We start from the raw sequence: 115343 nt of genomic DNA on the forward strand, positions 1-115343 counted from the left end.
TTGGATTTTTGGATTTTTGGATTTTAGTTCAAGCAATAGCAATCAATGCAAGTAATGCAAGTAATGCAAGTAATGAAAATTAACGAGGAGCACTAGAATACATTCACAGTCGCACTCTCAATTGATAACCCCCTTCGTTACTTATTTACTTTCCACTTATTAATTATTTCTATTTTGATAAAGAAAGCTATAAAAACAATTACCAGCCCGATTAAAACAAAGTCGGCATTTGAAAGTGGGTTTACTCTTACAAAATAGAAGATCTGAAACAGGACAAAAAGAGCGATAAAAATCAATTTCCAAATCATTGTCACATCCTCTATGACCTAAAATAAAACCCACATAAACTAACGTTTAAAAGCGTATTAGTAGTTGCTTAAGATGCTTCGGTATTTCGATAACCGCCGGCATCAAAGGAATTTCGTTGGTGATTGCACCACCACAAATCCCACTTAACTCATATTCGATTAATTCGCGCATATAACTCTCCTTGTTTTTAATTTACTAGTCTTGTGCTATCCAATTCACCTAATCCTTATCAAAGACAAACTGGAAAAAGCAATATGATAAAACCGATACTAAGCATTAAAACTTTGCAATTCAGACGGTATCATTTAACTAAATAAGCCCAAATAGCGTCTTGCTCTAGCAATATAAAAGTTATATCAGTGCTGGCACATCGTCAAGGTCGGCTTTCACCCATTTACAATAAAACCCATAATTTCAAAACGTTAAGCGACAAAAACTGTACCTTGTCATTGCGCTAGTTCTAATTAGTGGGTTTTAAGTTCTATTTGAAACTTAAGTTTAAAACACATTACCTTTACCCAATCCCCTATCTACTTTTTTGGTTTGCGGTATTGATTAACTGCATCCTCACCTCAAATCCAAAGCAAAAAAAATCCTCTGCAAGCAGAGGATTTTTCAAATCTAAAGCAGTTTCAAATTAGAAGCTGTAACGGCCTTGGATGTAATAACTACCGCCATTGAAGTCAAACGGACTCGTCTCGTAGAAAACACCACCAGCGTAATCCTGGCTGCCTGCATACGGCATACGATGAGCTTCTTGGTCAAATATATTATTCGCACCAACTGAAACAGTAAACTCTTCAGTTACTGAATAGCTCAATTCCGCATCAATTGTAATAGCAGAATCACCAGTTTCACTTACCCCTGGATCATCGGCATGTACTGCTAAGTATTCACCATAGTAGTTAGCGCGGATAAACGTACTTACGTCTTCCCATTTCTGACTAATTGTAAATGTAGCGCGATGCTTAGGAATACCATCTTCTAAACGGCTGATTTTGAAATCTGATGTTGCAACTAGTGCAGCGCCTGTATTTGGATCAAGGCGAGTAGCAACAGAATCTACAGTCGTTTCGTTCCAGTTATAAGCCAATGCAAAATCAGTGTCTCCACCAAATAATTCAGCTGAATAGTTGGCAACGATATCTAAACCTGTTGTCGTTGTATCAAAATCATTTGCGAAGAAAGTGATAGTACCTAACAATTCAGGGTTTTTAACACCAGCTGCAGTAAGTGGAGCCAAATCAGACGCGACAATGTCCAGTTTGTCCGTTTGTGCTATCCGGTCTGTAACTTCAATAGTATAGAAATCCGCTGTTACGAAGAACGTACCGTCATTATAAACCGCACCAAATGCAAAACTTGTTGATTGCTCTGGATCAAGTATTGTAGCGCCTTTTTGAATTGACACTGGGTGAGCTGGTGGGTAAGTCGCCGATTGAATCAACTCACCATTAACCATTGACGTTTGTGTATTAACAACATTGTCTTGGCCAACTGTTGGTGCACGGAAACCAGTTGAATGTGACGCACGAAGTGAAATATCGTCTGATAACTCATATTGTGCAGTTAATTTATAGTTAGTTGTATCACCAAACGAAGAAAAATCTTCATAACGTAACGCGCCGCCTAATAATAATTGGTCAGTCACTTGAGATTCTAAATCTAAGTAAGCTCCAAAGCTATCTCGGGTACTCGTCCCTGCAGCATCTTCGTGGAAGCCAGCAAAACCATGAGAACCGATACTAAACCCTTGGCTCGCTAACGGCCCCGCTTGCCAAGACGCATCTTCACCAGCAATGATTTCGAAGCTCTCTTGACGAATTTCAATACCCGATGCAACATTTACCAGTTGACCACCATCTAATTGGACTTCTTTAACTAAATCGACATTAAACGATTTTTCCAATTGAACGTAGCTACCTGTATCAAAGCTTAAACCTGAAGGTTGTACAGGACCAAATGATGGGTTGACCGTATTTACTAGAGTGTACGACGACTTATTGCGACCTACTGAGCCACTAACATCATACATAACTTCATCTAAGAAACCGTGTTTAAATTCACCTTTAACACCAGCCACAAACGATGAATCTTCAATATCACCGGTAAATTGCGGAGTGTAACCACCTGGTAAAATTTCGTTAAACGCGAAACAGTTTTGACCTACTGCCGTATTTGGATCTGCAATTAATTGATAATCAGAATTATCAAGAATATTTTCGGTCGTAGGCGTTAACGGTAAAACAGGACATTCAACGCCAACTCCAACGCCGTCTAAATCACCAACTAAATGGTTAGCGTCACCGGTAAATACGCCACCACGGTTTTGTGGGTTACGATAGTAATAGCCCCCAGTTGCAGTACGTGAAGAAACATTACCAAACGCATATAAACTAGCTTGGTCATTTAGCTCCAAACCTAAGTTAATAAATACCGATAGATCGTCCTTAATTTCAGGATTACCCCAAACCATAGCTGGATCATTAACTGATGTATTACCAGCATCGATTAAGTTTTGTGCATCATTACGTTGAACTGTTCTGCTCGTCGCATCGGCGTTTTTATATTGGAAACTTAAATTGGCAAAGCCATTTTCTGTTAGTTCCAAGCCAATATTACCGTCAACAACAGTAGCTGCACCGTCACCTTCGAAATATTCACCTTGACGAACTGAAATAGAACCACCTTCAGACGCATCATTTAGAACAAAGTTTAAAACCCCAGCAATGGCGTCAGAACCATATTGTGCCGCCGCACCATCACGCAAGATTTCAACTTGCTTTAATGCAGAACTTGGGATTACTGAAATGTCTGGGCCTTGAGCACCATCATTAATACCACCACCTTGGAATGCTAATACAGATGCACGGTGACGACGCTTGCCGTTAACCAAAATCAACGTACTGTCCGAAGACAAACCACGTAAGTTCACCGGGCGAATAAACGATGCAGCGTCACTAATTGGCTGTTGTTTTACGGTAAAAGACGGAACTGCAGCTTGCAACATGTCTAGCATGTCAGTTGATGCATTTTTACCTAATTCATCTCCACCAATAATATCAATTGGAACTGGTGAGTCATCAACTGAACGAGGTGCGGCACGTGAGCCTACTACGGCAATTCGTTCAACTTCTTCTGCTGACTCCGCAGCGATTGTTTGGGTAGAGACGGTAGACAGGGCTAAACTTGAAAATAATGCTAGTTTAACCACTTTTGAAAGTGGTGATAATTTATACACTGTTTATTTCCTTCATATGCTATTCATGTTTTGTTGTTGTTGTGCGGTACTCAATTCTGTGTGAGCACTTGTGATAACCTACTACCTATAACAGCCTTGAGTCAACAAAGGAATGTTACAATTTATTTACTAAAGGCAACAATTTAATGCCATCTATAAGATTGATATATAAAGAAATAAATATAAATGCAGTAGAAGTGAAAAATTATTAGAAAGTAAATTGGACAAATATGAAATTATGACCCATCCTAAATTACGATGGGTCATTTTTATTAAAAATCCCTAATTATTCAGACTCAGTATTTGACACTAAATCATTTTTATCGATTGCGAGTTTGTTGTAGTCATTTTTAGCTATTTCAATCAACCACTTCGAATTATCAATTGCTATAAAGTACAAATTTTCATCGTCACTTGAATAAAAATCAACTCTCAATCTACCGGTATTTCCAAGTTTAGATTGATATTCAACAAAAACGCTCTGAGTTAATTTTAACAAATCAAGTTTTGTGCGTTGTTCAACACCTCGTAATTCTAAAGAAACTAAATTTCGAACAAATCCATCAATAATCGATGGTGACTTTAATTCGATATCGACTTTTTCATCGCCAACTAATTCAAAATGATCTGCCAGTACCGACTTTTCGCTGTCCGATTTTTCGTCTAATTTTGATAGGCTCAACGTTTGTTCTACTGCCTTTTTAGCCAAATTAGTGATATTTTCCTCATTCGAGGCTTTGTCTTCAACCGCTAAGTTCTTCAAAGGTCGCAGTGCGCTAAATTCAACTTGTCCAGCTTTATCTAAGGTCACTTTACGAATGTCTGAATAGTCCACAGCAAATACCTTGGGCTCTAGCCAGTCATTAACAGAGTCAGATAATTGCAAGTAACTATCAACTAGATAAGTTTGAGGCGAATCTTCAAATCGCACATAACGACCTTTGCCATGGCCCATTTCTTTACCAATTAACAAAGCCATCTCATTTCCTGGCCAATGAAGAACCAATCTTGATGCGTTAGAATTTGGAGAATCTAATGCAGCTAAATTTAGTTTGGAATGGTGTTCAACTTTGGCCGTTTTTAATTCGACGACGCGAGTCGACTGTAACTCTCGTAAAAACTCGGTTAGTGCATTGACGTTAGCGGGGTAATCAAAACCTTCTTTAACGCGCCATTCATTGCCAACGAGATCAATTGTGACACTTTGGTCGTCAGTCGCCGTTTCTATGACAACTTTATTGATTTTATTTAGGTCAACTTTAGCCGATGCATATGACAACAGGTCTTTTTTATTGAGATGAGATGAGCCTGCGTCACTTGACGATATTTTTAAACCAACCGTAATGGCTACGAGTGATATTATTAATAATACAAGTAAAGAATTTTGTTTCATTTCTTCTACCTCACTAACCGAGTTGTTGCATTTGTTTCATCATTTGGCGGCGCACATACTGGGCAATAGCACCTAATAAAAGTGTTAACAATAAAGGGAATACGGCAATATTTAAAAATTTCAGCCAGCTGCCCAGTGACTCTATGTCTTTATCTAACTGATGCCTGACAACACGGAGTTCTTTCCTTATCGCTAACTTTTTAGCAACAAACTGCTCCACTGCGGCAGTTTGTTCTGCCGTTAAAACGAGCGCCCCCGACTCAGATTGTTGGCTTTGTAAATCGGCTAACTGACTTTCCGTTTGCTGTAATTCGTTTTGCAAACGTTGCTCTTGCTCTCTAAATTTAGCTTCTGCAGCAACGGTTAACGCTTCAACAACATCAAACGGACGTTGATATTTACCTTTTCCTCTGATTGACAATAAATTCGAACTACCCGATAAGTTATCGACTGCATTGATAAGGAAATCACCGTTATTCGCAAAAGGTTGCAAAATGGTTTGACCAAAGAAGTTAGAGGTTTGCACCCAGAATCGATCCGTTAACATGTCGGTGTCCGCAACAACAACAACTTGAATATTGTCTGCAGATTTTAACCAATCTTCATCTACTCGGCCTTCTGGTAAAGTTTCAAACGCTGTGTTTGCAGCCCCACTAACGCGAGCGGCTAAAACTCGCGAAACCTGCCCCGGTGTAAAGTTATTTGTTAGCCTTTCTGGATTTTGGCCGGCCATTGAATACACCATGGAATTGGTGATAGCACTAAACTCTGAACTTGAGAACAAAGGCGTAAACGTTGTGCTCGCGTTTTCAATCTTTGATAAGCTACCAAAACTGGCGCCATTAATTGACGCTAGAGACGTTGTGACGACGTCCTGCCCATCGATGTTTTCTCTATCTAGCCCCAAATAGCCAATATGACGCCCAGGCTTGCCATCTGGCATTCTAATTTCAAGCCCTTTGGCTGCATCCAATACAATTTCACTGCTGTTGTAATCCACTCCCCAGGCAGTAAATAAACGAGCTAAATCTGAGCTAGAAGCCGCTGACATTCCCATCATATTTGCCTCCGCGTCACTTTCAGCATTTGGGTCAACAAACACCAGCAGTTTTCCGCCCCCTAATACATATTGGTCAATGGCAAACAGTTGGTTTTCCGACAGGTTTTTAGGATGAACAAGTATTAGCAAGTTAATGTCGTCAGGCAGTGTTTCAGAATCTTGCTCTAGAACATTAATGTCATATAACTGCGCTAATTGGCTGTAGGTACTCCAAGCAGGTGTTGTAGCAGGTTGCCCCATTTGCATCGCCATAGGATTGGGATTTAAACCTCCTTGCATAGGCAAACTCGATAACAACGCAATTTTCACTTGAGTCGGATGAGTTAATCGGTAGATTAACTTACTAATTTCATATTCAAGTAAGGTTTCCTGACTAGGGTCAAAAAACGCAATAATCTCTTTATTATCTATCGAATCAGTTGCTGCAAGGCCTAAATATACAGACTCGCCGGTCGTACTTATTGGTGCTGCCGTAAGCCCCATTTCTGCCGCTTTATCTTCCGCTTCAGAAAACGGCTCAGGGTCGATGATATGAAGTTTAATTTTGCCATCTGCATATAGTTCATATTCTTCCAACAAGCTTTGGACTCGCACGGCATAGTTGCGCAACGATGTCAGGCCCTCTGTCGCTTTATTGGAATAGAAAAAATACAAATTTATCGGCTCATCTATTTCTGTAAGAATTTTGTGTGTTCCCTCTGAAATCGAATAAACACCGCCTTCGGTTAAATCCAGTCTCGCTTTATTAAACAAAACATTATTAAGTAAAACCAAAGCAAAAAATGCAATTGCAATCGTGCCTAACGAAACGACAAGGCCACTTTTGTTTTTTAAAAAATTCATTTTAAATTAGCTCCCTTAATCGGCTTTTTTATTTTCAATAATGACTAGGCCGGCCGCTAGCCAGCAAACAATCACAACAACAAAATACCCAACATCTTTAAGTGAAATGACACCTTTAGCTATTGCGTCAAAATGTTGAAGAAAAGATAACGAGGCGATAACGTCAATGACGACTGAAGGCAACCAGCCTTGAAACGCCCCTAAAACCGCATCACTGCCGCTAAGAACAAATAAAAAGCTAACAGTAACTGCCAAAATAAATGCAACAACTTGAGATTTAGACAACGCAGACATACAAATGCCCACTGCCAAAAATGCGCCGGCCATTAGCCAGCTTCCAAAGTACGCAGCAACAATGACACCATTATCGGGAGCGCCTAAGTAATTGACCGTAAGCCATAGTGGGAAAGTAAGAACTAAGGCTAACCCTAGCACTAACCAAGCCGATAGAAATTTAGCTGCCATTGCCTGGACCGTTGTAATAGGCAGTGTCATTAATAATTCTATCGAACCACTACGTCGTTCTTCACTCCAGGTCCGCATCGCAAATGCTGGGACTAAAAATAGGTATAGCCATGGATGGAAATTAAAAAATGGCATTAAGTCTGCTTGACCTCGTTCATATAACCCACCCAAGTTAAAGGTCATAATTCCGCTCATAACTAAAAATATGGCGATAAAAACATAGGCAACTGGTGTAGCGAAAAACGACAAAAATTCTCGTTTGGTTAAAATAGAAATCATTGAAATGTTGTTCATCATTGTCTCCTATTTCACAATTTCTGAGTTTGAGGTGAGTTCACGGAAAATGTCATCGAGTCGCCCTTTTTCGCTATAAATGGCATCGATTTCAATATTTTCATTTTGAATAAATTTGTACACTTGGTTAAATATGTTTTGACCATTTTGAGGCTTTATTGTCACCATATTGCCCGACACTTCGACCGCCGCAATATCGTTTAACGATTTAAATTGGTCTTTATCTATGTTGCTTGAAGATGTTTCAATCGTAACTGCATTGTGGAATGACGACTTGTTTTGCAGTTCATTTGGTGTTCCATCAAATATTTTTTGACCATTTGCAATGATCACCGCTCGATTACACACCGCTGTTACTTCTTCAAGAATATGAGTAGAGACAATTACGATTTTATCTTTAGCCATCTTCTGGATCAGTTCTCTGACCTGATGTTTTTGATTTGGATCTAGACCGTCAGTCGGCTCGTCTAAAATAAGTACTTTTGGATCATGTAAAATCGCTTGAGCTAATCCTACTCGTCGCTTAAAGCCTTTAGATAAATTATCTATTGGTTTATCTAATACCGACTGCAGTTCGACGCTTTTAATGACCCGGGCAAGTCGCGCTTGTTTTTTACGCCCTGTTAAGCCACGAATATCCGCAATAAAATTTAGAAATTGTGCTGGTGTCATATCACCATAAGCGGGCGCACCTTCCGGCAAATAGCCAATGAGCTTTTTCACATCTATCGGTGACTGTTTTATATCAAATCCATTAACCCATATGGCGCCTGAGGTGGCATCTAAAAATCCGGTTAACATTTTCATAGTCGTCGATTTCCCGGCCCCATTTGGCCCCAAAAAACCGACAACTTCGCCTGGCTTAATCGTAAATGAAAGGTCATTTACTGCAGTAAAGTCGCCAAACTGCTTTGTAATATTTTTAATTTCAATCATCGTTTAATGATCCCTCTGAATAACGTGTATCGTCACTTTTTGTTAGAAACAACATAATCAAAATTATTTGGGCGAGGCCAAATCAGCATTGATATAGGGACGGCTAAATTGATTTCAAGCATGCGAATTAAAATACTAATATTGCAAAATATTCAGACCAGTTACCGCAGAAATACCCTATCAACTTTGATATTATCTGATTTCTTAAATACACCGAATTTTTCGACCCAATAGTTAAGAAGAGCCTTTTGAATACACTAACGCCTTTTACAGTCAATCCCATCGGATTTGTTGCATCACCTTTTAAAGAAAAGTTCGGCATTCCTAGGCAACCGAAACTATGTCAGGTGTCGAGTTTATTGTGGCTTCACGGTGATGCCAACAATATCGATTGCATTAGAGATATCGAACTTAACTCGCATATTTGGGTTCTGTTTCAGTTTCATCAAAACAGTCAACAAGGCTGGCACCCATTAGTCAGACCGCCGCGTTTAGATGGCAATAAAAAAACCGGCGTATTTGCAACTCGGTCAACCTTCAGACCGAATCAAATTGGTATGTCAGCGGTAAAATTACTCGATGTTGGTGTGACAGATAAAAAGGTATGGCTTGAAGTTGAAGGATTAGATTTGCTCGACGGTACGCCAATCGTCGATATTAAACCCTATATTCCTTATGCTGATGCAATACCGGAAGCAACGTCGGAATTTGCGCCATCGGCACAAGAAACACAACTCAACATTCGTTTTTCAAATGCCGCGCATATAGTCATAGAGGAACTTAAGACCTTAATACCTAATTTAAAGATCGTAATAGAGCAAGTTTTGAAGCAAGATCCCCGTCCAGCCTACAAAAAAGGCAAACCTGATGATAAAATTTATGGTATTCGTCTTTATGATCTAAATATTCGCTGGTCTATCGACGCGGATGAATGCCATGTTTTAACTATAGAGCACGTTTTATGAAGTTAATTAACGCTATTTTTTCTGTTTTATTTTTATTTCCTTTGTTCCAAGTTTTGGCTAACGAGTTCCCACTTTTACCGGAGCCTGTCACCAACAACGCTGTCGCAACCGTAACGATTGACGATGTGCAATATATTGTGAGTTTTATGGGGCTCGCTGCGGGCAAATCATACAAAGATGTTCACAACAAAACATGGAAAATGACAGTTGATAAAGCGGGTCAATATTCGCCATGGCAACAAGTGCGTTCGGTCCCTGGCAGCCTAAAATTAAAAGGTCGACTTGCCAGTATCGCCATTGGTGTTGACGACAAAATATATCTATTTGGTGGCTATACTGTCGCGTCCAATCATACTGAACAGTCAGCGCCGGACGTTTATTCATATGACGTATTAACCGACCATTACAATTTGTTGCCTCCTATGCCCGTTCCTGTAGACGACGCCATCGCCCTGAGTTACCGCAATCGATACATATACTTAGTATCTGGCTGGCACAACGATGGCAACGTAAACCTGGTTCAAATGTATGACATTGTTAAAAATGAATGGCGTCAAGCTAGCCCGTTTTTAGGCGCGCCAGTTTTTGGTCACGCCGGCGGAATTGTCGATAACCAATTAATGGTATGTGACGGTGTAAAAACTGTTGCCCACATGACTCGCCGTCGCAGTTTTGCCCAGCAAACAGCTTGTTACTTAGGTGAAATTGATGTCATGAATCCTGCCCAAATTAATTGGTATGAATGGGTCCATCCAACTGACGAGGGGCGATATAGAATGGCCGCTGCAGGCGACATCGAAAACGATAGAATTATTTTTGTTGGCGGCGCGACAAATCCATATAACTTTGACGGCATCGGCTATGACAAAATCCCGTCGGAACCAACCTCCGAAATTTGGAGTTATTACTTGTCGACACGCACTTGGAAAGTGACGGAGTCCAAAGAAACAACAATGGATCACCGCGGACTAATAAATGTAGGGGATAAATGGATTACGGTCGGAGGCATGGGCAACAAACAAATCGTGTTAGACCAGGTCAAAACTCACATTCAGTAGCTAAGGTAAAATTTAGTCGCATCTAAAACAAACTCAAACTACGTTGGGACTATTGCCAGTCCCAACTAATATTGGATAACAGCAAACAAGAGTCGCATTTAAAATCAAATAACTGATGTAACGATTCCGCTAAAGCCCAGGGTTCTGAACAACCAGGGCACAAACGTTGTTGCTCTAACGCAAGACTCTCACCACCAACTCGATACAGATATCGATACACAGGAACCTTTAGCTCATCACTTATTTGCTGACAGATATCTAGGCCGTTTTGCATTAACTCGCTATCGGGTTGTGATAGTTGCTCTACGACAAATGGCTCAATTTCGGCTAATTCGTTCATTTGTAATTGATCACAGGCCGCTTGAGATTCTTGCCATTTGATCAGGTCGTAACGAATTGACTCCGGTAGCTTATATAATGGGATAGGTAAAAAATGGTCCATACACCTTACAGGTGAACATGACTGAACAAAGGTTGAATACAACACCAGTGCGCTAGGTACTTTACACAAATCGGCAAAATCAGATTGGCTTTCCAGCCCCAGTACCTTAAATTGTGGTAACGCTAATCCACACTTGGCAATGGCTTCAAATGCGCCGGTTACATTATCAGTATTGTATTTAACAGCTACCGAATCTTGTTCGGGACAGACAAATATTACGTCAAAATGATCGTCAACCAAAATGACCGGAAACTCACGACCGATGATCTGACCGTTATACCGATATTCATCTAATAACGCAGAAATAACCGTTTGGGCCTCGGAAATTTCAATATCGACGGCGCAATTGAAGCTTAATTGACATACATACATAAATTAGTTCTTAAAAAGTGACAGTTATTTCAGTTTGGATATTTATCCAAAGCCATTTGATTGCTAGAATCCTCCGCCATTCTAACCTGTTTTTGTCCGAATATTGGAATTAGAATCAGGTCCGGTCAATTAGTGAACAACGAGACAATAATCGCATGCGTACTAGTCAATATATTATTGCTACATTAAAAGAAACGCCATCTGACGCTGAAGTGATCAGCCATCAGCTTATGTTAAGAGCGGGAATGATCCGCAGACTTGCTTCTGGTTTATACACTTGGTTGCCCACTGGCCTAAAAGTTGTTCGTAAAGTAGAACAAATTGTTCGTGAAGAAATGGATAAAGCAGGTGCGCTCGAAATGTTAATGCCTGTTGTTCAACCTGCCGATTTGTGGGAAGAGTCAGGCCGTTGGCAAGAATACGGCCCAGAGTTATTGCGTATCAAAGACCGCCACAATCGCGACTTTGCCTTAGGTCCAACTCACGAAGAAGTTGTGACTGAGTTTGTTCGTAAAGAAATCAACAGCTATAAACAGTTGCCATTAAGTCTTTATCAAATCCAAACAAAGTTCCGCGATGAAGTTCGTCCACGTTTTGGTGTCATGCGTAGCCGCGAATTTGTCATGAAAGATGCGTATTCTTTCCATTTAAGCCAAGAGTCTTTGCAACAGACGTATGACAAAATGTATCAAGCATATTGCAATATCTTTGAACGTTTAGGTTTAGATTTCCGTCCGGTTATCGCTGACACAGGTTCAATTGGTGGTGACGCGTCCCATGAATTTCATGTTTTAGCTGAATCGGGCGAAGACGACATCGCATTTTCGACTGAAAGTTCATTTGCGGCTAATATTGAAAAAGCAGAGGCGCTTGCGCCAAAAGACACTGCTGATGCAGCAACTCAAGAGTTAACGCTTACCGATACGCCTAATGCAAAAACAATAAATGATTTGGTAGAACAGTTTAGCGTAAACATTGAAAAAACAGTGAAAACATTGATTGTTAAAGCCTCTGATGATGTTGACGCTGAATATATAGCGTTAGTCGTACGTGGTGATCATGAACTCAATGAAATTAAAGCTGAAAAACTTGATGAAGTTGCATCGCCATTAGAAATGGCAAGTGAAGAAGCAATTAGAGATGTAATGGGCGCATCAGCAGGCTCACTAGGCCCAATCAATTGCCCTATTCCTGTCATTGTTGACCGAGCTGCCGCCGTTGCATCTGATTTTTCTGCCGGAGCAAACGTCGACGGTAAACACTACTTTGGTATTAACTGGTCACGTGATCTTGAATTGCCAACCGTTGCTGACATCAGAAATGTCGTTGAAGGTGACCCAAGCCCATGTGGTGAAGGAACAATTACCATTAAACGTGGTATTGAAGTTGGTCATATTTTCCAACTTGGTACTAAATACTCAAAAGCAATGAACGCTGGCGTATTAACGGAAACAGGTAAGCACCAAGTATTAGAAATGGGCTGTTATGGTATTGGTATTACGCGAATTGTAGCCGCTGCTATTGAACAGAATCATGACAAATTTGGCATTAAATGGCCAAACGCATTAGCACCGTTCCAAGTTGCTATCGTGCCTATGAACATGCACAAGTCACACCGTATTCCTGATATCGCTAATGCGATATACGACAAGTTAGTGGCAAAAGGCATAGAGGTTTTATTTGACGACCGTAAAGAACGCCCTGGTGTCATGTTTAACGATATGGAACTTATGGGCATTCCGCATCAAATCGTTATCGGTGAACGTAACTTAGACAACAACCAAGTTGAATATAAGAGTCGTACCACCGGTGATAAAGAATTATTAGACGTTGACGATGCTGTTGACTTCGTTTTAAACCAAATTAAGAATGCATAATGAAAGTAACTACAGAAAACCTAAGTAACTTAGCTTGGGATAAAATGGAAGGTTTATTGCCTTGTATTGTTCAAGACGCTGCAAGTGGCAAGATCTTGATGCAAGGTTTTATGAATAAAGACGCGGTTAATGCTTCTTTAGACAGCGGTAAAGTGACGTTTTTTAGTCGCAGTAAAAACCGCCTTTGGACTAAGGGGGAAAGTTCAAGCAACTTTTTAAACCTAGTTGAATTGTCTGTTGATTGCGATCAAGACTCGCTAATCGCACTTGCGCATCCAGACGGACCAACCTGCCACACTGGTACAGAAACGTGCTGGCACGACGGTACAGCTCAACCTGAAATTAGCTTTATTTCAGATTTAGAGCGCGTTATTGCGTCGCGAAAAGGCGCTGATGCGGACTCGTCATACACAGCATCTTTATATGCCAGTGGCATTAAACGTATCGCTCAAAAAGTGGGGGAAGAAGGCGTTGAAACTGCTCTTGCGGCGACGGTTCAAGATCTTGAAGAACTTAAAAATGAAAGTGCTGATTTAATTTATCACTTATTGGTTCTTCTTCAAGCGTCTGACTTAAGCCTTAGCGATGTTATTGGTGTATTAAAGAAACGTCACGCTAAGTAGCGCTTGCGAATAAACTTATCGTTAGTTTATAAAACAGCTCATTTTTGAGCTGTTTTTTTATGGCTATAGTTTGGTTTCGCTAAGGCATAACTTGTGTTATTCGTCAAAACTCGCTATAAAAAACCATAAAAAATAAGGACAGTATAGTTAATGCGTATATTACTTTTAACTCTCGTCTGTTATGTGTTGGTTGCATGTGGCGGAACCGAACCACTTAAAGAAATAGGTGAGCCCTATCAACTAACAGAACTGCCGTTATTACGCGCTCAATTTACGGCACATGGTGAAACAGCGGTAACGCTATCGCAAATTGATGTAACACTGTGGAATATCAAAAATGAACAACCCATATTTAGCCATTTGTTTTCCCCAGAAAATGAAGAACAATTTTTTGTCGCCCTTGCTAAAAATCAGCAGGTCCTTGCTACAGCAGGCAAACAAACCGTTACCCTTTTTGATGTTAAAAAGAACCAATTAAGTTTAGCTTGGAAAGTATATGGAACCGTTGAACACGCTGCTATTTCTACGCTAGCGGTCAATTCTCATGGAGATAAAGTTGTTGTTGGACTCTCCGATGGCAGTATTTCCGTCACCGATGTTAAGAGTAAAACAAGGTTACTTTATCAACCTCACTTAAGTGAAATTCAATTTCTATTTTTTAATCAATTGGAGAACAAACTGATTACCGCAGGTGTTGATGGTCGACTCGTTGTTCTATCCCTTGATACCGGTGTAATAGAACAAGAATATGAGTTCCTATCAAGGATCACTGCTTTACATGTCGAACCGCGAACCGGCAATGTTTTTGCGTCCGATGCACTAGGCAATGAAATCATTACCCATATCGATAACATTCATAAATCAAAAAGTTTATCTTATATTGAACGGAACCAATATTTTCGACAGGCACGATTTATTAACCAATCACTCCTAGTAACAAGCAATTCGAAAAATAAGCTGACGGTTTGGAATTTAGAAAACGGCAAAGAAGTTGCGTCTGGAAATATTAAGGCATTAACCGCAAGCTCCTCGACCAGTGACTTAGTTATTTCAGGAAGTTCTATTTTGAGTTTGTCGACTGATGGGATTGTACAAAATTGGCCAATCCCATCAATTTAGTTTGATGTTACGAAACGCAGGTTATTGATAAACAAAACGCTGATTTAGTCTTAAGTCAGCTAATGAACTGCCAATAAAAACCTCAAATTCACCTGCTTCATATCGCCAAGCATTTGTTGATTCATCCCAAAACGACAAGTCCCTTGGCTTAAGTGTTAATGTCACTTGCTGCGTTTCCCCTGGGTTTAATTCAACCTTAGTAAAGCCTTTGAGCTCTTTTAGCGGTCGTTCTACTGAGGATTCAACATCATGGACGTATAACTGTACAACTTCTTTGCCTTTTACCAAGCCAGTGTTTTTGACATCCAAAGTCAGTTTAACGTTGCCGTCTGACAATGGCGTGATCATAAGGTTTTGATAGTCAAATGTTGTATAAGAAAGACCATGACCAAATGGGAATAACGTATCGATTTGTTGCTGTTCAAACCAACGGTATCCAATAAATACCCCTTCTTTATACAAAGATTCAGTAGCATTGTAATCATCGAGTTTAATTGCAGCTACGTCACTAAGTTGTTTTGGCAAAGTGATCGGCATTTTGCCACTTGGGTTCACTTTACCCAATAAAACATTCGCAAGTGCGTTGCCAGCTTCTTGGCCGCCGTACCAGCCCCAAACAACACTTTTTGCTTGTTCTACCCAGGGCATTTCAACAGCAGAACCCGCGACCATAACAACCGTTGTATTGGCATTTACAGACAATAAATTACTGATAATTTGATCCTGACCATTTGGCAGTTTCATATCCGTACGGTCAATTGCTTCACGGTCGTCAGCGTGGCTCAAGCCACCAAAATAAATAATGGCATCTGCTTTTTTAGCCGCTGCTAAATATTGTTCTTTCTCCAAAAATAGACCTCCAGGTGACTGCCAACCTAGAACAAAGTTATTTTTTCCTTGGTATTCAATTTCAAAATCATAAGCTTTACCAGCCATCAAATTCATACTGACTGGACGACGGGAGTCAGATATCATTCGTCGACCATCAACATATAGAGCAAATTCACCGCCAAACTCAGCCTGTAATATATGCTCGCCGCTTCGTAACGGCTTAATCGTCGCCGACATCTTAATGTACTTTTTAGCACCGTCTGAGTTTTTATATTCAGAGTTTACAATCCAAGATTCGCTTGTTTTGGTTTTATAGCGTCTGCCTTGATAAAAACTGATATTCCAAGCTGGTGTTCCCGTCCAGTGACGTGTCGCAATAAAATCTGCAGGTATAGGGGATATGTCGTCAGGCTGGGCTCGTAAAAAGGTAATTTCAACGTCATTGCCTAATGCATTTTTTAACCCCTGTAACGGTGTAATTTCATACAAAGATTTAATTTCAGATGAACCGCCACCTGCGCCATGTGCTTTGTCTGCATTAGGTCCCATGACTAAAATCGACTTTATTTGGGTTGGATCAAGTGGCAAAACATTGTCATCATTTTTGAGAAGCACCACGCCATTTTCAGCTATGGTTCTCGCCGCAACTTTATGTTCTTGGGTATTTCGTTGACCTGATTTTCGCGACTTATCCATCATGCCGATGTTAAATTGCACGCGTAAAATACGTCTGACTTTGTCGTCCAAAACCGATGATTCGATATCGCCGTTGACTATCATTTTTTTAAAATTATCAGCGAGAACATAATCGTTATAGTTTTTAACGTCGGTGCCCATTTCAATGTCTAAACCGTTAACCGCGGCATCAAAGGTATTGATATTGACGTTCCAATCGGTCATCAACACACCTTCAAAACCCCACTCGCCTTTTAAAATATCCATGACAAGATGTTTACTTTGGTTAGCGTTTGTACCGTAATAATTGTTATATGCCCCCATTAATGCCCATGCTCCACCCTCTTTAACAGCGGCTTCAAATGCAGGCAAGTAGACTTCTCTTAATGTACGCTCAGATGGTCTAGCATCAACGCCTGTACGATTGAGTTCTTGCGTATTTAAGGCGTAATGCTTAACCGTCGCAGCCACGTCGTTTTGTTGAATTGCTTTTACTTCAGGTACAACAAGCTTGGCCGCTAAATAAGGATCTTCACCCATGTATTCAAAATTTCGGCCATATAAAGGCAACCGAGCCATATTAACACCTGGGCCTAAAATAAAGTCTTTTCCACGGTGACGGGCTTCACTGCCTAAAACATTGCCGTGCAATGTGGCCATTTCTACATCCCAACTTGCGGCAACCGTTGTTAATGGTGGCAAGTACGTTGAATGATCACTTTCTAAATTTGCCGGTGCCCAATCATGTCGATTAATTTCATAACGAACCCCATGTGGACCGTCAGATAAAACCATTTCATGGATACCTAAACGCTCAACTGCACCAATACTAAATTTTGAATCAGCGTGAACCAAACCGAGCTTTTCGTCTAATGTCATTTGCGCCAAAAGAGACTCTATTTGCGATTCAAAATCGGGGGTTTTGTCTAGCTGAACTTGTGATTTCTGTTCAGGTTTTTCTAACGACTGTTCCGTTGTCGCATTACAACCATAAACTAACGAAATCGCCAGTAATAGCTGGGTGGATTGACTAAGAGACATCACGACTCGAACTCCATTGTTATCTATTTAGTGAGTAGTTTTAGTAAACTTCACTTGTGAAAGTAAAGAGTCTACCAAGTTCTGTTAAGCGAAATTACATTTAACGAATTTTACTTAGGTGTGTTGATCGCCAATTGGTTCAATTGCAAATAGCTTTCAATATACAATTCATCATTTTTAAATCGGTTATTAAAATCCGCCGACTGATTCATCAAGTTCTCTAATGTCGTCAGCCCTACCGTATCAGCGGTAATAATCAGGCCATACACTTTTGCTGACCGGTCAATCGCGCTGAGCGGACTTTTCCGATAATTTTTACTGTTGTAAAACGACATATCTTTTGCAGCAATGAGTACATTAGACGGATTTTCAGTGGGCTCCAATGAAAGGAACGCTTTTGCGTAAGTTGTTTGGACATCGATTTTGTGATGAAACTGGCCATAAAAAGTCACTGCAAAGTGATGCCGTGGAGAAAATAATTTGTCGATAAATTGGTGTTCTAAATTGTGCGGTGATTTTGGCACTTTAGGCAAGTAACTTAGTGCTTTGGAAACCCGCAAATTCAGTTTTAATGAATCAATATCGTCAAATGTAAAGTTGTATTCTGACAAATCAAACTCAATGCCATTTACATGTTGGTTTGTATTATTGAATAATTTTCTAACTAGCATAACTTCCAAACGAGACTGGGCAAGATTTATTTTGGGATCGTATATACTGGAGCCTCGTTTTTTTGAAGTCGATTGATTTGTACTTATATTGCCTGAGTTGAGCGCTGAGTTAGCATGAGAAGCCATGTCTGCGTATTGCAGTTCCGCGGCAATTTTAGCTTGGTTACTGGCGTGGTTCCAACTTGTCACCTTAGTTAAATCGACCATAAGCTCGCCAGCGTGCACAACGTTAGGCATCGCTAGCACGCCAACGAGCACAAAACCTAAACATTTCCTAAGGCAATTCGTCGTAAGCCGAAATACGGCGCAAATACCTAAGAAATAAAATACGTTTACCTTACTGCTTTGCATAGATAATTCGCTTAGTCACCAATTAACGTCAGTTTGGAAAATACATCAGCCAACCGATAGCCTAAATTTGTATCGCCATTAATCGGTTCTACCTTAGTTGATCCAATAAAATGTTCTCGGGTTTTACTGCCGTCGTTGTCACAATAAGCCAACATAAATCCAAGCACTTTTCCCTGGTGCAATGTGACAGGTTGTTTACCTATATTAGGTTTAAACGAATCGTCATAGACAGAGATCGCCATTTCCCAAATCACTTTACCGTTTTGATGACGCATCCAGCGACTTTTAATATGGTCGTTAAGCGTTAAAAATGGCGTTTTACCTGAACTGTCTTTTTCACCAATATCAACCGCTTGATTATCTAATGCAACATGATAAGCAAAGGCATTGTAATTAAACTGATGTTCACCACCTGAGGCATCTTCATCCAAAAAGACTTCCAATGTATCGTCGTCCCAATAAAACTCTAGAGGGTCTGCGATTTTATCTATAAGTACATCGTCTTCAAATTCGGCGACAAGATACAAAGCGTCTTTATCCCACAATAATTTAAAGCGCCCATTAAAATCTGACTTATCTGGCATGCCGCCTAAAATAGGTTGATCCAAATTGTGCCAAGTCGCTTTATCCCACTGTTTGTCTAATTCACCATCAATGACAATCGCCGTGTCAATGTGATGTGCCACAAAACTCGGTGTTACCGCGTCGTTAGCTGCTGTTAAGTAAGTTGCTGCGAATAGCGAACAAGTCGCAATTACCTTAGCGCTTACTTTTAACTTTGATAAAAATGTCATATTAGATCCTTAATGCTATTGATAACCTTTTCGAGCGGCTGCGTGCCATCAATATGAACCACATCTTGCTCATCGGTTGTAATTTGCTCCATTGACGACAATTGGCTGGCCAATAAATTGGGGTCAAAAAAGTGAGTTTCTCTATTTTGCAATCGTTGTTTGAGTATGGGTTCTGACACTTTAAGATTAAAATAGCGGACGTCTAATCCCAATGTTCTAAATCGCTCACGATGCTTTTGTTTTAAACCGGAATAAGCTAACACAGTGTTTTGTTTTTGACAGCGCAAAGTTGTCAAATAGGTAGACAATTTAGTTATCCATTGGTCGCGATAGTTATCTTCGAGCGGAATTCCCTGTGCCATTTGTTTTTTTGCCCATTCTGAATGAAAGTCATCCGCATCGACAAAGACACTATTGCATTGGCTTGCCAACGATTTTGCGACCGCTGTTTTACCGCTGCCACTGACCCCCATAATAATACAGAGTTTGGCCTGAGATCTTGCCACATAAGGCAATTTGATCTCTATTTTATAGGTGGTATCAGGTTTGATATTCAGTAATCTATTTTGAGCTAAAGCGCGGCCGTTACAACTAGTCTGTTGTTGTTCAATATTAGCATCTCGAATTATTTCAACGGTGAATAACGCACCGCGATATTGCCGACTAAACCCAAAGCCTTGCCAATCCGAAGGCAGTTGTGGCGATATTTCTACGCCATTTGTTAACCCTTTAAAACCACAAAGGTGCTCATTAACACAACGCATTAACCAACTAATAGTGCCTGTATTAAATAAGTTGGATGAACGCCCGGCATAGTCGGGGAATTGAAAATACGCTCCACGGTAATAATTAGGCACAAAGTTCGGCAACTGATCTCGGTTTATACCACTCTCGGGTAACGCTATCATTCGAGTAAGGACATCAAATGCTTGATCGGTAAGGCCTTGCTCAAATAGGGCGTAGGCGTAAAATATGGCTGCGTGGTTATACACAGATCCGTTTTCAGACACGCCTGGGGATTTTTGTGTTATACGGCCGACATCTTCAACCATTTTGGTATAGCTTGGTGCTAACATTGTATAACCATATGGGGTTAATAAATGTTGGTTAATCTGGGTTAACGCTTCTGGCTGTTCAGCTATAGTAGTTACACCACTTAACATGGCCCACGACTGTGCATTAAGAAACATTTTTCCTTCTGCATCTTTTTCTGTACCAAACAAACGACCATCATCGGTAATACCTCGTCCAAACCACTTTCCAGATTGAAAAGCGTTCAGTGCGGCGTTGTTCAAATACTGCATAGACGTTTGGTAATGGCTGTGTTTTTTCGCGTTATAGGTTGGTAAAAACTGATCACAAATTTTAACCCAGCATTTAATTGCATAAGCCGTTGCAAACGTAAGCCATGAGGATACACCTTTGCCTTTATAACCAACCATATTCATAGGGTCACACCAATCTCCCTGAGCGATTAAACTCAAGCCATTACGATCGGTATTATTTATTAGCCAATCCAATGCCTTTTCGACGTGTTCTGTGACAGTGCCAGAGGATTTTTTGTCTGCATAAACAACAACTTCATCCAATACTGAGGTATCACCGGTTTGCTCTAAATAGGCAAGTAAAACGAGAGATAACCAAACATTATGATCCGCATGTGGCACTTGATTAATGTACTTTAATTCAGCTTCGTCTGTGAGGAGGATCCCGTCGGGTAGTTCGCCGTTGGCTTGCTGCTGCGTTAGCGCGAATATCAACCGCTCTCTAGTCACTGATGGCGATAAATAGATCATCCCCATCGCGTCTTGCAAATAGTTACGAGTCTGCGGATCGGTGCTTAATCTATTAACATCGCCGTGGTAAAACGCCTGGCGAGGAAGCCAATAATTAACAACATGATTGAGCCCAACATTTGGGGAATCAAAATGTAGGTTTCCAACACACTGCTGAACATAGTTGAGGTACTCAGCTCTCACGTTGTTGAAGTATGCCAAATGGCATTTGCTTTTTATTTCTGAAATTTCTTCAATATTATTTGCAGGCCCAAATAAAAAGCATAAAGATTCGTTAGCATGTTTTTCCAAGGTCACATCGTGCTGTAATACCGCAATTGGGGTTTCGTAATTGACGGTTTTAGAGGGCAAGACACCATGTTGAATTGCATCGGGTTGGGTTAGACCACCTTCCCCGACAAAATCAGCAAAGCTGCAGCACCAGCTTGTTGCTTTTTTATCTGACATCAAAAATGTTTTATCGTTTAAATTTTTAACTGTTGGGTAGTCTTCAACCTTTTGATATGCCGTAACGCTACTCGCAACAATTGTATTTAGCTCTGGTTCAAACGTTGCCCCTTGATTCATCCAAGACATATAGCCAATAGAAAAACAGGTGTATATTGATAATTTTCGCTCTGAATCATCACTGTTTTTAACGTCCAGCGACCAATACTCAAGATTGGTTTCCAAGTCGAGATTAAAGATAATGTCAAACTGCCAAGACAAGTGTTTAATTTGCCACCGCACTTCTGACATTTCCGCATTAAACACAAACGAATCTAGCGTTTTACGCATAGGTTCGTAAGGTAACGAAAATACATCGCCCGTCGCATGGTCTTTAATGTAAAAAAATCGACCTGGGTGCTCTGTATAAAATGGCTGCTCAGGTTGAATAAAGGTTTTCGCTTCTAAATTAGGTCCATGAGAATACTTCGCAGGCTCTGGTTGCATAAATTGCGAGATCACATAACCTCGGCAATTAACCTGGGCAACCATATTTTTATTCCACAGAAAATGACTTGCTTTTGGCAGTTCTGTTGGGGAGTTTAGAGATATCGTCTTACCCTTGTTACCCCAACTTATAGGGCTCGATTGAATATACATTGATTTAGTTCGCTTTTTTAATTATCAACTGTTGTTGAATGTGATCAACTTTTTCTTTATTTAGCGGATAACGCCAAATGAAAAACACCGATAAAAATGAAAATACTGCCGGCACCAAACTCATCAATAGTACAATTCCTAACTGAGAGTCAGCCGATTGCTGCTGATTTGCAATGTACCCAAGTGAACCCAGCAGCCACCCCATCATCGCTCCTGCCAATGCGCCGCCTAATTTTTGCGAGAATGCCGCTGCGGAAAAAATCATCGCGGTCGCTCGTCGACCATTTTTTAGTTCTGAGTAATCGGCAGTGTCAGCATACATAGAAAAAACCAAAGGCGACTTTGGCCCAAGGCACAAACCAATCAATATTTGAATGATAAAAATAAGCGCTAAATTATCTGCGGGAATAAAAAAGAAACCAACGGACAGCACGGTGACGGCAAGCATTAAAATCAATAACAATTGTTTCTTATCTATGTACTTAACCATTATGGGCGTTAACGCTGCACCGACCATCAGTGACAACATGTAGGCTGTAGAAAAGGCCCCAATTAAGTCTTCACGACCAACAAAATACTTAAAGTAAAATGTGCCACTGCTGCCACGTAATGTAATGGTCAACATTATGATAAGAGCCAGAGCGAATAAAATGATCCAAGGCTTGTTTGTTAGGAGGTCAGCAAGATCTTGCTTAACTGGCGTCGGCGTCGTTTGAATTGGTTGCACTCGTTCTTTAGTAGTAAAAAATGTCGTTGCAAATAACATCGCCGCGACTGCGCCGTAGCAGGCCATTGTCAGCTGCCATCCTAGTACTTCATTGCCTTGGCCAAAATAAGCGACACACTCAGGCGTTAGATAAGCGACTAATGTACCGCCCGAAAATGCGCCTATAAATCGAAAGCTAGTTAATGTTGTACGTTGATTTGAGTCAGATGTAATAACGCCCATAAGTGCGCCGTATGGCACATTAATAAAGGTATACGCCAACATCATAAATATATAGGTACCGTAAGCCCAGGCAAGTTTCCCGCTATCACTGATGTCAGGAACGGTAAAGGTTAAAACTCCTGCTGCGACAATTGGGATTATGCCCCACAAAAGATAAGGACGGAATTTCCCCCATTTGGTTTTAGTGCGATCTGCGAGCGCGCCCATTAATGGATCAGAGAACGCATCGACCATACGGGTTACTAACATCATGGTGCCTACTGCTGCAGCCGACAAACCAAAAACATCGGTATAAAATATAAACAAGAATACGTCAAACACCCGCCAATAAAAATTAGATGCAACATCTCCGCACGCATACCCTATTTTTTCCTTTAAACTCAATTGTTGATTGTTATCTTTTTTATCAATTGAACTTTCAATCATTTCCTCGTCCCCGCTCCATGATTTTAATGCAAATTATTCAAACACTTTATGTAAGCGCTTACAAGATGTAATGATAAAAAGTAACAAAAAATTACTGACGATGAAATTTATTAATAAATTATGCTTGATCATTATGAAATTTTGTTTTAACTTTTTGTAAGCGCTTTCAGGAAATTTTTAAAAAAACACCCAATGTAAGCGCTTCCAACTTTGGATTACATAACAACATCAACAGGAAGCAGCGAGGACAATATGAATAATAATCGCTTTGTGAAAACAAAATTAGCAACAAGTGTGTCACTTATTTTAGGTGCACTTTCAACGCCACTATACGCAGCAGACGAAACAGATGCGGACGCAGATGTCGAAGTCATACAGGTAACTGGTATACGTGGAAGTTTAATTAAATCACAGGATTTGAAACGTTCTAGTAGTGGCGTAGTTGACGCTATTTCTGCAGAAGATATCGGTAAATTCCCAGATACTAACCTTGCAGAATCGATGCAACGTATCGCAGGTGTTTCAATTGACCGTCAAAACGGTGAAGGTAGTAAAGTAACCGTTCGTGGTATTCCACCTGAGATGAACTTAGTTACGTTAAATGGTCGTCAAATGCCAGTAACAACGGGTAACCGTTCATTTGATTTCGCTAATATTGCTTCTGAAAGCATCAGTGGCGTAATCGTAACAAAAACTGGTGATGCAGCGGTACCTACTGGTGGCATCGGTTCAGTTATTGACATTCAAACTCACAAACCTTTAGCACATGGTGGCACTAAAGCTTCATTTGGTGTTAAAGCTGTAGCTGATACTTCTACAGAAGATGGTTCAGTTACTCCTGAGCTTTCTGGTTTATATTCAACTGTCTCTGAAGACGGTAATTTTGGTGTTGCGATTTCAGCAAGTTACCAAGAACGTGAAAGTGGTAACGCTCAAGCGTTAGTTGGTACCGGTTGGCGTTCATTCCCTGGTACTGCTGATACCGATTGGTCTGGCTCAAATGCCGCATGGGGTGGTGTTGCTAAAGATGCAACTCAAACAAACCGTCCTGCAGATTCAGATGTATATTCAGTGCCTCAAACTGGTATTTATAAGTTTGAAGAACAACAACGTACCCGTACAAACGCCCAGTTGGTATTGCAATACCGTCCAATTGAGTCAGTAACGGCGACACTTGACTACACATACATGCAAAACGACATTGATGTTCAACACAATGATATTTCTGCTTGGTATAACTTTGGTACGTCAGAAAATATTTGGACAGATGGTCCAGTAGCTTCGCCATTAATCTATTCAGAAGATTACGGTGATGGTGCCGGTAATGGTCTTGCCGATTTATCAATGGCGCGTGGTTTCTCCTCGAACCGCAACGAAAGTAAGTCTCTTGGTTTGAATGTTGAGTGGCAAGTAAATTCAGATTTAAAACTAACATTTGACGCACATAGTTCTGAGGCTTCTAGAACACCAAATGGTAAGTACGGTTCTGCTGCTAATATGTCTATGGCCGCTTTTGTTCGTAGTCGAGCGGCAACTGACTTTTCAGGCGACCGTCCTATTTTAGCTGTTGATGGCAGTGAAGACGTTCAATGGTCTGATATGCGAGTAACGGGTAGTACGTTTGGTAACTCACAAGACGCGTCAGATTTATCACAACAACAAGTAAATGGTAGCTACATTCTAAACGAAAATAGCAGCATTGACTTTGGTGTATCACTAACAACAGTAAGCAACCATTCGCAAGCAGTTAACGTTCAGCGTAATGACTGGGGCGGCATGGGTGTTGATGAGCCAAGTATCTTTACTGAAGATATGTTCCCTGTAGATAGTATCCAAGATCGCTTTAATACAAGCGGCGGCAACTTCGATGGACTATCTGGTAATATGCAAGCAATCGATAGAATGTTTGTTTGGGATTTTGAAGCCATTCGCGATATCGCAGCTGTAGCATACCCAACATCTGCTGGTACAATCGAAGGTGATTGTGGCAACTTATTCTGTCCATCTACAAACTACGGCGCTGATACAGACCGTGAGACGGAAGAAGATTCTACTGCAATTTACGCCAAGTTTAACTACGAAGGCGAAATGGGCGATATGTATTATAGCTTGCATGTTGGTGCTCGTTATGAAGATACTGAAGTTGTATCAACTTCAATCGTTACAGCGCGTTCTGGCGCAACTTGGATTTCAGCTAACGAAGTAATCTTAGGTGACGGCGGACGTGTTTACCAAACACAAACTGGCGGTTATGATTATTTCTTACCAAGCATTAATTTAAACGTAGACGTAACTGACGATATTATCGTTCGTGCAGCTTATAGCCAAACAATTGGTCGTCCAAATTATAGTGATATCCAAGGTGGAACAGTTGTTGGTTCTTTAGCGAGAACGAGTGGCGGTAATGGTAGTGCCGGTAACCCTAGTCTATTGCCATTAGAGTCAACTAACTTAGATTTGTCTGTTGAATGGTATTACAGTGAATCAAGTTATTTGTCTTTTGGTTTATTCAAAAAAGACACGCAAAACTATATTGCTAACGTAGTCGACAATTCTGATATCTACAACATCGCTAACCCTGGTGATGGTGCAAAATATGACGCTGCTCGTGCTGCGACAGGATCTGTAGATGCTAATGTAATCCGTGACTATATCTTCGCTAACTATGCAGATGACCCGTTTGTAGATGTTGCAACTGGTGTTATCACTGGTGACCCAGCAACTGATAACGTTATGAACATGGCGATTACTGTCCCTACTAATGACGATCGTAAAACACCTATTGATGGTATGGAATTATCACTCCAGCATATGTTTGACGAATCAGGTTTTGGTGTTATTGCGAACTACACTGCTGTGAATACGGATTTATCGTACGACGTTATGGATTTGAACGACCAACCGGTATTAACAAATATCAGTGACTCGGCAAACTTCATCGCATTCTATGACGCAAACGGTTTCCAAGCACGTATCGCCTATAACTGGCGTGATGAGTTCTTATCATCACGTTACCAAGGTGATGTAGGTCCTTCTCCAGTATTTGTAGAAGCATACTCTCAAATTGACTTTAACATGAGTTATGACGTTGCCCAGGTTGAAGGCTTAACTGTCTTCTTCGAAGGGATTAACATCACTGACAACTTCACTCGTTCTCACGGACGTTCTGAAAAACAAGTGTTAAACTTAACTGAGACGGGTCCACGTTATAACTTTGGCGCTCGTTATTCATTTTAATTAAAATGGGTTAGCTTATACCTAGCCCCTTGCTAATTAAATTGTAAAGAAGTCGTTATGATACTCTTGAGTAACGACTTCTCTTTTTATCCTTTCTAAATATTTTAAAATCAAAACATTTACTTAAACGTATTAATTTTAACGTATTTTCTATACCTTATAGGTAGTTGAATTGCAGTAGGTAATGAGAGTGAAGACAGAAATAAAACGAATAGTAATAGTAGGTGGTGGCACTGCAGGTTGGTTAACTGCATGTGTTTTAGCCGCTGAACTGGATTTAATTAATTCAGACTTCTCTATTACTTTAGTTGAATCTTCAGACATTAATCCAATTGGGGTTGGGGAAGGCACTTGGCCTACAATGCGCGGTACATTAAAAAAAATCGGCATCAGTGAAAATGAATTTATTTCAACTTGTGATGCAAGCTTTAAACAAGGCTCTCAATTTATTAATTGGCAAGGCCAAACCGCAACTAATCCTGTTTATGCGCAAGATAGTTATATCCACCCTTTTACGCTGCCGCAAGATTTTCAAAACATCAATTTAGCACCGCATTGGCAAGAGTATTCTGAACAAGTCAACTTTGCTGATGCAGTTTCAAGTCAGAGTGTGCTATCAAAACTAGGGAAAGCGCCTAAGTTAATTACCACTCCAGAATATTCATTTATCAGTAACTATGGGTATCACTTAGACGCTGGAAAATTTAGTGGGTTACTGAAAAAACAAGCAAAAGACAAATTAAACGTTAACCACATAATCGACAATGTTATCGCCGTCAATAATGACAAAAACGCTGATATCAGTGATATAGAAACAGAAAAAAACGGCAAAATTGCCGGTGACTTATTTGTTGATTGCACCGGGTTTGCTTCATTATTAATTGGTAAACATTACAATATCGACTTCATTTCCAAACAACACCAATTATTTAATAACACAGCCATTGCAATCCAAGCACCTTATAACGATCCTAATGACGACATAGCTTCTTGTACCTTATCCACGGCTCAATCAAATGGTTGGATTTGGGATATTGGTTTACAAAGCCGACGTGGTGTAGGCCATGTATTTTCAAGTGAACATACAAGTACAGAAAAAGCAGAACAACAATTAAGACAATATTTAACCGCTACTTTAGGTTTAAAAAAAGCAGAAGAGCTTACTTCTAGGACGATTAAATTCAATCCGGGTCACAGAAAAAAGTTTTGGCATAACAACTGTTTGGCCATTGGTATGTCAGCTGGGTTTATTGAGCCCTTAGAAGCTTCGGCGTTAGCGCTTATTGAACAGTCTGCTATGTTTTTAGCAGAACAATTCCCTAAGAATCGGTCTACGATGAAGATAATTGCCAAACGATACAACCAAACAACGTCACAACATTGGACACAAATAATAGAGTTTTTAAAGCTCCATTATGTTTTATCGAAACGCACAGACAGCCAATATTGGTTTGATAATGTCGCTACTGAATCTATTCCAGAGTCACTCATAGAAAACTTAGAGTTATGGCAACATCAGTATCCATATCATGCAGACCAAGTCGCTCGTAATCCTTTGTTCCCAGCAGCAAGTTACCAGTATGTAATGTTTGGAATGGGATTTAAGTCCTCGTCGATTACGAAACGAAACAATAAAATAATTCAACAAAAAGCACAGCAATTGTTTAAAGAAAATATACAACGGACGCAGCAACAAGCAGCAGTATTAACCTCAAATCGTGAATTACTAAATAAAGTAAAAAAATTCGGGTTTGCAAAAATATAACAAAAATTAAATAGGTGCTTCATGGCAACTCAAAAATTAGTCAACAACATCGATCACAAAGACACAAAAATTATTACTGAACGTTCAGCTACTTATGGTGATGATATTTGGTTTACCCAAACCTTTCCCGCTGAATTTCGAAGTGTACAAGCCTACTACCCTATTTTTTTCACGAAAGATGAAAACACAGGTAAATTCCTTCCTGTTGCTCTGTTTGGATTTGAACAAAACGAAAATTTGTTCATTAACGACGGGCTTTGGCATGTTCCTTATATTCCTTTAATGCATGCAAGAGCACCTTTCCTAATTGGTAAACAAACACTATTAGAAGATGGCGTTGAAAAACTTCAACGAGTTTTATTTATCGATGAAAATCATCCACGAGTAAATACAGAGCAAGGTGCGCCTTTATTTTTAGAGTTTGGTGCCAATGCGCCTTATTTAGAAAACATGGCTAACATGATGGAAACATTGCATCATGGAATGCAAGATAATGACGTATTTATCGGGCGCCTTGTAGAATTAGAGTTGCTTGAATCGTTCACATTGGATGTTGAATTAAATGATAAATCTAAACACCAAATGTTAGGTTTTTATACGATTAATGAAGACAAACTTGCCGAACTAAGTGACGACGATGTGGCACAGTTACATAAAGATGGTCATTTGCAAGCTATTTATATGGCAATTGCTTCACAATCAAACGTCACGAGATTATTACTACTTAAAAACGCGGCACTTGGTCTGTAGGTTTATGCCAAAGAAAATGCAAATTGTGTTAATAAATAAGGTCGATAATGTTAGACATTAAGAACAAAGTCGAGGAGATCTGTTTAGCCCCTGGCGACGATTTACCTGAATCCATTATTAACACAGCAAAGCCAGTTTTAATTAGAGGTTTTATTAATCATTGGCCTTTAGTTAAAGCTGGAAAAACGTCCAACGACGATGCATTTGAATATTTGAGCAAAGCCTATAACGGTCAGCCTATTACTGCTTATTATGCACAACCTGAAGCTAAAGGAAGAATTTTTTACAATTCTGATTTTAACGGATTTAATTTTCAAAGTGCTTCGTTAGATTTACATACCGTTTTAAGTAAATTGAACGAGTTGAAAAGTGATCCTGAACCCCCTGCTGTTTACGTTGGTTCGACGAATATCAATCGACACTTTCCTGAATTAAATCTTGAGAACAAGGTAAATATCGCAGGCGTGCAACCTATTACTAACTTATGGTTGGGCAACCGAACTAAAATTTCTGCTCACTTTGATTTCCCAAACAATTTGGCGTGTTGTGCGGTAGGACAAAGACGTTTTATCTTGTTTCCCCCAGAACAAGTTAAAAACCTATATGTTGGTCCCAAAGAGGCTTCACCTGGTGGACAAGACATCAGTTTAGTTGATTTTGATCAACCAGACTTAGTCAAGTATCCAAAATTTCAACACGCAATAGACAATGCTTTTGTTGCAAACTTAGAAGCCGGAGATGCGTTATTTATTCCAAGTATGTGGTGGCACCATGTCGAAGGCTTAACGGACTTCAACGTACTAATCACACATTGGTGGCGCAATAGTTCTGCGTTTATGGGGAAACCTGACAATGCACTCGACTTAGCTATATTAAGCCTTAGAAATTTGCCGTACGAACAACGCCAAGCTTGGAAAGCCATATTTGAACATTATGTATTTGACCATAATGAAGAAGATATCCAACACATTCCTAATCATGCTCAAGGTTGTTTAACATTGCCAATGCCAGAGCTTGAAGCGCGAAAACTTAGAGCTAAATTGTTAGAACAACTAAAACGATAATGAGTCATTAATATGAACGATACTAAATCATCTATGAAACCAGTTAAAAAAGTTGTTATTGCCGGTGGTGGAACCGCAGGTTGGATGGCCGCTGCTGCCCTTACCAAATTACTCGGTAAAAACATTGATGTGACTCTAGTTGAATCTGATGCAATACCGACAGTCGGAGTAGGTGAAGCAACGATCCCAACCTTACACATTTTTCATCAATTGTTGGGAATTAAAGAACAAGACTTTATGGCTGCCACGAATGCCACTTTTAAAATGGGTATTTCATTTGAAAACTGGCGTGATGTAAAACAAGACTACATTCACTCTTTTGGCTTTTTGGGTCAAGATTGTTGGGCGGCAGGTTTTCAACACTTTTGGCTAAAAGGTCATCAACGTGGAATAGTTTCTGAAATTGGTGATTATGTTCCAGAGCATCTTGCGGCTCGAGAAGGCAGATTTGCTGTTTTAGCGAATCAACAATTAAACCATGCTTATCATTTGGACGCTGGTTTATATGCAAAATACTTACGTAACATAGCAGAACAACATGGTATTAATCGTATAGAAGGCAAAATTGATAATGTAAATTTATCTAAGCAAAACGGGTTTATTGAATCGCTGACATTAGATTCTGGAAAAATAGTTGAAGGTGATTTGTTTTTAGACTGCACAGGTTTCAGAGGATTACTCATTGAAAATGCGCTGCATACGGGGTTTGACGATTGGAGTCACATGTTACCGTGCGATAGCGCAATTGCAGTGCAAACTGAAACTGTAGGCAAACCTGTGCCATATACTCGTTCAATTGCGCATGATGCCGGTTGGCAATGGCGTATCCCCCTGCAGAACCGCACAGGTAACGGATTAGTTTTTTGTAGTAAATATATGACCGACGACGAAGCCATCGCGAAGTTACGCGAGAACCTTGTTGGTAAGTTATTAAATGAACCTCGTGTTATCAAATTTAAAACTGGTACTCGCCGGAAACACTGGAACAAAAACTGTATCGCTGTTGGATTGTCCTCAGGTTTTATTGAACCTTTAGAGTCAACAAGTATTCACTTATTCCAACGCGCAATTGTGCGTCTTATGCAAATGTTCCCAAGTAAGGGGATTAATCAAGCCGATATCAAAGAGTTTAATGCCCAAACTAAGTTTGAACATGACAATATAAAAGACTTTATTATTTTGCACTATCATTTGACAGAACGTGAAGACACTCCTTTTTGGCGTTATTGTAAAACCATGGAAATTCCAGATTCACTGCAACATAGAATGGATTTGTTTAAACAATCGGGACGAGTATTTAAACGCGCAGAAGAATTATTTGGTGAAACATCTTGGGTTCAAGTTATGTTAGGTCAAGGTCTAATGCCTGAACAATATCACCCAATTGTTGACCAAATGGATGATGCGGAATTAGATAACTTTTTAACGCATATTAAAAGCAGTGTAAAAAAGAAAGTCGCCGCGTGGCCAGATCATTATGATTTCTTAAAACATTATTGTAAAACGTCTGTTTAGGCAATTAGTCATGACGTCTGTGCTTTTTACTCAAAATCCTCTAATGGAAGTAAATGTGATGAAGGTTGGCGTTGAACAAACGCCAATTATCGTCATTGATAACTTTGCAACAAACCTCGATGACATCAAAAAATTCGCTAAGTCACAAGCCGTATACTCCCCAGATACAGACACTTTGTATCCAGGTATTCGTAGCCCTCTTCCTGAGCCATATATCATTAAATTGCTACAAGCGATTTATCAACCTTTGTATGGCATTTATGGAATCGACCTTAGTAAACGTTTGAAACCACTGAATTCATTTTTTTCATTGTTGACTCTGCCACCTGAAGATTTACATTTGTTACAACGAATGCCTCACTTTGATACAAACAATCAATATTGTTTCGCAGTTTTACATTATTTATCAAATGGCCAACATGGCGGAACAGGGCTATACCGGCATAAACCAACACAATTTGAACGTATTACCGATAAAAGATACGAACATTATATCAATAGCGCTAAACAGTTTATTCAAACGAACGGTGAACCTGCTCAAGGTTATATAACTACATCTACTGATCATTTTGAGAAGTATTATGAAGTGAAATACAAACCTAACCGTCTGGTGATATACCCGAGTAATTTGTTACATTCGGTTAATGTAGATAAAGAAAGAGATCTCTCTAGCGACCCTGAAGAAGGCCGACTTACTGCCAATATTTTTATCGAGTTTAAAGAACTTACGTAACCAAGATTTGCATATTCTTCATCAATTCCCCATCATTTAACAGCGAGTATTCAACGATACTAGTCAACTACACAGAATGATTAATATCATTTATGACACGATTGAATGGGCAAAATTTTCTTATCAATGCTAACGATTCTTCAAGTTACATCACGGGGGCAAACTAAAATAGATGTCAATGGGAGGACATCTCACGGCAAACTTATTTATAAGTGTTCAGTAGTAATTTGCCGTTGCCGTTACCGTTACCTTTACATTTACCTTTATATGGATGATGGCCGATTGTGAGCTGCCAGTTAATTTTTTAGTTAAAATTTGGACAGTTTTAATCCATCATTTACAACTTCACTAAATTTGCTTTTAGTTATTAATTCGAGCAAAAAAAACACCTAATCTAAAGCTTTAGACTAGGTGTTTCACACACAACTTTTGTTAAACCTATGCTGCTATCAAATCAGTACAGATTTATTACTATAATGACTACTGACAAGATAATGTTGCTGCTTTTGCCGTATTCGGTTTAAACATAATATCTGCAAGTCCAATACGTGTATTGCCCGTCAAATTCATTTCAAATGGTTTAACAACCTGACTGAAATTAACACCCGCGTTTGCGAAACACTGCAGATCAATAGACAGAGGTTGCCAGCTGTCTTTAGGCAGTTCTGAAATTAACTCTGTAATGTCTATTCCGGTATGGCAACTACCAGCTACGTCACCAGTACCTTCACAATTCATAAAGATATTTGCCGTTGCGTCGGTAAATTGTTGAACATTGACCAGTAAATGCAACGCAGAGTTCGCAGAAAGATCATTCGATAAATCTTCTCTAAAGTAACTTTTTGCAACTACGTGTAGCCCTGAAGTGTGCTTACCATGAGTTGTCAGTAAAACAGAATCTTCTTGAACATTACGGTCAATCGTTCGGTAAGTCAGGCTTCCAACTTTATGGCTACTTGCATTTACATCCATTTCTTTATGATTTGACAATAACTTCAAATACCATGGTTTGTGCATCGTACCGTCGAAGAAAACTCGAGTTTCAACCTTTGACAGATCCATATTCAATACTTCATTTAAATTGTCAGATAACACATTTTCATCGCCATAAGTCAAACCAAACCCATATGGTAACAGTGGTGCATAGTCTTTATCGTTACGGTTTACGGTAGTTTGATCAGGAGTCTTAGGCCACGAATAAGATAATTTGCCTTTGAAGTCATGGTTTACAGAACCGTCTTTTTTAGTAAATAAAACATCTGCTACCGCTTTACCTTCAGAACCAGGTAACCAAGCCGCTACAAACGCATTAGATGCATTAAGTTCGGCATTGACCCACATAGGTCGACCCGAAATAAACACGGATACTACTGGAATACCTTGTGCTTTTAAGCTTTTTAATAACTTAAGATCAGATTTTGACCCACGTTGATAATCCAAATTTTCTCTATCCCCGTGCCCTTCCGCATATGGGTCTTCACCAAATACTACAATCGCAACGTCAGGTTTAGTGGTAAATTTACCTTCAACACTTAAGGTTGTTTTACCACCAGCGGCATTAACCTGTTGTTTGATCCCAGAATAAATTGAGCTGCCCCCAGGAAAGTCATTATTGGTGTTATTAGTTCCTTGCCAAGTAATTGTCCAACCGCCTGATTGTTTACCGATATTATCGGCAGCATCACCGGCAACTAATACATTTAGTTTTGGCGATAATGGCAACAGGTTGTTTTTATTTTTTAGCAAGACTAAAGATTCTCTGACAGCTTGTTGTGCGATTCTACGATGTGACTCTTGACCAATAAGTTCTGTTTTGCCCGAAAATTTACGATTTGCCGGACTTGGTTTTTCAAATAAACCAGCACGCATTTTTACTCTTAAAATACGTGTAACGGCATCGTCGATACGACTCATCGCAATAATGCCATCTTTAACTTGTTGAATCGTATTGTTATACAAAGGTTTCCAAGCATCGGTCGGAACCATAAAGATATCCAAACCGGCATTGACCGACTGTGGACAACTTTCATTTGTACAACCTTTAACTTGCCCATGACCATTCCAGTCACCTACTACAAAACCATCAAATCCCATTTGATCTTTTAACACGTCAGTTAACAAATATTTACTACCGTGTAATTTATCACCGTGCCAGCTGTTAAACGACGCCATAACAGACTGAGCTCCTGCCGTTAAACCACCGACATAACCCTGCGCGTGGATATCAAACAATTCTTGCTCAGACGCAATATTGTCACCTTGGTCATCACCCTTCTCGGTTCCACCGTCACCTAAAAAGTGTTTAACGGTACTAATAACACGGTTATCACTTAAAAAATCTTTATTTGCATGGCCCTGAAGTCCTTTAACTATTGACGCAGCGTATGAGCGAACTATTTCTGGATCTTCAGAATAACCTTCATATGTGCGTCCCCAACGGTCGTCTCTTACTACTGCAACGGTAGGTGCGAACACCCAGTCGATACCAGTAACCATGACTTCAGTCGCTGTGGCTTTGGCAATTTGTTCAATTAAGTCTGAGTTATTTGTCGCGCCTAACCCGATATTGTGTGGAAACAAGGTCGCACCGATGACATTGTTATGGCCATGTACCGCGTCCGTTCCCCACATTGTTGGGATTTTTGAACCGTCAAGTGAGTCGTCGATTGACGCTTGGTATAGTTCTTCAGCAAACGCAATCCAGTCAGCAGGTGTGGAGTGTTTATTGTTGTTCGGAAAACCACCGCCACCATTGAGGTATGAACCAAAACCGTATTTCCGCATATCCTCAACGGTAATATCGCGAATTTCAGGCTGGATCATCTGTGCGACTTTTTGCTCCAATGTCATTTTACTTAACATTGATTTCACACGATTTTCAATTTCAGCGGTTTGTTTAACTTCAATGTTTAACTTTGGCCAAATTTTAGCGGCATCCGCACTATTCGTTTGTGAAGGCTCGGCTTTCTCATTACTTCCTGAACAAGCAGCCAAAATTGCGCATAAGGCTGCGGTAGTCGTGTATTTAAATTTATTCATCATTATGAAGTTACTCGTACTTATTTATTCAAATTTGGTTCAATTGATTCATCAGATCCAATTGTTTCGCTTGGACGACTGCCTATTAATCCGTAATAGGCAATGTAGCCGTAACAAACAATAGGTAAAATAAAGGACATGTGGACGCCAATAATATCGGCTAAAAACCCTTGCACTACTGGAACAATTGCACCACCTACAATTGCTAAACATAAGATCCCAGAGCCTTGGCTAGTGTGTTTACCCAAGCCATTCAGCGCAAGACTGAAAATAGTTGGAAACATAATTGAATTACACAAGCCAACTAACAATATTGACCACATGGCTAACGCGCCAGTACTCACTAATGTGATAAAGATTAATAGACAGGCAAGCGTAGCATTAAATGCCAATGCTTTGCCCGCAGGAATTTTCTGCATGACGGCTGCGCCAATAAATCGCCCAACCATTGCACCGCCCCAATAATAGGTCAAGTATTTGGCTGCCTCAAGTTCTTCTAAACCCGCAATATCGGCTTCACCAAAAAAGTTAACTAAAAAGCTACCTATAGACACTTCAGCACCAACATAAACAAAAATACCAAGGGCACCTAAAACTAAGTGTTTATATTGCCATGCAGAACCTTCGATAACTTCGTCACTTTCAGTTTCAGCAGACGCTATGTGAGGTAATTTTAAGTAAGCAAATATCGCTGCAAGGATTAGTAATGCGGCTGTTAAACCTAAATAAGGAATTTGAACTGACTCAGCTGATGTTGCAATTTCATTAGTCGCCTGCCCAAGGATAAGCAGTGCGCCAAAATACGGAGCGATTGTAGTGCCAAACGAATTGAACGCCTGAGTAAGTGTGAGTCTCGACGAAGCGGTCTCCGACGGTCCTAACAATGTTACATACGGATTTGCGGAAACCTGCAAGATAGTAATACCACTGGCAAGCACAAATAGTGCGCCTAAAAATACTGGATAACTATGGCTAGATGCCGCTGGGTAAAAAAGTAGGCAACCACAAGCCGCCACAACAAGACCTGCAACAATGCCTTTTTGATAACCCAGTTTTTTGACTAAGTTACCTGCTGGCAACGAAACAATAAAATAAGCGCCGAAAAAACAAAATTGCACCAACATTGATTGCATGTAATTTAAATCGAATACCGCTTTTAGATGAGGAATTAGTATATCGTTTAAACAAGTTATAAAGCCCCACATAAAAAATAGTGATGTGAGAGCTGACAACGCAAAACGGTGATTACTCCCGTTATTGTCTACTGAACTTAATGAACCGTTCGCAGGCGCTGAAATTGCCATACGTATTCCCCTTTATTATTTTTTTAGTTAAAAAATTGTAAGCCGATAACAAAATTCGGTATTGACGAATCAAAAATATCAATTTAATCTAACCCAACTTTGTAAGCGCTTTCATTAATAATAAACTTGTCTGCAACATAAGTTCAAGTCTTTTTGTAAGCGCTTACTAAATAACTTGATTTTACCTTGAAAAACGCGATGAAGCGGACTTTACACCAGACCAATGGGTACCTTTGATGAACAAAATAACTTTGCCAATAACGTCACCAATGATGAAACGCCAATTTACATTTGGTGTGGCAACCGCATCTTTTCAGATTGAAGGTGGTATCGAACATCGTCTTCCATGTATTTGGGATACTTTTTGTGAGACAGATGGAAAAATTGCAGATAGTTCAAATGGTAAAATTGCCTGTGATCATTTTAATAAATGGCAGGACGATGTTGAGCTAATTAGTTCGCTTGGTGTTGATGCCTACCGCCTTTCCATCAGTTGGCCTCGTGTTATAAAACAAGATGGTACATTGAACGAAGAAGGTGTTAGTTTTTATCAAAACTTAATTGATGGCCTTAACGCGAAAAACATTAAAGTATTTGCCACACTTTATCATTGGGATCTGCCACAACATTTGGAAGACCAAGGTGGTTGGTTGAATAGAGAAACAGCCTATAAATTTGCTCAATATGTAGATCTAGTTTCAAAAGAGCTAGGCGAAAAAGTTCATTCTTACGCAACATTTAACGAACCATTCTGTTCGGCATTTTTGGGGTATGAGATAGGTGTTCATGCACCTGGTAAAACCGGTAAAGCAAACGGTCGTCAAGCAGCGCACCACATATTGTTAGCCCATGGGCTAGCAATGCCAATTTTACAAAAAAACTGTCCAAATAGCCTTAATGGCATCGTTCTTAACTTTACACCATGTTACGCCGCAAGCGATTCCGACGCGGACAAGCAAGCTGCAGAATATGCCGACCAATATATCAATCAATGGTACATAAAACCTATCATGGATGGCGCCTATCCGAGCATCATAGATAAACTTGGCAACGATTGGGCTCCTGATATGCAAGAAGGTGATTTGGCAATTATTAATTGCCCAGTGGACTTCCTTGGCATCAATTATTATACCCGCCTGTTGTATTCTGCACCGGCCCAAGACGGTGAGTTTTACACTGAACACGACCATTTGTTTCCACGTACAGATATTGGCTGGGAAATTTATCCAAAAGCACTAACGGAACTGCTCGTTTCACTAAACTCAAAATACACACTACCACCGGTTTACATTACAGAAAATGGTGCTGCGATTGCAGACCAAATGGTTGACGGTATTGTCCAGGATACTGACCGTATTAATTATTATAATGGCCACCTTAACGCAGTAAACGATGCGATAGCCGATGGTGTAAATGTCGTGGGGTATTTTGCGTGGAGCCTAATGGACAACTTCGAATGGGCAGAAGGTTACCTTAAACGATTTGGCATTGTTTATGTCGATTACGACACTCAAGTAAGAACCATTAAACAAAGTGGTCTTGCATATAAAGACTTGATAACCTCTCGGGGTGAATAGTTAAAAGTAAAACTAAATAAGCTCAGTACAAGCCAACTACAATAAAAATAAATGGAATGACAATGCAACTAGCCCTTAAAGAAAAAATTGGATACGCGCTCGGCGACGCCGCAGCAAACTTAGTTTGGCGAGGCGCGCTTGCATATTTAGCCGTATTCTATACCGATACATTTGGGTTAACGGCAGCGGCGGCAGCCATGCTGTTTTTAGTTGTTCGGCTTACAGACGGAATTACCGATATAATCATGGGTATGATCGCCGATAGAACCGACACAAAATGGGGTAAATTTAGACCTTGGATTTTGTGGTCAACGCCATTTTTAGCGCTATTTATGGTGTTGTGTTTTACCACGCCAGACTTTAGTTACGACGGTAAATTAGCGTTTGCGTACGTGACTTATATTGGCTTAACGTTAGCTTATACTGTAAATAATGTCCCTTATTCTGCATTGATGGGCGTCATGACAAATGATGACAAAGAACGAACAAGTCTATCTGGATTTAGATTTGCAGGTGCATTTTTAGGTGGTTTGTTTGTAATGGGCTTCTTACCTCAACTCGTTGAATACTTTGGTCAAGGTAACCAGCAACAAGGTTACCAATACACTATGTATTTATTTGCCGCTTTTCTTCTTGTATTAATGGTCATAACGTTTTCCACTACTCAAGAGCGAGTTAAACCTGTAGCCGATAATAATAGCGGTTCATTAAAATCAGAATTAAAAGATTTAAGTAAAAACCTACCATTTATCATTTTACCGCTACTCGCGACCACCTTGTTCTTCTACTACCGTAACTTGCCAACAGGCCTGTTTTTTGTAGCGGTTGTGGTATTTTGTCATTTCGCAATAAAACGCTTGCTGAGTTCTGATCACTCCAATCTAACCCGCAGTCAGCAAGACATGATTGACTTATTAAATAACAAACCATGGTTAATATTACTCGGTATGGGCTTTTTAACCATGATGTTTAATGGTATTAAATATGGCGTAATTGCCTATTATTTTAAATATTTTGTCGGTGACGAAATACTCGCTGGCCAATATTTTGTTGGACTGTTAGTTGTCAGTATTTTGGGTGCTTTGAGCACAAGTACTCTAGCGAAATGGTTTGGTCGTAAGCAGTTGTTTATTGGCGCGCTGATCATCAGCAGCCTATTAACTGGCGCCATGTTCTGGATCCCAGAAAAGTCCATCGTACCGGTATTTTTGTTGGGTTGTTCTGCTGAGTTTTTTGCTGCAATTATGCCAACCTTGTTTTTCTCAATGCTAGGCGACTCTGCCGACTATTCTGAATGGAAAAATGGGCGCAGAGCAACAGGACTGATTTATTCCGCTGGTACATTTGTTCAAAAAACAGGCGGTGGTTTTGCCGGTGCACTTGTGCTCCTAGTATTGTCAGGTTATGGCTATGACGGTATGGATGCTGCAACAATTGAAGACTCACTGCCAGGCATGCAATGGCTGATGAGTTGGATCCCTGCGGCATTCGGGTTTATCGCAGCGGCACTAATGATGTTTTATCCTCTTGACGATAAGATGCAGGAAAAAATGACAAATGATTTATCAGAAGCACGTTTGGCTAGTTAACCGTTACAAGAAAGGGTAAACTCACGCTGAATTTTTTAAGGATTTGATAGTGTAATGGCGACAATTTACGAAGTTTCAGAACTGGCTGGGGTATCATTGGCTACCGTATCTAGGGTTATGAATGGCTCTAGTAATGTAAGTGATAAAACACGAAAAAAAGTCGAAGCCGCAATGAGTAAATTGGGTTATCGTCCGAATTCTATTGCCCAGTCCTTAGCTTCAAGTCGCTCTAACAGTATCGGTGTAATGATACCTGAGTTAAAAGGCCCATTTTTTGGGTTCTTAATGAGTGGGGTTGAAACCCAACTTAGAAAAGCCAACAAACACGTTATTTTTACCGCGGGTCACAGCGAAGAAGCAACTGAAAAAGACGGCATAGAGTTTCTTTTAAGCCGAAATTGCGATGCGTTAATTCTGCACGTTGAAGCGGTAACTGATGAATACTTAGTCGAATTATCTAAAAGCAAGATCCCAGTTGTTATTATTAACCGCGTTGTCGAAGAAATTAAAGACTTGTGCATTTACTTAGATAATCGCGTTGGTGGCTATTTGGCTGCCAAAGCAATTATTGAAAAAGGCCACAGGAACATTGCTTATATTTCTGGACCTACCTGGAAAATAGATTCCAATGACCGATTATTTGGTCATAAAGCCGCACTAGAAGAGTCTGGCATCGAATTTGATGAAGACCTGCTCTATCGCGGCGACTTTATTCAAGAAAGCGGCAGTATTGGTTTAAGTGAGCTTATTCATAAAAACAAACCGTTTACTGCACTGATTTGTGCTAATGACGAAACGGCCTGTGGTGCTATGGCTATGGCACGGAAGTTAGGTATGGATTTACCAGAAAACCTCTCAATTGTTGGGTTCGATAATATTTTATACGCAAGCTACTTATACCCGACTCTAACGACACTCAATTATCCTGTATTTAATATGGCAAAAATGGCTGTAGATTTAGTGCTCAAAGAAGTTTATCAATTTGAAAATATTGAGATTACCAATCAATTTTCGCCAAAACTTGTGGAACGTAATTCTGTCATTCCATTTACCGAATAATATTGATTATGTAAGGGTATTGTCGGCTTAACGTTTCGATACAACAAAAGGCACTACCCGAAATTACAGATAATGCCCTGTTGCGTCTAGCTTTAGTCTAAACGCGCCATTATCTTATCCAAACCTTGCTTAGACAACTTCACAGAATCTAATTCAGTTAATCCAGCAGGGTATTCTTCTTGCTCAACAACTATCCATTGTGTGCCGCCTACCGCCATATTAGTTTTGATCAGTGTTGCCCAATCATAGCCATCATCACCTAAAATAACAGACTCCGGTTGACCGTCTTTAGTTCTAACTTTGTAATGAGTCGTTAATGTACGATTTGGGTATTTAGTCACAAAGTTAACCGCATCTTTTTTAGAATAATTAACCCAGCCAACATCGAGTTGCAGCAAAAATGAGTTGTTGGTGTTTTGGGCAATGTAATCCCAATAGGTTTCGCCTTGAAACTCGTTAAACTCTTGGTCATGATTATGGTATCCAAACACCATATTTCGTTCGGTCACTTTAACTTGGATTGCATTAAGCTGCGCCACCATCTCTTTAACATCGGTTGGGTGCCAAGCGCGTTCATCCCAAGGAACTATAAGCAATTTTGCGCCTAACGTTTGATAGAAATCCAAAGTACTTTCAATATTCGCATTAGACAACGCGTCGTAGTTAACATGCGCACCACTCGCTGTTAAATTTAATGAATTCAAAAACTGTTTTAATCCTTTTGCATCACCTGCGTAGGGCCCAAAATTGCCAGCAAACTCAACTCCTTCAAATCCCATATCTGATAACTTTTGAAGAGTCCCCTTAAAGTCATTAGTGAGTGCGTTTTTGACTGACCACAGTTGTACACTTATTTTCGGCAAGTCTTGCTTGGTAACATTTGGCTCAGTTGACTTACTACACCCTAAGACAGTTAGTACCGTTACCAGCGATAAAATCACTTTCAGATTAAAAAAATTTTTAGTATTCATTTCTACCCTTTTGAATAAACCATTTTTACGAAACGATAACCTTATTAGTCCCAGAAACTGTAACAATACAGTGCTAACGGAAATAGACGAGTTAGCATTTTTATAAAAACCACTTTTGATACAAATTAGCTTATCGTGCATCCTGTATTTTCGTTACGATAAATTAGGCTATCGATGGAATAAAATCAGCGTATTAACATTATTGCAGGTCGGCCATTATCTAAATTAAAGACGTGTTTTTAACTCAATTAGCTTGAGTTAACCGCGTTCATTTTTACTATTTCATTGTTTTACGTTATGTTATTTTTTCGCCATATTTACTTATAGTGATTATAACCATAAGTTACTCATACCTGATTAATTTAAGCTGAACAAATTAGTCAGGCAGAGCTGCCCTTTTCTTCCCGTTGGGGGTAGCTCGACTAAATTTTACTTACACATATGTATCACCTAAATTGCCATTTACGAAGTGAATTGTAGTCTGCTCTATTTGAAGGCAAACAACAGCGATACGTGCTAAAAAATCGATGGCATTTGCAAAATTGCATGAGTAGCATTTGAACATTTAGACGTAAACTCAGTGGGAAGAACATCTAAACAAAGTAAACTCCGGTGACATAATTATCTCTATTTGCCGGTATTGTATTAAATTAAGGAAACAACATGCACCAAATCCTAAACTCTCGCGTAGTGGTAGTCCTGAGTATACTCTTACTGTCTTCTTGCGCCGATAACGGCAAAGAAATGTCTACAGCGAAATCTGTTGATGCTTCAAAAAATCTTTCTCTACGTAATCTATTTGGTGATAAATTTATGATAGGTGCTGCTCTTAACAAGGAGCAAATACTAAATACTGAAGCTGATACACTGCCATTGGTAAAAAAGCAATTTGACGCGTTAACCGCAGAAAATGAAATGAAGTGGGAAAGTATCCACCCTACGAGAAACAACTATAAATTTGACTCAGCAGATGCATTGGCAGCCATAGCAAAAGATCATAATTCATTTTTTGTTGGCCACACGCTTGTTTGGCATGCCCAAACACCTGATTGGGTTTTTACTGATAATAATGGCCAAAATCGTACCAAACAGGACCTAACTGCCATTGTTGAAGAACACATCAATACAGTCGCAGGCCGCTATCAAAACAAGGTGAATGGTTGGGATGTGCTCAACGAAGCCTTTAACGAAGACGGTACATTACGTCAATCCAAATGGTTAGAGATTTTAGGTGATGATTATATCGCTGAAGTCTTTAAAATGGCTGCTAAAGCTGCGCCTGATGCAGAGTTGTACTATAACGATTACAACTTATTTAAACCTGAAAAACGTCGTGGCGTTGTTGCTATGGCAAAAAAACTAATCGCGCGTGGAATTAAAATTGATGGGATAGGAATACAAGGTCATTATGCGCTTGATTATCCAGACCTTGCAGAACTCGAAGACTCTATTATTGCGTTTGGTGAGCTTGGACTAAAAGTAATGATCACAGAATTAGATGTGTCTGTGTTGCCATTTCCTGAAGACGCGCATCAAGGCGCTGACGTTTCACAAAATTTCCAATTACAAGACAAATACGACCCTTACCGAAACGGGATCCCAGATGATGTAAACGCTCAACTTGGCGATCGTTACAAACAGTTATTTGCGCTATTTTTAAAACACAGCGACAAAATAAGTCGTGTAACATTTTGGGGGGTGCACGATACTCAAACATGGCGTAACTATTGGCCAATGCAGGGTCGCACCGACTACCCATTATTGATAAACCGTGACAAGCAACTCAAACCTTGGGTAAAAGACTTAATGCCAACGCAACCTTAGTTGAACAATATTTTGTCCTAATAAAATCGCTATACGCATTTAATTAGTTATTTGCGTATAGCAGTCCGAAACCCTTTCCCTAAACTCTCACAAAGCTAAATTTATCGTTTTAAAGTTCAAACGAAAAGCCAAATTCCGTTAACCTGCGATATGCCGTTTCATCAAATTGATACAAGCCCGCCGCACGATGAGCCACATTCGTTTGTTTTTCTTTGCAATCAATCAACAAGTTCATTTTCAATATTTTTCGACGAAAATTCGGCTTGTCCAACTTTTGGCCTAAAATCGCTTCATAGATTTCTTGCAATTGAAGCAATGAAAATTTTTCTGGCAACAAACTGAATCCCACAGGCTCATGTCTGACTTTGTACCTAAGTTGTTTAATCGCGGCTTCAACAATGTTTTGATGATCAAAAATCAAATCTGGAAGCTCGTTAACGTCAAACCACGCTACTTCAATATCTTTGTTTCCCGTCGTAATTTTTACGTCTTCGAATCGAACGAGCGCATAATAAGCAACGGTGATAATCCGACTAAGTGGATATCTGTCCACCGCACCAAACGTACTGAGTTGTTCCAAATACAGTTTTTTAACTAAGGTGACTTTCTTAATAACTCGTAGCGCTGCTTCGTCAAGACTTTCATCCAGCTTAACCCAATGGCCGATGACACCCCACTTGTTACTGGCAATACCTTGTGTGTATTTAACTAAGAGTAATTTTAATTTGCTGTCTTGCAATGAGAATATCAGATTGTCGACGGAAACATTTGGCAGCGTGTCTTCAGCACCAAATTCTAATTTTTCAGTCGATTCTACAAAGATAGGTGTGTCTTTTTTCACGTATTTACCATCCATTTATTCGACAAAACCGTCGATTCCGCTATGTATTTAGTCACCAATTAGATCTAAAAAGTTCAAAGAGTTACACCTAAAAAAACCGATTGAAATAAAGATGAATCAAAATGTAAGCGCTTTCCCTGCGTAGAGTAACGATCCGAAAAATTATAGTCAAGATCACTATATTATACATCTCGCATTTATAAGACGACCTACTGCCATTTTCCGCACCTTAATTCCAGAGGTTTAAATTATAACTTTCAATTATTTACTCGATAGAACAATTAATATCTCTCAAATTTTTCCTTGTATCTCTAAATCTAGACTAATCTTAAAGTAACAAAACTAGCTAAATCAATAGAATACAAACTCTAATTTTCCTTGAGAGTTTTGGAGGCACTATGAGTATATTTGACCATTACAAACAACGTTTTGAGGCTGAGCAAGAACAAGAATTTACCATTGATGAATTTCTTCAGCTGTGTAAAAAGGACAAGTCTGCGTACGCATCTTCTGCCGAACGATTATTATTGGCCATTGGAAAACCGGAAATGGTCGATACGTCACAAAATCCTGTATTAAGCCGAATATTCTCAAATCGAATTATCTCTCAATACCCCGCATTTAAAGACTTTTTTGGGATGGAAGAAGCGATTGAGCAAATTGTTTCTTATTTAAAACATTCGGCCCAAGGGCTAGAAGAGAAAAAACAAATTTTATATCTATTAGGACCTGTCGGTGGCGGCAAATCATCACTTGCGGAAAAACTCAAATACCTAATGCAAAAACAACCCATATATTGCATTAAAGGATCTCCGGTAAACGACCACCCGTTTTGCCTATTTGATCCAGATGAAGATGGCCACATTTTGGAGTCGGAATACAACATTCCACTTCGTTATTTAAAAACAATAATGTCGCCGTGGGCTGCCAAACGACTAAAAGAGTTTGGTGGAGATATTAGTCAATTTAAAGTAGTTAAACGTAACCCGTCTGTTTTACATCAAATTGGCATCGCTAAAACCGAACCTGGTGATGACAACAACCAAGACATTAGCTCTCTTGTTGGTAAAGTAGACATCCGAAAACTAGAAGATTTTTCCCAAGACGATCCCGACGCCTATAGCTATTCCGGTGCTTTATGCCGTGCAAACCAAGGCTTAATGGAATTTGTCGAAATGTTCAAAGCGCCGATCAAAGTGCTTCATCCGTTGCTAACTGCAACACAGGAAGGCAACTATAACGGCACCGAAGGCTTATCAGCATTACCCTATGACGGCATAATTTTAGCCCACAGCAATGAATCCGAATGGGAATCATTTAGGAATAATCGCAATAATGAGGCATTTTTAGACCGAGTCTATATTGTAAAAGTGCCCTATTGCATGCGGGTAACTGAAGAAGTAAAAATTTATGAAAAACTGCTAATAAGTAGTGAACTCGCAAAAGCCCCTTGTGCGCCGAGCACACTAAACATTCTTGCCCAATTTACTATTTTGTCGCGAATTAAAGACGTTGAAAACAGCTCTGTTTATTCCAAAATGCGTGTTTATGACGGTGAGAGCCTTAAAGATACCGATCCTAAAGCAAAGTCATATCAAGAGTATAAAGATAACGCCGGCGTTGATGAAGGCATGGCCGGTCTCTCCACCCGTTTTGCATTTAAGATCTTGTCCCGCGTTTTCAACTTCGACCATCAAGAAGTTGCTGCAAATCCAGTGCACTTGTTTTATGTGCTAGAACAACAAATTGAACGAGAACAATTTCCTCAAGAACAACAAGAAGCCTACTTGGAATTTTTAAAAGGTTATTTAATCCCACAATACGTTGAATTTATTGGCAAAGAAATTCAAACCGCATATTTGGAATCTTATTCTGAGTACGGTCAAAATATATTTGACCGTTATGTGACTTACGCCGACTTTTGGATCCAAGACCAAGAATATCGCGATCCAGAAACGGGCCAATTATTTGACCGTTCAGCGCTCAACGACGAACTGGAAAAAATTGAAAAACCGGCAGGTATAAGTAATCCAAAAGACTTCAGAAATGAAATCGTTAATTTTGTGTTGCGCGCTCGAGCTAAGAAAGAAGGCAAAAACCCGGCGTGGAACAGTTACGAAAAACTGCGCACGGTTATAGAGAAAAAGATGTTTTCAAATACAGAAGAGCTGTTACCTGTCATTTCGTTTAATGCTAAAGCAAACGTAAATGATCAGAAAAAACACGACGATTTTGTAAATCGTATGGTGGAAAAGGGATATACCCCAAAACAAGTACGCCTATTATCGGAATGGTATTTACGCGTCCGAAAATCTCAGTAATTTAACTGAGGAGGTATGTATGGCGCATTTTATAGATCGTCGATTAAACGGCAAGAACAAAAGCGCGGTTAACCGCCAGCGCTTTTTGCGCCGCTATAAATCACAGATTAAAAAAGCAGTTGCCGAGTCCATTAGTAAAAGAAGCGTTACTGACACTGAATCTTCTGAAAACATTTCAATCCCAAGTCGGGATATAAAAGAACCTATTTTTCATCAAGGAAAAGGCGGAAATCGTGACCGAATTTTACCCGGTAATGATCAATTTATTCCTGGTGACAAAATCAAACGCCCAGAAGGCGGAGGTCAAGGTTCAGGCGATGGCGACGCCTCCGATTCTGGAGAAGGTCAGGACGAATTTAGTTTCTCTATTTCGATGGAGGAGTATCTAAACTTACTCTTTGATGACTTGGAATTACCCAATCTACAAAAAACAGAACAGAAACAAGAAGTTGAATTTGAAACCGTACGCAGTGGTTATAAATCTGAGGGGATCCCTTCTAGTATCGATATTGTTCGCTCACTAAGAGGTGCCCAAGGAAGGCGCATTGCATTAACAGCCAGTAAAAAAAAGAAGTTAAAAGAATTGCAAAAACAACTTGCAGAATTGATGCTGTCGGCAACGCCCGATCCTCGGATTAAAGCTCAGTTAGAAGAACAAATAGAAGATCTAGAACGACGAATTAAAAAAGTGCCTTTTATTGACACCTTCGACCTACGTTACCGTAATTTTGAAAAGCGCCCTAAGCCAAGTAGCAAAGCGGTGATGTTTTGTCTAATGGATGTATCGGGGTCAATGGATCAAAGCACAAAAGACATCGCTAAACGTTTTTATATTTTGCTCTATCAGTTTTTGAGCCGAAGTTATAAAAACACAGAAGTTGTGTTTATTCGTCATCATACACAGGCGAAAGAAGTCGATGAACAGGAGTTCTTCTATTCGCAAGAAACAGGAGGAACAATAGTCTCTAGTGCCCTGTATTTAATGGATGAGATTGTGCAACAGCGTTATCCTGCCAATCAATGGAACATTTATGCAGCACAAGCATCAGACGGTGACAATTGGGCTGACGACTCGCCAAAATGCAGCAAATTATTAAACGACAAAATACTGAACTATTCACGTTATTTTAGTTATATCGAAATAACCAATCGCAGTCATCAAACCCTATGGCAAGAGTACCAAGGGTTAACAGAACGCCATGATAATTTTGCTATGCAAAATATCAAACAAGCCTCTGATATCTATCCAATCTTCAGAGAATTCTTTAAGAAACAAACGAGCAGTTAGCGTTAGGGGAAGGATATGACAGCAAAAAAGAAACAAAAAGCGCAACCGCTATCAGATGGCCCAGAGTGGACATTTGAGTTATTAGAAGCCTATCAAAATGAAATAAAACGAGTCGCAGAATATTATCGACTTGATACTTACCCAAACCAAATTGAAATAATTACCTCTGAGCAAATGTTAGATGCTTATTCAAGTGTGGGCATGCCACTTAATTACAACCACTGGTCTTTTGGTAAAAAGTTTATAGAGTCTGAACAAAACTATAAACGAGGATTTATGGGGTTGGCCTACGAAATCGTGATTAATTCTGACCCCTGTATTTCTTATCTCATGGAAGAAAACACCATCACGATGCAAGCGCTCGTGATTGCACATGCCTGTTATGGTCACAATTCTTTTTTTAAAAACAATTACCTTTTTAAAACATGGACGGATGCAGGTTCAATTATTGATTACTTATTATTTGCTCGTAACTACATTGAGCAATGTGAACAAAAGTATGGTGTAGAGGAAGTTGAAGAGATCCTTGATTCGTGCCATGCCTTAATGAATTTAGGTGTCGACAGATATAAGCGCCCACAAAAAATCTCTATGTTTGAAGAGCAAAAACGTCAAACAGAACGCGCGGAATATCTACAAAGCCAAGTCAATCAATTGTGGCGAACGATTCCACAGAAAGCCGCTGAAACCAAAATCAAAAGCAGTAAATTTCCTACAGAACCCCAGGAAAATTTACTTTATTTTTTCGAAAAAAATGCGCCCTTATTGGCCCCTTGGCAACGTGAAATAGTGAGAATAGTCCGTAAAGTTTCACAGTATTTTTACCCTCAAAAACAAACACAAGTCATGAACGAAGGCTGGGCAAGCTATTGGCACTACACTATTTTGAATCACCTATTCGACGAAGGTTTGGTCACTGAGCGATTTATTTTAGAGTTTTTACATAGCCACACTGCCGTCGTATATCAGCCTGAATACAACCACCCTGGCTTTAGTGGCATAAACCCCTATGCTATTGGGTTTGCAATGTTTAAAGACATTAGGCGCATTTGTGAGGCCCCTGATGAAGAAGATAAACTGTGGTTCCCAGATATCGCGGGGTCAAATTGGCTTGATACTATGCATTACGCTATGGAAAATTTTAAGGATGAAAGTTTTATTGCCCAGTTTTTATCACCGCGGTTAATGCGTGAGTTTAAACTGTTTAATTTACAGGACTATGAAGACAATAAAATGTTGGAGGTCACCGCGATACATAATGAGCAAGGCTATCGTAATATCCGCCAGAAACTGGCTTCGCAATATAACTTAAGCTTTTTAGAGCCAAATATTCAAGTGATTAATGTCGATGTAAATGGCGATAGATCGTTAACGTTAGAATACACACCACACAACCATATTCCGCTTAGTGGCAACCTAGACGAAATGATGAGACATGTTTACAGACTATGGGGCTTTGATGTGAAATTGGTTCAACAACAAATTGGAGGGAAATATATTGAGCTAGCACACTGCCCTGTCGTTGAAAATACGATTAAAGATAACTAGATTTTTGCGAATACCCCCTTTGGTTTATTCGCAAAACATCGTATTTCAGCGTATTTTGTATAAAAACAATTACAATTAACCTATTAATTTTTCAACTTTATTAAGCTTATTTAACAACACGTTCAATATCAGGGGTAAAAGTCCTAACTAAATTACGACCATCAGTCTTGGCTACATAAAGCGCACTGTCGGCAGCCTCGATCCAATTTTGGTGATTTTCAAATTGGTCTGAGTATTCTGCTAAGCCCATGCTTATTGTAAATTTGATTTCAATATCGTTATATAAAACATGGGATTCTTCAACGATTTTTCGAATGCGCTCAGCAAAGATAAGTCCATGCTGAACATCCGTTTCAGTTAATATCACGGCGTACTCTTCACCACCGTAGCGCCCGCCAATATCCGTTTCACGTAAGTTCTTACGCAGTATCTTAGCTAAATGTAAAATCGCTTCATCACCCGCAGCGTGGCCGTACCCATCATTTACTTTTTTAAAGTGATCAATGTCGAATATCAACAACGTACTTATATTGTGACTACGTTTTTGCCGTTGAAATTCTCTTTGTAAACACTCTTCCCAGTAACCTCGGTTATTAAGATTGGTTAATCGGTCAGTCTGGCTTAGGCGCTTCAGCTCTTTGTTAACTTCTTCTAATTCAATTTTTGAAATAGCAACATCGGTCACGTCGTAGATAATAATGCAAAGGTGAGTTACTTCACCCATAGTGTCGGTCAGTGGAATAAAAGTGGCGTTTTGGTACATGAACGGCGCCACACTTGTAATCGGCCGATAGTTCTTAAATTTAAAAATGTGTGGGGTTTGTTCCCATATGGTAAACGCTCGGTTTTTAAGAACAAAAACTGGATCTGTTTTTTGCTTCAACCAATATTCATCAAGTGCAGGAAATGCTTCAAAAAGTGATTTATTTCTTACGTCATAAGGCGTTACACCAGAATGATTTTCCATAAAACCATTCCAAACTTGAATTTTATAATCACGGTCTAGAACAACCAGTCCGACATCTACAGACTGAAACATATCCATTAACCAATGGACTTCGGATACTTCAATAGTCGCTTTTTCTGTCATGGTCATATGTCAAATAAGAAGTTGAGTTTATTTTGAAGGGTTGGAATTGAGTCTTCAGTAATAAGCAGTAATAAATCGCAAGTTACATCGTGCCCTTCCAGCCCATAGCTGATTTCAATGGTAAGTGTCTTTTTCCAATGGGTCGAATTGGTATAAATTAAATCCGATACATTACAATGTTGCCCAAGCACGGTTGGGTGACCTTGGCTAAAGTTTAAATCAAGCTGTTCAGACAAGCCTTTAAGTACCGAACCGATTAATATATTGCCAATATCCATCAATAATTCGAGTTCGACTCGACTATCAACTTTACCTTTATAATTCAGAAGCTTGGCGATATCTTTAAAACCTGAATCGTGTAAGATCAGTAAAGCTTCTCCGGCAACACCACCGCTTATAAATCCCTGACAGACACCTGACGTCGTATCGTTTGTTTCAACCGACTGCAGCGCCATAGCTAACTCAGAGACTTCCAATAAATTTACATTTGGGATAGGAAGTTTTACAAAAACATCCAGCACAGTTGCAAGTAAACTACCCGCCTGCCCCATGGCAACATTTGTAACTTCTTGCAGAACATCACGAGTTTCAGCATCTAGCAACTTTTCAGCTTTAGGCTTGATTTTACCTAATTCGGCTTCGCTGGTAATACCGTATTTATGTAGGAGTGCCTGCAGTTTTTCTTTATCAATTGGCTTTTTTATAAAATCCAATGCACCTAAGGCTTTAACTCGTTCATGAGCCGCAGTTTGGATATCTCCTGACACGACAATTGTAATAATTGAGATACTTTCGGCTTGTAATGCCTCTAACACGCCATAACCATCTAACACCGGCATATTTAAATCAAGAAAAAGCAAATCTCCCTGCCCTTTTCTTATAATATCTAAAGCATCTTCGCCGTTAACTGCAAATACCACTTCTACATCCCATTCGTCGGGTAAAGAACGTGCCATTTGTTTACGTGCTAGATTAGAATCATCACAAATAATTACTGTCGTTTGCATATTATTATATTGACCAAATTACCGGTATTTTGAAATAAAATTTTGAATTTAAACCTATTAATAATAGATTATGTAAAAACTATAGCAGTTAAATCATAATGCAAGCTAGCATTTATATGCGAAATAACTAAATTGGAGTAAATATGAAATTTTTATCGGTTTTCGGCATTCTTATATCAGTGTTCAGTGTTTCTGCCGCTGATATACAGAAAGACTTACCGATCCACTACGATATCGTCAGCGCTGGAGACAAACCCGTTGCGTTATTGGGGCCACAAATTAATGTCGGGCAACTCGCCCCTAATTTCAAAGTGGTAGATAGTAAATTTAAAACAAAATCTCTAAGCGACTTTAAAGGTAAGCCGGTTTTAATTAGTGTTGTCCCAAGTTTAGACACTGGTGTTTGCAGTATTCAAACAAAACGATTTAACGACGAAGTAAGTAATTTACCTCAAGATATTGTGATGTTAACTATTAGTGCCGATTTACCATTTGCTCAAAAACGTTTTTGTCAGGCCGAAAATGTCGACAAGTTAATGACACTGTCTGACTCAGTATGGCGTGACTTTGGTATGAGTTACGGCGTATTGATTAAAGATATGGGGCTGTTAGCTCGCTCAGTTTTTGTTATTGGACCCGACGGCGTCATCTTTTACAAAGAGATCGTTGCAAAATTATCTGAACAACCCGATTACGATGCCGCATTTCATGCCATTACCCAGGTTTCTGAGCAAAATTAAAACTGATTAAAATCAATAAAATAGTCAAAAAGGCCAAATTAATTTGGCCTTTTTTGTTGAAAAAATAAAATGCACCCATAGATATGTTTCAAGTTAACGAGCAATGCCTAACGGATTGTCGATAACTACCTAACCTGTTCATTTTGAAAGGTTAATTAAATTTGAAATGTATTTAAATAATACTTATTGCTTAAAATAAAGGATAAGAAAATGAGAAATGTAGACCTATCACCACTATACCGTTCATTCATCGGATTTGACCACCTAGCGACTCTGTTAGACTCAGCAAATCGCACCGATAAATCAAACGGATATCCTCCTTATAACATTGAATCTGTAGCCGACGATAAATATCGAATTACAATGGCAATTGCCGGATTTAGTGACAATGAATTAGACATTCAGTCTGAACACAATACGCTTGTCGTAAAAGGGATTAAACCCGAATTAAAGACTGATAAAAAATATCTCTACCAAGGAATTGCTGAGCGAAATTTTGAACGCCGTTTTCAACTAGGTGACTATATTAAGGTCATTGATGCAGAACTTGAAAATGGTTTATTGCACATATTCTTAGAGCGCGAAGTTCCTGAAGCACTTAAACCAAGAAAAATTGAAATTGGCACTGGCAAACTGCTAGAAAGCTAATACACTCAAAAGTGTTCCCCAGTGAATTGTTGTTTTACCGGAAGCTTGCTTCCGGTATTTTTTTGTCTGTTCGTCAGAAATTTATTTAATTACGATTTTTGAACAAGACTAAACGATACACTAAACCGCTTCTTCGTTTTCTTCGCCAGTACGAATACGAATAACTCTTTCAATGGCTTCGACAAATATTTTACCATCTCCAATTTTCCCGGTCTGAGCCGATTCTAAAATTGCTTCAACGACCTGCTCAACAGTCTCATCATTGACGACAATTTCGAGTTTGACCTTTGGTAGAAAATCAACCATGTATTCTGCGCCACGGTAAAGCTCAGTATGGCCTTTTTGTCGACCAAAACCTTTTACTTCTGTTACTGTCATACCATTAACGCCAATTTCAGATAACGCCTCACGGACATCATCTAGTTTGAAAGGTTTTATTACCGCCGTAACTTTTTTCATATATTTTTACCTGATCGGGTTTCAATTAGTGAGAAATTATTTTAGTTAACATAGAATATTCTAACCAGTTAAACATGAGAAGAAATTCATTTATGGATGCACAACAAATTCGCAAGGAAATGATGGTTCAACCAACTATCAATGTAAACCACGAAATTAACAGACGTGTTGAGTTTATCAAAGCAACACTTTTACGTTCTGGGCAGAAAAACCTAATTTTAGGGATAAGTGGTGGTGTCGACTCTTCTACTTGCGGAAGATTAGCTCAAATTTCAGTGGATCAACTAAATGAAGAACATAACGGCGGATATAGCTTTTTTGCAATTCGTTTACCTTTTGATATTCAGGCTGACGAAGATGAAGCCCAATTGGCGTTAAGTTTCATTAAACCGACCCACGTGTTAACGGTTAACGTTAAAGATGCTGTTAACGGTTTACATCACCAAGTTATGCAGTCATTGCCTACAGACATCTCTACGCAGTTTTCCAGCACTCATGTGGACTTCGTAAAGGGGAATGTGAAAGCGCGCGCTAGAATGGCCGCACAATACGAAATAGCCGGTTTAGTAGGAGGTTTAGTGTTAGGAACCGATCATTCTGCTGAAAATCTCACAGGCTTTTTTACTAAATGGGGTGATGGCGCTTGTGACTTAATCCCTCTATTTGGCCTAAATAAAAGGCAAGTTCGTGCTTTAGCCGCTGAATTAGGCGCTCCTAAAAGACTCGTTGAAAAATCTCCGACTGCCGATCTAGAAGAACTTGCGCCAGGCAAAGAAGATGAATCAGCACTTGGGATCACTTATGATGAAATTGATGACTTCTTAGAAAATAAAGAGGTGGCGCCACACATTGCTGAGAAATTAACGGAAATATTCAATAAAACTCAACATAAACGGCTACCTATCCCAACGATTTACGATTGATCCTTAATCTGTGCAGTCGATTTCGGCTTGATCTTTTTCAAGTCGAACTCGGCCTACATTTGATATAACAATAGCACGTGAAAAAACGGTTGTTTCTTCATCAGGACAAATTGTAATTGTGGCCGTATTGTTCTGGGCAGTGTTAAATGGCGCAAAACGTAAAGAGTCACGTGTGGATGCAACCCTGTAATCGTTAACCATTTCAATGTTTGCGATGATTTCTTCATTGCCATCTAACGAGCCATCACCGTCTTCATCAACAAAAACAATTTTACTTAGTGCCCAGTCGTCTTCGCAGTTTTGCATGTCGGAACTAGGGCAAACAACCACAAACACGTTTTCAGATACAGCGGTATGCCTCGCCAATTGAATGGCTGAAATATGATTATTTACAATCGATGCAACTCTATTACGTTTATAAAAGTTACCCAATGACGGCGTTACCGTTGTGGCGATAATACTAAATAACGCCAGGGTAACTAGCAATTCTATAATCGTAAATCCAGACCGCCTCACGTTATTTTGCATATTAACACTTCCAACAAAATTCATCCGCGCTATAAGCACCATCGTGATCAGCATCAATAGCTTTTCGGCCATCAGAGAAATAACTCATTATGCCTTCTTTCATACTGCCTTGACCAACAGGACCAGATGCAACAGGCGTTGCACGGATCTCATACGTCCGTCCATTGCCACCAACCGCTTGAATGGTCAAATTGTAAATAGCTTCTGAGCCTGTATTCGATGGCGACTGATCATCATAAATCCAAGGAGCGCCAGTATCAGTCGGTGCGTCAGATGTGCCGGCAGCCCCAGCGTAGCTAAACGTTGTCGCGCGATGTTTTTCCATTGCAGTTGCGAGTGCCAGTAAATCAGCTTGAGCCTGAGCACGATAAGAGCTCTGTGCATGCCTAGTGTAACTCGGATAAATAACACCAGCCAAAATCCCAATTATTGACACGACAATAAGTAACTCGATTAGGGAAAATCCATTTTGGCATTTTAGTTTGTATGTCATCTATCATCCTTTGTTGTCGGTTCTATTTCTGTTGACCAAGAATTGGTATAGACCCGTTTCAATTTGCTCTTAGCACCCGAAACCTTACTTGTAAGTTTCTTAAATATGTCACCCTCATCGTCAGCCGATTCAACAGTGTCAGCGCATTCTGTGCCGATACAAATTGTTGGCGCGTCAGGATCGGTAATAATTAATCGAGGCTCCGCTGGGATCCCAGACTTATCCAATACTGCAAATGAGTCATTATAATCAATCTTATTGTCATTATTTATATCTATCAACGCATTACCGTCGAGCAAATTAATAATATAGACTCTGCCTCCGCCCTGAGCAGCCGAACAAGAGTTTTCCTCTAAACCAGCTGAACTTGGGTCGTACGTTGAGAATATGAGTCGGCTATTGATAATCGACACCCCAGTGAGTACTTTTTCACCTTTAGTTAAATTGAATTCGTAACCATCAAATTCAGCTGCATCAGATAGATTTTGAGATTCCGGTGTAATTTGAACAATTGTAGAGATTTCAGGGAAGGTATAGCGTCCATCTTCTTTTATAAATACCCCTTTATCTTTAATCATCACAACGGAATCTTGCACTGTTTCATCTAACGGATGAGCTCGATAACCTGAACCTATTGATACCGCGTAATAATGGTCATGATCTTGCACTATTTCAGCAATGTCAGGTGAATTATAGAAACGACGTGTTTTTTCTATATTGGCATCTTCACTCGATGAATAAAGTAATTTACCCACGGCCAATTTTGACGTTGTCTGTCCGTTGTATAAGTCTACCCGGAATAATTGTCCACCCATGTCACCGAAATAAAGATGATCAGCAAGACCATCAAAATCACGATCGATCACAGAAATCCGAGCAGGGACACCATATTTCATCTCTGAAATGACATAGTTAGCGTTTGTATTTGACGAAATCTCAAATAATTTTTGACCCGTTGACGCTTCAACGATAAACACAGAATTTCCTACGGTATCTGGCGTTCGAATATTGACCGAGTCCTGTAACGGATCGTAACCACCACCAAAAATAAGAACTTTCTTGGTATCTTCACCAATTTTAATCGAAGATACTGTCGGTTTCGACCACGTCTGCCCTAAACGAGCATAGTCACCAGTGCCGCCTTCAATCGAATACTTATAGCGAGGAGATGTACGACTCGTAATATCTAAAACATGATAGCGATTACCACCGCGTCGCTGACCAACAATAATGTAAGTATTGCCGTCTTCTGTCCATGAATTAATCGAACCATCCATACCATAGGTGCGAGTATTAAATACATTACCGTCTTGGAAATAGACAGGAATATTATCGATTAATTCTTCAGGTATAAATGCCCAATTCTCACGGCCTGAATCACCGTCAATTGACATTAGGTAACCTTCATTTGTACCAATAAATATAGCGGACTTGTCATCAGAGTAGCGATGAAACAAGGGTTCTGAATGCAGAGGATCAGACATTTCATAGCGAGGTTCATCCGTTTCACCATCGCCATCCTTGTCTTTCATATCATAGCCTAACATCCATTTAATTAAGGTTTTACGATAATCTTCATCGACTGTCAGTAAACCTAAATTACTCGCTGTGATACGTTCATCCTCTTCAGATAAAGGAGTTGAACTATTCGCCATATTAGAATAAATATTTCTTGCAACTCTTTGATTTGCAGAGACACCACCTCGACTAACAAATGTGCCACTTAACGAGCCGCTAGTTGCCCAAAAATCATGGGCATTGTCTTTAAAAAAGCCATCACTGGAAATCGCATTTTCTTCATTCTTATCTTGAACAACACTATCTATTAATTTGTATTTTTTTAAGTTGCCCGGCCAATATTCAGAGCTTGTTGGATCAAACAAAGCGTAATAAATATCATTCGAATGAGTCAACCGATTAAACTGATTTACCGATATACCTGGTGCTACAAACGTGCTTGAACCTTTTTTCGCTTCGACAAAAATAGACGTAAATGCCGATGCTAATTCATTAGCAGTTTTACCAGAATAAAATGAACCAGAACCAGCGGCAGCTAAATCTTTTAGATATTGATCGTCAAAACCACTCGATTCAAAGCCAACGGTATAGGTAAAAACCTGCGCGTCATTATTAGAAACGCTACGCTCACTTGGCGGTGTTGCCATATATTCTGCAAGAGCTGTTGCACAATTTTCATTTTGACAAGTACTACCGATAATACTACTTATATCGCCATCTCGGTCTGTCGCATTAGGTTCACCGTCACTAAACAGAACCAAATAGTTTGCCTGGCACTGCCCCAATTCACCACTAATTGGCGATATGTATTTTGCTTTATCAAGGTCTGCAATTTTTTGATCTCGACATTCATACGACGTTAGTTGTTCTGTATTACAATCCACAGGTGTTGTAATTGATGAACCGGTAAACGTATCTGGATGACTTAAGCGTGCTAAACTTCTTACCTTGTTATAACGCCCACGACTTCCACCATTAAATACATTTTTACCATTAAGATATAAATAGGCTTCATACATGGTATCTACAACTGGCGTTGTGCCCTCAGCAACAAACTCTTCTGTTAAACTTATTAACTTATCTCTTGCTGTATATTTATGTTCAGAACCATTAGGTGGGGTATAAACAATTCGCAGTTGTGGAGATTTTTGTTTTCGTGAAATACGAGCCGCCGCGTGGCTAAATACTTGAAATTGATCTGAACTTGCTTTGCTATCCGCTAAACCAAAAATTAGTATAGGATCACCACTTTCCCAATCAGCATCATCTACAATAGCTTGCACAATGACGGATAAATCAGGTGTATTCATTGGGTAATCTTCATTCAGCCAACCATCCGGCTTCCAACAAACAACTCCTGTTTTGTTACATTTTCTTTCGGTCGTATCAACACTCCCTGAGCTATTTAGATATAAGTCATCAAAGTCACTGCCATCGACAAACTCACCAGGGTCATCTGCTAACGAACCAAAATACGCAATTGTTATGGAGTCTTCAGATGAACTATATTCTGAGAAATATGTGATATGGGCACTATTTATTGTTGAACCGTGGGGAATATTAAAGTCAGTAAATCGCAGTGCATGGGCACGTTTATGATCATTATCGATTAAATATTCTCTTGAAAATTTGGTATCCAATGAGCCATTTTTTTGTGATATTGCAAAATCATAATCACCATTAAGTGACCGCACAACCTCATTACTAGGCCAAATAGCATCTATGTCTGTCGCCGGCATCAACACTGGGCCGCCATCATCATTAAAACGCATTAGCGAAACATTCACGCCAGAGATATTGTTTAACGCTAACTTTAGTGCTTCTTTAGACTTAAACATACGGCTGCTACTCGTGCCATCTGTAGCAGACATAGAGCCCGACGTATCAAAAATGAAAACGACATTAGGGTTTACTTCGACTGCTTCGTCTGAAATGCCGTAATAAATTTCTATGTCATCACCAAACGCGCTAAATGAGACGATTGATGAAACAAAACCTGTAATAATTAGGTCGCGTAATTTGCGCATTATCAATCTCCTGATTCTGTCGTTTGCCTAGATAAGACAAGTGTATTGGCAGCATTTACAACAGATCCAGATACATGGCCACACCCTTTAACAACAAAAACTTCCAAGATAGTTCGATTTCTAGCACCGTCGGTGTCGACAATACTAGAAACCAATCCTGAATTAGCGTCGGTTAAGTTCTTTAATCCAATATAAGCAGATTTAGACCACGCCCAAACTTCTGGACTTGCTCTCATTGCAGTCGTCCCTTCCATCACAGTATCGTCCTGTAATCCATTTGCGGTAACACTTCGCTCCGCCCAATTCGCATCAGCAATGTCATCACATGTCGGTAAATTGTTAAAATCCACCTGATTGTCGTCAGTTATCTGTCCTGAATTTCGCGCTTGTGTTAAAACGTCAAACAACTGGTTACCATTAACATCTTCAATCGTTCCTGCCCTCAAGTTTGTTGAGGAACTTTCATGAACAATGCCCTCAATTGCCGCATCAGCGCCATCAAACGCTAATGATAAGGTATTTTGATTTGTCGCCATCTTAGTTTGCAAAACCCCTGAAGACACCGAACTCACACCAACGACAGTCATCGACGTTAATAGCACTAAGCTAATAACTAAAACGATGCCTTTTTGTAAACGATATTTCATAATTAACCTCCAGCGATCACATTATTCCATGCATTACGCATTAATATGACCGTCTCAAAAACTCGATACAAACCGTCATCATCTGGTATAAATGCATCGTGTCCGAGTAATTTTAAGTTTCGAGTTTGACCAAGTGCGATCTCATCGTCATTTTTTATCAAAACAGCAATTTTTAAAGCAACGACCGGTATACTCCCATCTGCTTCTACAAATTCAGCGAGTCGGGCCGCGGTAACCCAAGACGTTACCATACCGGTTTCTGTATTTCCTATAGGCAAGCTGATGCCATACATAACTTGAAAATCATAAACATTTTCCATCAGTGTTACAGATTGACCATTGGCGCCATTTGCTTTTAATCCACGCAAGTAACGACCGTCATGTCCACGGCAACGAAGAGTATTATCTTCAGTGTAATATTCGTTTACGACGTGAAATTCAGCATCAACTGCAAAATCAAAATTAGAGCCTGTGCATGCTCTATTTGCCATGATATTTATGAACAATGTGTCAGGCGCTTCATCTGCCCCCTCTTTTGAGCCAAGTGTCGGATCCACATCATAATCAGCTTCTAACACAATGGAATGAGCCCGAATATAGGTCGCTTCCATATCTACATCTATATTGCGGTCCAAGTTGGCAGAAAATTCATTATAACGACCAACAGGTAATAATGATTGCCTTAGCGCCGAAATGATATACCGCCCATCCTGCTGAATATTAGACAAGGCATAATTATAGGTCAGTAGCTGATTATTACTTTGGTAAACCTTAACGAGTCCGGCTGTTATAATAAGTCCTAATGTCATTGAGATAAGCATCTCAACTAAGGTAAAACCGCTAACCTTAATATTGGACTTTAGCCTCATAATCCTTCCCCTAACAACAGATCCAAATGCACACACTCATATTCACCCGCAATTCCCTGTGAATCAAGTACAGTATTGCAAAGCTGGCTTTGTGCTCGGTCTAGATTTTTCCATATAGTGGCAGGCCAAGCGACATAGATTGTTAACATTGAATGGGGTGGGACCGGGTCGCCACTAGCGTCGGCAACCGCGCCGATGGCAGTAACTCCAACTTCCATATTATCCATAATGGCAGCAGCTTGGCAGCTTGTTTCATAGGCATCAAAAATAGCTGATTGATCGGCGGTGCAAAGCTCAGCGTTTTCTGCGCCTTCATCTCGGCAACTAACAACGGCAGCCGGAATCGCTCGACAAAAACATTCAAATTCATTGCTGTCGCAGCTAGAAAGATTTCTAAAATTAAAGTTATTTAAATTGGTATAGGCATTATCAGTGGCGTCACGAACTGGTACTGTTTCATCGTCTCGGTTTTGGAACTGGCGGTTAATACGGATCCTATCCGCCAAACTTTCCGCAATAATGGTGGCTTGCGTTTTAACGTAGGCGTCTTGATTAGAGGTAGACACAGTAAATTGCAGGCCAACTAGCCCTAAAATACCAATAGATATGACAAACAGTGAGATTAAAATTTCAATTAATCCCACACCATTTTGACCAGAAAACGTCGCTTTATTCAGTACTTTATTTTTCATATCCGTACTACCACTTAACTTTGGCGTAAGCCAATAAGTAAGTTTAGTTCCTTTCTAACTGTTTGCGTAGTTTTTAGCCTATCACTCTTTTTATTGCAATTCAGCAGGGACGGCAAAAACGATATTTTCTTTTTTACCAGGATTTTCTAAGACGTGATTTGCACCTAACGCCTTCAACCTGTCTATAACACCTTTTACTAACACTTCCGGGGCCGATGCCCCAGCTGTAACACCAATACTTAAACATTCATCAATCCACGTCTCATTAATATTAGACGCATCATCGATTAGATAAGCTCGCGTACCAACTTTCTCAGCTAATTCTCTTAACCGATTTGAATTAGAGCTATTTTTCGCACCAACCACTAAAAGTAAATCTACCTTTTGTGCCAATTCACGAACCGCATCTTGCCTGTTCTGTGTGGCGTAACAAATGTCGTCTTTACGAGGGCCTTTTATCTTCGGAAATTTTTCTCTCAAAGCATCTATAACATCAGCCGTATCATCAACCGACAACGTTGTTTGAGAACAATAATACAACTCATCTGGATTTTTAACATTTAAATTAGCAACGTCAGAAGGTGATTCTACTAAATAAATCCCGCCTTCATCGCTGCTATATTGCCCCATTGTCCCCTCAACTTCCGGATGTCCTTCATGACCAATTAAAATACACTCAGTACCTTTTCTTGACGCTCGTGTGACTTCCATATGAACTTTAGTTACCAATGGGCAAGTTGCATCAAATACTTTAAGTCCACGTTGTTTTGCTTCATTTCTAACGGCTTGAGAAACACCATGCGCAGAGAAAATAACAATCGACTCGTCGGGTACTTCGTGTAGTTCATCAACAAATAACGCGCCTCGCTCTCGCAGGCCATTAACAACAAATTTATTGTGTACAACTTCATGACGAACATAAATTGGTGGCTGAAATATTTCAAGAGCACGCTCTACAATGGATATTGCACGGTCAACACCGGCACAAAAGCCTCTAGGATTTGCTAATAATATTTCCATTTCTCGCCTCTATTTTGTTGTAGTTGGTAATACGTCTAATATTTCGACATCAAACGTTAATACCTGACCTGCTAATGGGTGATTAAAATCAACTGTAACTGACTGACCTACGACTTCTCGTATCATGCCTGGCAACTCGGCCCCATCTGGTTGCGTAAAAGCAACAATAGTTCCGACTTCAGCAGGAATATCTGAACCAAATTTATCTCGATCCAAATAGTAAATATTGTCTGGATTAGGCTCACCAAATGCTTCTTCAGGTTGTAAAGTAAAAGACTTTTCGTCACCTTTTTCCAAACCAATTAAACAAGCTTCAAAACCTGGTGTTAGGTTACCATCACCAATTGTTAACTTAGCGGGTTTGTTATTTACTTTAGTACTATCGGCAACCGAGTCATCTGACAGTTTGATTGAAAAATGGAAAACAACTTCATGACCAGTTTCAATTTTCATTTTTACACTTCCTAATTTGGTATTTTTTTGCTGTTGTCGTCTTTTTTTGACTGATTAAAGTCAATAAAGGCTTCAAGAATTAACAACGCTGCACCGCAACTAATTGCAACATCTGCAATATTAAATGCAGGAAAGTGCCAACTGTCATAATAAAAATGGAGAAAATCGACGACATAACCATACATCATTCGATCTGCCACATTGCCTATAGCCCCACCTAAAATAAGGGCATAAGCAGTCAATAACAATTTTTGTTTTATAGGTGTTTTTGCCATCCAAAATGTCAATAAAACACTAATAACAATCGCTATAATAGTGAAAAACCAACGCTGCCAACCACCCGCGTCGCTTAAAAAGCTAAACGCTGCACCGTGATTTCTGACATACGTGATGTCAAAAACCGGCAGAACATTAATATCTTGATAAAGTGCTAAGTTATTAATAATCCAAATTTTGGTGCCTTGATCAAAAAGCACCACAACAAGGCTTAACAGCAAAAACAGTAATCCGGGAAACTTGTTTAATAACTTCATTAAGCAAATTTCCTAAACTCACCCGCACCGGTCACGTTCTCAACGCAACGGCCACATAAATCGGCGTGTTCCGGATGAATACCAACGGTAACTGAATGATGCCAACAACGCTCACACTTTTGTTCCGTGCTCGCTTTAATGCCAATAAATAAGCCGCTGATTTCTGACTCAAATGCCGTATCTGGTTTGTCAGTTAATGGTGCTAAGTTCACTACAGAGGTGATTAAGACAAATCGCAATTCATCTTCAAGTGTTTGTAATGTATTTAATAATTCATCTGATACATACAAAGTTAACTCAGCCTCTAGCGATGCGCCCAACAATTTATCTTTTTTCGCAATCTCAAGCGCACGGTTTACTTGTTCTTTAACCGATAATACGGTTGACCAATATTTATCACCTAACTCACCTTGGGCTGAGTATTGTTCGATGCCATCGTACCATACGTCAGTAAAGACAAACTCGTCGCGCTCTCCTGGTAAAGTATCCCAGATTTCCTGAGCGGTAAACGACAATACAGGAGCCATCCAGCGAGTCATCGCTTCGGCAATAAGATACAGCGCGGTTTGACATGAACGACGAGCTGTTGAATCCGCTTTAGCGGTGTATTGACGGTCTTTAATAACATCAAGATAAAAACTGCCTAAATCTACTGAGCAGAAATTCATCAGCTTTTGCATAACAACATGGAACTGATATTTATCGTAAGCCTGTATAATCTCTTGCTGCAAACGTGCCGCTTTACTTACGATCCAACGATCCAACGCAACCATTTCATTCACGTCAACAATATCTTGTTTCGGGTCAAAACCATTTAAGTTTGCAAGTAAAAATCGAGAGGTATTTCTTACACGGCGATACGTATCTGCGGCGCGCTTAAATATTTCGTCTGATACCGTCATTTCACCTGTATAGTCCGCCGAGGCTACCCACAAACGTAGAATGTCCGCACCGTATTTACCCGTTACATCTTTTGGTGAAACCACATTGCCTAATGATTTAGACATCTTGTGACCATTTTTATCGACAGTAAATCCATGGGTCAATACTTGTTTATAAGGTGCAACATCATTCATCGCAACAGACGTCATTAATGACGACATAAACCAACCACGATGTTGGTCAGAACCTTCTAAATATAAGTCAGCAGCTTGTTCAAATTCCTCACGGGCATCAACCACAAAGTGATGGGTAACACCTGAGTCAAACCAGACATCCAAAGTATCTTGTACTTTACGGTATTGATCTGATTCTGCACCTAACAATTCAGCTTGGTCGAGATCCCACCATGCTTGAATGCCGTCTTTTTCGACTGCCTGTGCGACTTTTTCCATCAACGCTGGGCTATCTGGATGAAGTGCATCGGTTTCATTATGGATAAATAATGGAATTGGCACACCCCAGGTTCTTTGGCGTGAGATACACCAGTCTGGACGGCCTTCAACCATCCCTTCAATGCGGCCTTGACCCCATTCTGGTAACCACTGAACTTGTTTAATTTGTTCGATTGACTTACCGCGCAGTCCAGCTTGATCCATGCTGATAAACCATTGCGGCGTAGCGCGGAAAATAATTGGCGTTTTGTGACGCCAACAATGTGGGTAACTGTGTTCAAATGACACATGTTTTAATAACGTATTGGTTTCTTCTAATTTTGCGACAACGGAGGCATTCGCCTTAAACACATGCTGTCCTGCAAAAAATTCAGTACCTTCAACATAAACACCATTCGGTCCTACTGGATTTGCAACTTCAAGTCCATATTGTAAACCCACGGTGAAATCTTCTTGACCATGGCCAGGCGCGGTATGCACACATCCCGTACCAGCGTCAGTTGTAACGTGATCACCTAATACTACTGGAACATGAAAATCATAGAACGGATGTTGCACCTGAACATTCTCTAAAGAGTCACCTTTAGCAAAACCAAGAGCATGATATTTAGTGAAGCCCCAACGGTCCATGACATCGGTAAGCAGTGAAGCGGCAACAACCAATCTAAATTTGTTTTGTTCATCGTCTTCAACTTGTACAAGAACATATTCTACGTCAGCAGCAAGTGCAATAGCTCTGTTTGCTGGTAATGTCCAAGGTGTTGTGGTCCAGATTACAAATGACACGTCACCTTCACCCTGAAGATGATCTGGGTGTTCAAACATTGCAACAACAGCGTCGGTGTCGACTGCATTAAATTTAACATCGATCGCCGGTGACGCTTTATCTTTGTACTCAACTTCAGCTTCTGCTAATGCAGAACCACAATCGGTACACCAATGCACAGGTTTTGAACCTTTTTGCAAATGACCATTATCGATGATTTTACTTAATGCTCGGATAATATTAGCTTCCGAACTGAAATCCATCGTTTTATAAGGATTATTCCAATCACCTAAAACACCTAAGCGTTTAAATCCTTCCATTTGCCCATCGATTTGACGTTGCGCATAAGCACGGCATTTTTCACGGAATTCTGCAGCTGTGACTTTTTTACCTGGCTTACCAACTTTCTTTTCAACCATTAATTCAATTGGTAATCCGTGGCAATCCCAACCAGGAACATAAGGCGAATTTAAATCAGACATTGTTTTAGACTTAACAATAATGTCTTTTAAGATTTTATTTACTGAGTGACCTAAGTGAATATCGCCGTTTGCGTACGGAGGGCCGTCATGCAAAATAAAACTCTTTTTGCCTTTTTTCGCTTCGCGGATCTTTTTATATAGCTCTTTTTCTTGCCAAAGCTTCAACATTTGAGGTTCACGTTGGGCTAAATTTCCACGCATTGGAAATGCGGTTTCAGGCAGATTAAGCGTATGCTTATAGTCACTCATGATCGGTTCCGTATTATTTACTGCTTATTAGACCTTTAAGGGTCTAATCTATTAAAAATTTGCGCTTGGCTGTTGAAACGTCCAACGATATTTGCGCGATTAATTCATCTAACGAGTCGAACTTTTTTTCGTCTCGAATTTTAAAAACAGGGGTAATTTGTAACCTCTGTCCGTATATTTGTTCATCGAAGTCAAATAAGTGAACTTCTAATAATGGTTTAATTCCATTTAACGTTGGTTTATTGCCAATATTGGCAACACCTAAAATCTCTTTGTTTCCGAGCAACGCTTTAACACCAAACACGCCACGGATAGGAAGTACAGCTCGTTTAACTGCAATATTTGCAGTGGGAAAACCAAACTTACGACCATTCTTCTGGCCGTGAATCACTCGTCCTTGAAACCCAAATGCCGCCCCTAACAATTCAGACGCGCCGGAAAAGTCACTTGCTAACAACCTATTACGCACTTCTGTACTGCTGGCACGTTTATTACTAAATTTAAAGGTTTGGCTATCATCAACCGAAAAACCGAGTTCTGAAGCCATAGACTTCAATAACGTAAAGTCGCCTGTTCTTTTTTGACCAAACCTGAAGTCATCCCCAACAATAACGTGTTTAACACCCAGTTTATCAACTAACAAGTTAGCGACAAATTGCTCAGCAGTCATATCTGCAAAAGTCGAGCAAAAGCGGATGCAAATCAACCTATCGATTCCTAGAGACTTTAGCTTTTTATATTTTTCTCTAAACGTCAGTACACGAGCCGCGGCTTTATCCTGCAAAAACACTTCTTGTGGCTGAGGTTCAAAAATCATGACAGCCGACGGCACATTGTGTTGCTTAGCTACTTTTTTCAGTTTGTCGATGACGTATTGATGGCCGATATGGACACCGTCAAAATTGCCAATCGTTAAGACGCAATTTTTATGATGTTCTGACAAATTAATTAAGCCCCGAACTAACTCCATCACCCACACTTCATAAGTTAAAAAACCGACGAATTATAACGGTATTCAACGGGTAATTACTAGCGTAGACAACGTAAATGAGGCAATTGTTTTTTAATATATCTAATTTTATTTTGATAATTCAAAAATGTGCCATTGATGTTAAGAAATTAGACTGTCACTTTTTAGATGTCTGATCCGTAAGCCCAGCAAAAACAAGACTAAAAAGTAACCAAACATAGCACATAAAACGAGTAACATCATGACACCAATGCTCGTCATAAAATGCATATCAGGGTGCCACCACATTTGGTAGAGGAGATATAAAACAACCGACATGACAATGGTCGCAACAATCAATTTAACCACCCAAACCAAAGTATATCGGCTAATGGTATACACGCCCTGTGCAGCTAATCCACGATATAACAATACAGCATTTAACGTTGCTGACATTGCGGTTGCAATCGCTAGGCCCACATAGCCATAAAATGGTGCCAACATAAAGTTAAAAACTATGTTGGCAATCATTGAAATGATACCAATTCTAACCGGCGTTTTAGTGTCTTGTCTGGCAAAGTACCCAGGGGCTAATACTTTTACTGACATATAACTCAGTAACCCCGAACCATAAGCTAATACGGCCCAATAGACTTGTTGGGCGTCAAACACTTTAAACTCACCATGGACATATAAAACATCGATAATTAGTGGGCCTAAAACCATTAACCCCGCCATGGCAGGAAACGCCATAAGCAAAACAAAGCGCAATGCCCAATCCATCGTCGCCTGAAATTGTTGAGGATCACCTGTTGTGTGCAGCCTAGATAGACTTGGCAAAATGACAGTTGCGATCCCAATTCCAAATAACCCAAGAGGGAACTCAATTAACCGGTCGGCATAATACAGCCAACTTATTGAACCGGTGATTAAAAAGGACGCAATTACTGTATCAACCAAAGCATTTAACTGATGAACTGATACGCCTAATATCGCCGGCAACATTAACAATCTGATGCGTTTAACGTAGGGATCATTCCACCCCCACTGCGGCTTCACTAACAACCCAGAACGGTACATAAATGGCAACTGAAATAGAAACTGTGTCAATCCGCCAAAAAAGACACCTATTGCCAATGCAAACGCGGGATCAGACACGTGATCCTTTAGTAATATGGCGCAAACAATAATTGCAATGTTCAAAAAGACCGGCGTAAATGCGGCTACGGCAAACCGATTATAGGTGTTAAGTACCGCGCCAGAAAGTGCAACAAACGTAATAAAAAACAGGTAAGGAAAGGTGATTTTTAATAATAGCGACGCCATTTCAAACTTTTCACCGTCACCATTTAACGAGTCAATAAACCAACCCGTACCGAATACCATTACGATTATCGGTGAGGCGATAACCGCGAATAGGGTAATAAAAGTAACAATGACACCTAAGGTACCTGCGACTTTAGCAACTAATACGCGAACTTCGTCATCGCCATGTTGTTCTTTTACTTCTGTTAAAACGGGGACAAATGCCTGGGCAAAGGCCCCTTCGGCAAATAAACGGCGTAAGAAATTCGGGATCCGGTTGGCAAACAAGTAAACGTCAGCATTAACACCTGCACCTACTAATGTTGCAATCACAACATCACGAACTAAACCTAATACCCTAGAAATGAGCGTCATTAATGAAACAATGAGGCCAGATTTTAATAATGCCAAACGCTTAATCCTTGTTGTTCTTATTTAAATCATTACAATCGCACAGCGCCGTGAATTATACATAGTTTTCCTGTAGGACAGAATTGTTTAAATAAACTCAAAAGGGTTTGACAACAGGGATAGAAACAGGCAAAATTCGCGGCCTTAAAAACCGGTTAAATCGAATTTATATTTTTAGGAGTCAGTCTTGGCTAACATTAAGTCTGCTAAAAAACGTGTTATAACTTCTGAGAAGTCTCGCCAACACAATGCGAGTCGTCGTTCTATGATGCGTACGTACATGAAAAGAGTTGTTGCAGCTATTGAAGCTGGTCAGAAAGAAACTGCAGTTGAAGCATTCACAGCTTTGGTTCCAGTTTTAGATCGTTATGCAACTAAAGGTCTTATTCACAAAAACAAAGCTGCTCGCCATAAGAGCCGCTTTAATGCTCAAATTAAAGCTCTTTAAATAAAGACTTTTAATTTTCGCAATTTTGTGAATTTTAAAAATCCGGAATGGTTCGCCACTCCGGATTTTTTGTGTCTGTAATTCAGCCAATCAATGTTTAAAAGCGCCGTTAATCCGTCACGATAGGTGATAAACCCTTTTCAGAAAAATGATTTATCACTGTAACCTGTCCGCGTTTTTACAACAATGCAATCAATTACAATTCAATAAACCATCGCTATGTTTAAGCCAGCCGCTACTAACATCATAGTATATGTCAGGATCCCGCCGACAAAACGTGGAACCGAAGTCCCTGCACTTTTACCTAACCCCAGCGCATGAAACAAGCGACCAATTAGCAAACTTAATCCCAATAAGTGCATTAGCCAACTTTCAGTTTGATTTAATTCAAGTAGCAACATTAATAACAGTGCTAATGGCACATATTCCGCAAAGTTGCCGTGTACTCGAATAGCACGATGAAGTTCATTTTGCTTGCCATGACCAATACCCACTTGGTATTTACGTCGCATTAAAATGATCCGAAATGACAGCACTACGTACACAAATGCCAGTAATCCCGCGTAAAACGATGTAAATTGAATAAGCTCCAACTGCATAAAATGTCCAAATTAGTTATTTAAAAATTGATGATCTAAGATAAACGAATAACGTTATTGTTGGAATCTATAAACAAATACATTCCAACTTTCTTATCATATCTGATTAATCTCTATATCGCCTCTCTACTACGACAAGAAACAATTTAGCTAACCACTAAATTTGTCACTGAATCGCTCCAGTTGAAATAGTTAATAAAAACTAAAGCCAACTGGGTAGCTATGTAGTCCGTCAAAATCACCTTTACTCAAAGCAACACCATGACTGCGGGCAATTGCATAAGCCATACTCGAATGGAAGTAACAATTTGGTAGGATATATTTGAGAACAAAATCTAATGGCGGTAATGAAATTTCGGAAAAACCTGCTTTTTCTGAAATATCACTCTGTAACTCCCAACCTAGCGGTAACTCCTCAACGGACAAGGCCAACATGCAATGGTCAATTTTTTCCAGGCACATTTGTTTTCCTATTCCGTTTAGAGCTAAATCGGCAACCGGTTTACCGACTAAAGGCAACATACCACGTAAAGTAAAATTAGCTGCAATTTGAACTTGTGCACCTAAAGGCGCCATGTCAGGGGCAAGTGATTGTTCAAACAAGGGGGCAGGTATCTTAGAAACAACAGATTTTAGATTCACCAATACATTAATTAATATCGATTTAACGTCCATATACAATTCCTGCAAAGCTACATTATTAAATATTTACCATCAAAAAAGCCCGCATAAAATGCAGGCTTTTCATATTAAACAACAGTGTTATTAACCAAGGATGTTAGCTAACTCAGCGCTTACCGCATCAACGTCTTGTGTCCCGTCGATTGTCGCAAACTTAGTGTTTCCAGCGTCTGCTTCTGCTTTGTAATACGCTACTAACGGTTGAGTTTGCTCATGATAAACACCTAAGCGCTTACGTACGGTTTCAACTTCATCGTCAGGGCGGATGACTAAATCATCACCAGTTTCGTTATCTTTACCTTCGACTTTTGGCGGGTTATATACCAAGTGGTATACACGGCCAGAACCAGGATGAACTCGACGACCACTCATACGGTTAACGATAACCTCATCTGGTACATCAAACTCAAGACAATAATCAACAGCTACGCCGTTTTCTTTCATTGCATCGGCTTGCGGAATAGTACGAGGGAAACCATCTAACAAAAAACCATTTTCACAATCGGCTTTTGAAATGCGCTCTTTAACTAATCCAATAATAAGATCGTCAGACACTAGCTGTCCCGCATCCATTACTTTTTTAGCTTCAAGCCCCAACTCAGTGCCTTCTTTTATTGCAGCACGCAACATGTCACCCGTAGAAATTTGCGGGATACCATATTTATTCATTAAGAATTGTGCTTGTGTCCCCTTACCAGCGCCCGGTGCGCCTAACAGAATAATCCGCATGGAATATAACCTCAGATAAAATTAAGAAACTTTTATATTGCGCGCATATTGTCATATTCCAAAACCGATAACAACCCACCCCCCTATGGGTTTAGACCAAAGTCGAATGAATATTAAGCCATTGATTATATTTTTTCGAACGGTCTTTAAACCTTGAGCTATAAAGCATGAGTAAATAAATTTGACGCTAGGCGTTAGTAATATTCACGGTTCCCTGTCTCTGTATGGCAATTTAAATTGACGCTATCCGTCTAACTTTTTCACACAAAAGCACAGTGACTCAATTTATATTAAAAATAGTTTTAGGATTTAACAGTTTGGTAATAATCGTGAAAAACATAGATCTTGTTTACGTTTAAATATGAAAAATAAATAGGTTTATTACCAAAATTTCAACCAGTCAAAAATCTAATAGAAATGCGTCATTCGAAATAGGTTTTGCTCTAAAATGCCTTAACGTGTTGTTGCTTTAATTACCAAAGTTGTAATAAAAAAGGGAGCCTAAGCTCCCTTCCCTAATTTAATATTGGCATTATTTAGTTAATGACAACATTAGGCTATTCATGCGTTTTACAAAAGTACTTGGGTCACTAATAGTGCCGCGCTCTGCAAGTGTTGCTTGGTCTAATAACACTTCAACCCACTGCTTAAACTGCGCTTCATCCTGCACTTGGTCAATATGTTTCACTAATTCGTGCTCCATATTCACTTCAAATACTGGTTTAACGTCTGGCACAGGCTGTCCCATTTGTTTCATCAAATCAATCATTTGAGGGCTCATATCTGAGTTCCCTGTAACGATACACGCCGGTGAATCTGTTAAGCGATGTGAAACCTTAACTTCTTTAACTCGGTCGCTGATAACGCCTTGGAAACGCTCAATTGAAGTCGCAAATTCTTTATCTGCATCTTCCTGCGCTTTTTTCGCTTCTTCGTCTTCTAAGTCACCTAAATCAAGATCACCGCGAGTGACTGAAACAAGCTGTTTACCATCAAATTCAGTTAAGTGAGACATCAACCACTCGTCAATGCGGTCATACATAAGTACAACTTCAATGCCTTTCTTACGGAATATTTCAAGTGCTGGGTTATTCGCAGCTGCTTCGTATGTGTCCGCAACTAAGTAATAAATCTTGTCTTGGCCTTCTTTTGCACGCTCAAGGTATTCTGGGAAAGAAACACTTTGAGTCCCATCTTCATTATGAGTAGATGCAAAACGCAATAATTTGGCGATTGCTTCTTTGTTCCCCATATCCTCAGCCGGACCTTCTTTCAGAACCTGACCAAATTCATCCCAAAACATTTGATAATTTTCTTTATCATTTTTACCCATGCGATCTAACATTTTCAAAACGCGAGTAGTACAACCCTTACGTAACGTCTGGGTAACTTTGTTGTCTTGTAAAATTTCGCGCGATACGTTTAATGGCAAATCATTTGAGTCAACTAGACCCTTTACAAAACGTAAGTACGTTGGCATAAACTGCTCAGCATCATCCATGATAAATACACGTTGAACGTATAATTTAAGACCACGTTGTTTATCACGATTCCACAAATCGAATGGGGCTTTTTTAGGAATATAAAGTAATGAAGTATATTCGCTCTTACCTTCAACTTTATTATGAGCCCACGTTAGCGGGTCTTCAAAGTCATGACTGATATGTTTGTAAAACTCTTGATACTCAGCGTCTTCAAGCTCTGATTTATCGCGAGTCCAAAGCGCATCCGCTTTGTTGATAACTTCCCATTCACCCTCAACCGCTTCAATTTTTTCGCCATCTTCACCTTCAGATTCAGGCGTACCTTCTTTCCACATCTCAACCGGTGTTGCGATATGATCAGAGTATTTTTTAATGATAGAACGAAGTTTAAAGTCGCTAGCAAATTCTTTTTCTTCGTCGCTTAGGAAAAGCGTAATTTCAGTACCGCGAGTCGATTTTTCAATTTGTTCAATTGTATAATCGCCTTCGCCTTCACTTGTCCATTCAACCCCTTGAGATACATCGTCACCAGCTTTACGAGAACGTACAACAACTTTTTTGGCTACGATAAATGCAGAGTAAAAACCAACACCAAATTGACCAATCAATTGTGAATCTTTCGCTTGGTCACCAGTCAGGTTTTTGAAGAAGTCTGCGGTGCCAGATTTAGCAATCGTACCTAAATGCTCTGTCGCATCGTCAGCATTCATACCGATGCCGTTATCTTCTATCGTTACCGTGTTCTTTTCTTCATCAAAAGATACGCGAATTTTCAATTCACCGTCATTTTCATACAACGCGTTATTTGAAAGTGCTGCAAAACGAAGTTTGTCAGATGCATCCGCCGCGTTTGAAATAAGTTCACGTAAGAAGATCTCTTTATTTGAATATAAAGAGTGGATCATCAGTTGTAATAGTTGTTTTACTTCGGTTTGAAAACCGTGGGTTTGTTTACCTTGAGTGGCCGCTTCCGACATAGTCAAGTCTCCTGTTTGCTTGTACAAATAAAATTAACTGGAGTGTAAATAGGTACAAAAGGAGATAATTCAAGGGTATTGGAAAACTTTAACCAACCTAAATTTAAATCAAAGGCTGGTTAATGTTGATATTCTATACGGTAATTAAAGTAATTGACGTCCCATCAAAGCATGACTAATGGTTGTGTTGTCGACCATTTCAAGTTCACCGCCAACCGGTATCCCATGAGCGATACGGCTTATCGGCAAATTAAGACCACGACAAATATCCACAATAAAATGTGCGGTTGCTTCTCCCTCAACACTCGGGTTCAATGCCAAAATCACTTCTTTATATCCATGTGTCTCAAGTTGTTTTTGTAATTCAAATAGCCCCAACTCGGACGGCCCAACCCCATCAATTGGCGATAAACAGCCATGTAATACAAAATAACGTCCAGAATATTGACCACTTTGCTCAACGGCTAACAAATTCGCCGCTGTTTCAACAACACAAATTGATTCTGCTTCTAGTCGTTTGGGATTATTACAGAGCTCGCATATATCATGCTCAGTATAATCGCGACATGACTGACATTGACCAATATCAACCATTGCTTTCGCTAACGTTTGGGCTAAATCGGCACCGGCCTGTCTTTTACGTTGTAAAAGATGATAAGCCATTCTTTGGGCCGTTTTATTACCAACGCCAGGTAAACACTGCAGCTGGTCGATCAATAAATCCAATAAGGAATTCCGCATTTCACTTCTCTCAAAAAATCAAACGTATACAGCTTGATGAATAATAACGTGACGATTAGTTGCAATGATACAACGTGTTTTCCTTAACCCCAACTCAACTTTTAGCTAAGTACGTATTTCTATCTCAAGAACAAATATTTCAAATTATTTAGTATTGGATACAAACAGTTGGTTCATCCAGATTTAGAAGGATGACAACACGAAGTTTTGTTTGTTATTTTAACAATAGGTTTTTTTTGAAATCTGCATTAATATTAAATTTACCTACCGCAAATTGTTAAGATTATGGTGAACAAAAAAATTGCAGTATTTTTTACTATCATCAATCTACTTTGGCTACCGACAAGTTCGCTAGCTGAAATTAAGACGGTTGGTCCACAATCGAGTCATGACGCAAGTCATGATTATTTTATCAGCCTATTGAAATTGGCACTTGCCGAATCAGGACACAGTGACACATTAAAAATCATCGACCACCAAGGTGAAGCAAGGGCGTTGCAGCTGCTGCGAGATACCGACTTGTACGACATTTTGTGGACAGGTCAAAGCATTGAACGTGATAAAATGTTGCTTAAAATTCCAGTTCCGTTGTTTTTAGGTGGATTAGGGATCCGAGGCTCTATTATAAAAAAAGACTTCCTTAATGCCTTCAACCAAACAAAACATATCGTCCAATTAAAAAAATACATTGCATGCCAAGGTCACCACTGGCCGGATGCCAACAAACTAGAAGCCGTTGGGATAAACGTGATCCACGTTATTAACTTTGATTCTATGATGAAGATGGTCAGTTTAGGGCGTTGCGACTTTTTACCGCTCAGCATCTTCGAAGGTGAAGGCGAGTTGTTAAAAGTAAAAGAAATGTACCCAAACCTTACATTTAGTACCAAAGTTTTATTTCATTATGATCAAAAAATGTATTTCTACGTAAAAAGTTCAAATCCAGAATTAGCGCAACAAGTTCAATCGGGATTAAAAGCCATGATCGATAGCGGAAGATTTTTGCAATTTATGCAGAATCATCCCCTCACTAAATCGGCATTTCCTTTGTCTAAATATGCAGAGTCTACAAAATTCCCATTAGATGATTCAGAACTGACCCTTTTCTAATCAACAACGCTAAACCAACTGTTAAATCTCACACCTAAAACACACATCTAATCTTATCAAACAACACGTCGGTAATTACCATAACGCTATTTGGTTACTAACACCGCTTTAGTCAGACAAAATGAGTCTTGAAATCGACAATATTTCCGAAAACGAATTATTTTCCAACCGTGCAAAGTTGTCTATTTTTCTAGCTTTAAGCCGAGTGAATAAAGGCACGCTAATGCCACACAAAAATTTAGTCAGAAGTTCCGCCGACGGTAACTTAAATTGATCTGCCTGGTAGCTTGTTAAAAATGGTTTACTCAATTCTTTTAATGTTTCACTAGAAGGTAAATCCGGGGTTGAACATTGAGGATAATGCACAATGTTTCCATGACATACACTGCAATGACCACAATGACTTGGCGCTGCTTTATCACCAAAATATAACGACAATTGATTACTCAAACATTGTGGACGTTCAAATAACTTCAACATGTTGTGGATCCGAGCCACTTCGACATCCTGCTTTTGTACAAAGGTATCGGTGAGTTCTTTTGCGACTTTGGCGACAAAAAACGTGTTATCAGAAACATCGAACACTTCTGTCATTTGTTTTGCTTCGAGCTCAACCCAACCTTTATCTGAAAAATACTCCAATGCCGTTATCACTCGGCCTCGTTGGGCTCCGTTACCATTGTGATTGTATTGTTCAAAAATATTATCAAAGTTAAGTTGCCACCAGATTTTTTTCTTGTCTGACGCGTCAAAAATAGCGCGTACAAATTCAAGACGTTCGCCATTAAACGCAGCTTCAATGACATCCATTGCCACCAGCAATTTAAAACGATACTCCGCAAAATAACTGTACTTCGGCTTAATAATGCCGCGCATTTCAAGGTAAACCATAAGCGTCTTTAAACTCAATTGACGAATATTACACTCCTGGGACAATCGATAAAGCTGCACATGCCACTCGTTTAACGGTTCCGTGTTAGATTGGCTTTGTATGTCTTGCAGCACAAAGTGAATATCCTGCAGTTCAGGTGTATCGCCATATACAAAATTTTCTAATACATTCAAACGTTCTTTGTTTACTATAGTTAAACAATCAGAGACGTTACCGTCGCGCCCGGCACGACCAATTTCCTGAGAATAGTTTTCAATTGATTTAGGTAAATCAAAATGGATAACATTTCGAATATTCGATTTATCCACCCCCATTCCAAATGCAATGGTCGCGACGATAATATCGACTTTATCGTCCATAAATGCATTTTGAATAGTGCTTCGTAAGTCACTGGCTAAACCGGCATGATATGCAACAGCGTTAAAGCCATCGTGTTTTAATTTAGTTGCTAAATCTTCCGCGTTTTTCTGCAAAGTAACATAAATAATTGTCGGACACGCATGAGAGCCCTGTGCACCCATTACGTTATTGGCGGCTGAATTATTGGCGTCAGCCTCACGATATTGATTCGCTATTGGCTTAAATCGTGCGGATTTAGATAAATAATCAACAATAAAATCGTACTTTTGCGCTTCGGGCATGGCTTTAATATTAAGATGCAAATTTGGCCGATAAAAACCCGTTGTTTGTATGTCCTGTGGTGCGATATTAAATTTATTTGCCATGTCTTCTATTACAACGGGAGTGGCCGTTGCGGTGAGCAGTAACGTTTGAGTAATGCCAAACTCAGCTTGGTAAGATGGTAACTTCAAATAGTCAGGCCTAAAATTATGACCCCATTCCGAAATACAATGAGCTTCGTCTATTACAAGTAACGAAATAGGAATGTTTTTAATGGATTGCCTAAAACGTTCATTTTTAAAACGCTCTACCGCCACCATTAATACTTTTGTTTTTCCAGCACGCAGGTCGGCCCAAATTGCCTTAGTTTCATTAAAAGTTAAACTTGAGTCTAATGCGGCGGCGGGGATATGTTTAGATTGTAAGAATGACAATTGATCCTTCATTAATGCCACCAGCGGTGAAACCACTAAGGTTAAATTAGGTAACATTAGTGCCGGTAATTGATAACAAAGTGACTTACCGGATCCAGTAGGAAATATAGCAGCTGCAGAGCGGCCACTAAGTACCGATTTAACAGTTTCTTCCTGCCCTTTTCGAAAAGAGTCAAATCCAAAATATTGTTTTAATTGCGCCTGCATACCAACCACTTCATCACTGTATTTTTAGACAGTATAACCTGTTGACAATAAATTTCACGATTGATTAGGTACAGTTTTATTAGAATAGAACAAACAATCGACTATTTACGAAAATCAAAGATGATCCTATTCTTTGATTTTGGTAGAATGCGCGGCTTTAGTTATTAGCGGTATTACTAACCTACCTCTAATGAAAATAATCGAAGCAAATAATGTTAATAAATGCTGACTAAGCATTTATTCCATTTACGTAAATACGGCGGATGAAATGAAACGAGTAGCAATTGTTATGGGTTCACAATCAGATGGACCAACGATGAAACATGCAGCAGAAATGCTTGACCAATTTGGCATTGAATACCATGCCCAAGTAGTGTCTGCACACCGTACTCCGCACTTATTACAAGAATTTGCAGAAACTGCCGAAGAAAAAGGTTACCAAGTCATTATAGCTGGTGCGGGTGGGGCTGCTCATTTACCTGGCATGATTGCCGCGTTCACACACATCCCAGTGTTAGGTGTCCCGGTTAAGTCGAGTAAATTAAGTGGTGTCGACTCACTCTATTCAATCGTGCAAATGCCAAAAGGTGTTGCAGTAGGCACGTTAGCTATTGGTGAAGCCGGTGCCGGGAACGCGGGTTTATTAGCAGCGCAAATCATTGGTTTAAATGACCCGGCAGTTACGGAAAAAGTAAAAGCGTTCCGCATTGCGCAAACTAAAGATGTATTAGAAAACCACAAACTCGACTTTTAATTCGAGTTTACCTATCAGGTGGTGGCTCGCGTCTCCACCTATAATTAGATCCTTTTAAATTAAAGCGACACAACAATGACCCATAAATTTTCAGGCAATGCAGATTATTTAAATAATGGTAACGACCTCGTTGTCGTATTAGGTCACGGGCAACTTGCTCGCATGATGTATTTAGCCGCAAGTCAGCTAGGCATTAATATTATTGCTGTAGACGCAGACAGGTTATGTTGTGTTAATCCTGTCGACAAAACTGTATTAGCAGTTGATGTTGAAACGGCTTTTGCTCACTGCATTGCAATCACGTCAGAATTTGAACACCTACCTAAAGAATTGTTGGCGACTGCGCAGGCAACCGGAAAATTGCGTCCAGGGGCAAATTCTATTGCTGCCGGTGCTGATAGAATTGTCGAGAAGCAACTATTAAGCTCACTTTCGATACCAAACTGCACACACCGTATTATCCACTCGGTAGATGATTTAACTGAAGCCTATAAAACATTAGGTCCAAAAGTCATCTTAAAAACGAGCCGTGACGGTTATGATGGATATGGTCAATGGCGTATATTTTCAGAACGTGATTTTGCATCGATAAGCAACGAGCTGAGCACTTTTGATTTTGGCCACATGCCACTTATCGCAGAGCAATGCATTGAATTTGAAAGAGAAATCTCATTACTAGGTATTACCGACATCAAAGGTAAACATCACTATTATCCTTTGACCGAGAATCATCACGGTGATGGTCAACTTGTTTTGTCATTAGCGCCTGCGCCAAATAACAGTGACGAATTGCAAAACAAAGCTCAACAAATTCATCAAAGCATCGCCAATGAATTAAATTATGTTGGCGTGCTAGCCATCGAGTTATTCCAAGTTGGTGATACATTATTGGTAAATGAAATTGCCCCAAGAGTGCATAATTCAGGTCACTGGACACAACAAGGTTGCCAGGTAAGCCAGTTTGAAAACCACATTCGAGCGGTTGCAGGTTTAACTGTGACAGGCACAACAACCGACAAACAGGTGGCTATGGTCAATTATGTTGGTGAAGCAAAACCAAGTAAAACGCTACAGGCCATCGAAAACACCCACTTACATTGGTACGACAAATCAGTTCGTGCAAAACGTAAAATGGGTCACATCAATGTTGTGGCTAATACAGTTACTGAGTTACAAACAACTTTGAAACAGGTAAAAAGCCAATTGCCTGAATCTCTCGCTAAAAATTTAGCAAAGGTTGTCGACTAAAAAGCAAATTGGGTGAACAGATCGCGGTTTGTTCGCCCGTTTTTAATGACTGTCATAATCCATCCATTTTTAATAATACATACTGATTAATATCAGTTTTTATACCCCTTATTTGCAGCACAGTTACCATTTACCTCTTCTTTAATTAAGTGAATAAAATCAAAGAATTCAAATCAACAGCTAAGACCACTTTAACAAATTTCCAAACTTTGTTTATTAGCCATCGATTTCCCTATATCCTTAGCGCTCGCAGAATCACAACAAAAATAACCTGTGAATAGAGACTGAAAATAGGAACTAAATAAATGCCGAAGTTTATTGATGGGCTCAAACGATTCCAACAAGAAGTATACCCAATGCATAAAGCGCGTTTTGAGAAACTTGCTGATTACCAAAACCCAGACGTATTGTTTATTACCTGTTCGGACTCAAGGATTGATCCTAACTTAATTACTCAAAGTAACCCCGGAGAACTGTTTATCTGCCGAAACGCAGGTAACATAGTACCGCCACATTCAAATGAAACGGGTGGAATGACCGCTTCAATTGAATATGCAGTGTCAGTATTAGGTGTAAAACATATTGTGATCTGTGGTCACAGTAATTGTGGAGCAATGACAGCTGCGATGCAGCCCGAAACCGTTAAAAATTTACCCCATGTAAAAATTTGGTTAGATCATTGCCGAGCGGCTAAAGAAGCAGTTGAACATCAACATAATGATTGTTTAGGGGATCACCATTTAGACGAAGTCACTAAACAAAACGTTGTCTTGCAACTGCGTCACTTATCTACCCACCCTGCGGTCTTTACTAAGTTATACAGTAACGAATTACAACTACATGGTTGGGTATATGACATAAAGTCAGGTAAAATCGAAGTTTATAATAGAGACAGTAAAGAGTTTTCTGAACTTTAACTATCATTAGTTAACCCAACTAAAATTAAGTGATACCTTGCAAAAATCAAAGCTTCATCCTAGAAATCGACACACATCTGAAAATGGTGTCGGTTACGATTTCACTGAGCTGTGTAAGGTAAACCCAACCTTAACATCGTATTTAAAGACAAACCCTAAAGGGATTGCTACGATCAATTTTGCTGACGATATCGCAGTAAAAGAGCTTAATAAGTCTCTTTTATTATCGATGTACGGTTTAGTCGCTTGGGATTTACCAGAACAATTTTTATGCCCGCCTATCCCAGGGCGTGCAGATTACATTCATTATTTGGCGGACCTAATTCAAACGTCCACCAAAATAAAAAAAATCGTTAATCGCAAAATCAAAGGCTTAGACATAGGTACTGGGGCGAATCTCGTATATCCCATTATTGGTAACCACGAATACCAATGGCAGTTTGTAGGCACTGACATCGACCCTGATTCTATCAATTGGGCAAAACAATTATCACAATTTAACCCAAAGCTTAAATCAGCATTAAAATTACGTATGCAAACGAATTCATTGCATGTTTTAGACGGTATTATTAAACAAAATGATAGGTTTACGTTTAGCATGTGTAATCCGCCTTTTCATTCATCTCAAGAAGAAGCGGAACAAGGTTCAAAACGAAAAATACAAAATCTGAACAAAGGTAAAAACACTAGTTCAAAAGATTTGAAGCTCAACTTCGGCGGCCGCAGTAATGAACTATGGTGTGAAGGCGGTGAGATTAGTTTTGTCCAAAATATGGTAAGGGAAAGTCAACAATTTGGATCACAAGTACTGTGGTTTACATCGCTGATTTCAAAAAAACAAAACCTTCCTGCCATATACACAGCATTAAATCAGGTAAAAGCAGTCCAGGTAAAAACAGTCGACATGGCGCAAGGCAATAAAGTAAGCCGATTTGTCGCGTGGAGTTTTTTGACGTCGGAGCAACATAAACATTGGTTCGACTAATTAAGCCGCTGCCTCACCTTTAACAGGGAACAAACGCATGTTTAATTTATTAACCAAAGTAATTGTTGTTTTAACCGTTATAACAACAACCTATTCTATTTCTGGCTGTACACAAAAAGAGTCAAATTCAAGCTCTATTGATTCAGCCAAATTTGCCAATGACGCCCATTGGCTCGAAGCAAATATCATTGCTTTAGACTCTCCTACTAACGTAAAACAAGTCACATTACATTCTACGTTAATTGACGGCATGGAAGTAACGACAATTTTCAGAGCTGTCAAATTTCCTGCGCGACTTAGTGAAAAGTTTCCGCATCTAAGTCACCTCAATGCTTTTGAATCAAAGGAACTTCCTGACGTTAAACGCCTTCTAAAAAGTAAAAATCGAGTCATCTATACGCCACAAGGCAGCTCGCAGCAAACCACCAAGTTGCAGCAATACGGCGCGATTGACCACCTTTATACCGCGTCTTTTGATGATGCCGACGAGATAAACGATTTTGGCGCATCAGTACTCCCTAAAGAGGTTCAATTTAAGCTTTGGGCACCAACAGCTGTGTCTGTTAATGTATTGCTTTTTGATAAAAACAAACAGCCACTAACTCCTGCAAAACTGGCGATGGTCGAAGATAACAAAACAGGCACTTGGGCAATAAAAGGTCCCGCTTCTTTGATATCACAGTATTACCAATATCAGCTGACTTTATTTCATCCGGCCACTGACCAATTTGAAACCGTTACCGTAACTGACCCTTACAGCTTAAGTTTGTCACGAAATAGTAAGTACAGCCAAATTGTCGATTTAACTTCTGTTGCAACTAAGCCCCTTGGTTGGGATTCACACTCCATTCCAACAGTGGAAGCACCTGAAGATCTTATTTTGTATGAAACCCATATTAAAGATTTTAGCGCCTCAGATACCGCACTAAGCAACAACTTGTTTAAAGGTAAATATAAGGCATTTTCAGAAACCGATAGCTTTGGGATGAAACATTTAGCCATGCTTAAAGAAGCCGGGTTAAATACCATTCACCTCTTACCCACGTATGACTTATCAACAATTAATGAAGACCCTCGCATTGCTATTAGCCTAGACGACCCTATGACTAAGGTGTGCCAGCAATTTCCTGAGTTGAGTGCTTGTTTAAACTTGGAGACAAATGAGACTCTGCGTCAGAAGTTACAAAGTTACGATCCAAGAACCGGTGACGCACAAGCGCTCGTTGAGAAAATTCGTGGAAATGACGACTACAACTGGGGATATGACCCATTCCACTATACTGTACCAGAGGGAAGTTACGCGGTGGATCCTGAGGGTATTAATCGAATTGTTGAATTTAGAGAAATGGTGCAAAGCCTTCACTCTAAAGGTTTTAGAGTCATCATGGACGTTGTATACAATCACACATTTGCATCTGGATTAGCTGAAAAATCTGTTCTAGATAAAGTTGTGCCGGGGTACTACCATCGCCTCAATATCAAAACAGGTGAAATTGAACAATCAACCTGTTGTGACAATAGTGCAACTGAACATGCCATGATGGCTAAACTAATGAAAGATTCATTGGTGGTTTGGGCAAGAGATTACAAAATTGACGGCTTCCGTTTTGATTTGATGGGACACCAACCAAAATCAGCGATGTTGGAAAGCCGCAAAGCCGTTCAACAAGTTGACTCTGATACTTACTTTTATGGTGAAGGCTGGAATTTTGGTGAAGTTGGCAACAACGCCCAATTTGTTCAAGCAAGTCAGCAAGAACTCAGTGGCACGGAAATTGGCACATTTACCGACCGTCTGCGAGATGCAATACGTGGCGGTAATTTTCAAACGAACGCAGAGAAACTCCGCTTTGATCAGGGAATTGGTAATGGCTTGTATGTTGTACCAAACGAAATGCAAAGAGGAAACAATCAACAAGCTCATTATAATAACTCGATGGACATCGTTCGTTTAGGGCTAGCTGCGAATTTAAAGACGTTTAGCTTCAATGACATTAACGGGCAACTTATTGCTGGCACTAACGTTCTATACGGCGGTAATCCTGCGGGTTATGCGTCAGACCCTGCTGATACGATTAATTATGTTTCAAAACATGATAATCAAACATTGTGGGACAATCATCAATATAGACTGCCGTTTAATATGACAAGTGATGATAGGGTAAGGATTCAATCTCAGTCGTTGTCATACGCTCTGTTAGCGCAAGGTATACCGTTTTTACATATGGGATCTGAATTGCTCCGCTCTAAAGCTTTTTTGCGCGACAGCTACGATTACGGCGATTGGTTTAATAAAGTTGATTTTAGTTACCAAACAAACAACTACGACGTGGGATTACCGCCTGCGGAAAAAGACCAAGATAATTGGCCAATTATTTCGAAAATCTTAGATAAAAACGGCAACAATGACGATGTAAGCCCCGCTCAAATTGAACGTAGTGCTAACATATTTGCGGACTTTATCAGGATCAGAACCAGTTCTGCGCTATTCCGATTGAGAACAGCGGAGCAAATAAATCAAAATGTGCAATTTATGAATACTGGCCCACAACATGTTGCTGGTTTAATTGTCATGAAAATAAACGACGTAAATGTGGGTGACACAACAAAAGGTCAACTAGACCCTAACTATGACTCCATTGTTGTGATTTTTAACAATAACGCGACGAGCCAAAAAATATCGATTCCTCAGGCAAATAAGTACAAGTTACATCCGGTACAACGCAATGGCTTTGACGATATTGTCAAACAAACACACATTGCCGATACAACAGTAACAATACCCGCCTATACAACTGCCGTACTTGTCAGATAATCGCCAGAAAGAATAACAGCTAAGTCCAGGGTTGGGCTTGGCTTTTATTGCTTCGCCAATCGACCATTAATTAGCCGAACAAAACATTAGTATAATTAACAGGTTGCAATTCAGCCGCAGTTTTATATTATCCCCTGCGTACACTAGTGTCGGACTGTAGCGCAGCTTGGTAGCGCACTGTCATGGGGTGTCAGGGGTCGCCAGTTCGAATCTGGCCAGTCCGACCAATTTTAAAGGCTTTCAGAGCATCTCTGAATTTGCCGCCCACTCATTCAGTTATTCTTTTATCCGTTATAAATTAAAATTGGTGAAGCGGATCCATTTTATCTTATAGAAAATACGGATCAATTGAGTTGATTTGTTTTAGTCTTAGCTTCAACTCTACCTTCGCTCTAATTATTGCCTATTAATTAAACACTCCTTGACGTAAATCTAAAAAGTGTCGACTATTTTTCCTTTCTATTTGATGTATATCAACAAAAACAACGTCTTTTAAATCTACTGCCATTAATCAACTATACTTAGCTCTATTCACGGATTTATCATTGATTTACTGGCAAGGGAACTATGGAAAACCGACTCAATACGTTTTTATCTCAAACATTTTTAACCAAGAATGAAGCTGCCCAGGAATTTTTGGAAATCTTTATTGGGGTTACAAACAGTATCTATGGTTACATTCACTTTATTGATGAAAATGTCGATAACTTTAGCTTAACGGTTTGGTCAAAATCAGTTATTTCAAAAATGGAAAATGGGTATAAAAAGTTCAGCTATTTACCCAATGTAGGCCCTTGGTCAGAGTCAATTAAAGTCAAAAAAGTATTACGAATGCCGAATAAGGACCAAAAATATTATCAGTCATTTTTTCCACACCCCTTAGACGAAATTGCTGAATATATATGTTTCCCACTCATTATCGAAAGCAAAGTCATTGCCGTAATTGGCGCCGCAAGCGACAATCATTATAACTCTGAAACAGTCGCCAACATTTCAAAGATATTTAGAAAAAACGTTCGCAAACTTCGTCGTAAATTTGAGACTGCAGAAGATCATTATCTCGACCTTAAAGCAAATTTCCAGTCACTTTCCAACGATACAATTTTAGTTGAAATGTTAATGGCCATTTCAAATGCCCTTGAACTCAGAGACGCTTATACAACCCACCATCAGAAAAATGTTGCCCATATAAGTGAGCAAATAGCGATAGAGCTTGGATTAAAGGCCGATCGAGTTTTTGGCCTTAGAATTGGCGCGTTAATTCATGACTTAGGTAAAATCGTAATTCCATCACAATTACTGAACAAAAGTGGCAAAATAGAACAAGCGGAATTTGAATATTTAAAATTGCATGCAGAAAAAGGTGCATTTATTTTGAAAGATGCCCATTTCCCATGGCCCATTCAAAAAATGGTAGGCCAGCATCATGAGCGATTAGATGGTTCAGGTTATCCGTTAGGACTAAAAGAAAACGAAATCATTCTGGAAGCAAAAATAATTGCAGTAGCAGATACATACGATGCAATGGCAAATGATCGACCTTATCGAGAACGCCCCGGCATTGCAAAAGCAATTGCAACACTCCAAGCCGGGCGAATGACAAAGTATGACCCTTATGTTTTGGATGCTTTTATTTCCTGCTTTGAACGAGACCCAACATTCGGTGGTCGTTATAAATTAGATTAACACGTGGCAATTGCGTACTGTATCGCATTTTGCCAAACTCCTAGTTCATTTTATTCAAATGGAGCTTTTTAAAATAACACGGTTTAAACCTCATGACAGATCCCCACAATAACGAAAATCGAAAGTCGTATTTTGCGTGTCAACCAATCGGCGCCAATCATCCTTGATTTAAAAGATCAACTATCCAAAAAAAGCTAAGTAAAAACTACTTTTAGAAGCTGTTGAAAAGCCTATAATGAATTGCTTTGCAAATCGTTATCGCCAAACGCCATTGTCTCAATTGGTATAATAGACGGTCAAAGCGTAAGAGACATTATTTGGATAACTCAACCTTAGGAATTTCATGAATTTAGAATTGGTCATTGGTGCTTTTGAAATCACACTTCCTATTTTGTTTATTTTACTGTTAGGTGGTTGGTTTAAACATAAAACATGGATCAGTGATGGCTTTGTCTCTTCTGGTAATACCCTCGTTTTCAACATCAGTTTGCCTTGTTTACTTTATTTAAATGTTTCTCAAAATTCGATTTCGACAAACCTCAATTTACCGCTCATCGGATTTGCCATCGTAGCGACAATTGTGACTGTGGTCGTCGTTTGGCTATTTTACCGTAAGCAACCCGACGCCGGCCAACGTGGCGTACTAGCGCAATGTGCATACCGAGGAAATATGGCTATCATAGGCTTGGCGTTGTGTGAGCGTGCTTTAGGACAAGATATTTTAGGGAAGGCTGCAATTTACCTCGCCTTTCTAACCATTTTATATAATCTGATCGCTGTTGTTTTATTGACGACATTTAATCGAAAAATTTTATTTACCATCGCTAAAAATCCATTAATTATTTCAATTGTTCTCGGCCTTATCAGCTCGTCTAGTGAAATACATCCACCGCAGGTGGTCATCACGTCAATGGCGTACTTAGGTAAACTTACATTGCCCCTCGCTTTATTGTGTTTAGGAGCGAGTTTACAGTGGCAAAGCTTTAAGCAAAATCATAGAGATGCGATTGCTATTACGTTTCTTAAACTGATATTAATTCCGCTCTTAACGATGTGGGCCGCGATTCCTTTTGGCTTTGATAAAACGGATACGACATTACTGTTTTTTATGGTCTCTGCACCCACTGCAGTTGCAGCTTACGTCATGGCCAATAAAATGACATCCCATGGGGCACTCTCTGCCGAGATCGTCGCGCTATCAACGTTAGTGAGTCCATTTACAATAGCGATTGGTTACTACTTATTAAAAGTATTTGGCATGGCCTAAATCTAATCCTTGTATGCCAGCTTAATATTCAACATAAGTGTGTGGGTAATATAGGGGTGTACTTATCAACACTTCTTATTAGTAAATTTGCCGTTAAGGCTTCTACACCATAAACTTGCGTGTGAACCTTATAGCGCCCCTTAATCGTGGTCATGAGGAGTTCAAAGTCTCCGTCACCAGATAATAAAATAACGGTATCAACTTGTGGTGCGGCATCCATGACATCTATTGTGATCCCTACATCCCAATCCCCTTTCGCGCTGCCGTCTTTTCGTTGGATATAAGGCTTTAGTTTCACGTCAAAGCCTATATGCCTCAGGGCATCTTGAAACTTCTTTTGGCCATCATTTTCACTCGCAATGGCATACGCATATGCATTTTTGATTTCGCCTTGGTACGAAAGTGTCTGCCAAAACTTACGGTAATCAAACGATTTCCCAAAGGCTTGTTTGGTCGTGTAATAGATGTTTTGTACATCAACAAATATTGCAATTTTTCCTAAATTTTCCTGACCCGTTTTTGCCATGATGTTATAAATGCCCTATTTTAATGTTGTGATGTTTGCTGTTTAGAATAATGCTAAGAAAGATCTAATAATTTGATGTTTATCGGTCTTCGGTATCTTCATTTTTCTGACTACGACTTTTTCTTAAAATTGCAGGTTCGTCAAAATAGCTCACATTATTTTGAAGCACAGCGTTACGGCGCTTTTCTAATCTATTTTTTCGACACAAAATCGTCTCTCCAAATACATCGATATGAGCTTGTTCTAAAAGAATTTTTCCTTCGTCATTTGAAATAAGGTTCATAAATTCCCCAGCCGCAATAAACCCTTCAACTCGATGTTTCTGTTTCTCAATTTCATTACCCGCTTTGGACGATTGATACAATTCGAATAGTCGTTGATAAACTTCCTTTTTAAAAACATCAGAACTAACTATCACGTTCATATTTTTACCCCAAATCACAGTTCCGTATCTGTTAGAAATGCTATCAATATAACAAAACTACATAAACTAAACAGCTGCACAAAAACAACATTAATAAAGGTGCGACAATTTGTCACATTGAGTGGCCTTATAAAAAAAATTATAGTAACAACATAAGCTTGAGTTCGACATTTTAATGTACTCACCTAGTGTAATTTCAAAGGAAAAGATGAAAATGCGTCATAAATTTAAATCGACTTTATTCACCATAGCCACGATGGCGTTGTTATCAGGTTGCAGCAGCGACAGTGGTACCGAAGACGAATTAACCATGACCCCATTTACAATTAATTTCTCTGCAATGAGCGGCGACCAAAACGTAGATTGTGACGCTATGGTATCGGGTTTTGGCAATGAGGGACATTATTCAATTGGTGTTAGTGACCTCCGTTTTTATGTAAGTAATATTGAGCTATTTGACCAATATGGTGAAAAGATTGAAGCATCTTTTGATAGCAATGAGTTTCAACTCAATCATGACTTAGGATTTGTAGGCCTTGTTGACCTCACAAGTAATAGTTCGGGTAAGTGCACATCTGACGCGATTCCTAATAGTGAAGGTACTGCACGGACCAATAATGTTATGACAGGTAAAATGATTGATACTGGCGTTAACAAAATCACCTTTGATATTGGTGTTCCTCAAGCCATCATGAAAGAAGTTATCGCAACACAAAGTGCAGAAGACGCCCCATCACCATTAAACGAGATGTACTGGTCATGGGCTTCGGGCTATCGTCACTTTGTAATGAACTTTGCTATCGAGAGCATGATGGGGAAATACCGGTGAAGGTTATATACACATTGGCAGTAGAGGGTGTGGCGACGACAGTTTACTTGCTTTAGAAAACAAAGAAAAATGCGACTTTGTTAACACTCCTAAAGTTGAGATCACAGATTTTGAACCTAATATGGACACTGTTGTCATTCGTATCGATAAATTACTAGACCAACTAAGCTTTGCCCCAGCAATGAGCAGTCATGGCGACCATACCGCCGACACTGAAATGATGGATAGCCCTTCAGTTACTTGCCACTCTGCAAGTCCCGAAATGCAACCAGACTGTGCGGCAATTTTTCAAAACCTTGGACTATCTACCGATGATGGTAGCAGTTCGAGCGACACTAACCAAGTTGTCCAACACTAGTTTTCCTCCGGGGCATACGCCCCTTTTTTTTAAGGTTTTTATGATCCGTTTTTTCACATTAGTCTGTGGCTTAGCCTTACTTTCAGGGTGTGAATTTGATTCAAACTCAACATTTACCAATACAGATGATGCTCAATCTTTGCGCAGTTTATTAGATCTACCCGATCACATGCCCTTACCTGCTATTCCAGATTACAACCCACTGACCCAAGAAAAAATCACCTTAGGTCGGTTTCTATTTTACGATACTAAGTTATCTGCTAATCAAACCCAATCTTGTGCGTCGTGCCATGAACAAGGAAGCGCATTTGCTGATGGATTGACTGCCCCCTTAGGCTCTAGTGGCCACCAACTCGTTCGCAACAGTCAAGGTCTTGGTAACGTGGTTTATCATTCGACATTGACCTGGAGCAACAATGGTTTTTTTGAACTTGAAGAGCAGCTCAATGTGCCTATTCGTGCTGATAACCCAATTGAACTAGGCGTTACCGACGCCGTATTGCCAGACGTGTTAACGCGTTTTCAGCAAGACCCAGATTATCAAACGATGTTCAATCTCGCCTTTCCGGATACATCGAGTGACAAAAGTAACATTACAATGAACAAGATCATCTTTGCCCTTGCTAGCTTTGTTCGGACGATCATAAGCGCATCCAGTCCTTATGATAAGTACTTATTAGGTGATAAATCAGCACTGACACAGCAACAAATCAGAGGGTTTCAACTTTTTAATGGCGAGAAGTTTGAGTGTTTTCACTGTCATTCAGGTGTCAACTTTTCATCATCTTATCGTGATGCAAATACGGCTTTAGATGCCCTACAATTTCCTTTCTTTAATAACGGTCTATACAACGTCGGCGGCGATGGAAGTTACCCAGATGAAGATCAGGGATTATATGACCTAACATTAAACCCTACTCATAAAGGGCTATTTCGGCCACAAAGTCTGCGTAATATCGCATTAACCGGTCCTTACATGCACGATGGCAGCATTGCTAGTTTACGAGGCGTGATTGAACATTATGCCCGGGGCGGCAGTATTACGTTAACAGGCAAAAATGCCGGAGATGGCAGAGTAAGCCCTTTAAAGTCTGGATTAATACAAGGTTTTGATGCAACAGAAGAAGAAATTGATGCCGTCATTGCTTTTTTAGAATCACTGACTGACGACAAATTTATTTCCAACCCACGATTTTCAAATCCATTTACCGAGCAAAGATGAAACAACTTAATCTTACCACGCTATTCACGCTACCATTGATGGCATTTTGTAGCTATGCACATGAATCAGGTGTCGACGAAACCCCAACTCACTTAACGCTAAAAACGGCAATGAGCTTTCAAAACAAGGCAACGACCGATGAAGTGTGGATGATCCCAGGCCTACTGATGGGAGGTGAATCAACCCCTAGACTAAAAGGTGCTGCAATAGATGATACCCAATTAACGGGTAAATTAGTTTTAGAAGATCAAGTCAGCGTCCATGGTAAAATTGGATTCCATCAACATGCTGGCGAGGGAGAGCTATCGCTAGAGGAGCTTTGGTTTAATAAAATTTTTCAATTGAACCATAGTCGATTGGATGTCGAAATTGGCTTAATGGCAACCGACATCACATCAACGGCAAACCATCATGCTTCACAAAGTCAATTTAATACTAAACCACTTTTGGCTCAGACATTTTTTGGCGGACATCATAAAGACACCGGCGTAAAGTCAAAATATTACTGGCACAAATTTCAATTTGGATTAGAAGTTTGGAATGGCGACAGTTGGCCCTATACAAGCTCAGAAGGCAGCAAAGCACTTTACCTAACCTACCAAGACACAATTATATCTATCGACGCTCAATCCGGTATGTGGTATTCACAGGGGTCGGCACTTTCACGACAAGACTTGAGATATAGCTCAGATCATAATCACTCAAATTCGACAACGTTAAATACACCTGAGAACTATTTTACCGGTGATATCGAAATGCTTGGTGGTTTTTTAAAATTCACAAAATCATATTCAAACGCCCTACTTTTAATGACTGAATTTGAAATAATCGAAAGTCGGCAAAGCGGCGTATTTTCAGACACCTCGCAAAGTGCAAAGGTAAAATTACAACAAACAGGATATCGTGGTTTATTTGGTCTTCAATGGCAAAATCACAGCTTAGTGGCACAACTTGAAATGTTAGTGGTAAATAATCAGTTTAAAAATACAACGACCGCATTTATTGAACAACAGGGGTTGTATAACAAAAACTTTGAACCTAAACAGACAACAATAACGTACAACTGGCAGTGGCAAAACAAGGTTACGTTTAGGCTTGAGACGAGTTTTGACCAGACAATGATAAACTCTACACAGCAAGTTTGGTCTGTCGGTTTCACTTGGCAACATAACCTGCTATAAAAGTGTTCACATTTATCTCCTTTAAAACCGAGTTAATTCAACCGTTGGCAATATGCAAATAATAAAAAACAATCAACAAGTTAAACCTCTAATACATGCCAAGTTTGTTTTTATTGCGCTCCAACTTTTGGCCATTATTGTATCTCAACAATGGCTCGATTATGATTTTCCATACTCCGTTCTTTACAGCATTATTCTGGCCGAGCTGATCGTAAATATTGGGTTTTACGTCAAATTTCAGCAAACACCTTCGATACGTACAACGGCTTATTTTTCGTTTGTCGCCGTAGACATTATTTTCCTCAGTGTCTTATTGTATTTTACTGGAGGCGCTGCAAATCCATTTGTATCCTTATTACTGTTGCCAATCGCAATAGCCTCAGTGTCATTAACACAACGTTGGCTTTTGATAGTGACCTTTTTATCAATGTCTGCTTATTCAACTTTGCTATTTAGTATTGATCCGCATGCGCTACATAATATGGATTTAGCGCAACATCTATTTGGTATGTGGCTTAACTTCATATTATCTGCACTCGTTGTCGTTATCATTGTTGTGGCGTTAATCAAAGCGATAAGTCGCCAAGACAAGATAATTAGCCAGCACCGTGAAGAACAATTACGACAGGAGCAACTTGTCTCTCTCGGCGCTGCAGCCGCGCAATTTGCCCATCGATTAGCAACGCCGTTAGGAACTGCTCATTTGTTAGCTGAAGAGCTTCAGGAACACTCAAAAATAGAAGATCCTACTATAATATTATTGGACGAACAGCTTGCCACTTGTCGACGTCATTTAGTTAATTTTAGAGATATTGCAGAGAAAGTAAGAAATAATATTAAGTCGCCAGTCAGCGTATTTTCATTAATTGAAGAGCTAAAACAAGAAGTTCAAATTAGCTTTCCACTTGCCAAAGTAACTTGGAATTTTGAAAAACAAACCACATCTAGAATTGTCTCCGAACCAGTATTACTGCCCGCACTATTAAACTTAATTCAAAATGCAGTTAATGCCAGTGGTGAAAATCACAGTTATAAAGTCATCGTCAATATTACAACCATAGACAATTTCATTTGTTTATCTGTTCGAGATTTTGGCCCTGGCATTAAGCAAGAAACACTATTGCAGTTAGGCGTGGAATTAGTCGATAGTAAACATGGCTTAGGGATGGGGGTATTCTTATCCCATGTCACCCTGGAAAAACTTGGTGGTAAGTTAAAGTTATTTAATCATCCAGAAATAGGGGCTGTTGCCGAAGTATTTCTGCCGATATGGGACGCACTTGATGAGCAATGAACTAACAAAGTCGACATTAGGCCGTTTGTTAATTATCGAAGATGATGTGAATTTTGCTGCGGTTTTAGCACGCCGGCTTACCCGTTATCATTACGACGTTCTTGTCGAGAATAACTTAGATGACGCCTTAAACACAGCCCAACAACAATTGCCAAACTTTGTTCTGCTCGACATGAAAGTTGGCGACCAAAACGGAATTCATATTCTTCCTGCACTGCGGCAAGCGCTACCGAGTAGTAAAATTATCTTACTCACTGGCTATGCTAGTATTGCCACCGCCGTTGAAGCGATAAAATCAGGTGCGGATGACTATTTATCAAAACCGATTGATGCTGCTAGTTTGTTAGTTGCTCTGGACGGTACAGCAAATAATTCGGTCCACGCAGAAACAAAAATGACGACTGCTAGATTAGAATGGGAACATATTCAACAGGCACTAAAAACCAATAACGGCAATATCTCTGCGACGGCGCGCCAACTGGGTTTACATAGACGAACCTTACAACGGAAGCTTGCTAAAAAGCCACAAATTTAAATCTAAAAACGCTCACCATAACCGCAAATTATCAGATAAAATCCCGTATCGCCTTATATAATTCTTTTATATTTATCGGCTTAGCGAGATGAGAGTCAAAGCCATTATCCATATATTTTTTTACATCGTCATTCATTACATTTGCGGTCAATGCGATAATTGGAATATGCGGAAACTGTGCTTTAATTTTTGCACAGGCTTCTACACCATCCATATTAGGCATTTGAATATCCATAAAAATCATTTCAGGAAGTCGTGTGTTTACAGCAATAACCGCTTCAACGCCATCATTTGCAACGTCAATAATCGCGTTTGTAGGTTTTACTATCGAACAAAAAATTGTTTGATTAATTTTATTATCCTCGGCAAGTAATATTACTTTCCCAGTAATATCAGGCGCTTTATCAAGTTCTTTTTCCGCTCTTTTAACTTTTTCCAGAGTCGACTTTTTAGCTGGTATTCGAAGCGTAAAACAAGAGCCTCTATTTTCTTCACTTATTGCCTCAATATCACCGCCCATTATTTCGGCTAACTTTTTAGAGATTGCCAATCCAAGTCCCGTGCCACCATACTTGCGCGTTGTGGAAGAGTCGGCCTGCTCAAATCGATTAAATAACTTGCCTAATTGTTCGTTCGACAAACCAATCCCGGTGTCTGTTACTGAGATAACAAGGCATTCATTCTGCTCGTTTAGACTAATTTTAACTGATCCGTTTCCGGTAAACTTGACCGCGTTTGAACAAAGATTTGTAATAATCTGTTTAATTCTAACGGGATCGACAATCCACATTTTGTGCATATTTGGGTCAGCCGAAAAATTCAAATCGAGTTTCTTTTGCGATGCAGCCAATGCAAATTCAGACTTAACAGTTTGCATTAATTCAACAACATCGGTTGGTAACATTTCCAAACTTACGTTATTCGATTCAATCTTAGACAAATCCAAAATGTCATTAATTATTGCCAACAATGACTGTGATGAAATAATTCCCGTATCGACCAATTGATGTGCCGCCTCAGGTAATTCCATACGTTGCAATACTTGTAATGAGCCTAAAACACCATTCATTGGCGTTCGTATTTCATGACTCATATTGGCTAAAAATTCAGTTTTTGCTTTACTCGCAGATTTAGCCATTTTTAACGCGTTTTCTAACTCGAGTTGTTGGCGTCTCAATTCGTCAATATCCGACAATGATCCTGCCATACGAATAGCTCTGCCCGCTTCATTACGTTGGACAATTCCTCGCACCCGAAAATAGCGATATGGTTTTGCGCCATTGCCCATTCGAACGTCAAAATCATAAGGCACGTTGGTTTCCAAATGTCTTTTAAGTGCATTTCGGTTGTTTTCTTTATCATCAACATGAACAAAATCATTAAAAATTTGAGCCATCGAATAGCGTATCGCTGGTGTATTTTCATCATATGCGACTTCCAACATATCTAAGAAACGCGGCGATAAATACAAGCTATCATCATTAAAATCCCAATCCCAAATACCGTCATTACTGCCTTGTATTGCTAATTGATAACGCTCTTCGCTATGTTTGAGTCGCTTTTGAGAATGTGCCAATTTTTGTAACGGACTGATTAATATAGAACGAATGAGCATGACCAAAATAACGAAGCAGATTGACATACCGATAATCAAACTTGTCCCAATACGATTAATGTATTCAGATTTTTCTTGTAATTCACCTTCGCGGGAAATGTAAAATTGGACAACTAAGCTTTTGTCTAAAAGCTCCGCATTTGATATTGAACGATATTTTTTAAGGTCATTGGTTGCAAATACATGTCCTTGAAGATCTTTAATCAACACTTCGTAGATATGATTCTCAATTGTATTTTTTATAAGTGATTCAATTGAATGACTTCGGATATCAAGCACTATCGCCCCTTCAGTTAAACCATTATATTTAATTGGTACGGCAATTTGAAAAAAGTGTTCCTGCCGCCGTTTGGCAATATTTAAAATAAAATCGGTTTCAACATGGTCAATTGTGCTAGTCCAATCTGCTAACTTTTGCCCTTTCTGAGGCAAGGGATAAATAATATCACCATTAAAATTAGCGACGGTAATGGCTTCTTTTTCTCCTAAAATTGTTAGGTTTGTTAAGTGATCAGCTAGGTTTGCGCCAGTAACATCCAGCCCCATAACACTTGACACAACAATCGGTGAAATCGCGATTTCATTTAAGATTTTTATCCGATTATCAACAAACTGTTCAACAACATTAAAAGTGGCTTCAGCTTGCAACTGAGTATGTTGGTCTAGTAACTTAGTTACTGAAATAGATGCGCGTTCTGATACAAAATTGGTGATGACTAATGTTGTTAATACAAAACCAAAAAACAAAACCAGATAAGAGCTTCCCGATTTAGTCTGGAACCAGTTTAAAAATGTTTTCATATTAGTTTGGCAACACCATTATTCGATTAAATTGATCAAACTCTGCCATGCAGAAGTTTTCTAACTTTAATGCTTCATGTGCATCGGTTTTGGTTTGACGCCACTGCGTAAACGGTTTGTTATACTCTTTAATGAGCCCACGAATTGGACGTTCAATACTTTCCAGTGCCGACTTAAACTTATCCCTATTACTAGGCATGTCATCCGTCATTGTAATTTGTTGCAAAGCCTGAGTTACGATTCTTCCTAGGTCATATGCATGAACAAATCCTGCTTGGGCTTTTACTTCGTCTTTTTTTCCTATTGCGGCCGGAAACATTTTTTTAACCCGAGCATGTACATCTAAACTGAAAGGTGTTTGCCACCCTCCACTAAAACCAAAACAACTTTGAATAAATGAAAGCGTAACGTTTTCTTTAATTTGCTTTGTCATCAACTCCTCAGCATCACCTCCAGTTAATCCCCAATGGCTGACAATTGGCACTCTATCCGCTTTAGGCAATAAAGCCATAGCCTTCAGAAAATGTTTTGACTCGGTATAATTACTCACCAAAATGATACAATCACTGCCGCCTACAACGGCGTTTCTAATTTCAATATTTGCAGTGTTTTGTTTGGTATTCCAGCCAAACCAGCTAATGCCATATGTGACTTTGCCATCTAAATATTCCGATATTGTTTTGTAATTAGATTTTCCCCATTGGGTATCTTCTAAAAATAGGTGAGGCTTTTTGCACTGTAGTTGACCAATGGCATATTCGCCTATCCTTTGACCTGCTATTGAATCATCAATTGATAACCTAAAAACCCAATTATTATCACTGGGATAACGAGTGATAGGCCCACCAGCAGCCCAAGGGATCAATAAAGGTATCCGACTTTGATTGATATATTCACGGTGTTGAATATAAGGTGGGGAATGCACTCCTCCCAAAACAAACAGAGCATCATCGTCTTTTTCAAACTGCTTAAAATGGCTAAAGCTACGGTTTGCATTACCTCTATGGTTTTTTTCGACGATTTCTAAACGATAACCCAAAGGTTCTGAATCAAATTCCGACAAAGCCGTCAACAAGCCAATTTTCATCGCCAACGCAGCGTCACGATTTATCGAATAATCTGCATCATGATAAATTTTATAGGTCTTAATCGGTGACGCGACGCTAAGGCTTGAAAAAAAAACCAGCATAAATAGGTAAGTAGATAATTTCATTAGTCTAATTTATAAAAATGAAAACTACATTGATAGTAGTTCAAAGGGCAATAATTAGCGAATATCCAAGGGAATAAATATAGATTTTACATTTTTGTTGGATAACAAAATATAAGCTCGTAGAACCAAAAAGCGCGGTGTTAACCGCGCTTATTTAATTAAATTGAATACGTTGTAGAAGCCGTGTCACCGCCTCGACCTGTCCAATTTGTATGGAAAAACTCACCGCGAGGTTTATCATTTCGTTCATACGTATGAGCACCAAAATAATCTCTTTGGGCCTGTAGTAAATTAGCCGGTAAGTTTGCTGTTCTGTAACCGTCAAAATAGCTTAATGCAGATGACATGCATGGCAATGAAACACCACTCATTGCCGCGGTTGCAACAACCTTTCTCCACCCTTTTTGAGCGTCTTTAACAACTTGATTAAAATAATCGTCAACTAATAAGTTTTCAATATTTTCATCCTTGTCGTAGGCCGCTTTAATATTGTCCAAGAAAACTGAGCGGATTATACAACCACCACGCCACATCAAAGCGATTGCGCCATAGTTCAATTGATAGTTGTATTCTGTTGATGCTTGTTTCATCAATGCAAAACCTTGAGCATAAGATACAATTTTAGACGCCAATAATGCATCTTTTAGTGCATCTATGATTTCTTGTTTATCGCCATCAAATTCTTCAGTGATCCCTTCAATTAGACCTGACGCGGCAACACGCTCTGGTTTAATTGCAGATAAGCAACGAGCAAATACCGCTTCACCGATTAGAGTTAACGGCGTACCTAAATGAAGTGCTGTAACGCCAGTCCATTTACCAGTCCCTTTTTGGCCTGCTGTATCTAAAATTTTGTCGATAAGCGGCGAACCATCAGCTTCTTTATAAGCCAATATATCCGCAGTAATTTCAATTAAGTAACTGCTAAGTTCTGTTTCATTCCACTGCACAAAAACACGTTGTATTTCATCAGCAGACATTTTAAGTAAGTCGCGCATAATTAAATAGGCTTCACAAATTAACTGCATGTCACCATATTCAATGCCATTGTGAACCATTTTAACAAAGTGCCCTGCACCGCCATTACCCACCCAATCACAGCAAGGTACATCGCCTTCAACTTTCGCACTAATACCTTGGAAGATAGGTTTTAATGTTGGCCACGCCTCTGGTGCACCACCTGGCATAATAGATGGACCTAACAAGGCACCTTCTTCACCACCTGAAACACCTGAACCTACATAAAGAATGCCGCGGGCTTTAAGTTCAGATGTACGACGATCTGAATCTTCAAACTGGGTATTCCCACCATCAATAATAATATCACCCGCTTCTAACAATGGGGCAATTTGCTCAATCATAGCGTCAACAACTTGGCCTGCCTTAACCATTAACATTACTTTTCTTGGTGACTCTAACGAATCAACAAGTTCTTGCAACGAAAATGCGCCACGAATGGATTTACCTTCCGCACGACCGTTTATAAAGCTTTCGACTTTGTCTGTCGAACGGTTATACGCCGTTACTGTAAAGCCTTTACTTGCCATATTCAGGATCAGATTTTCGCCCATTACCGCTAAACCGACGACTCCGATATCAGATTTTGATTTCATGGTTTTATTTTTCCTGTTTGTAGAATATTGCCAATCGTGCGTTTGTAATTAGCTTCGGTAAATTTATCCACTAAAAATAGCAATCCTTTGTATTAAAACGAGTTTAAGACCGGAAAACGATGACAATATGCAAAATTTTATATAACTAAAATATTAACTAATCCGAGCTTTATATAACGCTTTTAGAATTTCAGCAAATAAAGAAATGGAATAGAACAGTCACCGACAAGCATAACTTAGTCTAATTATTCATCTTTACTCTAAAAAAACAGCAAAAATTCGCTCTTTGCCCCATAAACGAGCCAAATTAATTTACCAATATTCAAATATACAAATTAACTAAACCAAATCATTAATTCTTATAACGAAATACATGGATCTGCCAATGCCATTTTATGGCAGCTAGACGAAGAATAAAGACCGTAGAAAAACCTAATGCAACCGCAATTCCCGGAATAAAATGCAGCGCTAGGACATAAATAGACGCTCCAATAATGCAGCACATTGCATACAATTCCTTTTGTAAGATCATCGGAACTCGGTTCGCCAGCACATCGCGTAACATTCCACCAAAACATCCTGTCATCATCCCCATGATAATTGCAGTGATATCTGAGACGCCATACGACAACGCTTTTTCAGTGCCCATAACGACAAAAAGCGCTAAGCCAAGAGCATCGGCAAATTCAAGAGACTTTGCGGGTAGTTTCTGCGTTTGATTGATCCAAATAACGGCCCCAAAACTCGCGACAAAAATCACATAAAAGTAGTTTGCATCTGTTAGCCAAAACACTGGGGCATCCAGTAATAAATCTCTAATTGTGCCACCGCCTATGGCGGTTACTGCTGCAAGCACAAGCACTCCTACTCCATCCATTTTGCGTTTAAATGCCAATATCGCCCCTGAAATGGCAAACACACCGCAACCGATTAAATCAAATGTATAGAGCCAATCCATTTAACCTTCCTCTTCCTACAAATTTAAAATTTACCAAACCATGATATCAAACATAAAAAAACCAACATATCTAATGTTGGTTTTTGCAGACAAATCCGTACTTACGCTGACTTACTAATAAGTCATATCGTTTTTATAATCCAAGTACGACTTTTTCCGATTTTAATGATCGTGCGATAAACAATACAATCAATACCGTCGCAATAACAGTTACAATTGAGCCGCCAATAAACGGCAAATAGCTCTCAAGTTCACCACGGATCATTTGGCTAATTGCTTGTTGCTGCGCCACAATTGGCACATAGCTTAAAGCCATGTGTTTATAGTTGCTAAACTCCAGGGCCATTGGAACAACAACCGGAATGATAATGGTATATTGAATATAAGACTGTGCTTCTTTAAACGACTTCGCATGAAATGCGGTAAGCAATTGAAAAGCTGCCGCAAAAAACGCTAATGGTAATAATAACAACCAAATAGTAAACGCAAGTCCAGCATCAAAGTGAAATGCCATTCCCAGCTTATGGAGCGGTATAAATGGTATGACCAAGGCCGTTAAGCCAACACTCAATGTGCCGCCGGCAACGCCAAATAAACCTGTATTAAGTGTTTTAGCCGCAACCACCTGCAATGTCGTCACCGGTTGCATCAATAATAATTCCAACGAATTACGCTCGCGCTCACCTGCGCTGCTGTCAATCGCCGTATTAGTTGATGAAACAAATACTGCAACTAAGATCATAATGCCTAACATGCCTAACAGAAGTGCAGATTTAGAACTTGGCGAACTTGTATCATTTTCTTCAACATGTATCGCATTTAATATATCTGGCGATATGCCTCGGGACATTAACTTCATCCCGACTAACTGACTTTGGTAGCCTTGGATAACTCTTTGAATACGTCTGACTCGGTCATTCGTTTCTTTTTTAGAGTAATCTGCCGTTAATTTAATCTCCGCCGTTTTACCTAGCTCTAAACGTGTGGCAAAGTCTTCATCAAATTCGATGGTAATTTTTGAATGTTCGACAGACTCTCCATCCAATTCAAAAGTTTTACCTTGTTCTGGGGGAACGGCATGGAAAATTTGCCGCTGATTTAACAACTCAACGATATGTGGTGCCTGCGCTTCATTTACGATCTCTACATACAAATCGTCCACACTGCGAGCTTTATCAAGCATAAACGTCATCATGCCGGCAAAAAATATCGGGCTAAACAAGGCTCCGGCCATTGCGGCAAATACCGCACGTTTATCTCTGACTGAATCTTTAAACTCTTTTTTAAATAATGAAAAAATCATGCTGCAATTCCCTCATCGCTACCAATTAGACTCACAAACGCTTCCTCTAATGTTGACTCACCCGTCATCTCACAGAGCTCCTGTGGTGTACCAACGGCCGCAACCTGACCGTTCGCAACAACAATAACTTTGTCACATAGTGCTGCAACTTCTTGCATGACATGGGATGAAAACAAAATGCACTTACCTTGCTTTTTAAGGTCTAACAATACATCTCTTAAAATACGTGTACTCATAACATCCAAACCACGAGTCGGTTCATCTAAAATGAGATTTTTAGGCTGATGTACTAAGGCTTGCGCAAGCACGACTTTCATCCGTTGACCCTGCGAAAACCCAGCACATTTACGGTCGGCAATATCTTCAATACCTAGTTGGGTAATGATGCTACTCAATGCATCTTCCAATTTTTGACCTTTAAGGCCGTGTAACTCTGCAAAATAACTGATCTGTTCTCTTGCGGTTAAACGTTCGTATAATCCAAACTTGTCTGGAAAAATACCGATTTGACGACGTGCGCCGATTGGGTCCACTTGGCTGTCGATTGAATTAATCAACCCTTGGCCTTCTTCAGCTTTTAACAACCCATATAACACGCGAAGAGCGGTCGTTTTACCCGCGCCATTTGGTCCCAAAATACCGGTAATTTGGCCATCTTCTGCTGAAAAACTCATGTTGTTTAATGCGTTTATATCACCAAAATGTTTTACTAAATCTTTAACTTCTAACATCCCTATCTCCTAGTGCAGTTGATTCATGTCAGTAAAAAACATCATAGGTACTGATTTATCAGCACAGCTATAATCCAAGTCATCAAATTTTCCAACGCTAATAAACGCAGAGATAAGAGATGTACATTGCCTAATGGAAGCAACATGAGCGCCGTTTTTGATTTCAACATGTTTTGCATTTGGTAAATTTTTCAATGCCATTTCGCCATAGGCCGGTGGCGTTACGGGGTCATAACTACCAGAAAACAGTAAGACGGGTACATCGGCTGTTACAGGTTCAGCAAAATCGACCGGTGCTGGCCATTTCGGCCAATATTGACAAACATCGGTAAAATTAGAATGCCCTAATTTACCATTAAAGTAGTTGTCTGCATCTGCATCAAAGGCTTCTGTCTTCCCTCTTGGAATATCTTCATTACACAAAATATTCATTGTTAAACCTGGATACATCCCACCAGCGGAACGCTCTGAGTCGACAGTACGACCAATAAAGGCTGTAAGAAAACGTAGGTCGCCATTAGCCGCTCGATTTATCATGTAAGGCAACATCTGTCTTGAACCTAAGTCATACAAAGTGCTACGCATTGCTTCAGTAACTTTGTTTTTAGATAAAATGGCTTCAACAAGCTTCCCCGTTGCCGGATGAAACGTTTTATGCTTAATAGGTCCTTTGTCTAACTGTGCAACTAAGGATAGATAGTCTTGTTTTAAATTTGGGAACGCTGTTTGGCATTTTTCATTCGTTGAGCAATCAGCTAACAACATGTCAAATGCGCGTTCAGAGGTTTTACCAAACATCCCAATGACAAGTTCCATTGGCGCATTACTGTCCAATATTGCTGTCTCTATTGATTGTGGGAATAATTTTAGATAGGCAAACCCCGCTCGTGTGCCGTATGACCCGCCAAGTAAATGAACTTTGTCAAATCCTAGCGCCTCACGCACTGCTTCAAAATCTTTTATCGAATCATATGTGTTGTAACTTGGCAGATGTCGTGGTGGCATTTCTTTCAGACATTTTTCGACGTCTTTTTGAATACTAATGGCACTGTCATCTAAAGCCAATGCGTCTATTAAATCGTCGTCACAACTTAATGGATTCGACTTCCCTGTGCCACGTTGATCAATAAACAATATGTCATGTTGTTGACGGGTATCACTCAAGAAACGATCGATTGCCGGGGCTAACTCAGTAGCTGCTTGTCCAGGGCCACCAGCAAGAAACATAAGAGGATACTCTTTACTTTCCTCTTTGAACTTAGGCAATAAAACAATGTTAAGCACAACTTTATTTGTTTCAGACATCGGCTTACTGCGGTCTTCTGCCACATCTAAGGTGCCACATTTAGCTTTGCTTTTAATTTTAGGGACAAAACAATCAACTAACGATAATGTTGCATCGGATGGCGCTGCATATGTTTTGGTGTTAACTCCAAGCGCAGTGCAAACTAAGATTAACCAACCAAAATTGGTGATTTTCATTTTTTGACTCCATGTTCTCTATATATTTGAACGATTTATAACTGGACACTTTAACTAGGTTAGTCGACTTTACAAAGAAAAAGTTAAGTTTGCTTGTCACTTAATTGGCAACAAGATGTTACGGCCAATTTAAATAACGACCTATATATTTATTTTTCACATTCAAAAAAGTTATTTAAGTTCGTGTTCAATTGCTGACTTAAATGCAACATATTCATCGTTTAACTCTTGCATCAACTCTAGGCAATTTGAAATATCAGTTGACCCAGATGCCAGTTCCAATTTAAAGCAAATTGCATTTAATTTATTAGCGCCAATATTACTCGCCGCACCTTTTAATGCGTGGCAAACATGGCTTATTTGAATAAAGTCTTTTTGCTCCAATAATTCAAACAAACCTTCTATCTCGAGACGAGTTTGCTCAATAAACAAAGCCAATAACTCTTTAAGCAATGTTTCTTCACCCATCACCCGTGCCAACGCACTTTCTTTATCAAAACGTTTAGTGTCTTGGTTTTCAATCAGTCTCGCGCTTGTTTTGTAATTTAGCGCCTTTAACCTCAATAATTTTATTATTATATTTGTCAACTTTGACGAGTTCATCACCACTATGTGCGTCAATCATTCTGACTTGAAAAACATTTGAATAATTATTTATCAAAGATGTAAATATTTTACCGAGATGAGACTTGAAAATATTGACGTCGTTACCGCTATCAGGGTCGACTCCGTTGTTTTCTATGGCCCGATGAATACCTAAAACAGGCGGCATATCTGCTAAAAACTGTAAGTGTTTATTATTGGTATCAATAAATCGGGTCAAGGTATTTCGTTGTTCTTTCACCGCATCTTGTAATGACGAAGCAAGGTTGTCATTTGTTAATCGAATTTGCTTCTCGTCTTGAGCATCAATGACAAATAATACAACACCTAAAAAAATGACAAATACGAAAGGCAATTGCATATTTTTTAAGAATGACATTTGACTAAAAATCATGATTTCCCTTTCAAGCGACTGCGCTTTGCTTGTGCATTAAATAAACATTGCCAAGTATTGACGTTAAATGAGTGCTATTTGTCGCATTAAGTCATCAACAAGTACGTTATTACAAGTTATATGAAACGAATATATTTTCAATTATTTTTTAGATATAGCGGGCTATTCGACTTACCACAATCGGTAGATGTAAATTAAATTATGTTTACAGATCTAGTTGGTTATATTAACTGTAGAGTTTTACTATTCTGTGTCATTAATCCAATTTCTAGTCGTAATTTAGCGTTTAATGACAACAATTTTTACCGGTAAATGGTCAAACTAAAGAACAGATAAAACAGTGTGTTTTACCTGTTCAACGCAATTGGTATTAACATTGATTTACAAGGCGTAATGAGAACTCGTTTAGTGAATTGAGATCAACTCTCTTTAGGGGTTGTAGTAGGGATTTCTGGTTCTGGTTCTTTCTCAGTTACCGTGGTTTCAGCTTCAACAGCGGTTGTTGATTCAACATCGCGCTCATCAAGTATGGATACCTGTAACAATGCTTCAATAACATCTTCCAATGTAACAATCCCTTGCACCTCACCGTATTCGTCCACAACCAAAGAAATATGCGCTCTTTGTGTCAGCAATTTGTTGAATAGCAAAGGCAAACTTAGAGTTTGTGAAACCGTTAAAATTGACGTTACCAGTTTTGATATTCGGTAGTCAGGTTTTACTCGGCTATTTGCTAACATAACATCGGTTTTTAAAACGTAACCAATAATGTCGTCTGGGTCTTTATCAAACACAAGGATTCTGGAGTAAGGAACTGAGCCGTGTAATTTGCAATATTCTTCTACCGTTGTGTCTTTGTGTAATTTAAATAACAGAGATCTAGGTGTCATGACTTTTCTTATTGTTAAATCTCTAAAATTTAACAAACTTTGAATTATGTCGGACTCTCCTTTATGCAATGCCCCAGCTTGCAAACCAAGCTTGGCCATCGCTTCAATTTCAGAACGCATATAAAGACTCTCGTCGTTATCCTGTTTAAATAACTTGGTAACAAGTTCTGACATCCAAACAAAAGGTTTGAGTAACCAAACTAAATTAACTAAAACTAAGCTCACCGTCGGTGCCAATTGTCGCCAATAATTTGCCCCAACAGTTTTAGGAATAATTTCAGAAAAGACCAAAACAAATAGGGTCATAATTGCGGATGCGATACCAATCGCAGAGTCGCCATATAAATGAGATGCTTGGGCCCCGACCCCTGCTGCGCCTGCGGTGTGGGCAATAGTGTTTAAGGTTAAAATTGCAGATAGAGGTTTATCTACATGCTGATTTAGATTATTCATTCGCTTTGCAATTTTAGGATTTTGGAAAGACGCAATATAAGCTGGTGTAATACTAAGTAAAACAGCTTCCATAATCGAACAAATAAACGAGACCACAATTGCAATCGTTGCAAACAACAATAACAAAAACATTAAACACTCCTTTGTACAGGTTAATAAGGGCGAATTTTATTCCCCAACGATATTCACAATTGATCTTCACTACTACATCTTCACTACTACATATATAGGTCAAGTTTTTCAAGTTTCAATTGCTGCGTCGTTGATTAATTGCGAAACCTAATAAAAGGGATTGGATTTGTCAGCAAGTCAAAATTGGCCAATGCAAATACCCAAGTAAAACTATGGTTTTTTATTCTAAATAAACTAATACTTACCCAATTACTTGTTAAATATGTACCAATCGGTATTTAAATACAAAAAGAAAGGTAAAATAAGCGTTAAATCACAACTTTAACGTGCTTAACTACATATTTAGATCATCTAAGTATTGCTATTATAATTCCAAATAGCGGATTGTATTTCCACTTTAATGTTGAATATAAATTTATAGGTAAAAAAAATGTTTAAAACTCCGGTTACTTGGATTGTACTGTTATTAGTTGGCATGCTGGCATATGTGTATTGGCCGGCAACAGCTTTATCCAACAGCAATAACGGAAGTGGGCAAGCGGCGGTCGTTGAAACGGCGCTCGCCTCCAAAACATTGCTAAAAGATGAAATCATCGCATTAGGCACAACACAGGCCAATGAATCCATTATTTTAACATCACAAAGTACCGACCGAGTAAATGCGGTGCATTTTGAAGACGGTGATACTGTTGTTAAAGGTCAACTTATAACGACCTTAGAACATGGTGAAGAACTTGCAAACTTAAAAGAGTTAGAAATTAAGCTAGCAGAACAAACTCGCCAATTGCAGCGTTTATTAGACATCGAAAAAAGCAGTGCACCGGCAGAAAGTGCAATAGACAGCCAAAAAAGCATGATGGAAACAACCTCTGCGCAATTGTCTGTTGCTGAAATCAAGTTATCTGAGAAATTTATCTACGCGCCATTTGACGGCAAATTAGGCTTACGCGAAATTAGCCCAGGGCAATTATTAACAACCGATACTGAAATCACAACATTGGACGACCTAACGCAAATTAAGGTTGAGTTTCAGTTACCTGAACGTTTTTTAAATCGTGTCGCAGTTGGACAACCCGTATTTGCCACAAATATAGCTTATGAAAAGCCTTTCAACGGCAAAATTTCAAGTATTGCCTCACGTTTAGACAAAGCAACACGTTCGTTTAAAGTCCGAGCGTTATTTCCAAATAAAGAAGAAAAACTTCGTGCAGGTATGTTATTGCAACTATCAGTTGAAACAAAATCGATAGAATCGATAACCGTTCCTGAATCGTCAATTATTCCAATAAACGAAGCCCACTACGTATACAAAGTTATTGATAATGTTGTACATCGCACATTAGTTGAAACCGGCCGCAGAAAACCAGGCGTTGTAGAAATTTTGTCTGGATTAGAAGTGGGTGAAACTGTTATTTCTAAAGGCGTGATAAAAGTTCGAGACGGTGCACAGGTAACCACTACAAAACCGGCAGTTAAGGGGTAAGTTATGTTGTTATCCGATATTTCAGTGAAGCGCCCCGTCTTTGCGACGGTTGTTAATATGCTGCTGGTGACCTTTGGCATTGTTGCTTTTTTTATGCTGTCGTTACGTCAATATCCAGATATCGATCCGCCAATTGTTTCGGTGAGTACATCTTATCCTGGCGCATCGTCTGAAATAATTGAAAGTAAAATAACACAAATACTGGAAAGCCGTATTTCTGGGATTGAAGGGATTAAAAATATCAATTCAACATCTCGTAATGGTCGCTCTCAGATCACTATAGAATTTAAAACAACACGTAATATTGACTCAGCGGCGAATGACGTTCGTGAACGTGTTTCCCGAGCACTTAACAACCTCCCTGACCAAGCGTTACCGCCGGAAGTATTTAAAGCTAACGACGACGAAGACGTAATTGCCTGGTTTGTTATGAATTCAACCACTATGAACAACTTAGAATTAACTGACTACGCCAAACGATACGTGGTTGACCGTATCGCAATTGTTGATGGCGTTGCGCGGGTTCGCTTAGGTGGAGGCCGTGATTATTCGATGAAAGTTTGGTTAGACCGAGACGCAATGGCAGCGCGAAATGTCACCGTTGCAGATATTGAGAACACGCTTCGAAAAGAAAACGTAGAACTGCCTGCCGGCGAAGTTAAATCCACAGACCGAACCTTTAATGTTCGAATCGAGCGCTCTTATAAAACACCAGAGCAGTATAAGACCTTAGTGGTTGGTCGCGGCGATGATGGTTATCTTATTCGATTAGGTGATGTCACTGAGGTTGAACTGACCGCAGAAGATGACGAAAATGCTTTCCGTGGTAATGGCAAAGACATGGTTGGTTTAGGCATAATCAAACAATCTAAAGCAAATACCTTAGATGTAGTGCGTGACGCCCGAGCAGCATTAAAACAGTTACAGGAAACATTACCGGAAGGCACACAAATTTCCGACTCCTACGACTCTTCCGTTTTTATCGCCAAATCTATCGAAGAAGTATACAGCACGCTCGCAATAGCCATTGCTCTAGTTGTTCTGGTTATCTATTTGTTTTTGGGGGATGTGCGAGCCACATTTATCCCAGCGATAACCGTTCCAGTCGCCTTAGTTGCCACATTTACCGTGTTGTTAATGCTAGACTTTTCAATCAATTTATTAACGCTCTTGGCATTGGTCTTGGCTATTGGACTGGTTGTTGATGACTCTATTGTTGTCCTAGAAAATATCTATCGCCGAATTGAATCCGGAGAGTCCCCTCTACTCGCAGCCTATAACGGCGCAAGAGAAGTCGGTTTTGCCGTAATAGCAACTACCTTAGTATTGGTTTCAGTATTTATTCCATTGGTCTTTTTGGAGGGGGATATTGGCCGGCTATTTGTCGAATTTGCCATTACCGTCGCCGCTGCGGTGATATTCTCCAGTATCGCAGCACTCACCCTATCGCCGATGTTATGTTCGAAAATACTGCGACGTAAAAAGCGTGCGTCTAAGTTTGGCCGTTGGCTCGACAATGGTTTTTCTAAATTAGAGAACCGCTACGAAAACCAACTCAACTCGACTGTGAGCAACAAGTTTGGGTTGTTAGTGATCATGTCGTTAGCAATTGCAATTATGGTTGGCTTATTCCAAACGATCCCTCAAGAGCTGGCACCAAAAGAAGACCGAGGCAACTTTTTTGTCATGGTTCGTGGAGCTGAAGGCGCAAGTTATGAAAACAACCTAAAAAATACGGAATTAGTTGAAGAACGCTTACTGGCCTATTACGACCGTGGCGACTTAAATCGAGTAATCGTCAGAACCCCAGGTTTTGGTGGCAGTGCAGGTATCGCAATTATCGGCATGCCTGACTGGGAAGAGCGCACTAAATCGACCAGCCAAGTCATGAACGAAATTTCTCAGGAATTACAAGGTTTAACCGATATTAGAGCCTTTGCTATGATGCGAAGCGGCTTAGGTGGGCGCGGTTTAGGCAGTCCTGTTCAGTTTGTTATCCAAGGCGATACCTACGATGAACTCGCTAAATGGCGCGACATCATCTTAGCGGAAGCACGTAAAAACCCAAATTTACTGCGTCTTGACAGTGACTATAAAGAGACCTTGCCGCAGTTGTTGATCAACATAAACACTGAACGTGCATCAGACTTAGGGGTTTCAGTATCTGACATCGGTAGTACCTTAGAAGCAATGTTAGGTCAGCGCAGAGCAACAACCTACATTGAACGCGGCGAAGAGTATAATGTACTGCTTGAAGGACGTGACGAAGCCTTTAATAGCCCGTCAGACCTTGACGGCTTATATGTACGTTCTGCAACAACACAGCAACTGATCCCGCTATCGAATTTAGTTGAAGTAAATGAAGAAGCAACCGCGAGTCAATTAAACCGATATAACCGTATGCGCTCAATAACAATTGAGGCTAATTTGGCTGAAGGTTATACCCTTGGCCAAGCGCTCGACTTCTTAAATAAAGTGGTTAAAGACAATATCACGGGAAGCGTAAATATCGATTACAAAGGGCAGTCGTCGTTGTTTAAAGAATCTGGCAGCTCTATCGCTTTTGTTATGTTAATGGCGATGGTAGTCACTTATTTAATATTAGCCGCGCAATTTGAAAGTTTTATTCACCCATTAGTTATTATGTTGGCGGTTCCATTGGCCGCACTGGGTGCAATGTTGGGGCTCAAATTCACCGGAATGACACTTAACATATACAGTCAAATAGGTCTCGTAATGTTGATAGGGTTAGCCGCCAAAAATGGAATTTTGATAGTTGAGTTTACCAACCAACTGCGAGACAAAGGTGGTGTATTTAAAGAGTCTCTTATCCAAGCATCAAAACAACGTCTTAGACCTATAATCATGACGTCTTTTTCAACAATTATGAGTGCGGTACCGTTAATGGTCGCCTCAGGAGCGGGTGCTGAGAGCCGTTCTGTTATTGGTGTGGTGATATTCTTTGGCGTTGCATTTTCAACCATCTTGACATTATACGTAATCCCGATGGCCTATTATTGGATTGCGAAAAATACCGGTTCACCATTGGCAATTAGTAACGAAATAAAACGACAAGAAGAGTTAAAAAAGTCCTAATACTCTCTAATAAAAAATTAAAAAGGAGCTGAATTCAGCTCCTTTTTTGTATCTACGTCTCGCCTATTATTTGGAGGTTAAAATTTAGCGGTTAAAATTTGTTAATTGTGTTGCGTCGTTTTATTTATTCTAACTTTAGCGTTTTGCCAATTAGACTGCTTTTCTCCGCTAACTCAAGTATTTTGAGCACATTGACCACGCCTTCTGGATGAACAGGGTTGTCGCCACCGACTCTAATCGCGTTTGCAATGCCTGTATAATATCGTTGGTAACAGCCCACTTTCGTTGAGATGACTTCGGTTGATTCTTCAGTATAAAGACATCCAAACTGTTCTGGAGACTCAACCCCATAGTTGCTGTCTGTTGGTCTAAGACCATTTTTTAATTGCGCTTCTTGTGGATCAAAACCAGATTTAACAAAGCTCCCTTTGGTACCTTCAACACGAAAACGCTGATTTGGCGCAGCCGAAAACGAGCTACCATGTAATACGACTTCAAGGTTTTTATAGTGTAACAAAACGTGGAAGTAGTCCGTCGTTTTAGCCCCCTCTCTAAGGCACAAACAACGAGCTGTCAGCGCGTTCGGTAATCCAAAAAGGCTGATTGCTTGATCAACTAAATGAGCGCCTAAATCAAACCATATGCCCGCTCCCGGCCCCGGCTGTTCTCGCCATCGTTGTCGCACCGTTGGTCGAAAACGGTCATAGCGAGATTCAAACAAACGAACATCTCCAACCTGCTCATTCGCAAGCAAGCTTTTAACGGTTAGAAAGTCGCCATCCCAACGTCTATTGTGAAAAACAGACAATAGTAAAGAACGAGATTTGGCGAGTTCAACAAGCGCTTCTGCTTCAATACTTGTGGTCACCATTGGTTTTTCAACAACAACATGAATTCCATTTTCCAAACAACACTTAGCCAATGCATAATGCACATCATTTGGTGCCGTTATTATGGCTAGTTCAATGTCACCATGAGTTATCAAGTCATAGGCCGACTCAAAAACGGTAACACCGGGAAAGGTCTGTTCAATCAAACTTTTCTGCGAGCTACTAATAACTGAAAATTCAAATAAATCGGAGGATTGGATCAGCGGAATGTGAAAGGTCTTAGCGGAATATCCATAACCAACAACACCAACTTTAATCATCTATAATTCACCTGTACGTAATTATTCATAAATAAACCAACACAAATACAAGGTTAACATGCATGGCTTTTGAATTTTTATTAAAACATTACTCACTAGGAAAATAAGCTTAAAACTCTCCGCGTAAAAAACATGTGTTGTTATCGCAATTTATCGTCGCTTTTGTTATTTAATAAGATGAACAAAGGAATTAATATAATTGCTTAATCTACGTAAAAGGAAATTGATGGCACACTTTAAACCAAAACATATAGGCATAATCCTAGGTACATTTTATGGCCTCCTTTTTAGAGTTGTTTTAGAATTTGACGCGCTTCAAAAATTCGGTGGTTTAGTCTCTTTATCCTTTTTATTTCTCGTGCCTTTTATTATTGGATTTATAAGAGTTCATTTTGAGTTAAATCAAAATAAGAATATTCGTTATCAGCAAATGGCCACTATTGCTTGGCAACCAATATTTATATGCCTTTTAGTCAGTGTCATCACATTATTGGAAGGCAGTATCTGTGTATTAATAGCGACACCTGCATTTATGTTTAGTGCGAGTTTAGGCGGTATGGCGGCGGGTTTTGTGCGACAAAAATTTCATCACCATAACAACACACTATCCTGCGTTGTTGTACTCCCGTTATTCATCGCCCCACTTGAAAATAATTACCTTAGTATGACCTCAACGTACGAAGTATCCAATTCGATAATTATAGATGCGTTCCCCAGTAAAATTTGGGCGGAATTAGGAAATGTAAACCACATTTTTCCAGACGAATTACCGTTTTCATTTACTGCTTTAATAGGAGTTCCATCGCCAATTTCTGCCGACATGTCCGGTCAAACCGTCGGCAGTGTAAGAACAAGCACTTGGGAAAAAAACGTCGTTTTCAAAGAAGTGATCACTGAATGGACTGAAAATAAAAAAATGGCCTATCGGTTTGAAATAGATCCAGACTTGATCCCAAATGATGCGTTAGACAAACATGTCAAGATAGGTGGCGAATATTTTGCCCCGCTTACAGGTTCCTACCAGATTACGCCTTTACCCAATGGAAAAAGTCAATTAACACTATCGACAACCATAAGAGACAATACCAACTTCGGTATTTATTCAAGAATTTGGGGTGAATTTATATTTGGGGATTTTCACTCATCTTTATTAGAACTTATGAAAAGCCGCTCAGAAAAAAGCACAGGTTAATTAATTTTAGAGTATTGATAACAGAAGTAATAAATTCGCTTTTGGCATTGCCAAAAAGGATATGTTGAATTCTATGGAGATACGATTGAATCTAAACGAATTAAACTTAATAGTCGAAGATGAAAAACAGAAAATAAGGAGGATGTCTTGAATTAAATAGAATTGGTGGCAACTCCACCAGCCACATCCCGGCACACGAGTCACTAGCCTTGGCTGCTCCCTTCCGGGCCTGACCAGGTAAACCAGTTATCGTTGCGAGAGAACCAATGGAGTTACCATAACAACTTGCCTATCCAATTGTTAACATTGGTAAGCGGCGCGCATTATTACGTAATCCTGTGGAGGAATCAAGGGTAAGTTTATTAACTTATTCCTAAAACTTGGTTTGTCGTTTAACATATTAATTTCTATACTAAAAACAAATGGTTTAAAGGCTTAACTGTAAATGTTGTTTAAAGCGACGAAAAAACCCAAAACGTGTGCATTATTATTAACTGGCGGCGGTGCTCGTGCGGCCTATCAGGTCGGTGTGCTAAAAGCGATTTCATCGAAACTGCCCCGTAATCAAAAGTCGCCGTTTAAGGTAATATCCGGTACGTCTGCAGGTGCAATCAATGCAGTTTCAATGGCGTGTTATGCTTCGTGTTTTCACCTTGGGGTGAAAAAAACTGAATGGGTATGGAAAAATTTTAGAACTGAACAAGTATATGCAAGCACATGGCGCGGGGTATTTGGGCATCTAGCATTAAATTACTTATCCAAATTTAGTAAAAAAGGAAAACAACGAGCAACGAGTTTATTTGACAATCGCCCCTTACGAAACCTTTTACAAGAAGTCATTGACTATAAACGCATCGATCGAAATATTTTATCGGACCATTTAGATGCGGTATCTGTTGCTGCTTCGAGTTATAACAACGGCGACAGTATTGCGTTTTTTCAGTCAAGCTCGGCACAAGATTGGAGCCGCGCGAAACGTAAAGGTGTTAAAACTATGTTGTCGACTCGCCACTTAATGGCGTCGGCGGCCATTCCTTTGGTTTTTCCAAGTGTAAAAATAGACGAACATTATTATGGCGACGGTTCTATACATCAACTGTCGCCATTGAGTCCTTCAATTCATCTTGGCGCAGACAAAATTCTCATTATAGGTGTCGAGCATCCCGAAAAGGACGATGTTTTAGGCGACCCTGAGTTTTTTCCAAATTCGGCCACCATCACCGGGCACTTACTTGACACTGTTTTTACAGACTCTCTTAATTCAGATTTAGAGCGACTAAACAGAATTAACAGCACATTAGAACATGTTCCAGAAAGCAAAACAGACTTAAAGCCGGTCCATACGTTACTTATTAACCCATCTCGAAATTTTAGCCACATTGCGTCAAATTATTACGATCAAATCCCAAGTGCTATTCGCTTTTTACTTAAACTGATCGGCGTCAATCGAAATAGTGAATCGACATTAATGAGTTACATACTGTTCGAAAAGCCATTTACCAAAAAGTTGATTGAAATTGGCTATGAAGATGGTTTAGCAAGACTAGATGAAATCATGGCGTTTTTAGAACTTGAAGAAACGACACAAACAGATTAAGCGACCTGTGGGTCAGAGTCGCTGATTTGGATCGTAGATCCTACCGTTCATATGAATTAATTCAACTTAAATAGCTAACCTAATGGTTTTCATAGAGCTTTAGTTGTTCGATTAAACGGATTAAAATTAAACATGTCAATTCAAAGGAAAATATTGTTAACGAATTACTGCCCTAAAGGTTAACATATATTAACCTTTAAGCTTGTTACACTGATTTTGTTAATATATATTAACGTATGTTTTGTTATAGAGGTTTCTAAAATGCATTGGTATGACGGTTCTTTGATAGCAGTTAAACGCAAAGAAAAAGGTTGGACTCAGCAGTACGTCTCAACCCAAACCGGTTTAAGCCGAAATCAGATCATTGCGATGGAAAAAGGTCACTTTACGGGAGGGATAAAATACCTTCGCAAGTACCTTGAAGTATTGGGATTAAAGATTTCCTTTGTTGAAGAACAAAACGATTTACCTCAATTAGATGAACTGTC

At 39.5% G+C, this 115343-nt stretch carries 91 protein-coding genes, 1 tRNA gene and 1 other RNA gene (1 of these 93 only partly in view); 42 read left to right on the forward strand and 51 right to left on the reverse strand.

Features of this window, described 5'->3' with window-relative positions; all coding sequences use genetic code 11:
- Window positions 1-354 precede the first annotated feature (354 nt).
- The 6 genes from KO525_RS19780 to KO525_RS02485 form a co-directional block, all read right to left on the reverse strand.
- Window positions 355-480 (reverse strand): hypothetical protein, encoded by a 126-nt coding sequence (locus KO525_RS19780; protein ID WP_256448276.1) that lies wholly within the window; start codon window positions 478-480, stop codon window positions 355-357.
- A gap of 466 nt (window positions 481-946) precedes the next feature.
- On the reverse strand, window positions 947-3550 hold the full coding sequence (locus KO525_RS02465; protein WP_215962196.1) for a TonB-dependent receptor domain-containing protein: 2604 nt from the start codon (window positions 3548-3550) through the stop codon (window positions 947-949).
- Window positions 3551-3836: 286 nt separating this feature from the next.
- The gene (locus KO525_RS02470; protein ID WP_215962197.1) at window positions 3837-4943 is read right to left on the reverse strand and encodes a DUF4340 domain-containing protein; all 1107 of its coding nucleotides are present in this window, start codon (window positions 4941-4943) and stop codon (window positions 3837-3839) included.
- Window positions 4944-4956: 13 nt separating this feature from the next.
- Window positions 4957-6846 carry a Gldg family protein gene (locus KO525_RS02475; protein WP_215962198.1) on the reverse strand — a complete coding sequence of 630 codons (1890 nt, stop codon included), beginning with the start codon at window positions 6844-6846 and terminating at the stop codon, window positions 4957-4959.
- Window positions 6847-6861: 15 nt separating this feature from the next.
- Window positions 6862-7596 carry an ABC transporter permease subunit gene (locus tag KO525_RS02480; protein WP_215962294.1) on the reverse strand — a complete coding sequence of 245 codons (735 nt, stop codon included), beginning with the start codon at window positions 7594-7596 and terminating at the stop codon, window positions 6862-6864.
- A gap of 18 nt (window positions 7597-7614) precedes the next feature.
- Window positions 7615-8541, reverse strand: coding sequence for an ABC transporter ATP-binding protein (locus KO525_RS02485; protein ID WP_215962199.1), 927 nt, complete (start codon window positions 8539-8541; stop codon window positions 7615-7617).
- A gap of 248 nt (window positions 8542-8789) precedes the next feature.
- On the opposite strand from KO525_RS02485, the gene tsaA reads away from it, so the two are divergent.
- Together tsaA and KO525_RS02495 are read left to right on the forward strand one after the other, a co-directional pair.
- Window positions 8790-9506 (forward strand): tRNA (N6-threonylcarbamoyladenosine(37)-N6)-methyltransferase TrmO, encoded by a 717-nt coding sequence (gene tsaA, locus KO525_RS02490; RefSeq protein ID WP_215962200.1) that lies wholly within the window; start codon window positions 8790-8792, stop codon window positions 9504-9506.
- Complete coding sequence (locus KO525_RS02495) at window positions 9503-10564, forward strand: galactose oxidase (RefSeq protein WP_215962201.1); 1062 nt, start codon at window positions 9503-9505, stop codon at window positions 10562-10564. Before tsaA ends, KO525_RS02495 begins: the two co-directional genes overlap by 4 nt.
- A 49-nt stretch (window positions 10565-10613) precedes the next feature.
- On the opposite strand, the gene KO525_RS02500 is transcribed toward KO525_RS02495, so the two are convergent.
- Window positions 10614-11378, reverse strand: coding sequence for a DUF2310 family Zn-ribbon-containing protein (locus KO525_RS02500; RefSeq protein ID WP_215962202.1), 765 nt, complete (start codon window positions 11376-11378; stop codon window positions 10614-10616).
- A gap of 155 nt (window positions 11379-11533) precedes the next feature.
- Between KO525_RS02500 and KO525_RS02505 the strand changes: the two genes are divergently transcribed.
- From KO525_RS02505 to KO525_RS02515, 3 genes are all read left to right on the forward strand, one after another.
- Window positions 11534-13255, forward strand: a complete 1722-nt coding sequence (locus tag KO525_RS02505) for a proline--tRNA ligase (RefSeq protein ID WP_215962203.1) — start codon at window positions 11534-11536, stop codon at window positions 13253-13255.
- Window positions 13255-13878 (forward strand): bifunctional phosphoribosyl-AMP cyclohydrolase/phosphoribosyl-ATP diphosphatase HisIE, encoded by a 624-nt coding sequence (hisIE, locus tag KO525_RS02510; protein WP_215962204.1) that lies wholly within the window; start codon window positions 13255-13257, stop codon window positions 13876-13878. Before KO525_RS02505 ends, hisIE begins: the two co-directional genes overlap by 1 nt.
- A gap of 150 nt (window positions 13879-14028) precedes the next feature.
- Window positions 14029-14997, forward strand: a complete 969-nt coding sequence (locus tag KO525_RS02515; RefSeq protein WP_215962205.1) for a WD40 repeat domain-containing protein — start codon at window positions 14029-14031, stop codon at window positions 14995-14997.
- A gap of 21 nt (window positions 14998-15018) precedes the next feature.
- Here KO525_RS02515 and KO525_RS02520 read toward each other — a convergent pair whose 3' ends face one another.
- From KO525_RS02520 to KO525_RS02540, 5 genes are all read right to left on the reverse strand, one after another.
- Window positions 15019-17544: a glycoside hydrolase family 3 protein gene (locus KO525_RS02520; RefSeq protein ID WP_215962295.1), complete on the reverse strand. Its 2526-nt coding sequence runs from the start codon at window positions 17542-17544 to the stop codon at window positions 15019-15021.
- Between the two features lie 110 nt (window positions 17545-17654).
- Window positions 17655-18566, reverse strand: coding sequence for a hypothetical protein (locus KO525_RS02525; RefSeq protein ID WP_215962206.1), 912 nt, complete (start codon window positions 18564-18566; stop codon window positions 17655-17657).
- An 11-nt stretch (window positions 18567-18577) separates the two neighbouring features.
- Window positions 18578-19360, reverse strand: coding sequence for a sugar-binding protein (locus tag KO525_RS02530; RefSeq protein ID WP_215962207.1), 783 nt, complete (start codon window positions 19358-19360; stop codon window positions 18578-18580).
- Entirely contained in the window at window positions 19357-22242 is a 2886-nt protein-coding gene (locus tag KO525_RS02535) for a gluconokinase, GntK/IdnK-type (RefSeq protein ID WP_215962208.1), read from the reverse strand. Before KO525_RS02535 ends, KO525_RS02530 begins: the two co-directional genes overlap by 4 nt.
- A 4-nt stretch (window positions 22243-22246) precedes the next feature.
- Window positions 22247-23617, reverse strand: coding sequence for an MFS transporter (locus tag KO525_RS02540; protein WP_215962209.1), 1371 nt, complete (start codon window positions 23615-23617; stop codon window positions 22247-22249).
- Between the two features lie 252 nt (window positions 23618-23869).
- Here KO525_RS02540 and KO525_RS02545 point away from each other — a divergent pair, with 252 nt between their 5' ends.
- From KO525_RS02545 to KO525_RS02570, 6 genes are all read left to right on the forward strand, one after another.
- Window positions 23870-26854, forward strand: coding sequence for a TonB-dependent receptor (locus KO525_RS02545; RefSeq protein ID WP_215962210.1), 2985 nt, complete (start codon window positions 23870-23872; stop codon window positions 26852-26854).
- A 184-nt stretch (window positions 26855-27038) separates the two neighbouring features.
- Window positions 27039-28619: a tryptophan halogenase family protein gene (locus tag KO525_RS02550; RefSeq protein ID WP_215962211.1), complete on the forward strand. Its 1581-nt coding sequence runs from the start codon at window positions 27039-27041 to the stop codon at window positions 28617-28619.
- Between the two features lie 21 nt (window positions 28620-28640).
- A complete protein-coding gene (locus KO525_RS02555) occupies window positions 28641-29369 on the forward strand; it encodes a SapC family protein (protein WP_215962212.1) in 729 nt (242 codons plus the stop codon).
- Between the two features lie 47 nt (window positions 29370-29416).
- Window positions 29417-30433, forward strand: coding sequence for a cupin-like domain-containing protein (locus KO525_RS02560; protein ID WP_215962213.1), 1017 nt, complete (start codon window positions 29417-29419; stop codon window positions 30431-30433).
- Between the two features lie 12 nt (window positions 30434-30445).
- Window positions 30446-31948, forward strand: a complete 1503-nt coding sequence (locus tag KO525_RS02565; RefSeq protein WP_252736599.1) for a tryptophan halogenase family protein — start codon at window positions 30446-30448, stop codon at window positions 31946-31948.
- Between the two features lie 10 nt (window positions 31949-31958).
- Window positions 31959-32681, forward strand: coding sequence for a DUF6445 family protein (locus tag KO525_RS02570; RefSeq protein WP_215962214.1), 723 nt, complete (start codon window positions 31959-31961; stop codon window positions 32679-32681).
- 480 nt (window positions 32682-33161) lie between these two features.
- Here the strand turns inward: KO525_RS02570 and KO525_RS02575 are convergent, their stop codons facing one another.
- Both KO525_RS02575 and KO525_RS02580 read right to left on the reverse strand, forming a co-directional pair.
- Window positions 33162-35723, reverse strand: a complete 2562-nt coding sequence (locus KO525_RS02575) for an exo 1,3/1,4-beta-D-glucan glucohydrolase (protein WP_215962215.1) — start codon at window positions 35721-35723, stop codon at window positions 33162-33164.
- A gap of 17 nt (window positions 35724-35740) precedes the next feature.
- A complete protein-coding gene (locus KO525_RS02580; RefSeq protein ID WP_215962216.1) occupies window positions 35741-37024 on the reverse strand; it encodes a sugar MFS transporter in 1284 nt (427 codons plus the stop codon).
- Between the two features lie 236 nt (window positions 37025-37260).
- On the opposite strand from KO525_RS02580, the gene KO525_RS02585 reads away from it, so the two are divergent.
- The 3 genes from KO525_RS02585 (at window position 37261) to KO525_RS02595 (ending at window position 41249) form a co-directional block, all read left to right on the forward strand.
- The gene (locus KO525_RS02585) at window positions 37261-38601 is read left to right on the forward strand and encodes a GH1 family beta-glucosidase (RefSeq protein ID WP_215962217.1); all 1341 of its coding nucleotides are present in this window, start codon (window positions 37261-37263) and stop codon (window positions 38599-38601) included.
- A 62-nt stretch (window positions 38602-38663) separates the two neighbouring features.
- The gene (locus KO525_RS02590; protein WP_371744362.1) at window positions 38664-40190 is read left to right on the forward strand and encodes an MFS transporter; all 1527 of its coding nucleotides are present in this window, start codon (window positions 38664-38666) and stop codon (window positions 40188-40190) included.
- 54 nt (window positions 40191-40244) lie between these two features.
- Complete coding sequence (locus KO525_RS02595) at window positions 40245-41249, forward strand: LacI family DNA-binding transcriptional regulator (protein ID WP_215962219.1); 1005 nt, start codon at window positions 40245-40247, stop codon at window positions 41247-41249.
- Window positions 41250-41341: 92 nt separating this feature from the next.
- Here the strand turns inward: KO525_RS02595 and KO525_RS02600 are convergent, their stop codons facing one another.
- Entirely contained in the window at window positions 41342-42220 is an 879-nt protein-coding gene (locus KO525_RS02600; RefSeq protein ID WP_215962220.1) for a sugar phosphate isomerase/epimerase, read from the reverse strand.
- A 744-nt stretch (window positions 42221-42964) separates the two neighbouring features.
- On the opposite strand from KO525_RS02600, the gene KO525_RS02605 reads away from it, so the two are divergent.
- On the forward strand, window positions 42965-44044 hold the full coding sequence (locus KO525_RS02605) for an endo-1,4-beta-xylanase (protein ID WP_252736600.1): 1080 nt from the start codon (window positions 42965-42967) through the stop codon (window positions 44042-44044).
- A 109-nt stretch (window positions 44045-44153) separates the two neighbouring features.
- Here the strand turns inward: KO525_RS02605 and KO525_RS02610 are convergent, their stop codons facing one another.
- Window positions 44154-44885, reverse strand: a complete 732-nt coding sequence (locus tag KO525_RS02610) for an NUDIX domain-containing protein (RefSeq protein WP_303521347.1) — start codon at window positions 44883-44885, stop codon at window positions 44154-44156.
- Window positions 44886-45283: 398 nt separating this feature from the next.
- Here KO525_RS02610 and KO525_RS02615 point away from each other — a divergent pair, with 398 nt between their 5' ends.
- From KO525_RS02615 to KO525_RS02625, 3 genes are read left to right on the forward strand one after another with little or no spacing between them, the layout of a single operon-like run.
- Window positions 45284-47206 carry a PrkA family serine protein kinase gene (locus KO525_RS02615; RefSeq protein WP_215962222.1) on the forward strand — a complete coding sequence of 641 codons (1923 nt, stop codon included), beginning with the start codon at window positions 45284-45286 and terminating at the stop codon, window positions 47204-47206.
- Window positions 47207-47225: 19 nt separating this feature from the next.
- A complete protein-coding gene (locus KO525_RS02620) occupies window positions 47226-48494 on the forward strand; it encodes a YeaH/YhbH family protein (protein WP_215962223.1) in 1269 nt (422 codons plus the stop codon).
- A gap of 15 nt (window positions 48495-48509) precedes the next feature.
- The gene (locus tag KO525_RS02625) at window positions 48510-50042 is read left to right on the forward strand and encodes a SpoVR family protein (protein ID WP_215962224.1); all 1533 of its coding nucleotides are present in this window, start codon (window positions 48510-48512) and stop codon (window positions 50040-50042) included.
- Window positions 50043-50148: 106 nt separating this feature from the next.
- Here KO525_RS02625 and KO525_RS02630 read toward each other — a convergent pair whose 3' ends face one another.
- Window positions 50149-51132: a sensor domain-containing diguanylate cyclase gene (locus tag KO525_RS02630; protein WP_215962225.1), complete on the reverse strand. Its 984-nt coding sequence runs from the start codon at window positions 51130-51132 to the stop codon at window positions 50149-50151.
- 2 nt (window positions 51133-51134) lie between these two features.
- Entirely contained in the window at window positions 51135-52139 is a 1005-nt protein-coding gene (locus tag KO525_RS02635) for a response regulator (RefSeq protein WP_215962226.1), read from the reverse strand.
- Window positions 52140-52282: 143 nt separating this feature from the next.
- Between KO525_RS02635 and tpx the strand changes: the two genes are divergently transcribed.
- The gene (gene tpx, locus KO525_RS02640; protein ID WP_215962227.1) at window positions 52283-52879 is read left to right on the forward strand and encodes a thiol peroxidase; all 597 of its coding nucleotides are present in this window, start codon (window positions 52283-52285) and stop codon (window positions 52877-52879) included.
- Window positions 52880-53089: 210 nt separating this feature from the next.
- Window positions 53090-53527, forward strand: coding sequence for an Hsp20 family protein (locus KO525_RS02645; RefSeq protein ID WP_215962228.1), 438 nt, complete (start codon window positions 53090-53092; stop codon window positions 53525-53527).
- Window positions 53528-53647: 120 nt separating this feature from the next.
- Here KO525_RS02645 and KO525_RS02650 read toward each other — a convergent pair whose 3' ends face one another.
- A complete protein-coding gene (locus tag KO525_RS02650) occupies window positions 53648-53986 on the reverse strand; it encodes a P-II family nitrogen regulator (protein ID WP_215962229.1) in 339 nt (112 codons plus the stop codon).
- A 92-nt stretch (window positions 53987-54078) separates the two neighbouring features.
- On the opposite strand from KO525_RS02650, the gene nadE reads away from it, so the two are divergent.
- Window positions 54079-54909 carry an ammonia-dependent NAD(+) synthetase gene (gene nadE / locus KO525_RS02655; RefSeq protein WP_215962230.1) on the forward strand — a complete coding sequence of 277 codons (831 nt, stop codon included), beginning with the start codon at window positions 54079-54081 and terminating at the stop codon, window positions 54907-54909.
- Window positions 54910-54912: 3 nt separating this feature from the next.
- On the opposite strand, the gene KO525_RS02660 is transcribed toward nadE, so the two are convergent.
- The 12 genes from KO525_RS02660 to murJ all read right to left on the reverse strand — a co-directional run bounded on the left by KO525_RS02660 (window position 54913) and on the right by murJ (window position 69185).
- On the reverse strand, window positions 54913-55437 hold the full coding sequence (locus KO525_RS02660; RefSeq protein WP_215962231.1) for a GspH/FimT family pseudopilin: 525 nt from the start codon (window positions 55435-55437) through the stop codon (window positions 54913-54915).
- A gap of 1 nt (window position 55438) precedes the next feature.
- Entirely contained in the window at window positions 55439-55930 is a 492-nt protein-coding gene (locus KO525_RS02665; RefSeq protein ID WP_215962232.1) for a type IV pilin protein, read from the reverse strand.
- Window positions 55927-59475: a PilC/PilY family type IV pilus protein gene (locus KO525_RS02670; protein WP_215962233.1), complete on the reverse strand. Its 3549-nt coding sequence runs from the start codon at window positions 59473-59475 to the stop codon at window positions 55927-55929. The genes KO525_RS02665 and KO525_RS02670 overlap by 4 nt, the downstream gene beginning before the upstream one ends.
- Window positions 59476-59477: 2 nt before the next feature.
- Complete coding sequence (locus tag KO525_RS02675) at window positions 59478-60122, reverse strand: PilX N-terminal domain-containing pilus assembly protein (RefSeq protein ID WP_215962234.1); 645 nt, start codon at window positions 60120-60122, stop codon at window positions 59478-59480.
- Window positions 60123-60124: 2 nt separating this feature from the next.
- Window positions 60125-60991: a PilW family protein gene (locus tag KO525_RS02680; protein ID WP_215962298.1), complete on the reverse strand. Its 867-nt coding sequence runs from the start codon at window positions 60989-60991 to the stop codon at window positions 60125-60127.
- Window positions 60988-61683 (reverse strand): type IV pilus modification protein PilV, encoded by a 696-nt coding sequence (gene pilV, locus KO525_RS02685; protein ID WP_215962235.1) that lies wholly within the window; start codon window positions 61681-61683, stop codon window positions 60988-60990. The genes KO525_RS02680 and pilV overlap by 4 nt, the downstream gene beginning before the upstream one ends.
- Before the next feature lie 90 nt (window positions 61684-61773).
- Window positions 61774-62703 carry a 4-hydroxy-3-methylbut-2-enyl diphosphate reductase gene (gene ispH / locus KO525_RS02690; RefSeq protein ID WP_215962236.1) on the reverse strand — a complete coding sequence of 310 codons (930 nt, stop codon included), beginning with the start codon at window positions 62701-62703 and terminating at the stop codon, window positions 61774-61776.
- 9 nt (window positions 62704-62712) lie between these two features.
- Window positions 62713-63156, reverse strand: a complete 444-nt coding sequence (gene fkpB / locus KO525_RS02695; RefSeq protein WP_215962237.1) for an FKBP-type peptidyl-prolyl cis-trans isomerase — start codon at window positions 63154-63156, stop codon at window positions 62713-62715.
- Window positions 63157-63167: 11 nt separating this feature from the next.
- Window positions 63168-63689 carry a signal peptidase II gene (gene lspA, locus KO525_RS02700; protein ID WP_215962238.1) on the reverse strand — a complete coding sequence of 174 codons (522 nt, stop codon included), beginning with the start codon at window positions 63687-63689 and terminating at the stop codon, window positions 63168-63170.
- The gene (gene ileS / locus KO525_RS02705; RefSeq protein ID WP_215962239.1) at window positions 63689-66520 is read right to left on the reverse strand and encodes an isoleucine--tRNA ligase; all 2832 of its coding nucleotides are present in this window, start codon (window positions 66518-66520) and stop codon (window positions 63689-63691) included. Before ileS ends, lspA begins: the two co-directional genes overlap by 1 nt.
- Window positions 66521-66563: 43 nt before the next feature.
- The gene (gene ribF / locus KO525_RS02710) at window positions 66564-67490 is read right to left on the reverse strand and encodes a bifunctional riboflavin kinase/FAD synthetase (RefSeq protein WP_215962240.1); all 927 of its coding nucleotides are present in this window, start codon (window positions 67488-67490) and stop codon (window positions 66564-66566) included.
- 141 nt (window positions 67491-67631) lie between these two features.
- Window positions 67632-69185: a murein biosynthesis integral membrane protein MurJ gene (murJ, locus tag KO525_RS02715; protein ID WP_256448279.1), complete on the reverse strand. Its 1554-nt coding sequence runs from the start codon at window positions 69183-69185 to the stop codon at window positions 67632-67634.
- 187 nt (window positions 69186-69372) lie between these two features.
- Between murJ and rpsT the strand changes: the two genes are divergently transcribed.
- Window positions 69373-69633, forward strand: a complete 261-nt coding sequence (rpsT, locus tag KO525_RS02720; RefSeq protein WP_215962241.1) for a 30S ribosomal protein S20 — start codon at window positions 69373-69375, stop codon at window positions 69631-69633.
- A 203-nt stretch (window positions 69634-69836) separates the two neighbouring features.
- Here the strand turns inward: rpsT and KO525_RS02725 are convergent, their stop codons facing one another.
- From KO525_RS02725 to recR, 5 genes are all read right to left on the reverse strand, one after another.
- Entirely contained in the window at window positions 69837-70232 is a 396-nt protein-coding gene (locus KO525_RS02725; protein ID WP_215962242.1) for an MAPEG family protein, read from the reverse strand.
- 192 nt (window positions 70233-70424) lie between these two features.
- Window positions 70425-70907 carry a DUF1993 family protein gene (locus KO525_RS02730; protein WP_215962243.1) on the reverse strand — a complete coding sequence of 161 codons (483 nt, stop codon included), beginning with the start codon at window positions 70905-70907 and terminating at the stop codon, window positions 70425-70427.
- 90 nt (window positions 70908-70997) lie between these two features.
- Window positions 70998-71642 (reverse strand): adenylate kinase, encoded by a 645-nt coding sequence (gene adk, locus KO525_RS02735; protein WP_215962244.1) that lies wholly within the window; start codon window positions 71640-71642, stop codon window positions 70998-71000.
- A 532-nt stretch (window positions 71643-72174) separates the two neighbouring features.
- Complete coding sequence (gene htpG / locus KO525_RS02740; RefSeq protein WP_215962245.1) at window positions 72175-74103, reverse strand: molecular chaperone HtpG; 1929 nt, start codon at window positions 74101-74103, stop codon at window positions 72175-72177.
- Window positions 74104-74247: 144 nt separating this feature from the next.
- Window positions 74248-74844, reverse strand: coding sequence for a recombination mediator RecR (gene recR, locus KO525_RS02745; RefSeq protein WP_215962246.1), 597 nt, complete (start codon window positions 74842-74844; stop codon window positions 74248-74250).
- Window positions 74845-75129: 285 nt separating this feature from the next.
- Here recR and KO525_RS02750 point away from each other — a divergent pair, with 285 nt between their 5' ends.
- Complete coding sequence (locus tag KO525_RS02750) at window positions 75130-75954, forward strand: hypothetical protein (RefSeq protein WP_215962247.1); 825 nt, start codon at window positions 75130-75132, stop codon at window positions 75952-75954.
- 108 nt (window positions 75955-76062) lie between these two features.
- On the opposite strand, the gene KO525_RS02755 is transcribed toward KO525_RS02750, so the two are convergent.
- A complete protein-coding gene (locus tag KO525_RS02755; RefSeq protein WP_215962248.1) occupies window positions 76063-78108 on the reverse strand; it encodes an ATP-dependent DNA helicase RecQ in 2046 nt (681 codons plus the stop codon).
- A 268-nt stretch (window positions 78109-78376) separates the two neighbouring features.
- Between KO525_RS02755 and purE the strand changes: the two genes are divergently transcribed.
- The 8 genes from purE (at window position 78377) to KO525_RS02795 (ending at window position 87780) form a co-directional block, all read left to right on the forward strand.
- Complete coding sequence (gene purE / locus KO525_RS02760; protein ID WP_215962249.1) at window positions 78377-78862, forward strand: 5-(carboxyamino)imidazole ribonucleotide mutase; 486 nt, start codon at window positions 78377-78379, stop codon at window positions 78860-78862.
- Between the two features lie 75 nt (window positions 78863-78937).
- Window positions 78938-80110, forward strand: coding sequence for a 5-(carboxyamino)imidazole ribonucleotide synthase (locus tag KO525_RS02765; protein ID WP_215962250.1), 1173 nt, complete (start codon window positions 78938-78940; stop codon window positions 80108-80110).
- A gap of 305 nt (window positions 80111-80415) precedes the next feature.
- Window positions 80416-81027, forward strand: a complete 612-nt coding sequence (locus KO525_RS02770; protein WP_215962251.1) for a carbonic anhydrase — start codon at window positions 80416-80418, stop codon at window positions 81025-81027.
- Between the two features lie 37 nt (window positions 81028-81064).
- Window positions 81065-82012 (forward strand): 23S rRNA (adenine(1618)-N(6))-methyltransferase RlmF, encoded by a 948-nt coding sequence (rlmF, locus tag KO525_RS02775; protein WP_215962252.1) that lies wholly within the window; start codon window positions 81065-81067, stop codon window positions 82010-82012.
- Window positions 82013-82049: 37 nt separating this feature from the next.
- On the forward strand, window positions 82050-84827 hold the full coding sequence (pulA, locus tag KO525_RS02780; protein WP_215962253.1) for a pullulanase-type alpha-1,6-glucosidase: 2778 nt from the start codon (window positions 82050-82052) through the stop codon (window positions 84825-84827).
- Window positions 84828-84977: 150 nt separating this feature from the next.
- Window positions 84978-85054, forward strand: a tRNA-Pro gene (locus tag KO525_RS02785).
- 340 nt (window positions 85055-85394) lie between these two features.
- Window positions 85395-86513 (forward strand): HD domain-containing phosphohydrolase, encoded by a 1119-nt coding sequence (locus KO525_RS02790; RefSeq protein WP_215962254.1) that lies wholly within the window; start codon window positions 85395-85397, stop codon window positions 86511-86513.
- A gap of 343 nt (window positions 86514-86856) precedes the next feature.
- Window positions 86857-87780, forward strand: coding sequence for an AEC family transporter (locus tag KO525_RS02795; protein ID WP_215962255.1), 924 nt, complete (start codon window positions 86857-86859; stop codon window positions 87778-87780).
- Between the two features lie 28 nt (window positions 87781-87808).
- Here the strand turns inward: KO525_RS02795 and KO525_RS02800 are convergent, their stop codons facing one another.
- Window positions 87809-88306 (reverse strand): NYN domain-containing protein, encoded by a 498-nt coding sequence (locus KO525_RS02800; protein WP_215962256.1) that lies wholly within the window; start codon window positions 88304-88306, stop codon window positions 87809-87811.
- Window positions 88307-88385: 79 nt separating this feature from the next.
- Complete coding sequence (locus KO525_RS02805; RefSeq protein WP_215962257.1) at window positions 88386-88730, reverse strand: hypothetical protein; 345 nt, start codon at window positions 88728-88730, stop codon at window positions 88386-88388.
- Window positions 88731-88944: 214 nt separating this feature from the next.
- Here KO525_RS02805 and KO525_RS19585 point away from each other — a divergent pair, with 214 nt between their 5' ends.
- The 6 genes from KO525_RS19585 (at window position 88945) to KO525_RS02830 (ending at window position 94149) form a co-directional block, all read left to right on the forward strand.
- Window positions 88945-89559, forward strand: a complete 615-nt coding sequence (locus tag KO525_RS19585) for an MbnP family protein (protein ID WP_252736601.1) — start codon at window positions 88945-88947, stop codon at window positions 89557-89559.
- A 121-nt stretch (window positions 89560-89680) separates the two neighbouring features.
- Window positions 89681-89917 (forward strand): hypothetical protein, encoded by a 237-nt coding sequence (locus KO525_RS19590; protein WP_252736602.1) that lies wholly within the window; start codon window positions 89681-89683, stop codon window positions 89915-89917.
- 40 nt (window positions 89918-89957) lie between these two features.
- Window positions 89958-91139 carry an MbnH family di-heme enzyme gene (locus tag KO525_RS02815; protein ID WP_215962258.1) on the forward strand — a complete coding sequence of 394 codons (1182 nt, stop codon included), beginning with the start codon at window positions 89958-89960 and terminating at the stop codon, window positions 91137-91139.
- The gene (locus KO525_RS02820) at window positions 91136-92320 is read left to right on the forward strand and encodes a hypothetical protein (protein ID WP_215962259.1); all 1185 of its coding nucleotides are present in this window, start codon (window positions 91136-91138) and stop codon (window positions 92318-92320) included. The genes KO525_RS02815 and KO525_RS02820 overlap by 4 nt, the downstream gene beginning before the upstream one ends.
- A 52-nt stretch (window positions 92321-92372) precedes the next feature.
- Complete coding sequence (locus tag KO525_RS02825) at window positions 92373-93614, forward strand: ATP-binding protein (protein ID WP_215962260.1); 1242 nt, start codon at window positions 92373-92375, stop codon at window positions 93612-93614.
- Window positions 93604-94149 (forward strand): response regulator transcription factor, encoded by a 546-nt coding sequence (locus KO525_RS02830; RefSeq protein WP_215962261.1) that lies wholly within the window; start codon window positions 93604-93606, stop codon window positions 94147-94149. The genes KO525_RS02825 and KO525_RS02830 overlap by 11 nt, the downstream gene beginning before the upstream one ends.
- Window positions 94150-94180: 31 nt before the next feature.
- Here the strand turns inward: KO525_RS02830 and KO525_RS02835 are convergent, their stop codons facing one another.
- From KO525_RS02835 to KO525_RS02880, 10 genes are all read right to left on the reverse strand, one after another.
- Window positions 94181-96565 (reverse strand): ATP-binding protein, encoded by a 2385-nt coding sequence (locus KO525_RS02835; RefSeq protein ID WP_215962262.1) that lies wholly within the window; start codon window positions 96563-96565, stop codon window positions 94181-94183.
- Between the two features lies 1 nt (window position 96566).
- A complete protein-coding gene (locus KO525_RS02840) occupies window positions 96567-97778 on the reverse strand; it encodes an ABC transporter substrate-binding protein (RefSeq protein WP_215962263.1) in 1212 nt (403 codons plus the stop codon).
- Window positions 97779-97936: 158 nt separating this feature from the next.
- Complete coding sequence (gene gnd / locus KO525_RS02845; protein ID WP_215962264.1) at window positions 97937-99391, reverse strand: decarboxylating NADP(+)-dependent phosphogluconate dehydrogenase; 1455 nt, start codon at window positions 99389-99391, stop codon at window positions 97937-97939.
- A 352-nt stretch (window positions 99392-99743) separates the two neighbouring features.
- Complete coding sequence (locus KO525_RS02850) at window positions 99744-100349, reverse strand: trimeric intracellular cation channel family protein (protein ID WP_215962265.1); 606 nt, start codon at window positions 100347-100349, stop codon at window positions 99744-99746.
- Window positions 100350-100482: 133 nt separating this feature from the next.
- A complete protein-coding gene (locus KO525_RS02855; protein WP_215962266.1) occupies window positions 100483-101652 on the reverse strand; it encodes an ABC transporter permease in 1170 nt (389 codons plus the stop codon).
- Complete coding sequence (locus KO525_RS02860) at window positions 101649-102383, reverse strand: ATP-binding cassette domain-containing protein (protein WP_215962267.1); 735 nt, start codon at window positions 102381-102383, stop codon at window positions 101649-101651. The genes KO525_RS02855 and KO525_RS02860 overlap by 4 nt, the downstream gene beginning before the upstream one ends.
- Window positions 102384-102392: 9 nt before the next feature.
- A complete protein-coding gene (locus tag KO525_RS02865; RefSeq protein WP_215962268.1) occupies window positions 102393-103865 on the reverse strand; it encodes an alpha/beta fold hydrolase in 1473 nt (490 codons plus the stop codon).
- 171 nt (window positions 103866-104036) lie between these two features.
- On the reverse strand, window positions 104037-104336 hold the full coding sequence (locus KO525_RS02870; RefSeq protein WP_368668246.1) for an Hpt domain-containing protein: 300 nt from the start codon (window positions 104334-104336) through the stop codon (window positions 104037-104039).
- Window positions 104337-104382: 46 nt separating this feature from the next.
- The gene (locus KO525_RS02875) at window positions 104383-104862 is read right to left on the reverse strand and encodes a hypothetical protein (protein ID WP_215962270.1); all 480 of its coding nucleotides are present in this window, start codon (window positions 104860-104862) and stop codon (window positions 104383-104385) included.
- 419 nt (window positions 104863-105281) lie between these two features.
- Window positions 105282-106337 (reverse strand): CNNM domain-containing protein, encoded by a 1056-nt coding sequence (locus KO525_RS02880; RefSeq protein ID WP_215962271.1) that lies wholly within the window; start codon window positions 106335-106337, stop codon window positions 105282-105284.
- 430 nt (window positions 106338-106767) lie between these two features.
- Between KO525_RS02880 and KO525_RS02885 the strand changes: the two genes are divergently transcribed.
- Together KO525_RS02885 and KO525_RS02890 are read left to right on the forward strand one after the other, a co-directional pair.
- On the forward strand, window positions 106768-107820 hold the full coding sequence (locus KO525_RS02885; RefSeq protein WP_215962272.1) for an efflux RND transporter periplasmic adaptor subunit: 1053 nt from the start codon (window positions 106768-106770) through the stop codon (window positions 107818-107820).
- A 3-nt stretch (window positions 107821-107823) separates the two neighbouring features.
- Window positions 107824-110916 carry an efflux RND transporter permease subunit gene (locus tag KO525_RS02890; protein ID WP_215962273.1) on the forward strand — a complete coding sequence of 1031 codons (3093 nt, stop codon included), beginning with the start codon at window positions 107824-107826 and terminating at the stop codon, window positions 110914-110916.
- Window positions 110917-111040: 124 nt separating this feature from the next.
- Here the strand turns inward: KO525_RS02890 and KO525_RS02895 are convergent, their stop codons facing one another.
- On the reverse strand, window positions 111041-112066 hold the full coding sequence (locus tag KO525_RS02895) for an oxidoreductase (RefSeq protein WP_215962274.1): 1026 nt from the start codon (window positions 112064-112066) through the stop codon (window positions 111041-111043).
- 226 nt (window positions 112067-112292) lie between these two features.
- On the opposite strand from KO525_RS02895, the gene KO525_RS02900 reads away from it, so the two are divergent.
- Window positions 112293-113258, forward strand: a complete 966-nt coding sequence (locus KO525_RS02900; protein ID WP_215962275.1) for a hypothetical protein — start codon at window positions 112293-112295, stop codon at window positions 113256-113258.
- A gap of 172 nt (window positions 113259-113430) precedes the next feature.
- On the opposite strand, the gene ffs is transcribed toward KO525_RS02900, so the two are convergent.
- Window positions 113431-113527, reverse strand: an RNA gene (ffs, locus tag KO525_RS02905) — signal recognition particle sRNA small type.
- A 176-nt stretch (window positions 113528-113703) separates the two neighbouring features.
- On the opposite strand from ffs, the gene KO525_RS02910 reads away from it, so the two are divergent.
- Window positions 113704-114855, forward strand: a complete 1152-nt coding sequence (locus KO525_RS02910) for a patatin-like phospholipase family protein (protein WP_215962276.1) — start codon at window positions 113704-113706, stop codon at window positions 114853-114855.
- A gap of 261 nt (window positions 114856-115116) precedes the next feature.
- Window positions 115117-115343, forward strand: partial view of a helix-turn-helix transcriptional regulator gene (locus tag KO525_RS02915; RefSeq protein ID WP_215962277.1) — the 5' portion only. The gene runs 25 nt beyond the window's last position; only the first 227 of its 252 coding nucleotides appear in the window; its start codon is at window positions 115117-115119; its stop codon lies off the right edge, out of view.

This window comes from Psychrosphaera sp. B3R10 (genome assembly GCF_018861025.1).
Taxonomy (GTDB): Bacteria; Pseudomonadota; Gammaproteobacteria; order Enterobacterales; family Alteromonadaceae; genus Psychrosphaera; species Psychrosphaera algicola.

Excerpts from the sequence above, each read along its gene's own strand:
- KO525_RS19590 (WP_252736602.1), top strand. The coding sequence starts at position 89,681 with ATGGACACTGTTGTCATTCGTATCGATAAATTACTAGACCAACTAAGC.
- KO525_RS02900 (WP_215962275.1), top strand. The coding sequence starts at position 112,293 with ATGGCACACTTTAAACCAAAACATATAGGCATAATCCTAGGTACATTT.
- KO525_RS02665 (WP_215962232.1), bottom strand. The coding sequence starts at position 55,930 with ATGACATACAAACTAAAATGCCAAAATGGATTTTCCCTAATCGAGTTA.
- KO525_RS02590 (WP_371744362.1), top strand. The coding sequence starts at position 38,664 with ATGCAACTAGCCCTTAAAGAAAAAATTGGATACGCGCTCGGCGACGCC.
- KO525_RS02600 (WP_215962220.1), bottom strand. The coding sequence starts at position 42,220 with ATGAATACTAAAAATTTTTTTAATCTGAAAGTGATTTTATCGCTGGTA.
- KO525_RS02495 (WP_215962201.1), top strand. The coding sequence starts at position 9,503 with ATGAAGTTAATTAACGCTATTTTTTCTGTTTTATTTTTATTTCCTTTG.
- KO525_RS02505 (WP_215962203.1), top strand. The coding sequence starts at position 11,534 with ATGCGTACTAGTCAATATATTATTGCTACATTAAAAGAAACGCCATCT.
- ileS (WP_215962239.1), bottom strand. The coding sequence starts at position 66,520 with ATGAGTGACTATAAGCATACGCTTAATCTGCCTGAAACCGCATTTCCA.
- KO525_RS02470 (WP_215962197.1), bottom strand. The coding sequence starts at position 4,943 with ATGAAACAAAATTCTTTACTTGTATTATTAATAATATCACTCGTAGCC.
- KO525_RS02635 (WP_215962226.1), bottom strand. The coding sequence starts at position 52,139 with ATGCAAACGACAGTAATTATTTGTGATGATTCTAATCTAGCACGTAAA.
- KO525_RS02750 (WP_215962247.1), top strand. The coding sequence starts at position 75,130 with ATGGTGAACAAAAAAATTGCAGTATTTTTTACTATCATCAATCTACTT.
- KO525_RS02815 (WP_215962258.1), top strand. The coding sequence starts at position 89,958 with ATGATCCGTTTTTTCACATTAGTCTGTGGCTTAGCCTTACTTTCAGGG.
- KO525_RS02530 (WP_215962207.1), bottom strand. The coding sequence starts at position 19,360 with ATGACATTTTTATCAAAGTTAAAAGTAAGCGCTAAGGTAATTGCGACT.
- KO525_RS02525 (WP_215962206.1), bottom strand. The coding sequence starts at position 18,566 with ATGCAAAGCAGTAAGGTAAACGTATTTTATTTCTTAGGTATTTGCGCC.
- KO525_RS02615 (WP_215962222.1), top strand. The coding sequence starts at position 45,284 with ATGAGTATATTTGACCATTACAAACAACGTTTTGAGGCTGAGCAAGAA.
- KO525_RS02540 (WP_215962209.1), bottom strand. The coding sequence starts at position 23,617 with ATGATTGAAAGTTCAATTGATAAAAAAGATAACAATCAACAATTGAGT.
- KO525_RS02725 (WP_215962242.1), bottom strand. The coding sequence starts at position 70,232 with ATGCAGTTGGAGCTTATTCAATTTACATCGTTTTACGCGGGATTACTG.
- gnd (WP_215962264.1), bottom strand. The coding sequence starts at position 99,391 with ATGAAATCAAAATCTGATATCGGAGTCGTCGGTTTAGCGGTAATGGGC.
- tpx (WP_215962227.1), top strand. The coding sequence starts at position 52,283 with ATGAAATTTTTATCGGTTTTCGGCATTCTTATATCAGTGTTCAGTGTT.
- KO525_RS02730 (WP_215962243.1), bottom strand. The coding sequence starts at position 70,907 with ATGGACGTTAAATCGATATTAATTAATGTATTGGTGAATCTAAAATCT.
- KO525_RS02550 (WP_215962211.1), top strand. The coding sequence starts at position 27,039 with ATGAGAGTGAAGACAGAAATAAAACGAATAGTAATAGTAGGTGGTGGC.
- KO525_RS02580 (WP_215962216.1), bottom strand. The coding sequence starts at position 37,024 with ATGGCAATTTCAGCGCCTGCGAACGGTTCATTAAGTTCAGTAGACAAT.
- KO525_RS02820 (WP_215962259.1), top strand. The coding sequence starts at position 91,136 with ATGAAACAACTTAATCTTACCACGCTATTCACGCTACCATTGATGGCA.
- KO525_RS02805 (WP_215962257.1), bottom strand. The coding sequence starts at position 88,730 with ATGAACGTGATAGTTAGTTCTGATGTTTTTAAAAAGGAAGTTTATCAA.
- KO525_RS02650 (WP_215962229.1), bottom strand. The coding sequence starts at position 53,986 with ATGAAAAAAGTTACGGCGGTAATAAAACCTTTCAAACTAGATGATGTC.
- KO525_RS02885 (WP_215962272.1), top strand. The coding sequence starts at position 106,768 with ATGTTTAAAACTCCGGTTACTTGGATTGTACTGTTATTAGTTGGCATG.
- KO525_RS02860 (WP_215962267.1), bottom strand. The coding sequence starts at position 102,383 with ATGTTAGAAGTTAAAGATTTAGTAAAACATTTTGGTGATATAAACGCA.
- KO525_RS02895 (WP_215962274.1), bottom strand. The coding sequence starts at position 112,066 with ATGATTAAAGTTGGTGTTGTTGGTTATGGATATTCCGCTAAGACCTTT.
- KO525_RS19585 (WP_252736601.1), top strand. The coding sequence starts at position 88,945 with ATGCGTCATAAATTTAAATCGACTTTATTCACCATAGCCACGATGGCG.
- KO525_RS02645 (WP_215962228.1), top strand. The coding sequence starts at position 53,090 with ATGAGAAATGTAGACCTATCACCACTATACCGTTCATTCATCGGATTT.
- KO525_RS02620 (WP_215962223.1), top strand. The coding sequence starts at position 47,226 with ATGGCGCATTTTATAGATCGTCGATTAAACGGCAAGAACAAAAGCGCG.
- KO525_RS02835 (WP_215962262.1), bottom strand. The coding sequence starts at position 96,565 with ATGAAAACATTTTTAAACTGGTTCCAGACTAAATCGGGAAGCTCTTAT.
- lspA (WP_215962238.1), bottom strand. The coding sequence starts at position 63,689 with ATGAAGTTATTAAACAAGTTTCCCGGATTACTGTTTTTGCTGTTAAGC.
- KO525_RS02560 (WP_215962213.1), top strand. The coding sequence starts at position 29,417 with ATGTTAGACATTAAGAACAAAGTCGAGGAGATCTGTTTAGCCCCTGGC.
- KO525_RS02770 (WP_215962251.1), top strand. The coding sequence starts at position 80,416 with ATGCCGAAGTTTATTGATGGGCTCAAACGATTCCAACAAGAAGTATAC.
- KO525_RS02755 (WP_215962248.1), bottom strand. The coding sequence starts at position 78,108 with ATGCAGGCGCAATTAAAACAATATTTTGGATTTGACTCTTTTCGAAAA.
- KO525_RS02910 (WP_215962276.1), top strand. The coding sequence starts at position 113,704 with ATGTTGTTTAAAGCGACGAAAAAACCCAAAACGTGTGCATTATTATTA.
- KO525_RS02575 (WP_215962215.1), bottom strand. The coding sequence starts at position 35,723 with ATGATGAATAAATTTAAATACACGACTACCGCAGCCTTATGCGCAATT.
- KO525_RS02570 (WP_215962214.1), top strand. The coding sequence starts at position 31,959 with ATGACGTCTGTGCTTTTTACTCAAAATCCTCTAATGGAAGTAAATGTG.
- KO525_RS02485 (WP_215962199.1), bottom strand. The coding sequence starts at position 8,541 with ATGATTGAAATTAAAAATATTACAAAGCAGTTTGGCGACTTTACTGCA.
- KO525_RS02670 (WP_215962233.1), bottom strand. The coding sequence starts at position 59,475 with ATGCGCAAATTACGCGACCTAATTATTACAGGTTTTGTTTCATCAATC.
- KO525_RS02520 (WP_215962295.1), bottom strand. The coding sequence starts at position 17,544 with ATGTCTCTTAGTCAATCCACCCAGCTATTACTGGCGATTTCGTTAGTT.
- KO525_RS02795 (WP_215962255.1), top strand. The coding sequence starts at position 86,857 with ATGAATTTAGAATTGGTCATTGGTGCTTTTGAAATCACACTTCCTATT.
- KO525_RS02840 (WP_215962263.1), bottom strand. The coding sequence starts at position 97,778 with ATGAAATTATCTACTTACCTATTTATGCTGGTTTTTTTTTCAAGCCTT.
- KO525_RS02875 (WP_215962270.1), bottom strand. The coding sequence starts at position 104,862 with ATGATTTTTAGTCAAATGTCATTCTTAAAAAATATGCAATTGCCTTTC.
- KO525_RS02630 (WP_215962225.1), bottom strand. The coding sequence starts at position 51,132 with ATGACAGAAAAAGCGACTATTGAAGTATCCGAAGTCCATTGGTTAATG.
- nadE (WP_215962230.1), top strand. The coding sequence starts at position 54,079 with ATGGATGCACAACAAATTCGCAAGGAAATGATGGTTCAACCAACTATC.
- purE (WP_215962249.1), top strand. The coding sequence starts at position 78,377 with ATGAAACGAGTAGCAATTGTTATGGGTTCACAATCAGATGGACCAACG.
- recR (WP_215962246.1), bottom strand. The coding sequence starts at position 74,844 with ATGCGGAATTCCTTATTGGATTTATTGATCGACCAGCTGCAGTGTTTA.
- KO525_RS02585 (WP_215962217.1), top strand. The coding sequence starts at position 37,261 with ATGAACAAAATAACTTTGCCAATAACGTCACCAATGATGAAACGCCAA.
- KO525_RS02475 (WP_215962198.1), bottom strand. The coding sequence starts at position 6,846 with ATGAATTTTTTAAAAAACAAAAGTGGCCTTGTCGTTTCGTTAGGCACG.
- hisIE (WP_215962204.1), top strand. The coding sequence starts at position 13,255 with ATGAAAGTAACTACAGAAAACCTAAGTAACTTAGCTTGGGATAAAATG.
- KO525_RS19780 (WP_256448276.1), bottom strand. The coding sequence starts at position 480 with ATGCGCGAATTAATCGAATATGAGTTAAGTGGGATTTGTGGTGGTGCA.
- KO525_RS02765 (WP_215962250.1), top strand. The coding sequence starts at position 78,938 with ATGACCCATAAATTTTCAGGCAATGCAGATTATTTAAATAATGGTAAC.
- ribF (WP_215962240.1), bottom strand. The coding sequence starts at position 67,490 with ATGGAGTTAGTTCGGGGCTTAATTAATTTGTCAGAACATCATAAAAAT.
- KO525_RS02675 (WP_215962234.1), bottom strand. The coding sequence starts at position 60,122 with ATGAAATATCGTTTACAAAAAGGCATCGTTTTAGTTATTAGCTTAGTG.
- ispH (WP_215962236.1), bottom strand. The coding sequence starts at position 62,703 with ATGGAAATATTATTAGCAAATCCTAGAGGCTTTTGTGCCGGTGTTGAC.
- KO525_RS02890 (WP_215962273.1), top strand. The coding sequence starts at position 107,824 with ATGTTGTTATCCGATATTTCAGTGAAGCGCCCCGTCTTTGCGACGGTT.
- KO525_RS02515 (WP_215962205.1), top strand. The coding sequence starts at position 14,029 with ATGCGTATATTACTTTTAACTCTCGTCTGTTATGTGTTGGTTGCATGT.
- fkpB (WP_215962237.1), bottom strand. The coding sequence starts at position 63,156 with ATGAAAATTGAAACTGGTCATGAAGTTGTTTTCCATTTTTCAATCAAA.
- KO525_RS02855 (WP_215962266.1), bottom strand. The coding sequence starts at position 101,652 with ATGATTTTTTCATTATTTAAAAAAGAGTTTAAAGATTCAGTCAGAGAT.
- KO525_RS02500 (WP_215962202.1), bottom strand. The coding sequence starts at position 11,378 with ATGTATGTATGTCAATTAAGCTTCAATTGCGCCGTCGATATTGAAATT.
- KO525_RS02825 (WP_215962260.1), top strand. The coding sequence starts at position 92,373 with ATGCAAATAATAAAAAACAATCAACAAGTTAAACCTCTAATACATGCC.
- pilV (WP_215962235.1), bottom strand. The coding sequence starts at position 61,683 with ATGAAAAATAAAGTACTGAATAAAGCGACGTTTTCTGGTCAAAATGGT.
- KO525_RS02865 (WP_215962268.1), bottom strand. The coding sequence starts at position 103,865 with ATGAAAATCACCAATTTTGGTTGGTTAATCTTAGTTTGCACTGCGCTT.
- KO525_RS02545 (WP_215962210.1), top strand. The coding sequence starts at position 23,870 with ATGAATAATAATCGCTTTGTGAAAACAAAATTAGCAACAAGTGTGTCA.
- KO525_RS02660 (WP_215962231.1), bottom strand. The coding sequence starts at position 55,437 with ATGCAAAATAACGTGAGGCGGTCTGGATTTACGATTATAGAATTGCTA.
- pulA (WP_215962253.1), top strand. The coding sequence starts at position 82,050 with ATGTTTAATTTATTAACCAAAGTAATTGTTGTTTTAACCGTTATAACA.
- KO525_RS02850 (WP_215962265.1), bottom strand. The coding sequence starts at position 100,349 with ATGGATTGGCTCTATACATTTGATTTAATCGGTTGCGGTGTGTTTGCC.
- KO525_RS02625 (WP_215962224.1), top strand. The coding sequence starts at position 48,510 with ATGACAGCAAAAAAGAAACAAAAAGCGCAACCGCTATCAGATGGCCCA.
- KO525_RS02555 (WP_215962212.1), top strand. The coding sequence starts at position 28,641 with ATGGCAACTCAAAAATTAGTCAACAACATCGATCACAAAGACACAAAA.
- htpG (WP_215962245.1), bottom strand. The coding sequence starts at position 74,103 with ATGTCGGAAGCGGCCACTCAAGGTAAACAAACCCACGGTTTTCAAACC.
- KO525_RS02535 (WP_215962208.1), bottom strand. The coding sequence starts at position 22,242 with ATGTATATTCAATCGAGCCCTATAAGTTGGGGTAACAAGGGTAAGACG.
- KO525_RS02880 (WP_215962271.1), bottom strand. The coding sequence starts at position 106,337 with ATGTTTTTGTTATTGTTGTTTGCAACGATTGCAATTGTGGTCTCGTTT.
- KO525_RS02790 (WP_215962254.1), top strand. The coding sequence starts at position 85,395 with ATGGAAAACCGACTCAATACGTTTTTATCTCAAACATTTTTAACCAAG.
- KO525_RS02595 (WP_215962219.1), top strand. The coding sequence starts at position 40,245 with ATGGCGACAATTTACGAAGTTTCAGAACTGGCTGGGGTATCATTGGCT.
- adk (WP_215962244.1), bottom strand. The coding sequence starts at position 71,642 with ATGCGGATTATTCTGTTAGGCGCACCGGGCGCTGGTAAGGGGACACAA.
- KO525_RS02605 (WP_252736600.1), top strand. The coding sequence starts at position 42,965 with ATGTCTACAGCGAAATCTGTTGATGCTTCAAAAAATCTTTCTCTACGT.
- KO525_RS02565 (WP_252736599.1), top strand. The coding sequence starts at position 30,446 with ATGAACGATACTAAATCATCTATGAAACCAGTTAAAAAAGTTGTTATT.
- KO525_RS02800 (WP_215962256.1), bottom strand. The coding sequence starts at position 88,306 with ATGGCAAAAACGGGTCAGGAAAATTTAGGAAAAATTGCAATATTTGTT.
- KO525_RS02830 (WP_215962261.1), top strand. The coding sequence starts at position 93,604 with ATGAGCAATGAACTAACAAAGTCGACATTAGGCCGTTTGTTAATTATC.
- KO525_RS02680 (WP_215962298.1), bottom strand. The coding sequence starts at position 60,991 with ATGAGGCTAAAGTCCAATATTAAGGTTAGCGGTTTTACCTTAGTTGAG.